Source organism: Vibrio atlanticus, assembly GCF_024347315.1.
GTDB classification, from domain to species: Bacteria; Pseudomonadota; Gammaproteobacteria; order Enterobacterales; family Vibrionaceae; genus Vibrio; species Vibrio atlanticus.
On sequence record NZ_AP025461.1, the window covers coordinates 1,384,115 to 1,499,457 of the forward strand.

The following is a 115,343-nucleotide window of genomic DNA, read 5'->3' on the forward strand; positions in this document are numbered from 1 at the left end:
CTTCTGGCCTTGGCGAAGGTTAAGGAATCGATATGTCTGATAAACAAATCAAAGCCGTTACCGTAACCCTAAACCCTGCTCTGGATCTGACAGGTAGCATCGATGTGCTAAACGTAGGTTCGGTTAGCTTGGTGAACAAAAGCTCACTGCATGCAGCGGGTAAAGGCGTAAACGTAGCAAAAGTACTTTCAGAGCTTGGCGCTAAAGTCACCGTAACAGGTTTCCTTGGTCGCAATAACGAAGAACCGTTCTGCCAACTGTTCGAACAGATGGGCGCAACTGACCGCTTTATTCGTGTCGACGGCGCAACTCGCATCAACGTGAAGTTAGTAGAAGAAAGTGGTCAAGTTAGCGACATCAACTTCCCTGGCGTAGCGGTAACACCGATTGCCATCGAGCAGTTTGAGCGCACTCTATTCGGGTTAGCTGAAGACCACGAATATTTCGTGATTGCAGGCAGCTTACCTCAAGGCGTTTCACCTATGTTATGCGCATCGTGGATTCAGAAACTTCACGATATGGGCAAGAAAGTGTTATTCGACAGCAGCCGTGATGCACTTAAAGCGGGGCTCGATGCACAACCATGGCTGATCAAGCCAAACGATGAAGAGCTATCTCAGTTATTCAACGCCGAACTAACTACACGCGACCAATGCCAACACGCAGGCCAAGCCCTAAGTGAAAAAGGCATCGATAACATCGTTGTGTCACTTGGTGCTGAAGGTGTGATGTGGCTTAACCAAGGTGAGTGGTTACACGCTCAACCTCCGCGCATGCAAGTAGTAAGCACGGTAGGTGCAGGTGACACATTGGTTGCTGGTCTATGTTGGGGTCAAATGCAACAGATGCCAAAACCAGAACTTATTAAATTCGCAACCGCCCTATCTGCTCTAGCAGTTTCACAGGTAGGCGTGGGTGTAACCAGCCAACAAGAGCTGGATTCAGTACGACAAAATATCCAATTACAGGCGCTTAGTGCTCCAACTAGTCAGTTAGACACAAGTAAATAGGACAAAGGGATTATTATGAATATTACCATCATCACAGCTTGCCCAAGTGGCGTAGCAAACAGCATCATCGCAGCAGGCTTGTTAGAGCAAGCTTCAAAAACACTGGGTTGGAACGCCGCTATTGAATGTCAATCTAGCGTATTACCTAGCTCTCCAGTATCACAAGACACGATCGACAGCAGCGATGTTGTGGTTATTGCTGCCAACACAAACATTGATAAAGCGCGCTTTGTTGGCAAAAAAGTGTACCAAGCAGCTATCTCTGAATGCACAGCAGATGCAAAAGCATTTCTAGAGAAAGCGGTAGCCCAAGCAACGGTACTAGATGCTTCTCAAGTTGAAAGCACTGTTGAAGTGGCCGGTACTTCAGCAAACCCTTCTACAACAGCAAGTACAGGCAGCAAAAAGATCGTAGCGATTACCGCTTGCCCGACTGGTGTTGCACACACCTTTATGGCTGCTGAAGCGCTGGAAGCAGAAGGCAAACGCCTAGGTCACCAGATCAAAGTGGAAACTCGCGGCTCTGTAGGTGCGAAAAACCAACTGACAGACCAAGAAATCGCAGACGCTGATCTTGTTATCATCGCTGCCGACATCGACGTTCCTCTTGATCGTTTTAACGGCAAAGCGCTGTACAAAACGACAACAGGTCCTGCTTTGAAGAAAACAAAGCAAGAGATGGAAAAAGCATTCGCTGAAGCTAAGCCATACCAGCACACAGCGTCTTCAAATTCAGCGCCTGCTGATGAGAAGAAAGGTGTGTACAAGCACCTAATGACAGGTGTATCTCACATGCTTCCTGTGGTTGTTGCCGGTGGTTTAATCATCGCTCTGTCTTTTGTATTCGGTATCGAAGCGTTTAAAGAAGAAGGCACATTAGCAGCAGCATTGATGACTATCGGTGGTGGTTCTGCATTCGCACTGATGATTCCTGTTCTTGCTGGTTTCATTGCATTCTCTATTGCTGACCGTCCGGGTCTGGCTCCAGGTCTAATCGGCGGTATGTTGGCTAGCTCAACAGGCGCAGGTTTCCTAGGTGGTATCGCAGCGGGTTTCATTGCGGGTTACGCAGCAAAATTCATTGCCGACAAGGTTCAACTTCCACAATCCATGGAAGCCCTCAAACCAATTCTGATCATTCCGTTTATCGCGAGTTTGTTCACTGGTTTGGTCATGATTTACATCGTTGGTGGTCCAGTTTCAGGCGTGATGAGCGCAATGACAGACTTCCTAAACAACATGGGAACGTCTAATGCGATTCTTCTGGGTGTGATTCTAGGCGCAATGATGTGTTTCGATCTTGGTGGTCCAGTAAACAAAGCGGCTTACACGTTCGGTGTTGGTCTATTGGCTTCGCAAACTTACGCGCCAATGGCAGCAATCATGGCTGCTGGTATGGTTCCGGCTCTAGGTATGGGCCTTGCAACTTTCCTAGTGAAAGACAAGTTTGAAGCAGGCGAGCGCGAAGCAGGCAAAGCATCATTCGTTCTTGGCCTATGTTTCATCTCTGAAGGTGCAATTCCATTCGCAGCGAAAGATCCAATGCGTGTGATCCCAGCTTGTATGGCAGGTGGTGCACTAACTGGCGCACTATCAATGATGTTTGGTGCTCAGCTAATGGCTCCACACGGCGGTCTATTCGTACTACTGATTCCTGGTGCTATCTCTCCAGTTCTTATGTATCTAGTGGCGATTGCAGCAGGTACAGCGGTAACAGGTTTTGGTTACGCAGCTCTTAAAAAGATGAGCGATTCTAAAGTGACTGCCGAGGCTTAATCCCCCTACTCTGTTTAGCGGTTAAAGCTGACGAACAGAGGCTCTTGATAAAACAGTCCCTTTGTAAAGCAAAAGGCTCCTCAATTGAGGCTGTCTCTTATACACAAATCCCTAAGCCACGCTTGGGGATTTTTTTTGAACTATTTTTAGGTTTCATGATCTGATCATCTAAGCAATGACAAGGATGATTATCATGACCTATATAGAGCCAACCCTTTGGGCACAAAAACAGTTCGGTCAAGCCCACCTTAATGACCCTAGACGCACTCAAAGACTCGTTGCTCTCGCAGCCTCACTGGCCGAGCAACCTGGCGTACCCGTCTCGAAACTCATTATCTCCCCTGCTGAAATGGAAGGGGCTTATCGCTTCATCCGTAATGAGCAAATCAAAGCAGAAGATATCGCAGAGGCGGGTTTTTATGTCACTGCACAAGAAGCATTAGAGCAACAGACACTTCTTGCCTTAGAAGACACCACTTCTCTCAGTTACTCCCATCGCAGCATTCGAGATGAACTCGGGCACTCCAATCAAGGCAATCGACATCGCGCCATGTTCGTACACTCAACCTTACTTTTTGCTCCCGACACTCAATCTGTTATTGGTTTAATTGAACAACAGCGCTGGACTCGTGATATAGAAAAGCGAGGTCAAAGGCACCAGCATGCGACTCGACCATACAAAGAGAAAGAAAGTTATAAGTGGGAACAAGCCTCTCGCCATGTCGCTGAGCGACTTGGCGATAAAATTTCGGATGTCATTTCTGTGTGCGATAGAGAAGCCGACCTATTTGAATACCTCACTTACAAGCGAGAGCAACAACAAAGGTTCCTCGTTCGCTCAATGCAAAGCCGCTGTATTGAAGAGCATGATAATCGTCTTTATAGCTATGCCTCTACCCTGTTATCAGCCGGAGAGAAAGTGCTCGAAATACCGCAAAAAGGCGGTCGTAAAGCTCGCAAGGCTCATTTAGATATCAAATATGCCCCCGTGACACTCAAGTCTCCTGCTAACAAGAAAGAGTTCGATAACATTCCGCTTTACTACGTGGGATGTATAGAACAAGGAGAGAGTGGTAATAAGCTCGCATGGCACTTACTGACTTCAGAGCCGATAACGAGCAAGGAAGAGGCACTCAAAATCGTCAGTTATTATGAGCGGCGCTGGCTAATAGAAGATTTTCATAAAGTCTGGAAAAGTGAAGGGACTGAAGTTGAGCAACTGAGAATGCAAAGTAAGGATAACTTAGAAAGGCTCAGCGTCGTTTTGGCTTTTATCGCGACTCGGTTACTCCAATTGAGGTTTATGAATGAATCAGACGAGTTATCTAAGACCAGTTGTGAGCAGGTATTAAAAGGCAAAGCGTGGAAGTTAATGTGGCTCAAGTTGGAGAGCAAAAAACTACCGAAAGAAGCGCCTAATATATCATGGGCTTACAACGGTATTGCTCGGTTAGGTGGTTGGAAGAATACCAAGCGAACAGGTCGTGCTTCTATAAAGACGTTATGGCAAGGATGGTTTAGGTTACAAACCATCCTTGAAGGGTATGAACTCGCTAAGTCTCTTGATTAACCAGACTTGTGATCAAGAGACAGCCTCAATTGAGGAGCCTTTTTTAATGAATCACCTATACCCTCTGACCAAAACAATCCCCACGGTTACCTTTTGTTTACCTCGCCTCCTTTACTGTCCTTGATAAGAAAATTGAACAACAAGGAAAGAGCATGAAATTATTCGCTTCATTACTCACGACCATCGGTATTACTGGTGCTGTCTGGGGGCTATTACATATTCAGCCTGCGATTGCGGATGCATCGACGGAGCAGCCAATCGCTGAGTTATCAACGAACAAGTCATCAATCGACAAACAGCCAAAAAACAAGTCCGTAGAGGTCAAACAACAGACGACTGCACACTCAACGTATCTGCAAGGCTTGAGCAAGACGATTCCATTCGAGGATGTTCAAGAGTTATGGGTGGACTTCTATCAGAACCTCGAAGTCAATGACAAAGAGAGTGCACAACAACAAGTCATCGTGATCTATCAAGACATCAACTTAGATTTTAGCGAAGCGACGATCACGATAGGCTTCCCTACTCAGCAATCAAAATCAAATAAAAACAAATCCTTAATTAAAATTCTAAGTAAAGCCAAAGGCACCCTTCTGCTAGGTAAAGGCGAACATACCGAACAGGAATTAGCACAAGCTTGGGAAGGTATCGCGATATTAAAAGAAGTGGATATGGTTATAGAACATCACCAGCTGAACCAGCATGGTTTGCCAGATTCTAGTGAGTTATACGTCTATTATAAGAACAACCAGTAAAGGATTTAGTTATGAATTTCACTATGGATAGCATTGGGAATTTTCTCTCTCAAACATTCACAGAAACGAGCATCATCCTAACCGAAACTTGGGTAGATGATAATTTTCTGCTGCTTGCTCTGGCTCTGTTTATCTTTGAGCTTATCCGCTATGCCTTTAAGAAAAAGCTCAGCTGGAATATGTTGGGAGACAGCGCGACTAACTTAGTCACCTTGTTCTTCTTGTTGGTGACCCTTTTCTTTGTCGGGTTAGCCTATGTGGGCACGTTTGTTTACGCCTACGAGAATTTCAGCCTAACTCAGCTACCGATATCTGGTTGGACAATTCTGGGTTGCTTGATCTTGGCCGATCTCGCGTACTACTGGGAACACAGATTCTTGCACAGCAACGGTTTAGCTTGGGGAACGCACTCTGTTCACCATAGCTCGCCTTACTTTAATATCTCTGTCGCTTACCGATTCGGGCCTTTGGATTGGTTCTTCCCGTTCTTCTTTTATTTGCCGTTAATCCTGCTCGGATTCAATCCGTTTGTGGTGCTGATGTGTGAAACCTTTGTGCAGCTTTATCAAACGCTATTGCACACCGAAACCGTTAAGCGCCTGCCCCGCCCTGTTGAAGCGGTGTTTAATACGCCTTCACACCACAGAGTGCATCACGCGACCAACAAGCAGTATCTTGATAAGAACTATGCTGGCATCTTTATCATTTGGGATCGTATGTTCGGCACCTTCGCTAAAGAAGAGGAAGAAGTCAGATACGGTGTGTTCCCGAGAATCAACTCTGTGAACCCATTTAAGGTATATTTCCACGGCTACGTTAAACTATGCCAACAGTTATGGCATGCGCCAAATTGGAATTATCGACTACAGCTTCTTATTCAGCCGCCTATTTGGGCTTGGAAAAGAGAACGAGAAACAAAGTAAGGACACTTATGAGCATTAACGCCCTGCTGATTGAAGACGACAGCGACTTAGCAGAAGCCATTGCAGACTATATGGAACTCGACGGTTTCGAATTCGACTTTGCTTACAATGGCAGCGCAGGACTCAATCTTGCGTTAGAGGGGCGTTATGACATCATTTTGACGGACATCAACATGCCCAAAATAGACGGGCTCGATGTCTGTCAATCTCTTCGCCACCAAGGTGTCACGACACCTATCCTTATGTTAACGGCAAGGGACACATTACAAGACAAAATCGCTGGGTTCGAAGTGGGTTCGGATGACTATCTAGTGAAACCTTTTGCGATGGAAGAGCTGAAAGTACGGCTTATGGCGCTGATACGTCGCTCTCAAGGATCGGTGACGTCACTGTCTGTGGCAGATCTCAAACTGGACTTAGACAAGCACCAAGCCCTTAGAGACGGCAAGCTATTGAGGCTGTCCCCAGTCTGTTGGCGAATGCTTGTGATGTTAGTGCGAAACAGCCCTAACGTGGTGAGCAAAGCCAAGCTTGAAGAAGCATGGGAAGACGAAATGCCAAGCTCTGACAGCGTGAAAGCGCACCTGTTTAAGCTTCGACAAGTGGTTGATGCGCCCTTTGACTCAAAACTGATTCACACAGTTCATGGTATTGGTGTTGTCTTGCATGAGGAGCCATCATGAAACACGCGAACATGAATCGAGTCAGTATTAAGCGCGACATCTATCTCTATTTATTTGGAATAGTGGTGTTACTGACTGCCATCTACAGTTTGATGGTTTCACAGAGCTACCACATTGGTCTTAATGAATCGGCAAAATATGGATTCTTGTATGAATTGGAAGTCGCAGAACAACGTTACATCGAAACAGGGCAATTACCAGACTATCAAAACCCGACATTCCAAGCCTTTCTAACCTATTCGGAGCTGCCCGCTAAATTTCAACAAGCCTTTGATTGGAAAGCGTTTGATAACGACGCTATTTATGATCATTACCAGCCTTCACCTAACAATAAATCAGGGCAATACCTCTATGCCGCCAAACATCAAGTTTCTGGTAAAGACGAAGCCTTGTACATCATTTCTGAGTACGATGAAGCCATCTACTTGAATCTGTTCGAGCTCAACCCACCCGATTCCGTGAACCAAATTAACAATGCCTTCATTGCCATTGGCGCCCTTTTACTCTTGGTGTTTTTGATCATTCGCCTTTTGATACACCGAGTCACCAAACCGATTATTACGCTATCAAAATGGTCTGAATCTCTGGATGTGGACGACACTGAAGGGCTGACTCAGTTTCGGTATAAAGAGATCCATAAGTTGGCTTCGCAACTGGTTAAAAGCGTTCAAGGCGAACGACAGGCCAATGAGCGTGAGAGCTTTTTCTTAAGAGCAGCTAGCCACGAGTTAAGAACACCGATTGCCACTATTTCAGCCAGTGGCGATATGCTGGTTCGGTTATCTGAAACTATCCCTAACAGTGGCCAACGAGCGGTAGCGCGAATCCAACGTTCGGCCACCAACATGAAAGCCTTGGTAACGACTCTGTTGTGGATGAGTCGTAATAGCGAAATGGAAACCAACTATGAGCAAATCAAGCTGACTCCCCTGCTCAACAACATCATCGAAAGCCAACGTTACCTTCTCAAAAACAAAGAAGTAGAGATCCACACCAAGGTCGACCAAGGCGAACACTCCCTTCCCCGTGAGTTAACAGAAGTTGTGCTCACCAACTTGGTCCGAAATGCATTCCAACACGGTGGTAGCGGAGATATCAGAATCACACTGACAGAACATCAGTTTGAGGTAACCAATCGTTTGGAAGATGAAAACCTAGCAAACGACTCTGAACAACAGACCTCTTTTGGTATCGGCCTAGAGCTAATTGATCGCGTTTGTCAGAACCAAGGTTGGCAGTTTACTCATCAAGTTCACAACAATGAGTTCATCGTCAAAGTCATGCTATAGCGATTTTCTAAATGGTTATTGGATGGTGACCAAAAGTTTACCCTCACTTGGTTATGCTAGTCGCACAATCTAGTTAGGAGTTATTTTATGGGCACTTGGATATTAGAAACACTGTTGTGGGCTGTGGTAACGGTGGCGGTTTGTGTCGCGATTTGGGGGCTGTACTTACCTAATATATTGATCGCATTAGGTGTGTCGGTAGCGGTATCACTGTTATTGGGGAATAGCTGGAGAAGCTAGTTATTTAAGGTAGAGCATAGTTCAAAACATAAGTGAGTATTGGCACACCCGACAGCAGCAACATTTACTAAGTACGTTGATTAGGTACGTACTGTCGGGCGCGAATTAAATTAGCTGGTCAGCGTTTCTTCAAACACACCTAGCTCACGACCAAGCCATGTCGCGCGTACTGTGTGATCCAAAGTTTCTTCACCGCCCGTTACTGGGTGAATCAACACTGACATATCGCCGCGTTCTTGCTCCAACCACTCAACAATGCCTGACTCTTTGTTAGCAAAGTGAATCTCAAACATTGGCATCTTATGTGGGCCAACCAAACGCTGTATTAATGGGAAAGTCTCTAACACATCTTTACGTTCTGATAGAATTTTCTGACGCAGTGTTTCTGCCTGCTCTGCAAAGCGCAGAGGGAAATAGATATGACCGTGGTACATGGCACCATCCTTTAGAATTATGATGTCGCAAGTTTATACCTAAACCGCCTTTAATAGCTAAGTCTTAATAGATGAACTTGATTGGAGAGGGGCGATAAGAGAGAAAAGCTAGAGTCTGTTATTCGAAGTAATCAAAAACAAACTCTAGTTATGTACAGCGAGTTAATTTTGAAGCGACTAAGGCTTAAGCTTTAAAACTCCGTCAATGTCTTCTGCAGAATGGCGCTCGGGGACTTGCTCCCACTCTTCGCCAAATGAACGGTTCACTACTCGACCTCGTTGGAAACCTTCGCGCGCTTCTAGTTGCTTCGCCCAGCGCACTACGTTGGTGTAAGACTCCACTTGTAGGAACTCAGCGGCATCGTAGATTTTTCCTAGTACAAGGTTGCCATACCAAGGCCAAATTGCGATATCAGCGATGCTTAGCTCTTCTCCCGCCACAAAATCGCTATTGGCGAGTTGTTTATCTAACACGTCTAACTGACGCTTAGCTTCCATCGCAAAACGGTTAATTGGGTACTCTTGCTTTTCATCAGCGTAAGCGTAAAAGTGACCAAAACCACCACCTAGGAATGGTGCTGAACCTTGAGCCCAGAACAACCAGTTAATGGTTTGTGTTCTCGCTGCCCCTTCTTTTGGCAAGAAGTGACCAAACTTTTCAGCTAAGTGCATCAGGATAGATGCCGATTCGAAAACATTCACATCTTCAGCACCAGACTTATCAACGAGTGCCGGTATTTTGGAGTTTGGATTCACTCCAACAAAACCAGAAGAGAACTGTTCAGCTTCACCAATGTTAATCAAATACGCATCATATTCAGCTTCTTTAACACCTGCCGCAAACAACTCTTCCAGCAAGATAGTGACTTTTTGACCGTTAGGTGTACCAAGAGAATACAATTGAAAAGCATGGTCACCAACAGGAAGCTCTTTATCAAAGCGAGCGCCAGATTCAGGACTATTGATATTTGCCCACTTGTTACCACCATCAGTATCGTTAACCCAAACTTTTGGCGGTGTGTATTGTTCTGACATGATATTTCCTTATTAATATAGGGTAGCTTTAACTGATATTAGGTCACGCTCCCTTGGTTAAAACCCCTAAATACAATTTCTTTTCAAACTGTTAAGCATGGCTTATTCCAGAAAGAAATAACCTGCTTTATGAGATAGCACACGTAAAAGATAAGTGTCCAATCAAACCTAAGCCACATAACGGTTAGTACGAAACATGATTTAGTCACGACATGCCTACAGGTTAAAGAAAGCTGTGATAAAATCGGGAGATTACAATTGATAAGGATTTGGCAATGTCTTCTGATTACACTGGCTCGAGTGCAGCGTACGCTCGCCAAGAGAAAGGCTACCGTGAAAAAGCACTAAAACTGTACCCATGGGTTTGTGGTAAGTGCGCGCGTGAATTTGTTTACTCGAACTTAAGAGAGCTGACCGTCCACCACGTGGATCACGACCATACAAACAACCCTGAAGACGGAAGTAACTGGGAACTATTGTGCCTTTACTGTCACGATCATGAACACTCAAAATACACGGATCATGACCGTTATGGCGTTGATGCCAAGGCTCGTTTAGACGACCACCAATCAGCGACGCACAACCCTTTCGCCGATCTAGCGAAGTTGATGAAGAAATAAACGATTCCTTCTTTGTAAAAGCGAGTCGTTCGAATAACAAAAAACCCCAGTATGTCACCATACTGGGGTTTCTTTTATCTGCCGTCATAACCAAATAATAGAGTTAATAGAGGCCAGATCAAAAGAACCTTCCGAAGAAGGCTCCTTTTTAGAATTCTGAATTATACAGCGGCTTGTTTACGAGACTCTTCTACCTGCTTAGCGCGCTTTTTAAGCGTCAACTTATCGCGGTATGCAAACCAAACGTAAGTCACTACGACCAAGAAGAAAAGGTATGACAATGAGAAAATGAATGGCGATTGAATGATATCGTTTGAGATACCCCAAGAAACACCGATAACGGTCACTGCAATTTTTGCAAAAAAACCACACATCAATAGCATTAATGCCAACTGTGGGAAACGCGTGCTACGGAATGCCAGCCAGTAACAACTACCAACTGCTAATGCCGCAATATAGAAGCCGAATAGGAAAGAGTGAATATGGTCAGCTGCCGCTACACCACCAGAAATTGACATCAATAAAATTAAAAACAGTTTCATAATACTCGCCTCACCATAGGTTGGAAACGCATCCTTTCAAATTTGGAATCTCAGTTTGCGTACTATTTTCCCACTTTTTTTGTTCAACACAACCCCTCAAGCTGAACAAAATGTAAGCAAAGGTGCTAACAAAAACCCAAGTTAACAATCATTTAACATACTGTTTTTAATAAACCTCCGTTAACCCTTGTCTCATATGAATAAAGCGTCATTTCGATTTATTTTGTTACACAAAATTAACCTTGGAAAATATTTAAAATAATTCGTAACTCTGTGATATCCGCACGGGATACGTGGACAATCTGAAATGTGTATCGAAGAATCCCTTAAAAAATAAGCCCGCCACGCTAAAAAGAACAAAATAGAAAGGTATTGAACACAACTTACAAACCAACAAAAAACAACCCATTAACAATTTTGAGTTTATTTACCAAAAATGGAAAAAGAGATTCCAATCACATTTTTATTGGTTATAATCCGCGCTCTTTTGCGTTGTCTGTTGATAAACGCAAACTAATTTTGAAGAAACAATCACAATAACCCGTCTTTAGTTGAGTGGCTCACCACTGACCAACGACAAAACTGAGAATAAAAATGAGCAAGATTGATAAAGCATCACGTATCCTGCTAGCAGGCTTCTGTATCAACCTTTGTCTTGGCATCCTGTATGCTTGGAGTGTATTTAACAAGGCGCTAGTGACTGAAGCTGGTTGGAGTGCTGCTGAAGCATCTTCACCTTACGCTATTGCAACTATCACATTCTCTGTTTGTCTTCTTGTTGCAGGCATCCTACAAGACCGTATGGGTCCACGTAAGATCCTTATTCTTGGTACAGCGCTTACTGGCCTAGGTATGATTGCTTCTGGTTTCGCTACGACTCCTATGATGCTAAACCTAACGTTTGGCGTGATGACAGGTGCTGGTATCGGCTTCGGTTACGCATGTCTTTCTCCATCAGCAATGAAATGGTTCCATTCTTCTAAAAAAGGTATGGTTAACGGTCTAATCGCTGCAGGCTTCGGTCTTGCTGCTATTTACCTAGCACCACTAACTTCTGCGCTAATCGATAGCATGGGTATCCAAACAAGCTTTATGATTCTTGGTGTTGGTGTACTTGCAATCGCAGTACCTCTAGCGGCAACGATCAACAACCCACCAGCGGATTACACGCCAGCAGAGCCTAAAGTAAAAGAAGGCCAAGCACCTAAAGCGGTTAAGAAGACTGAAGACCTAACATGGAAAGTAATGCTGAAGACTCCTCAGTTCTACTCTCTATGGATCATGTACGCATTTGCTGCTTCTGTTGGTCTTATGATCATCGGTAACATCACTACGATTGCTAGCGTTCAAGCGAACCTACCAAACGCGGTTTACCTAGCGTCTATCCTAGCTGTATTCAACTCAGGCGGTCGTGTTGCTGCAGGTATGCTTGCAGATAAAATCGGTGGCGTACGTACTCTACTTCTAGCGTTCATCCTTCAAGGCGCGAACATGGCTCTATTCGCTACGTTCAACTCTGAATTCACACTAATCATTGGTACGGCTATCGCAGCTGTTGGTTACGGTACACTTCTAGCTGTATTCCCAACACTAACTGCAGAATTCTACGGCCTGAAAAACTACGGTACTAACTACGGCGTGCTTTACACGGCATGGGGTATTGGTGGCGCTATCGGTGCTGCGGTTGTTGGTTACTCAATGACGAATGGCGAAGGTTACGGCCTAGCTTACACAATCTCTGCTGCTATGATGGCCGTGTGTATTGTTCTAGCTATCGTGACTAAGCCAATCTCAGAAGCGAAAGCAACTGAACTTAAGCAAGCAAGCGCTTAATTCAGTTCTCGATTGATTAAAAATAGAAAGAGCTTAACCTTAGGGTTAGGCTCTTTTTGTATCAAGCGACTAATCCATTGACGATAGAAACCACTTCTCAGCTCTCCCCTACTTATTATCTCGACAACTTCAATCGACTGATTGAACACGCTCAAACACTCTATCCTGATCTGCTGAGTGACGATGAATGCCATTGGTTGTCTGAATACAAACGTCTTTCCGTTTCAAGCCAGTGTCTAATGATTCGTTTGCTTTCTCGCAAGGGCTGCTGGTTTCGAAGTGATAAGCTCAACTATGCTGAAATTCCAGACCTGAAAAGCGCACTACAAGAGCTAAACACATCGAACTTCATTGCGTTAAGTCACCCTACCGAACAACATAACCTTGTCATTAGTGATCTCGAATTAGGATTGCATCTACTGACTAAACCAGAGCTGTTCAGCGCATTCCCATTTCTTATGAACAATCAGACAGCGAAGAAAGACGAACTCTTGGCTTTGCTCGAACACCAACCTTTTGACCAGTTCCAAAACTTGTCATTCGATTGTATTTACGTTGTCGAATCTGAAGTTATTGATGTCTTGCTACTACTGTTCTTTGCCAATACTTATCAAGACCTAAGCCAATTCGTTCTTAGCGATCTTGGACTCAACACCTTCGAAAATTACCCGTTAAGCAAACAGCGTCGTTTCTTCACCTCTAGAGAACAGCTCAATCAACTGCTCCAGATACGTGATATTCAACGCTTGTATTCAGAAGGGGACCGCAAAGACGGTAAGTTTCTTGAGCAGCTTTTAAACTCGATTCCTGAAGAATCAGAGCACAGAAGCATTGCCAGAAAACGATCGCGTTTGATCAATGATATCGCTCGCGATCTAGAAAGGCTCAACCAAAACGATCAAGCTGTCTTTTGGTTCAAACAATCCGTACTTCCCCCAAGCAGAGAACGACTTGCACGCATCTATGACAAGCAAGATGAGCTAAACTTAATGTGTGACATTGTCACGAAAATGAAAGCGAATCCATCAGATGTATCAGAGCTGGAAGTCGCGGCTAAGCTTGAGCAAAGGTTATTACGCAAGCAAATGTTATCTACAAAGAAGGGCCACAAAGTTTCTCGAACCATAAAACCGAACTGCAAAGAAATAAAACTGGAATTAGACCTCAGCCAAACGCGAGTTGAACTTGCGGTGAAGCAACACTTGGAAAACCAAGGTTGGGAAGTCTACTTTTCAGAGAACAGTTTTTTATGTGGATTGTTTGGCTTAGCCTTTTGGGAAGTGATTTTCGCAGACGTTGAGAGTGCATTTATTAATCGTTACCAACATCGCCCTCTGGATATGTACCATTCAGACTTCATAGACAACCGAGCTGAACAGATCCAGGCTGTGTTTCAAACCATATCCGAGCAAGGACTAAACCAATTGCTTGATATCTACGACCAGAAATATGGTATCGCAAATCCATTCGTTCATTGGAACCATTTCCCTAAAGCACTCATTGAGCACAGCATAGAGGCTATTCCGAACGCCTTAATCGTCGAGCTATTCAAAGTGATATTGAGTGATCTAAAGCTATTTAGAAATGGGATGCCGGATTTGATTGCCTTCAAGGACGATGAATTTCATTGGATTGAGGTCAAAGGACCCGGCGATAAATTGCAAGATAACCAGTGGCGATGGATCAAAGAGTTCGAGCGATTATCTGTTCCATTCTCGGTTTGCTACGTCAATCATTAGATAGTTGCCTAGCTCTAATCTCTAGTCTCTAATCTCTAATCTCTAATCTCTAGTCTCTAGTCTCTAGTCTCTAGTCTCTAGTCTCTAGTAAATAACTTACATCAATATCTTATCTATAAAATAGTCAGAACATGAGCTTTTTCAATCATTTTCGATATAATTAGAGAAAATGCCTAATCTTTAATACGTATGAATTTGAAAAAACTCTTCATTTTAGCTTTTGTTAGCGTCTTCTCAGGTTGTGCCGTCTACGCGGGGTTGAACTTCGATCAGCTCTTTGGTGAACAACAAGTCCGTGATCGCCAAACGCCTATTCTTTCATCTCAAGCACAGCATTTCATTGACGAAGTAAAGCCTATCATTGATAGCCGCTGTGTTGTTTGCCACGCTTGTTATGATGCACCTTGCCAGCTAAAAATGTCTTCAGTTGAAGGTATCGACCGAGGGGCGAGTAAGGCACTCGTTTATCAAGGCACCCGTTTAACCGCCTCAGCCCCTACCCGCCTGTTTGAAGACGCGATAACCACACAAGAGTGGCGTGATGCGGATTTTCATCCAGTGCTAAACGAACGTATGCAGAATTCAACGGCTAACCTTGATGCTGGGCTTGTTTCTCGTATGTTGATGCAAAAAGAAAACCACCCTCTTCCAGATCAAACGCAACTTGAAGGCTTCGACTTTTCAACCGATCGCGACCAACAGTGTCCGACCATTGAAGAGTACGCTCAATACGAAAGAGATTACCCGACGTGGGGAATGCCTTATGGAATGCCGAACTTAGATAAAACGGAATACGCGACTTTAATGAGTTGGTTGGAAAACGGCGCGTTAATGAATGACCATATTCCACTGAATGATGCGGAACAAGAGCTCGTTGATATCTACGAGGGCTTTCTCAACAAGAGTGACAATAAAAGCCAACTTTCAGCACGTTATATCTATGAACATCTGTTTCTATCACACCTCTATTTCTCTGATTTAGCTCAGCCAACACGCTTCTTCACCTTGGTTCGTTCTGCGACGCCTCCTGGTGAAGCGGTTCAACGCATCACCAGTCGTCGACCTTACGACGATCCAAAAGTGGATCGGGTTTATTATCGCCTGATTCCAGAGCAAGGCACCATCGTCCACAAAACACACATGCCTTTCGCATTAAATGAAGAACGCCTGAACAATTGGAACACATGGTTTGTGGATGCTCGTTACGCTGTCAAACAACTTCCTAGCTACGCGATTGACGTCGCGGCGAATCCAATGACTTCGTTTGAAGCACTTCCGGTGAACTCGCGCTTCCATTTCATGCTGGACAATGCACAAAACACCATCATGGCCTTTATCAAGGGGCCGGTGTGTCGCGGGCAGCTCGCACTCAACGTGATCAATGATAGGTTCTGGGTACTATTCATCGATCCTGATAAAGCAGATCTGCCTGAAATTAATCAGTTTTATGCCAACCAGAAGCAAAACCTAAAGCTGCCTAGTGAACTAGAAAGCAACACTGTCCCTGTCACAAGCTGGGTGAGCTACGCGAAGCAACAAGCTCGATACCTTAATGCAAAATCAGACTTCACCAATCAATGGTTTGATAGCGGCGTAAATCTAGACACAGATATCATTTGGGATGGCAATGGCACGAACCCTAATGCCGCGCTTACTATCTTTAGACACTTTGATAGCGCTTCAGTTGTTCAAGGTTTAGTTGGCCCACAACCCAAGACAGCGTGGATTCTTGATTACGCCCTTCTAGAACGTATCCATTACCTTCTCGTTGCTGGTTTTGATGTCTACGGTAACTTCGGCCACCAACTGATTACCCGTATGTTTATGGATTTCTTGCGTCTTGAGGGTGAGAGTAACTTCTTGACCCTTCTTCCAAAAGACGTACGACACATTGAACACTCAAGTTGGTATGAAAACCAAAGCTCACAGTTGAGCGACTACTTGCAGCGTAATATTGCACCTTTTGACCAGCCAACCAACGTGATATACAAAACGACAAACCCTAAGCGTGAACTGCTTAATATGATCAAAGATAAGCTCGCGCCGATCCTCGATAATCGCTTTGATATTGTCGAAACAGGTTTTAGTCGGAAAAACGAAGCTCTGCTCAAACAAGTGAATTTGATTAAGGGAGTTGGTCTGCGTCATGTGCCTCAATTAGTGACGATCATGATTGAAAGCGAGAACGGCGATGAGCAGCTGTTCACTATGATTCACAATAACGCTCACAGCAACATTTCAAGCCTGTTCAATGAAGAGGGTAATCGAGATTACGCCAATGACGACTTAACACTGGTACGTGGGGTTATAGGTAGCTACCCTGCCGCTTATCTGTCATTAACTGAGCGCGATATACCGACTCTGGTTAAAGCACTGCAAAGCTTGGACACAGAAAAAGATTACGTCGCGTTACTGGATAAGTTTGCAGTACGACGCAGTTCGCCTGAGTTCTGGCCATTCAGCGACCGAGTTCACCGTTGGTATCAACAAGATCAACCGATTGAGTTTGGTTTATTGGATTACAACCGCTTTGAGAATAGATAGTAAAAATAGATAGCGAGTAAACGGTATACCTTAATTCTAGCTTTTGAGCATTGAGTAAATTTCTTCGAACGTCGGTTATATTGCCTTGAACGTCGGCCATGCCACCTTAATCGTCGGTCATATTGCTTGAAATCTTGATAAGCCTTTCTTAAAGAACCATTGGTACACATGCTATAAAAAATCCTCTGACGAATAGTCGTTCAGAGGATTTTTTATTTGGCTTGCAGATTAGGTATAAGCTTAAAACAGGCTCACATCGTTAAACTGAAACATAGGGCACAAGTGCCTTCAACGAGTCTTTAACTAGTTCCGATAAAGCTTGGTCGTTATCTCGATACTGCAATAATGGTTCTTCGCTTGCTTCAATGCTCTGACACAAGCTGTACAGTGCTGATAGACCCAAACTACCCGCTGACCCTTTAAGTTTGTGCGCCAAGGACTTCACTTCTCGTCCATCATCCGCTTGACTCGCCTCAGCTAATTCATTCAAGGTCAGGTCACTGCTTTCATCAAACAGCGCCACGATCTGTTTCATTTTCTCTAATCCAAGAATCGACAGATCACCCTCTATCACTTTGGAATCAATCAATTTCACCGGAGCATCTCCTCTGTCTTGGGAATCAGTTGTATCATATTTAGCATCAATGGTAGCCGTGTGATTAGCCAATACATCTGCCATCAGTGTGGCGTTCCGTTCATCACTGTTACTCTCAATTACGCGTTTATAGTTTTGTTTGCAAACAGCATCATTCGGATCAGGCTGTGGCAACAACAGTGCTTTACCATCGAGTTGAGTAACGATAAGCTGAGAAAGAGCCTCTTTCTCCAACGGCTTAGGCAAGAAACCATCGAACCCTGATGCTAAATAGCTTTCGACTTCTTCATTGAATACATGCGCCGACACCGCCACCATAGGTGGTATATTTAGCGGCTCAGCCGTGGACGTTTGTTCTAGAATCGCTTTTAACTGTTGAATCAGCTCTATGCCATCACAATCGGGTAGGTTGATGTCTACCAGCGCAATATCAAACGCCAGCTCACTGAATATAGCTCTGGCCTCTTCTCCTGTTGTCGCCATCACAACGTCATGGCCTAGGTTATTCAGAAATCCTTCAGCAACAATGCAGTTAACAGGGTTATCTTCAATCAACAATACTTTGGCACGGATACAAGCTTCAATAGTCGGTGCTTTCGTTTCAATCTTCTCACCCGCGAACAAAGGTACTGAGAACCAGAATTGGCTACCTTCACCTTCTTCGGAATGAACACCAATATCACCGTTCATTGCTTGCATGATACTTTTGCTGATCGCTAGCCCTAGCCCAGTGCCGCCAGTTTTATTGCGACCACTACCGGTTTGGGTGAATGCATCAAACAAACAAGCTTGCTCTTTGCCATCAATGCCAACCCCCGAGTCTGACACTTCAAACATCACTCGATTTTCATCTTCTATATCTAAGCTGATAAAGATATCGACTGAGCCTGTTTCAGTAAACTTAATCGCATTGCCAACCAGATTGTTCAAAATTTGGCTGATTCGTGTTACATCACCACGCCAATAACGTTGTACGTTACTTTCAATATGGAAATCGAAATTAAGTTTCTTCTCAGCAGCACGTCCCTCCATTAGTTGGTAGGTATCTTTAACCATTTGGTAGAGATCAAACGAAGCCGTGCGTATTTCTAAATGCCCCGCTTCTATCTTTGAATAATCAAGTACATCATTCAAAATGGCGAGAAGATTCTTGCCGCTGCGGTTAATGATATCGGCATAACCCGATTGCAAAGGATCTAGCCCAGTATCTTTAAGTAATCGAGCCGTACCTAACACACCATTCATCGGTGTTCGTATTTCATGGCTCATCGTCGCGAGGAAGGCGGACTTAGCCCGGCTTGCTTGTTCTGCGGCATTACGAGCCTTAGCGTGATTTTCCACCTCGACATTCAACTTCTCATTGGTTTTTTGCAGTTGATAAGTTCGGTCGGTGACCAATTCTTCTAAGTGCTCTTTATGTTCTTCGAGCTCACGTTTCGCCTTCGCTTCTCCAACGGCAACCACTTGTAGCGCCTGTGCCGTGTTTCTCGCTGTAATAATAGCCTCACCCATATGCGCCAGTTCATCATTACCTTTAACCGAGATATCGATATTCAGGCGCCCCTGAGCGATAGACATCAAAGCTGAAGAGTATTCAGTAAGACGTTTAACCACCGAGATATAAACAACTCGCCACACAATAACGGCAACGATAACCAAGCCAATAACCGAAATCACCGACAACGACCATTGAGCTAGATTCAGCGTGCTAGTCAGCTCATCAACCGCTTTTTTGGTACTTAGATTCGAATCGTCGATCAATTGGTTAACCGTTGTATTCAGTTGCGAAAACAGCTCCAGCGTATTTTGCATCAGAAATTCAGATTTTTTGGTGTTCTCATATTGTTCTAACGATATATCGAACACGACTTGGCGTTTTCTTAATTCTTCAAGAAGCTGAGACATCTGCGCTGAACGAGTCGGGTCTTCGACCGCTTTCACACGGCGCGCCATAATTCTTAGATTAGATTCAAACTCAGATTGGATTTGATGAATACGTTCAACGTTAGTGACAGTCTGCGTTTCTTCAATTTGATTAAGCATTTTGTACGCCAACAAATGTAATTCATGCAAGCGTTCAGACAAATCAAGGTCTACCTCAACAAGCGCATCTAAGGCTTGGTAGGCTTTATCAGTTTGCTTGGTTTCTAATAGATCATAAATGTGTGTAACGTTGGCAACTGCGATGGTGGCCGTGTTCAACACTTGGGTTCGGGTTAGCTGTTCTAGCTCTTCCGCAAGTAGACGCATCTCTTCAACACGAGAAGACAGTTCCTTGTTTAACCAAAGCTTACGTTCAACTGACACGCCCAACTCAGCCAGTGTATTAATAACACTTTGGACATTGTTTTCGAGTTTATTAAGAAGTTGGGAATCAAAACTGTCGACGCCAAGTTCTTTGATATGCTGAAGAAGCGACTCAAGTTGACCGAACAACATAGTGCCCGCTTCTTTTCTTTCTGCTTCATTTCTCGCATTAGAAAGCGTTTGTACCGACGAAATAATACGGTTACTCAACTCAGATACTTGACGAGCTTCGATCATGGCAGGAAGAGCAGAATCGACGACGTTTCTTTCAGTCTTTGCTACAAAGCTAAAACCAGAAACACCGATCAATGCAGACAATAAAACCAACAGGGCCATCACTAAGAATGAGGCCAGTAGCTTGCGTCCAATACACGCTGAAGCTAACAACATAAACTCTAAACCTTAAAACGTTCTTCTTTACCCATGCAGAATACGCTATATTTTGCAGTGTTTCTTATCTAAAACCAATAAAACGGCAATTCATGCTATCTAGACCTTTAACTTCAAAAATTCTTCTCTCATTACTAGCATCAGTCACCACTGTAGCAAGTGCTAGTGAGCCTTTGAGCCCAATAAAACCGGCAGAAGCCACATCACAAAAAGAAAAAATTTGTGCCATTTATCCGCACCTAAAAGACTCTTATTGGTTATCGGTTAACTACGGAATGGTCTCAGAAGCAGAAAAGCAACAAGTCGAACTTAGAGTTTTGGAAGCTGGCGGTTACCCCAACGTCGCTAAACAAGCCTCACAACTGGTGCTTTGCACGCAATGGGGGGCTGATGCCATTATTTTAGGCACCGTTTCGCCTGACGCTTACCATGAGAACCTGACCAACTGGGTCCGAGCAACCCCTGTGTTTGCCACAGTCAATGAGTTAACCGTCAATAAAGAGCAACAAAGAGTATTAAAAGGCACGGTCGGTGTCGACTGGTATCAAATGGGCTTCCAAGTCGGAGAGTTTTTGTCGAAAAGACATCCAAAAGGGTCAGGAGAAACACCTATCGCCCTATTACTTGGCCCACAAGCAAGCGGTGGCACTAAACCTGTGGCGCTCGGGTTTTATGATGCAATCAAATCGAGCGATATCAAAATCGCGATCAGCTATTGGGCAGACAACGATAAAGAACTGCAAAGAAACTTGGTACAACAAGTCATCGAACAACCGGATATTCAATATATTGTCGGAAGTGCAGTCGCGATTGAAGCTGCGATAAGTGAACTAAGAGCTGCGGGTAAAACCAAAGATATTGGGTTAATTTCAAGTTACTTAAGTCACGGAATCTACCGCGGTTTGCTTCGTAACAAGGTGCTTTTTGCACCAACAGATAAAATGGTTGAACAAGGTCGCTTGTCGGTAAAGCAAGCCACCAATTACTTGCGTGGTCAACCTTATGAAAAACATAGTGCACCCATGATTGAGGCACTGACACCAGCAACACTCAAAGATCAAATTATCGCCGACTCATTGTCACCTTCTGAGTTTCGCCCGGTATTCAGTGTGAATCCTTAGTGCTATATTGACTAAAGAACTCAAAACAATAAAAACGAATCAATCATTTAGGGAACATCCATGCAAAAAACGACGCGTACTATGCCAACGCATAAGAATATCGCTTTGGTCGCTCATGACCATTTCAAACCTGAGCTATTAAGATGGGTCAAAGAGAACAAAGAAAAACTACAAAAGCACTTCCTTTATGCAACGGGCACGACAGGTTCTCTACTTAGTAAAGAAACAGGCTTAGCGATTAAGAGCATGATCAGCGGCCCGATGGGCGGAGACCAACAACTTGGTGCGCTTATCTCTGAAGGCAAGATCGATATGATGATTTTCTTCTGGGATCCATTAAATGCCGTACCACACGACCCGGACGTAAAAGCACTACTTCGCATAGCAAGTGTTTGGAACATCCCTGTAGCAACCAACCGCGCTACCGCTAACTTCCTGTTTAACTCTTCACTGCTTGAAGAAGAAGTGATCATTGAGATCCCAGACTACGAAGCATACTTGGCAGAGCGCACATAATCATACGTTAAATTAGCCCTTTACTAGGGCGTGTTGATCTTTCGAGCTGATTTTTGCAGCGAATTGCTGGGGATTTCTACAAGGCAGAGGCTTTGATGTGTAGCTAGCCTACATGAGAAGCCGATAACGTAGTAGAAATGGCCAGCAAACGCTGCCCGAAGGGTTCGAGCTGGGCGCCCCCGCAAAAAGCGTTTTACTCTTTGTTGAGGGAGATTTGCTTAGAGTGACTAGGCTACTTCCCCCTCGCCGCGATTAAAACGCTTTTATCTCGAACAAAATTTAACCACGAAAGGTCAACACGCCCTAAACACACTAAAGAGCCTGCATTATGAAAGCCCCCAATAGTTGGACACCAATTATTGGGGGCTTTCTGTTTTTGTAATCTGCTCTTTTGAGCCACAAAAAAGCCTTGCTAGTTTCGCAAGGCTTCTCTTATTTCTCATTACTCTAAAATCTAACCGCTATTTTTCTTCGAAGCGCTTCGCTAAGTGATAGAACTCATTCACTTGCTCTTTTAGCTCTGTGGAGTGGTCTTTCACGGAATGTGTTGCAACCAAGTTTTGCTCTGCGGTAGATGCGATAGACTGCATATGCAGGTTTACTTCGCTCGATAGTTCACGTTGTTTATGAGCAGAGCTTTCAACAGATTGCATCAATTCATTCATCGATTGCATTAGATTTTCAACTTCAGATAGACGCTCTGCGCTCACCTTCGCAACATCACCGCACGCGTCGGTTTGGTCTCTGTTCGCCAGAATATCTTTCTGCCAGCTTTCAATCGTCGCCAGCATGGTATCGATGCTCTCTTTAATCTGAACTGTGGCCTTTGACGTTCGCCCAGATAACGCACGTACTTCATCGGCAACAACGGCAAAACCTCGTCCTTGCTCGCCAGCTCTAGCCGCTTCAATCGCGGCGTTAAGTGCCAACAAGTTGGTTTGCTCAGCGATACCACCAATCTCTTCCATTATCTTGCTCACGCTTTGCGCTTGGTCGCTCAATTGGTAAGTCGTGTGCGTCGCTTTCTCCGCTTGAGATGCCAAGTTTTCAAGGTTACGGTGGGTTTGATCAATGCTCTCTTTAGCACCAGCACAAGTTTGCAAGGTCACATCAACAATTTGGTGAGCTTCTTCTGTACGAGTAGAGACTTCATTGGCGGTCACCTCAACCTCTTCAGTTGCTTCACGTACCTGAAGAATATCTTTTGTCTGCTGATCGAGCGCTTCAGTGACTTGGTATGACGTCGCATTAAGGTTATCGGCTAAATCTTGCAATGGTTTCGCTGAGTCTGTCATACGGCCTAACACAGTGCGAATTCGGGCAGACATCAGCTTGAGATGAAAATCGGCAACAGAGAACTGACTGTTACCTGAGTAGACAAGGCGACTGACACTATCGAATTTAGATTGCAGTTTTTTCAACTGTAATGGAGTATCAATGAGCTCTTGTCGGAAAAGCAGTGCTAGAGCAGAGACAGGAAGAATACTCAATATCCACTGCGATGCTTGCCCTACTTCTACAAGATTTGAAATCAGAGGCGCAGCCAAAGAGCCAAGTAACACTGCGTAACGAACACTGTCACTGATCTGTAGTGACCATTGGCGACCTGACGTCTCAGCTTTCAACAAGCTTTGATAGGCCTTATCCGCAACTTGCACCCACTCGCTTTTCGGCTTAACACGAACAGACTGATAGCCACTCACCTTCCCGCCATCATAAATAGGGGTAACGTAAGCATCAACCCAGTAGTACCCACCGGATTTAGTTTTGTTTTTTACGATCCCGCGCCACGCCTTGCCTTGTTTTAGATTCACCCACATATCGGCAAAAGCCGCTTTTGGCATATCACCATGCCTAACAACATTATGGTGTTGCCCTAGTAATTCATCTTGGCTGTATTCCGCAATACGGCAAAAAGCGTCATTACTATAAGTAATCACACCTTTAAGGTCGGTAGTCGAGACAAGTTGTTCGTTTTCGCTTAGAAGCGTTTCACGTGATTGAGAAGCTGAACTGACAGTCATTTGGTATTAACTTCGGTTAATTATTATTGTAGCGGAGGAATATATACAATTATTAAAGTTATGACAAAATATGAAAGTAACATTTTGTACAGATGACTAGGGCGTGTTGATCTTTCGTGAGTGTTTTTTGAACAGCATGGTAAAGAGTTATAATTTGCTTCGCCAAAAGTAAAACCATAACCAATACCATGCCAAGAACAATGCTAACTGATATTCGCTGGGAACTGCTACTCCAAGTTATGAAAAGTACAGGTCGTATTTACGATAAAACTGAACATCGAATGACATTTGAAGGAATACTTTATCGAATGAGAACAGGTATTCCTTGGCGAGATCTACCCTCTGAGTTCGGAGAGTGGAGTACCGTTTACAGACGATTTAATCTTTGGTCAAAGAAAGGGATTTTAGATAAACTTTTCAAAAGCTTATCTAGCATGGCTGATTTTGAATGGGTCTTTCTTGATGGCTCTATAGTTCGAGCGCATCAGCATAGTACAGGTGCAGCTACTGAAAGCTCAGAGCAAATAGGAAAAAGTCGCGGGGGCAACTCAACCAAAATTCACTTAGCCGTAGATAGTGGTGGTCTGCCGATTTGCTTTGATTTATCAGAAGGACAACGCCACGATATAGTGCATGCCGAAAGCTTAGTTGAACAACTCGATGAAGTTAATACTATCGTTTGTGATAAAGGATATGACAGCGAACCTTTCCGTACTTTTGTTAAGGAACGTGGCGGAGAAACGGTAATTGCTAAACGCAATTACGGACAAGATATAGACAAAGACAGTATGGATTGGTGTCTATACAAGTATCGTCACTTGGTCGAAAATGCCTTTGGGAGAATTAAGCATTATCGAGCTATTTCAAGTAGATATGACAAGCTAGAAAGGAATTATGCCAGCATGTTATCGCTGGCATTCATGTTAATGTGGCTACCGATGTATTGTTGAACACAAAATGTACAGCAAAGATCAACACGCCCTAGTATTTATACAAAAATAACCTATGCACCTCACATAACTCTAAACGCTAAGCCTCTTCCCTATCTATTATGCCTTCAATCTAATTATTCACACCTCTATCTGGCTATAGGTCATGACTCATCTAAGCTAACTGCAGTGGTAAATTTCACGGTTCTCATAGAGACAGAGGTATGGAACTTGCGAATATTCAGATCTTTGCGCAATACTCGCTCAACAAAGTCTTCGTAAGCTTGTATATCTTTCACCGTAACAATCAACATAAAATCAAAGCTGCCTGATATCTGATAGCACTGAGTAACCTCTGACGCCTTAGAAATAGAATGGCGAAAAATTTGATAGATATCCCCTCGATCGCGCTCCATTTCAACAGACACAACTAAGGTCATCTTGCTGCCAGTAAGCTCAGGATTAATGATCGAAACATCACCGACGATCACGCCCTCTTGCCTCAATCGTTTCACTCGCTTTAAGCAAGCAGGAGGGGATAGCCCTACGATCTCGGCTAACGACTGATTAGGGATCCGGTTATTCTTCTGAAGCTCTACCAATATGCTTCTATCTATACGGTCTATTTCCATAATTTCTTAAACCATGATTTTTTGACTGATAATTTCTTACTTTACGACAACTTAAAAATCACGGGTAATTTTATAGGTTATTTTTGAAATAATAATCACAACAATCGCGGTAAGATCTTTTTATACAACACAACGAGTTATGGTCGTAACGATGAAATCAACCTATCAATTTGTCAAAGAGCTCCTCAAAGAAATCTTCGATGTCACTTCGACGCTTTTCCGTATCATGATTCCAATCATCATATTGATAAAAGTCGTCGAAGAGCTTGGCGGCATAATGATTCTTAGCGAATGGCTAAGCCCTATAATGGAAAGCGTCGGATTACCCAAAGAAATGGGTCTAGTATGGGCAACTACCATACTCACCAACATCTATGCCGGGCTAATTATCCTTATTAATTCCGATGTTCCCTTAACGGTTGCTCAAGCCTCAATTTTAGGCAGCATGATGCTCCTTGCTCACTCATTGCCAATTGAAGGCGCTATTGCCAAAAAAGCAGGTGTTAGCTGGCTGGCTACCCTATCGGTGAGAGTGGGTGGAAGCTTAGTGCTGGCATGGCTACTCAACCTCAGTTATCAATACGGAGACTGGCTCAACTACCCAGCAACCGTGCTTTGGCAACCGGAAGTATCTGGAGACACGAGTTATCTTGGTTGGGCGCTTGAACAGTTCAAGAACTTTGCGGTTATCTTCATGGTAATCTCAGCACTATTACTGTTACTCAAGATCTTAAAGGTTCTAGGTATTGAGAAACTCATGGCAGTATTACTGAGACCATTCTTAAGAGTACTGGGAATCAGCAAAGACGCAACAAACCTAACAATAATAGGAATCACGCTTGGCCTTTCGTTTGGTGGCGGCTTATTAATCAATGAAGCCAAGAAAGGGCATATCTCAGCAAGAGACGTATTCACCGCAATCATGCTGCTCAACTTGCTCCACAGTTTAATTGAAGATACGTTGTTGATCCTACTCATCGGGGCTGATTTCTACACGATATTTTGGGGAAGGCTTGTATTCTCGGTGTTGGTTGTCGCTGTGATATCAAACGTCATTAAGCGCATGAATCCAAGCACTTGCGAACGGTATTTTTATCGCGATGTCTCTCAGTCATAGTTGGACTAACTCAGCCTGAAATAGCTTTACTATTTTTGTTAAAGCTAGTTCAGGTTTGTTATTAGAAGAGCCTAAATAAAGGATTTTTTCCAATGGGTGCTACTGTCAATCCAATTAGCATGAAAGACCAGATCATTAAAAATACTCAAGGCTCTTCAAGACACACAAGTTACTGACCGTCTCTAATTATTGCTGCAAGTTACGCACTCTTTGAACCATTGAATTAACCTAGAAGCCTCAAAGCGATGGGTAATATTGATTTCTTCCCCGCGCTTTAGCTTGATAAAGATGTTTGTCTGCGCACGCATACAGTTCTTCAATATCGGTTATATCATTATTCAATACCGAGATACCTATACTGACTGTCACATCAATTAATCTTTGATTGTAAACCACTTCACTTTCTTCTACTATTTTGATAATTCGCCCCGCTATACTTTTAGCATCCTGAAACGAGGTGTCATCGAGTAATATCGCAAACTCTTCGCCTCCAATCCTTGCGAATAGGTCACTTTTACGCATTAAGCACTCAATATCTTTCGCTAAGCAAGTCAGTACATAATCGCCCGCTTGATGGCCATAGTTATCATTAATTTTTTTAAAGTTGTCCACATCAATCATTAGCATTGAAATTGATTTTTGTTCTCTGTCAGTCGTTAATAATGATTGGGACATTTCAAAAAAATAACGACGATTGTATATATTGGTCAGATTATCGACTGTAGAGAGTTGTTTAAATTTTTCGGCGCTTCTTTCAATCTCTTCATGTGCCAAAATACTAGACATTCTATTATTCAACATCGACTTAGATAATAATATAGTTGCAGGAATATATATTATTGTAAAAATAACCAAACTGATATGTTGGTGTTCACCATAATAAAGCATGATGATAATTTGGGGTATCAACATTGAGAAAAAGAAAACAATATACGCACGATATAATGATGACATTGACAGAGCAGCGGCGGTTATAATACCAATAATTAGAACGAAGCTAACAAATTCAAACGGCTGTGGTGCGTACTTCATAATTAATAATGATGATATTGTCCAAGTAATAGCTTGAAATACATTAAGAATTACAAAAATTCTTTCGTTACGATTTAGGCCTTTCTGATTGAAACAATTTAAGTGAATCATAAATTGTTTTGCATTATAAAGTCTTGACCATGCCAATAAAACCTGACCCAAAAACCAAATGCATAAAATATCCATTGGAATAAACTTGAAAAACATTGCTCCATAAGCAATCGATACAATAAGCATCGCTATCATTGCTCTGGGTGTCTGATCAACAACATTTTTAATCAATCTAGGATGAACATTAGCCATTCCTACTCCAATCAATATACAACAACTTTAACTATAGTGAAAATCTATTAACAAATATAAACATACTAGATCATTCAGTTATACTAATAAAATAACGAAGCTTCTATTATACTTTCTATCGTTTTATCTTCAACTATCTTGACCGGTTACGTAAAAAACTATTGATTAAGTGTTAGTTAATAGTGCAACCTATTAAAATCGAATGAAATAGAATAAAAATAACTATCTACTATTTTCAAATCTCGTTACTTTTGCACTAAAAGCAAAGATCACCATTACTGCGACCACGAATGGTAATACGTAGAGATTAAGGTTCTGCCAACCTACTGTTGACTCCAACCAACCAGACAGTAGCGCCGTGACAGTTACACAACCAAACACAACAAATTCATTGAACGCTTGTGCCTTGGCTTTATTTTGAGCTTGATACGACTGGCTGAATAAGCCTGTTGCAGCGATGAACATAAAGTTCCAACCCACACCAAGCACAACCAAAGCCGCTCTAAAGTGCCAAATTGATACGCCATGGATATTGATGGCAATACTCACCACAAATAACACACCACCTGCAAGGATCATCATTCTTGAACCGAACTTCTCGATGAGGGAACCCGTAAAGAATGCAGGCACAAACATACCCAATACGTGCCACTCAATCACACCAGCAGCTTTAGTAAAATCGAATCCGCAACCAATCATCGCCAATGGCGTTGCCGTCATCAAAATGTTCATTACTGCGTAAGCAACCATGGCTGCAAACACAGCGCCAATAAAGTTCGGCGCTTTCACGATCACACTTAAAGGGTCGGCTTTGGGAGCCTGGCTATTAAAAGAGACCTTAGGAAACTGAATGATTTGTAATAAGGCTAAAGCTAAGGTGTTTAGCCCGATCAACGAAGCAAAAGCACCGATGTACAAGCCATCTGCTGACCATTGTTGAGACATAATCGCTAAGTTCGGCCCGAGTACCGCCGCCAATACTCCACCAGCCATTGATATTGAAATCGCACGGTGGCGCGCGTTTTCGTCACACACTTCAATTGCCGCGAAGCGATAAAGCGTGCCAAAACCTATGCCTATCCCAAGTAAGAACGTGGCGAAACAAAACAGATAGAAATTTTGCTGAGACAGTGCGTAAGTGGCAAGGCTCGCCCCTATAATGCCAACCACATTACCAATGCTAAATCCTCGCTTTCTCCCTAACTTGCCTGAAATTAAAGACGCAGGAATAGTGGCTGCCATTAAACCCAAAAATTGCAGCGCAACCGGCAAGGTAATCATGCTGACACTGGGCGCAATCTGCTTGCCTATCAAGCCAATCACTGAGATCAGTAATATGTTGCCCGTCATCAACAAGGCCTGACACAGTGAGAGCAGCCAAACATTTCTATTCATCTTCGTTCCTAAATATGAGCACAGTTGGTCAATAGACCAAATAATCAACAAAGTCGCAACACTTTGTTACTCATAGTAACTCTACAAAGCGGCCAATAGGCCAATATCAATAGTTACCACCATATGACTTTGATTAGCGTTACTTAAGACGCTAGAGTTGAAATTATCATTACTTAAGATAATAATAATTTTCTGTTATTTATAGGCTTTAGCATTTAAAGGTGAGTATGATTAATCCACTTTGGCTCAATACATTTAAGACTCTGGTTGAAGTTGGTCATTTCACCCAAACTGCAGAAAAGCTGTATATGACACAGCCTGGCGTTAGCCAACACATCAAAAAGCTTGAGCAAGCTTGTAACTGTGACTTGTTATCGAGAGAAAATAAGAGTTTCGAACTGACCGAACAAGGTCGGATTATGTATCGCTACGCTCTTAAACTGGAAAAAGACCAAGAAGATCTATTCGAATCTCTGAGTTTCGACAACCCTTATTCTGGGCAATGTCATCTATCCTGTTCGGGTTCACTCTCTTTGCGTCTGTATCCCAAGCTTCTTGAACTGCAGCAGCAACATCAAGACCTGAGCATCAACCTAGAAGCGGCACCGAACAAAAAGATATTGAACGACCTAATCCAAGGCACCACCGATATTGGAATCGTCAGACATTCACCCAATGACAGCTATTATCAGAGCCAAGTTATTGGTAATGAGGCGCTGTGCTTAATCGTCCATCATAGTCTTGCTGACTTAGAGATTACCCCTGAAGCTCTGCACAATATCGGCCTCATAGCCCATCCAGACTCTGCTCATTACCTGTCTTTGTATTTTGACCTATGCGGAGATAAAGATTTAGCGAACATCAACATCAATGAGATCCCGAAGTCTGGCTACATCAATCAACTCCACCAAATTCTATTACCCGTCTCAAAAGGGCTTGGGTTCACCGTGTTACCCGCAGGGGCTGTCGAAAACTTTCCAGACAAAGAGAAGTTGCACGTTGTGCCACCTAAAGTGAAGGTTGAAGAAACACTGTATTTGGTTCAGAAAAGAAATCGAAAACTGCCGCACAGATACAACACCCTTATCGATCTAATCAAACAACACGTCCGTAATTAATCCGAGACACAGAAAGAAGTAAAGCCTTTAGCTAGTTCGTTATTTCGCAACAAGAGCTAAAGGCTTTAATGTTGGAGTGATGTTCAAAAGACAGCTACTCAGAAGCGCTCAGAACCTCTTGGGCTCGTTCAAAGTCGTAATTATCTAACGCACTTTGGACATCTTTAAGAACTGCTGAATGTGGATACTGTGCCAGTAATTCAGTCACGTATTGGGTCGCATCGTTATCATAAGCATCCAACAGCGAATACAACTTAGCACGCTGCTCTTGAGTGATATTAGGCGAATTCGATGCATCAGCGCTTCTCACCTCAGTTTCTTGAGTACATGCCGTTTCAGCACCTTGAGCACCAGAGCCATCAAAGCTGCTCTCTACCGTTTTGATCAATTCGATTAACCCAAGCTCAGCTTGTTTAAGATCCTGCTCATCACACGCCTTGTTATGCGCTTTGCTTTCAAGACCACCGAGTTGTTCAGCCAATTGCAACCCGCCAATAGAAGCCGCCATGCTTTTTAACGTATGTAAATTCCGCTCTAACGTCACCCATTCATCTTGCATTAGGTTGTCGAAGGTTTCCGACATAATGTCAGGCGCCCCTTGGCAGAATCTACCAAGCATCTTCTCTTGCAGTTTCACATCATGATGAGTCAGCTGATCGAACCTTGGCAATTAGAAAACAGGGAGAACCATCAGAGTATCAGAGCTTAATGTCGAACTGTTAGAGCTGCTATTTTGCATCCTAACTAAAGGCGACTCTGATGACGCTTTACCCTCAACCAAAACCTCCGGCACGATGTATTTCGTAATCAAAGAGGTGGCTTTATCGATGATAATGGGCTTATCCAAGAAGTCCGTGACTCCAGCCTCTCGCGCTCGCTGTTTCGCATCAGCAAACACATTGGCGGACATCGCGATAATTGGTACATCTTTATCAAACTCACGAATCAAGCGGGTTGCTTCAAAGCCGTCCATAATTGGCATTTGAAGATCCATGAAGATTATTTCGTAGTCGTTGTTTTTAGCTAGCTCCAGCGCTTCCTTTCCGTTTTCAGCAAGATCGGCATTTAATTTAGAGCGACTGAAAAATGCTAAAGCTAGATCTTGGTTCAACTCATTGTCTTCAACCAATAACACTCTTTGGCCTTTGAACTCTATCTGATAATCCAACTGCAACTCTTGGGCTTTGAAATCGGCTAACGCATCCGAGCTTGATCGTGGCAATGTCAGTATAAAGGAGAACTCACTGCCTTGCCCGTAAACACTCTCTACCGTGATTTGACTGCCCATCGCATGCACTAATTTCTGGCTAATGTTGAGTCCTAACCCTGTGCCACCGAATCGGCGCGTGGTTGTACTATCGGCTTGGCTAAATGCTTCAAAGAGCTTGTGTAGATTCTCATCAGAAATTCCTATGCCAGTATCGGCCACCATCACCTTCATAGTCAGACTGTTATCATCTGATTCAACAAGGGCTACAGTTAGCGAGACACTACCAGTTTCCGTAAACTTAATCGCATTACCAACAAGGTTAAGTATTACTTGGAACAGCCTTAATGGGTCGCCAATCAACGGAGTATCTAGCTCTGGATCTATCGACATAGACAACTTAAGTTGCTTCTCATCCGCTTTCGATTCCATCAACTCAATGACATCTTGGAATGTCGTCACGGGATCAAATGGGATGCTATCAATGACAAGCTGTCCCGCCTCTATCTTAGAGAAGTCGAGGATGTCATTAATGATGCTTAACAGTGAATGCCCCGAACGGTGCACTTTTTCAATATAGTTTCGAGCAACAGGATTAGATATTTCGCCAATGGCCAGATAAGACAAACCAATTATTGCGTTCATTGGCGTTCTAATTTCGTGACTCATATTGGCTAAGAATTCCGATTTAGCTTGGCTAGCCAGATCGGCTCTCTGTTTCTCTTCTTCAAGTTGTTCGTTTAGGCGTTTCATTTCTGAAATATCGAACGCCCAAAATAGTGTGGCTACTTCTCCATCAAGCTCAAGCAAGTAGTAACTAACAAGAGCCACAAAACTACTTCCATCAAACTTCCTAAGCACTAATTCTCGGTTTACTACTTTACCTTTGAGGTTGAGCTCTTTGTATAGCGAATCACGATCAGACAAAGAGTTATAAATAGTTTCAACATTTATAGAGTGCAACTCTGTCCGTTCTACTCCAAACAGACGCTTCGCAGTATCATTCGCATAACGAACCTGTTCCTCGACAACCACACTCGCTGCTATTGGTGAAGTGTTCAAAATGTTATAAAGCTGATGTTGTGCTTTGCGAAGCGCTTCTGTCGCGTCATTGGCAATCGCTATTTGCTTTGTGAGTTTTCTATTCCAAAATACGATGATTAAGACGATCACCAACGAAAAAAGTGAAATGGTATAAACCAACTCATAATCAACTTTCTCGATCGATTTGGGCGCAGCCCATTTAGCGGATATTTTTTGGTGATCTTCAGCGGAAATGCTCTCAATCGCCTTATTCACAATGGAATAAAGCAAAGGTTCAGACTTAATGACGTGTAAGGTTGGAGAAAGGAAAAAATCAAGTCGTCCGATAATTCCGACCTCACGATGACCAAATGAATCAATGAGGTAGTTTAGGACTTCGACAGTATCGATCATGCCATCTAGGGTTTCATCATCCAGTCGGTTAAGCCCATCTTCAGTGGATTCTACTTTCACCCATTCAATATTCGGGTATTTCCCGACAATCGCATCGGTATTTGCTGCGTTCTTCAAGATACCGATTTTCCATCCTTCAGCTTCCTCAAGCACCAAGCTACTTATGTCTCGTCTCGATGCAATAGCTAAACGGCTTGAAAACAGGCTCTTGACTGCTTTGACGTTGTCTCCTAACGAACGGTTCTCTTGTGCTGCGGAGACCAGTTCTACTTCATGATGATCAACCAAGCTTCGGGTCTCAGACCAACTTGCAACGTCTACATGGTTGATACTTAACCCTGTTTTCTGCTCAATGAGCGTTAGGTAATCGTCAATCATACCGATGTATTCACCGGTATTGGATACCGCCTCATAAGGCAACGAATTTGGATCGATACCTATCCGAACATCCGGATTGTCTTTGATCCACTTCCTCTCTTTTTGGCTTAGATTTAAGATCTCTCCAGTCAAATTACTCGCTTGATAAACATCCGCAATATAGCGTTTCGCCGCATCTCCGAATGAACTAAATTGTTCGACTGATGGAAAATAAACATGGTTCCGCTCTAACGACTGAACATCAAAGTAGAAAGTCATCGAACCAGAATTGGTGCTCCCTCCTTTGGTTCGATAATTTGCCACCTTGGTGACTGATGAAAAGTGAGAGGTGTTTTTCTTCTCTCCATATTCATCAACTAGGTTACCGATGTACCAAGATTTGATTGGACGATTACTATTATCCGCCTGTGCAGTGATCACCTGAAATGAACTGTCCGTATCGAAAATGTCAAAAACTTCGGTTAACTCTTCAAAGCGGTCATTGACGATAAAATACGCGGATATTTGCGCTATGATATTCGCCTTTTTAAGCACTTGGCTTAGATCATTCTGAACCTGCATCTCGATAATTTGGCTTAAACCGTCATCGGCCTGTTTAAGGTTGTTAATCGCGGCATTGAAGCTGTCTCTGATTTCCTCACTCTTAAAATCAACATAGATCGGATACTCAACTTTATACTCGTCATGTAACGTTAGCTCTGCCATTTCAATAAAACGAGTATTGGTGATAAACCACTCCAGAACCATTCGTTCAACCATTAACAGGTCAACATTTTGAGCCCTCAATTGTGAGAATGCCGATTCAAGACCTTCGTAATCTTCGACACGACCAATGTCTAACTTACCCTTCAGTACTTCAACAGAATTTTTAATTGGAGAGGTCTCGTCGAACAATAACGCCCCTAGTGATAGGTCGTTCTGAGATTCAAGTTTGAGCTTGCGGCGAGTCAGTGAAACAGGAACAAACTCAACATTAAGAACTTTATCACTTAGGAAATGAGCATTAGGATCATCAAACTGAACGCCAGAAACAAAGGCAATAGAATTATTGTTGTCGATGGCCTTTCTAGCGGCACTAGGAGGGAGAGTGACAACGTCACCCAACTTATACCCCATATCATTAAGAGCACGTTGAATAATGTCGTGTTCTAGCCCGACCGCGGTGCTGTCTGGATACATATACGGAGGGTTACCAAAGCCAAATACGCCTTTTAGTGGCACTCGATAAGGAGAGGTATCTAGCCACTTTGATAAAATCTGGTTCTTATTTGCAACGTCAAAAGTTTCAATTTGTTTGTTGATTAGCGTCAGTAGCTCTGGTTCGTCATTTCGAATCACCATCGACGCTTCTAACTTTTTCCAATGCTCCAAAACATAGTTGACCGCTAGATCATGAACGCCAATCTTTTTCGCAAGATCCATAGTGGTGATAGGTTCACCGACCATGCCTTCGACATCACCAGACCCTAACGCACGCACCGCATCAATAACATTCTCAAAATCGACTCTTTCGATAGAGCTCAACCTCACTCCTGCACGCTCCAAGTCTATGTTTTCATTTACCATCGCAATGCGGCGTTTATTATTTTGATCTAGATTTCCATCGAGTTTTTTGTCGATAGGGACTATCACAGCCACCTGATAAGGAATATAGGGATCACTTGCAAGAAAACGTCCACCTTCACTTGGGTCGAACTGTTGGAATGGGAACACGTCGCCTCGCCCATCGACTAACGCCGCTTTGGCCTCGACGCGCGAGTTAACTGTGATAAACCGAACATGGACACCAAAACGCTGTTCAAGATCCAATGTCCAATCTTTGATGATCCCAGAAACCAGCCCGTCGTCATCGATGAATGAGTACGGGTAATGGTCGGAAAGCGCAATAAATGTGATGGTCGGTTGGTTTTCCAACCACTGGTTTAACTTAGCATCGGTCACTTCAGCCGCGTTTACACTGCGAATGACTAGTGACCACACCAGTAAGCCAATGATAAGAGATAATACAAAACGATTTAGTGACAACATCAAGCCATCACTCATCGCTAAACTTCTCTTTAATCGCAAGAATCTCGGGCAACTTAAGAAAGAACAGATCAACGATAGTTGGATCAAAATGTTTGCCTTTTTGTTCTTCAAACAAGCTCAGTGCCTCATCAACACTCCACGCTTTTTTGTACGGTCTCTCTGCTGTGAGAGCATCAAACACATCAGCAACCGCGGCAATACGCCCTACCAAAGGAATATCTTCACCCGCGATCTGGTTTGGGTAACCGCTGCCATCCCATTTCTCGTGATGATATTGCGCCACCTGAATCGCCATACGCATCAGTTTGGAATCACTCTGCCTGCCGAGGATTTCAACACCATATTCGACATGCTTTTGCATAATTGTCCACTCGTCGGCGTCTAATTTACCCGGCTTGAGTAACACGCTATCGGGAATACCAATCTTGCCAATATCATGCATTGGAGCCGCGTCACGCAGAGTTTCAGCGTCTTCGTCTGTCATGCCTAATGCCTTGGCTAAAATTTCGCAATAATGGCTCATACGCATCACGTGCATACCCGTTTCATTATCTTTGAATTCAGCCGCCCTACCCAATATGTTCAGCGTCTCTAGCTTACCGAGATTGATCTCTTGAGTTTTCTCTTTTACCTGACTAAACAACGCGCGTTGTTGATCATAAAGCGCGATATGCGTTTTCACACGCTGGAGTGCGATTGCAGGGGTTATCGGCTTGGTTAGGTAATCGACAGCCCCCAAGGAGAGCCCTTTTACTTCGGCTTCAGGTCCAATTTTGGCAGTAACGAAGATAATGGGGATATGCGCGGTGTTGGGCTGTTCTTTGAGCTGTCTGCAAACTTCATAACCGTCAATATCAGGCATCATGATATCGAGGAGAATGAGGTCTGGCTGAGGCACCATCTTGGCTATCTTGATGCCAATGGTACCGTTAATTGCTACTTTGACTTGATAGGTATCTTTAAGTATTGCAGTCAACACATCCAAATTGCTTGGGGTGTCATCTACGACTAACACTATGGGTTTACGACTCATTGATACCTCGTATAAAAATCAAACAGTTATAAATATAGTGTAGAACGATTTTTAGAGGTTAATCAGAAAAAATAGCAATTGTTTATTGAAAATGAAGAGTAGATCTTCGAGTGACATCAAACCAACGTTTGTCGAAGTATGACCAGTCAAAAATTCGGCATCCATCCTTTGAATGTGAACCAGATAAAAACCATCGATTAGTTCAACAAACACTCGCTTAAAATCAACAGACAATCAACTGAGGACGAATTAGATCATAAACAAAACTTTGTTCATTAGAGTGATTAAAGACTTGATTAACGACACCACCAGCCATATGTGAGTGTCCTCCACCAAACCCAGCACCTGTATCATTCAAAGCTCTCTTTATCACCTTAGCTACATCATTTTTGGGGCACTCAGAACGCAATGAAACGAATGTTCTCTCATGGCTACGAGCACTTAACACTACTATATCTATTTCATCAACGGTCAATAGAAAGTCGCCAAGCACTCCCAGCATATTTTTGGGGCACCCTTCTGGTAAGCTGCCAAATGCACAATTGCCGTCTTTCCTAATAGTTTCAAACATGGAATCAAATAACTTCAATTCTTGATATTCGATTTGATTGCGACAAATACGATTTACCATATTCATATCGGCACAGCTTTGGAGTTGAAAGAGAGCTTTGATATCAGCTTTGTTCATTGCTCGGGTAAAATTTGCCGTATCGAACGTTAATCCAACAAGTAAAGCCGTTGCTACGCGCTCTGGAATAGGCAGATCGTAATGATTAAAGTACTCAACCATAATGGAAGCTGTTGCGCCATAGTTAGGTCGAATATCTGAAAACCAAACGAAACTGGGTGCTATAACCTGATGATGATCGATCACACCAACTTCTATACCTGGTAAATCGGTAACGTTTTTTTCACCAATACAGCCATCCACAACAATGATTTTATCATTGGGTTTTAGATCTAATCGGTGTGACTTAACGATGGGAATATCAAGCCACCCAATCAAATTATGTAAAGAAACACGGTCAATAAAGCCTTGATAGGTAATGAGGGGTTTAAAGCCCTTCTTCCTAAGTAAATAAGCGAGAGCAAAAGCGGAGCCTACCGCATCATGATCAGGAAAGTCATGAGCTTGAATGATGATTCGTTCACAGTCCTTCAGGCGTTCCAGAAAATCGTCAAATGAGAAAATAGACATACTTCACCTTAACCTTTGAGCTTTTCTATTGTATTGAGAACAGTTTCAGTACCACTATCCAATTGACTAACCATCTCATCTCCATGTTGAATTCCAATAAAAACGCCGATAGCGATTAAGAGAAGAGCAATAATTTTTAACATGAAAATACCACCATCTATAAATAAAGCGAATCAATTGAGCTCTATAAGTAAGAACAACACCCTCCTAAGCCTCTCAAATAGAAGCAAATTAAGAAACACTCCTCCCAAATTAACTAAAACTTGCTCACATTTAACAAAACAAACATTGACTTATATCTCATTGCGATTGATGCGCTATTGAGTGATATTCAACTAGATTATATGGTCTTGAGCTCATCTGACACTACGGCCATACGGAAGACTTATCTAATGACACGGAATAGAATTGTCACAGGTATGCTATTTGCGCTAGCACCAACTCTTAGTTTTGCTAACGCTGACAATCAATTTGAATTTTCGCACTCTAAACAGGGAACTGTATGTTCATCTAATCCTGATATTTGGCAACTTGGCGGAGAGCTGCAAGTTGATGCTCCTATTTCGCTGAATGGCAAGGTCATCACTCGCGGCGGACAAAAAAAAGCAAGCAATAATGTTGACCTATTTGCAGGACAAGAGTCCTCTACCGAACAACAATACATGACGAGTTCTATCGGATGTATACAATCTGACGACCCAATGTCATTGGTTGGTGCTGTCGCATCTTTATACGAAGTACAACACACCACATTGAGCAGCTCAGACATCCCACCACCAGTTCGAGAGCCTGATCTGCCCAAAGCGCCAGAAATCGTCAAAGACCAATTTGAAACCAAAACTCAATTTGATCAACGCGTCGAAAAATTGCGAATAGAACGACAACAACAGATAGCCGCTATACAACTTAAATACCGTCAACAAGTAGAAGCTCGAAATGCCAAAATTCGAGTCCTACAAGAAGGGGCAGACTCTCGAAAGGGCAACTTGGGCGTGCAAAAAACTCGACTCGTTGCTAAGGCTTTTAGAGATGTAATGGGTAAGCCGGTCGTCACAACAAAGAGTTATGATGCTGAAAACCAGCAAATGCACCTGTTGTTTAAAGCGTCAAATCAAAACTATCAGCGAGACATTATTCTAAACGTGCCTCAAGAACAGGCTCGTGATGTCTTTAGCAATATCGATAAGCTTGATCTCGCACTCACCTACTCTTACGACGAGAACCAATTAGAGCTTGTAAATATAAAAGGCAACTACAATGACGTGATGTACTCCGGCGATGTGGCTAAAAGCAATTATCAACCGGAAGCTCTGAGTGTGGTTCTTAACAGTGGCTCAAGCAGTGCCGGGACTCCAGGGCTAGAGATGCAAAACCCTAACTTAATCGATGCGTTTGAAGTCGATTCACGCCTATCGGCAACGGACAACACCGCCTCTGATGAATTGAAACAACTACTTAATGGCTTTGTGCCTGTGGAAAGTAATTCATCCAACTGGTTCTTCAACCTATCTATAGAAGATTACGCAAATTCAGATCAAGTAGCCTTTGCGCGCAGCAGTGGTGAAGTGATGTCTGACGTCGCGACAAAAGTTCTGGGTGTTCCAGAAAGGCACGTCTACGAGCTCATTGACCGTGACGCAACCAGTGGTGCGATTAAAGATAAGTTACGTTTAATGTTAGACAACGTCGATGAAGGCGATACGGTTTACTTCTACTACAGTGGACACGGTATCCCTGCAATTCCCGATAATGATCCTTACATTCTCCCGCAAGATAAAATCCCTGACTACATAACTGATGATGAGTTCTTCAAACTCGACAACCTCTACAAAACACTGTCAAACAGCAAAGCAGGCAAGATTGTCGTGATGGTAGACAGTTGCTTCAGCGGAGCGACTGATGGTGTATCGGTCATCAAAGGGGTTGCCGCATCAAGACTGGCACCGAAAAAAGTCAGTATCGATCCTGAGCGTATGGTCGTGATCACCGCGGGACGCGATAAAGAATATTCCAATATGTACCAAGAAAAAGGTCATCGTCTGTTTAGTTATTACCTCATGAAGTCAATGATCGAGGGAAACAAGAATGTGAATACACTTTATCAAGATGTTTACGACAAAGTGAAATCTGCCTCTTTTGAGATGGGGGATTTAAAACGTCAACATCCAACAATTACCGGTAACCAGACTATGTCTCTTTAAGAGCATGTCTCTTTTAAGATCGTACCACTTTTAAAACTATTTCAATTTACAACCTATTTGAAACATTGATTAAGGCTTATATCCATGTTTAAGAAAACACTTTTAGCAACATCCGCTCTTCTAATCTCATCAACAGCCTTCGCTGCGGATGTAGAGAACTCTAACCTAGATATCGCGTTCCAAGGAGCTCATTTCCAAGGCGCTGGTAATCAAGTAACCATGCTGCGCGTTCCTGTAACCAACAAAGATACAGGACAAACCCAGTTCTTTGACATGAGCGCAGAGTTCGCAGCCGATAAAAATGGCAACCTGATATTCAAAAATTTGAGTTCAATAAAATCAGTGGCTTTTACTAGCGCAAACCAACTACTCGCAGGACATTACTTAGACCCAGACAATTGCAGTTGGTTTGTTGAAGGGCCTTCGGTAACTTCTAACGGCCGATCCAGTTGGAGCTTCTTAAAACCAGCAAATAACATTGGTTGCTTAAACAGTAGTCAGCGTTCAGGACAAGTATTGAGTGGTCCTTTAGAAGGTAATCAGTTAGTCATCACACAAGATAAAACGTATCAAAAACTGATCAAAACATCTGAGGGCAACCTTAATTATGGTGTGTACAACGGGTATGCCCTGTCTGCGATGCAGACAGGAAAGAGCATAGGCCTTAGCACTTATAACAAGAGTGGTTTGCATGCAAGTTGGACAATTATGCAAGCACCTTACCCAGGTAAAAAAGAAGACTAATGAAAATACTAGCGCTAATCATCTCCCTGTCGAGTGCTTGTGCTTTTGCTTCCCCGTCTTGGTACGGGGAAGTGCCATTAGACTCAACTTTGAGCTATGGGTTCGGCAAAGGCAACACTTATCAACAAGCCAAAGACGCGGCTTATCATGATCTGGCTAAAAGTGTTGAAAACCGAATAGTCAGTAAGAGCACCAGTACTAAAACCTTCGAAAATGGTGAGTTGAAAAAATCTGCGGCTTCTCATAAAGAGTCCATATCCAATGTGGTTTTCCGAAACAACGTCACCATTATCAACAGTGAAAAATCGCAAAACCAGTTTTATGTTCAAGTTCAATATGACCCCGAGTCATTTGCACAAAAGCTCTCTGCTTGGTTAAAGAAATCACAATGTCACAGTGAATTACACCCATACTGGTCAACAACGACCATGCTAAAAAACTGGGTGGAACAACACCAATGTCTGCCGGATATAGATATCGAGCGGTTTGCTGGGGGCTGGATGCTTTCCAACAGTAGTGGCCAGTTAATACTACCGGAAGCAAAGTATAACCACCTATTTTTCAACTATTCAGATGAAAGTATAAAGATTCGCTCATCCAAGCGACGACTCAATGCTGGCGACCATTACTTTATTCAACTCAACTCAAACCAAGCGGGTTATCTCTCTTTGTTTCAAGTTTATGAAGATGGCAGTACAGGCGTGTTAGTTGAAAACCATCAAGTCACAGATGGCGACTCTATCGAGTTTCCAGATAGAAATCAGTATGACGGAATCGAAGCGCTGCTCAACAACGGACAAGAGACCTACGATACCAATATCGCATTGCTCTGCCCTACAAAAATAGACACCTCTAGATTTGAGCGATTGGATGAATCGCGTTTATCAACAGACACCCCAGGGTTTGGGTTGATCCTGAACTATTTCGAGCACTGTGATTTTGTCATGGAACGGCTCTCGATAGAGAAAGGTTAACCCCTCGGTCAAGGAACAGATATGAAGAAAATAATTTGCCAGCTATCCCCTTTAGCGATACTGATCTCTAGTGGATGGGCATCTGCAGATACGCTGCAGCAAGCGTGTGAACTTTCAATTACCGAACAAAGTTGCCCTAGCGTCGAACATTTTGTCAATCAACCTTTTGAAGCGAAAGATGAGTTTGAAAAATACAAACTCTGCAGTGAAGCCCAATTTGATCTTTACAAAGTGCAAAAAAACTGCGAATTCGATCAATATGTGGCACAAGCTCAACAAGAGTTTGATAAGTTTAAAATCAAAGTTTCAGAATCTTGGGATAATCCTACCTTTAGCGACCAATTTAAGTGGGTCAGCTACAGCCCCTCTCTACAAATAAAGCGTGAAGTTAACTTCGAGAAAAATACGATTCAAGTCACCACTATTGCAGGTGAAACAACCTCAATAGAAGAACTCAAAGAAGAGATCGTGCGCACGTCTCAGCTGACCATAGGCGAAGCCCAACAAGCCGATGCTTATACCTCTGAACTGATTGAAGCAACAAATGTTGAGAAACTCAGTGACAAGACATTCTTACCCGTTTCCGAAACACCAAAGGTTCAGGCTCAAGAGTTAGACAAAGCTCTTGAAAATGTGGCCGTGACCAAAGCCAAAGACAGTAAAGGCAATACCGTTCTCAAAGCCGTTATTTCTTTTCCGCCAAGTTGGCTTAATCGTAAAGAACAACGCTTTTTTGATACCGTGGAGGTTTACGCAGAAAAATACAAACTTGAGCCTGAATTTATACTGTCTATCATCAAAACAGAAAGCGCTTTCGACCCTACAGCAACTTCACATGTTCCAGCCTTTGGCCTGATGCAAATTGTCCCAAGTTCCGCAGGATTAGATGCGACAAACTTCCTATTTGGTGAACAACAGTTACTGAATAAAGAATACTTATTCGACCCCGAAAAAAACATTGAGGTCGGTACCGCTTATTTACACTTACTGCGCTCTCGCTACTTCAAAGGCGTTACCAATGAAGAGAGCTTAAAGTACTGCATAACAGCGGCTTACAATGGAGGTATGGGGCCAATCTATCATATTTTCGGTGGCAAACGCTCAGTTGCAATCAAGAATATTAACCAGCTTGAACCACAACAAGTATTCCAAACTATCCAACAAAAGCATTCTGCCGCGGAAACTCGTAACTACTTGAAAAAAGTAAGTAAAGCAGAAGTGAATTACGAAAAGAATATGATTTAAGGATAAAACATGAAAAAGACTCTAATTATCGCTGCAATTACTACATTGTCATTTCAAGCAGCCGCTAACTCCGAATTTCCTAGCTGGCGCATGAACCCACAATCTGATTTGCCTGAAGGCTTAATCGCGGGTGTTGCTTGTGTTGAAAGTATGGGAGACATGACGCTTGATATGGACATCGCTTCAATGGAAGCAAGAGCATCGCTAGCCGCATCTCTCGAAGCCATGGTGCAAAAAGAGCTCGATACAAATCGAACCTCGGAGAAAAAGAAGATTGTAACAGCCGATCGTAAAGACAATGTTGTAACTACAACCGTAACCGCTAAATCGACCACAAAACAACTAACCAACCAGCTAATGAAGTTTACCTGGGTAACAGAAAGCGTTTCTGTAGAAAAAGATGTCGAAGAATATTTATGTACCCGTGTGGTTGCACGAGCACCTCAAGTTGTTGCTGAATAAGGTTTTATCATGTCAGAACAAGCTCTACCTTCATCTGTTGATAAAGCAGCACCAGAAGAAGACATGTCTTTAACTCAACAAGCTCCCAATGAAGATCAAAAAGATTTTCTTGAAATAATGAGAGAGAAGACACCAAACTCTATCCTTGCCATCATTGCGCTGATCATCGCAGGTGGTCAGTTCAACGATGCTATTGATATGGGAAGCAAAGGTTGGGACCTCTTAATTTCTAACTTTTCAGATGCTCCATCTAACGAGCGTCTTTCTAAAGTCTATATTCGTGCTTCCAGTGGCATTTTAGAAGAGACATTTGGCTCTCCGGTTTATACCAAGATGTCGAATGGTGAGGTACAGATAAAGTACTACAAAGACAGTAAGTTTATTCTTTCTGCAATAACATCCAACGACACAATAGATGCTTTTCTCATTTTCCCTAAACCGGGGTTTGTCGCTGATGTGAACTACCACGCAGGCAGCGCCACTTATTTGGAAACCAACTTCGTTAACTCGACAACAGAACATGCTGCCATATCCAATATTGCGCGTTCAGGGAATTATTACATTGAAGAAGCAGAAGGTGGTCGCTATGAACTGTTATACAGCTCTGTCGGTGGTTACAGCGAATACCTATCCCCTCTCTCTGCGCAACAACTCAAGTTACTCGCTGATTTTAATGACAAATTGATGATGGAAGAGAATACAAAAGATTCTCTAACTGAACTACGTAGTGAAATCAGGCCAAACTTCTATGGGTATACGACGGTCGATTTAGAATCACTCGCCCCTGCAATTCTTACCAAACTTGAATATGAATTGATCACTGATTAACAGCAGCGTTGGTCATTGATAATCGGTATCCAGTAATGTGTATATCTGATTCGGTTAGCTCTACGTACATTGATGAACTCATTGAGTTTGCTAAAACTGAGCAAGTCTTAAAAATCAGCTATACATAGAGAAAAAAAGAGCTCCTCATAGTGTAGGAGCTCTTCTCATTTCGGTAACTAGGGATTTAAGCAGGCTAGAGAACCAGCAACCTAACGACCTGAATAATACATACAGATTCGAACACCATCGAACTCACGAATCTCAAATGGGATCTCGTAGATCGACTCCATCACTGACTTTTCAACCACTTCAGAGACCTTGCCCGACTTAACCACTTGGCCCCTCTTCATCGCGACAATGTTATCTGAGTAACAAGAAGCAAAGTTGATGTCGTGAATCACGATAACGACCGCCTTATTAAACTCATGCGCTAGGCGACGTAGCGTCTGCATGATTTCAACCGAGTGTTTAATATCTAGGTTGTTTAGTGGCTCATCCAAGAACACATAATCCGTATCTTGCGCCACAACCATCGCGATAAACGCCATTTGACGCTGACCACCACTCAATTCATCAAGGTATCTGTTTTGGATATCGGTAATGCCAAGGTGCTCTAACGCTGTATCGACGATCTTATGATCTTCGTCTTTCAAGCGACCTTGAGAATGCGGAAAACGCCCAAAACAGACCAACTCACGAATCGTAAATCGCATATTGATGTTGTTTGATTGTCTTAACACAGCAAGGTGCTTCGCAAGCTCTTTGGTATCCCATTCAGCCAGTAGCTTGTCGCCAATAATTACTTCACCGGCATCACTTTCTGTTAAGCGACTCGCCATTGAAAGCAGTGTACTTTTACCCGCACCATTTGGGCCAATAATAGAAGTCACCTCCCCTTTCGGGAACATAGCGCTGGCATCATCCACCACGAGTGATTTGCCATACTTCTTACTTAAACCTGTTAATTTAATCACTACTTACTACCTTTACTGAATTCTGGTGCGTAACAACAAGAACATAAAATACAAACCGCCGACCAAGTTAATGATCACACTCACAGTGGTTTCAAACGCCATTACTTTTTCGATAAACCATTGGCCTGAAACCAATAGAACGACCGCTAACAAACTGCTCGCGATGATAAGCACGCGATGTTGATAAGATTTGAATATCTGACGCGCTAAACTGACAGTGATTAAACCAAAGAACAGCACCGGGCCAACCAAAGCAGTCGACACTGCCACCATCACTGACACAATCACCAAGGTAATCTGAGTCAATCGCTTGGTGTTCACGCCCAAGCTTGTCGCGTTATCAACACCAAGCCAAAGCACATCAAGCTTAGGCGCTAACAACCACAGGCCAAGCAAGCTCAAACCCAGTGGAATAAGGCTGAGGTAAACCAGTTCACCTTTCACGTTATTGAAGCTCGCGAACATCACATTTTGCAGCACTGCAAACTCGTTCGGGTCAATCAACATCGCAAGGAAGTTAGCCAAGCTTGAGAATACGCTGCCGCACACAATACCAATCAACAACAGTGTAAATACGTTGTTTCGCTTACTCTTGAAGTAAAAATGGAACAGCGCAAACGAGAACAAGATCATCACAGTCACAGACAATGAAAAGTTCGCGATTGCATCAATTACCCAAAAGCTAGTACCACCAAACACAAACAGAAGCACCGTTTGCACCAACATGTATAAACTGTCAAAACCCAAAATTGAAGGGGTTAGAATTCGATTATTGGTGATGGTTTGAAAAACCAATGACGATGCAGAAATCGCCACCGCCGCCAACACAATCGACAGCAGTTTGGGTAGTCGCAAAGACAAGAAGAACTCGTAGTTATCCCACGTAAGTCCCTGCCCCACAAATACTGCCGCCATACCCAAAGACGCGATAGCCAGAATCGCAATTTTTACTGAATCACGCATTCGACTTGTCTCTCATGATCAGGTAGATAAAAATCAAGCCGCCAAAGACACTGATTACCATTGAGATTGGAATCTCGTAAGGGAAGATAACGACTCGAGCTAACAAGTCGCAGGCCAATACCAAGATCACGCCCCAGTAGGCTGTCCAAGGCAGAATTTTCTTCATGTTATCGCCCATCATCAACGACACGATATTCGGCACGATAAGGCCAAGAAATGGGATAACACCAACGATCATCACCACTGAAGAGGCGCAGATAGCAACCAATGCAACACCAATGAAGACGATCTTCTGATAATTGAGGCCAATGTTTTTTGCGAAGCTTTCACCAATACTTGCCGCACTGAACTGACTAGCAAAGTAATAAGCCAACACACATGCAGGAACCGCGAGGTAAAGGATTTCATAGCTGCCTTGCAATACACTCGCAAAGTTCGCCATCGTCCAAGCCGACATGGTTTGTACTAAATCGTATTTGTAAGCGATAAAGGTTGTTAGAGATGAGACAACGTTGCCATACATGATGCCAATCAAAGGTACCAACACCGCATTCTTGAACTTCAAGTGTTGTAGAAAGCGGACCAATAGCATGGTGCCTAACACCGCAAACGCAAAGATAAAGCCTAAGTAGCTCCATTGAGCGGCATTACCCAGCACCAGAATACCGACGATGTACCCCAACATGGCACAATCAATCGTGCCCATCGTAGAAGGTGCAGCGAACTTGTTCTGAACAATCTGTTGCATGATAAGGCCAGAAACACTTAAACCCGCCCCAGCTAGCACAATCGCGAACAGTCGAGGGATCCGACTAACAACATAAATAGAGTTGGCGTGTTGGTTGCCATTGAAAAAATCGCTAAAACTGATCTCAGCGACTCCAATCATTAATGACGCAACGCATAACACAACAAGAAATACAGCAGCTGCAATGGGTTTCAACATAGAAGTAATACTAAAGGTAGGATCGGGGAGACCGTATAAAAAAGTGAAAAAGGGCTTATAAGAACACTCTTATAAGCCCGAGAATCTGATGACTAGTAACTATTGAATCGTACGTTCAATGTCACCCAACATTCTGTGAATCGCTGTTACGCCGCCACCTACCAGATACCAAGCACTTGAATCAAGGTAAACGATGTTGCCTTGCTGCGCTGCTGGTGTTGCCGCAACCAGTGGGTTGTCAAACAGCTGTTGTGCGCGCCCTTCTGACTTACCGATCGCTTTTTCGCGGTCAAGTACGTAAAGCACTTCAGGTTTTGCGTCAGCAATATATTCAAACGAGATTAGATTACCGTGATTCCCTTTAATCGGAGCTACTGTCGCACTCTTTGACTCCACAAAGCCAAAGTCGTCAAAGATGATTGAGAAGCGACTGCCCTTATTGAACATCGCAATGTTGTTGCCGTTGTTCATTAGCATCATTGCTGACGTTTCGTCAGACGCGACTTTGTCGTTAACCGCCGTGATAGAAGCTTGAGTCTCTTTAATGAGCGCTTCTACTTTAGCTTGCTTACCAAAGAGCTTACCTAGCGCGCGCCAGTTTTGCTGAGCATCAGCCCAGTATTTGTCACCTTCAATAGAGAACATGATGGTCGGAGCTATTTTTGCTAGTTGATCGTAAACCTTAAGCATACGGTTTTCGGCAATGATGATGTCAGGCTTCAGCATGTAGATAGCTTCAAAATCAGGTTCACTCAATGAGCCCGTATTTGCCGTCGTATCTTTGTACGAAGCTAGATAGTCAGGCATTAGGCTGTGAGGCGCGCCAACTGGCTGTATACCAATCTGATCAAGCACATCCAAGCTACCAAAGCCAAGTACTACAACGCGCTGTGGTACTTCGGTAAACTGCACCGTGCCCTTTACGTGTTCAATAGTGATTGTTTCCGCTTGAGCGGTCATTATCAATGATGATGCAAGAGCGATAGCAAGCCCACCCAATAACTGACGAACTGAATTGATTGTTTTCTTCATGTGTCTTCCTTTGCCATGGATACAAACCACCACTCATGACAATAAAAGTCACATTACTCATAGATGAGCATGGGGCGTACACAACGGCTAAATAACGATAATTTAAAGTCTGTCATTGCTTTGACAACAAACTTGTAACGCAAGTGAGAACTATTATCAATTATATTTGCGTTAAATTAGCGACACAACAACTTTATTATTCAGAAATGTAAAAGTGAGTATTCATGTTTTGCGTAGTCGGAGAGATATTAGGAATCAAAAATAGCAAAAAGCGCGAAGAGGAAAATGATCATCAATCTGAAGAAAAAACTGATGGGGAAAAGTGCCCGAAAGCCCTGTAATTACAACGCTAAACCTCCTAATTACAACGCTAAACCTCAGAGTTACGGATTGTAATTTACAATGTAAAGACCAAGAATAACAGAGACTTAACTACCACCAAGTTAATAAATCAATTAAAACCACCAATGACAAAGAATACGAAGCGGTGCAAAGCCGAGCCTCAGTCAGATACCATGGTCAATCCCCTGTCCTTCGTTCATTTAACTATCAACAAGCAACGGCAAATCATTCAAAAATATTTTTAAATTTAATTAGAAATAGGGTTGTAATTTAAAAAACTAGGCGTATAGTCCGTCACCTGGCTCTAATCTATAGAGCTGTTAATGCTAAAGTAAGTCCAAGTTCCACAAAGACAGTTCTCGATTCCCTCGTTACACCATCTCTGCGTCAGCTTTCACCTAGATAGTCATTCAATAGCTTTTAAATTAGATCCCACTACCGTTCTATTCGTCATTTGCTTTCTTTTTAGCGAATTCAAAATAGATCGACTTATTAAATATAAATGTAATAAACACAAGGCACAGTTATGTCACGCAGAACAACAAGACAAACCCATTGGTACCAACTATCACGCGAAAAAACAGTCAATAAACTAAAAGGTAATAAATGCTCAAGATTAAAATAGACTTACACAAAGAAGAGATTTCATGGGTCACCGAGATTCGACAGCTCAATAGCGATATACTCCACCGCCACATATTGCCCAAGCTACAACATCATAGTTATCTCATCGACTTTGAATTTAATGAACGAGAAAGCATCGGAACTATCGTTTCAGGCAACGGAAACACCCTAGGACATTTCACACTCCTATAGCATTTCCCATCGGCTACAAAAAGAAACACCATTTAGTTCGACAGATATAAAAAAAGTCAAAGATGTCACCCTCAATTCGCTCTAGCAGAACAAAATAGAGTAGAAGTAAAACAGATCAGAAACCTAGCCCTTTTTGCATTTCACACGCGGCTAACGCTAGCTAGGTTATCGTGCTTCTATTGAAACCAACTTATATCAAACTCTGAATCACCAATGAGTCATTATCATTGCATTCATGGACTAATAAGTTAACGGCATCGACCTTAACTTTTGATCAAGAGTATATAAGTGTTCTGCAGCTTGCATGTGTTGAGGGTAATCGCTGAATTTCTCACGATTCTCCTCATTCATCTTACATGTCTCATCCACCAGCATTAACTTCCAATACAGCTTTGTTGTATGCAGCATCGCCAGTAAAGGTTTGAACACCTCTTTCTCATAAGCTTGAATCAACTCTTCAATCAACTCATCACGTTCGTCTTCACTTGCGATTGAACCTTCGGTTGCCGACAACACTTTTTGATACTTCAGGTTTTGTTGCAGCTTATCCATCACCGTTTGGTTTTCTTCCGCTAACTCAACAAGCTTCGACTTAATGATATTTACCCAATTCTCTTGGCTCAGAACTGTGTCATCAACACTGTTAAAGTCTTCTCGTATCTGTCGTTCAACATCTTTTTGAGCTTTCTTTAAAACCGCACGCACCTTTTGGAAAGGCAGCTGATATTCCTTACTTAGCTCGATAATCAGTTTATGAAAACCACCATTTGGAAGGTGTAAGTTTTCCTTAAACGTCGCCATTGCAGCTTCTTGCTGCTCTGTAAGGTGAGTCATTCTGTTTCCTATTCTTTATCACTTATGGTGCTGAGCCCGCGATCATACCACTATATAACCTCGTTTTTTCGGTAACTTGATAGGTTATATCTAGGTGCGTACTTAAATTCTCTCAATACGTTATCTTTTGGCTACTTATTAATCCATATGGCGTTAAATGGTAAAACTGGTCATCGATTAAAATCCATACTGCACCTGTTCCAACAAAACAGACTTCTAACTTATACAGGTACTTAAATGAAAAAGATTGCACTTAAAATTGTAGGACTAACGGTTTTGGCTTCTGCGCTAACTGGTTGTATCGGCAGTAACGCCGTAACAGGGAAAGTGATGAAATTTAACGTCGAAGTTGTCGACAACCGTTATGCTCGTGCTGGTGTGAACTTCTTATTAGCGCCTGTATACGGTATTACTACCGCGGCCGATTATGTGGTATTCAACTCATTGGAGTTCTGGACGGGTAAAAACCCTGTCAGTGGTTCGCCACACATCTTTGATACCAAAACAGATACCCACTTCAAAGTGAATGATGAGCTTGATCCAAGCCTCAAAGAAGCGCCTATAGGGCCGATTTCAAACAATCGTGCCATTGAGACTGGTGAAATGATGAAAATCGACGAAAACACCATTCAAATGGACATTGTCTACACAAGCGGCGAAACCGCGACACTGACTGGAATTAAAGATGGTCAGAACGTGAGCTATTACATGGATGGTCAGCTTGTGTCGCAAACAACTATCGCTGAATTACAGAAGATTCAAGGCACTGAAGCTTAATATTTGCAGCTCGCACTAACACTTAAGATTCGTAGCTCATAGGGAGTTCAACCTAAAAGCTACGTTTGACTTTGAAGAACGTAAAACAAAAAAGAAGCCCGGCTACTGCTGGGCTTCTTTGTATGTGTTCTATTATTTGTAAATGATCTATTGAGATTGAGACTGTGCAAGTCGGATACTCACCAAGCTCGCCACCATGATGGCTAAATAAAAACTGCCAATAATGGATTCCATAAACACAAAGAACTGTGCGACGGGCAAAGCGGGTGAAATGTCACCATAGCCCACCGTAGTCAAAGTAATGAAGCTGAAATACATCGCATTGAACAGATTAGTTAGCCAAACTTGCTCTTCTAACCCGTTAAATGCATTAGGGAAGATTTCTAAAATCAACAAGTAGATAGTCGACCAAGCGAACCCTAACAACAAGTAAATACAGATAGAGCCGATAATGTGATTGGGCGTCACCGTCTTTGCTTTCATTACCTGTTTGAGAGCGGAATAAATATGTGAGAACAGAAACACCGCCAATGCCGTTAACGTCACTATCGAAAGGTTATAGTCCTCCAAAAACGAGAATACCCCCGACACCGTAGCGGTTATCAATAACAGACCATACCAAGAGCGATACAAGGCTCGCTCTTTATGTATGCCCACTATCGAAACAGCCAAAGTAATAATGATCAAAAACAGAATGGTCTTTTGACCTTGCGGATAAAACTGCTGCATCACCGCGCATCCAAAAAACAACACCAACAGTGCATAGAATAAGAAGTAGAAGTTGTCGTCTTTAGAGACTGGCTTCATCTATTTTCCCTCTGCCTCTGCCTCTGCTGGTTTTTTCTCAGTTTCTTCTTGGTTTTTATCTTCAAGTCCAAGCCATGCCATCATCAGCTCATAGCTTAAACTCAGTATCACAGCACCAACAAATAGACCAACGATTCCTGACATCGCCATTCCGCCCAACGCACCCAGTAGAATAACCAACATTGGGATATGAGAGCCGCGGCTCAATAGCATCGGTTTCAAAATAGCGTCACTGCCACTGACCAAAATACACCACACTAAGAACAAGCTCGCCGCTAGCGTCGATTCAACACTGAACATGTAAATAATTGCAGGCAATAAAGCAAGAATCGGCGGAAGTTGGATGATTGCAATGAGCAGAACAGCTAATGCCCAAAACGCAGCCGCAGGAACGCCTGCAATCACTAAACCAATTGCTGACATAATGGATTGAATCACAGCAACACCTATCACACCCTGCACGACACTACGTACCGTTGATTTAGATAACTGTACCAACTCTTCACCTTTTCCATCGGTTAGGCGAGCCACCAAGTGAGTGACCCCTGTTTGGCACTTATCGGCGTTACTCATAAATGCGCCAGCAATGATGGTAGAAATAATAAACTGAATAAACCCTCCACCTAACGAACCAAGAACAGAAGCAGCTTTCGTCGCAAACTGTTTCAGTTCGTCAGCATACTTTATGAACGTGCCTTCAATATTATTGGAGGCAGCTACCAAGGTTGAATATACCTTCTCCCCAATGAACGGAATATCTTGTAAAGACTCTTTCGGCTTAGGCAATGACAATGTGCCATCTTGAAGCCCTGTCATCAGATCAGAAGCGCTGGTGTAAATACCGGAAGAGAGCGCAACTAAAGGAATGAGCAGTAACAGTACTCCGATAAAGCTCAGTAATGCGCTGGCTTTTCCTTTCGACATTCCCGTCTTATTTGAAATCGCGACAGCAACTGGATAGAGCGCAGTCGCAATGATCGCCCCCCAAATAACCAATAGAATGAATGGGCGTAAAATCGCAAAACACCAGTAGACGAGCATAGCAATCGCTGCAATTTTGATGGCAGCGTCTATCGCCTGTTTTGAAAAATCGTCGGTTAACTTCATGAGACGTCCTTGTTAGACAAAATTAATGCTGATTTTGTAGAAACTTCCAATTCCGAGTTTCTAGGAATAAAGAGGCCAAAATCATATATATGCCAATTAGCAATAATTGGAATATGCGAATAAAAGTGTTGCTATCGATGTCGCCTGAGCTCATCAAAGTGCTACCGACAAGTACTAACAACGTACTAAATGCAGTGGCGAAAATCGGCGCTTTTTCGGGAACCGTGTAGATCTTCTTAGCAATCACAATAGCGACCAAGCCTATGAATAAAGAGTAGAAGATAATATTAGGAACAATCGAAAGGATTGAAAAAGCCGCTATCGCAAGTAAGCCACCAATGCCATTGCTGATCACCAGAAATGCACTTAATTTGACTGATTTTTCTGAAGTGATCATTAACGATAACAACGCAATAAACATCATAGTTAACAATGCTTCAGATATCTGAAAAATAAAGAAAAAGCACACAACGGGATAAGAGATAATCATCGCACGGAAAGCCGCATACCAGCGCTCTGTCTTATTGAAAGGTACCGACGCAAAGCCAGAGAACTCCGACTTAGGTTCAGGGAAAAAGACATGAACAAGCGCAAAAATAGTCACCGACACTACACCAGAAGTCGCTAAACCTGATGCCAGCATTACTGAAACGCCAGGGTTATCAATCGCCATGAATGGCAACATCAAGACAGCAATCAACAGTATGGTAGCGAATAGATTCCATTTAGGGTCTACAAACAAGTAGTAACCCCAAAGCATCATTAGCCCCACTAAAATCAGCAATGGGATTGGGTAATGGGTAATTCCTCGCGACAGCAATAAACCTAACCCCATGGTGACAACAACAGCCAATAACAATTCGTAGACCGTTTCCTTATGGAGGTTTGGTTTATCAATTAAGAACTTAGCAGTGAACACTGGCGCCACAAACGCAAGTGGCCAGTTTATCCATGCCGCCAAGAAAACAGCCAACGTGACCCCTACGGTAAACCGCAGGATCCGTTGCTGTGTTTGTTGGTCAGGAATCGGCTTATCGGACATAAGACAATACGCTAATCAGACGAATCCATACTTTGCCTATCGCGTTGAACACAAAGTTGTCGCCGCTATAAACAATCACATCAGCTTGGCCGCCCACTCGAAGCATGCCTTGCATCTCATCTCGTTCAAATTCGATAGTGATAGGAAGCATCTGTGTTTGACGCAACCAACCCGTTTGTTGGCTAGCTTGAGCAAGCTTACCTGCTTGATCATTTTGCCCCCAATCAACTCCCCAATCGATACTGCTTACTCGCCCTTTTACCACTTTGCCCGGTGCGAAATCCAACGCCACTTCAACTTCATCACCGACGGTGACATTACCTAGGCTATTTTCACGATAATAAGCTTCAATCCAGATATCTTCGGTTGAAACGAAGGTCATGATCGGTTGCCCTGCTGATGCATAAAAACCTTCAGACAAGCTAAAGTTAGAAACCCCACCTTGTGTCGGTGCGGTAATCACGGTGCGTTCTAGGTTCAACTGAGCTTGTTCAAGAGCCAACAACGCGGCTTTCACTTGGCTATTTTCTTGGCCTTCTTTACCCATTTGCTTCTTAGCTCGGTCAAGATCAGCTTCTGCATTGACAACCGCAGCTCGAGACGTTGCTAATGCTGCTCGTGCTTTATCTGCATCTGATTTAGAAACCACACCTTTATCGGCCATCTCTAAAACACGCTTGGCTTGTAGTTTAGTATTTTGTCTTTCAACAATCGCAGAAGTGAGTTTCGCTTGAGCTGAAGCAATGCTCGCGGTTTGAGCACCGACATTTTGCCCAGCGATCTCTAAGTTTTGCTCAGCTTGTTGTACGGCGATGAGGTAATCAGACTCGTCGAGAATCGCAAGCTTATCGCCTTGACTAACCAGTTGGTTAGGTTGAACAAGAATATCGAGCACTTTACCCGACACCTCTGGCTTGATTGGAACGATATAACCTTTTACACGAGCATTATCAGTAATAGGGATGATTCGGTCTGAAATGACACTGAAGATCAACATGAATGCAACAAACAACAATAGGTAGTTTGTGACCTTTCTTACTTTGTCTTTTCCGTTTTCTTGCTGGCCAACCTCTTCATTGGCTTCTTGCTTATTCCCTTTGGCTTCTGACATGGAGCTCCCTTCTAGATAACTAACATCAACAAAATTAATACTTTAAAAATAAACCCAGCAATGGAAAACTCAAGTAAATAGGGTTAGATTTAGTAAACAAAACGTTGCAAATGATATGCACGTCTAATAATGCAACAATATATACAGGATTGTATTCTCATGACCTCTAGTCACTACCAAGTCCCAGTAATTCAGACGAACTACGCTAAAATTCTGGTTCAGGTTTTTTCTGACTATGGTCTTGATTTACATATGTTGCTTAAAGATTCCGGTTTACCACCTGACCTTATCGAATCAGAAAGCGATTTTGTGCCATCGGAATCCATTAAGCGTTTGATTTATCTCACATCGGCGCAACTTGGCGTATCTCGGTTCACCGATATTCTAGGACTCGCATTTCGACGTCGAATCATCCCAAATGTCTTGCATCAATTTACCGAATTTAAAACCATTGGTGATTCGCTGAAACACCTAAATTCAATCTTTGCCTACGACTCCCCAGGCAGCAAAGTCGAGCTTATTCAAGAACACGGTCAAAGTTGGTTTTGCCGAACTGCACCTGAAGAAAATTCCCCTACGTTTCAATGGGGAGAAGCTTTTGCAATTACATATATCATTGAGTTAATAACCATTTTATCCCAATCCCCATGGTTGCCTAGTAAGGTGCGTCTGCAAGGACATGACATCGATGTCGTAAAAACACTGGTGCCAAGTAGCTGCCAATTGTTTGTTGAACAACCGTCGACGGCTGTGCTGATTCCTGAAGAAATCTTACAACTCCCAATTCGCCTAACCTCTAAAGAACTCAGTGCTAAACCGACGCTTATTGAGTGGCACACCAGCTTTACCGATAGCGTTTATGAGCTACTCAAGCCCTACATGAAAGAACAAGATCTCTCACTTGAAGAAGCGGCTAAACTGCTCAATTTTTCTGTACGAACTTTTCAACGCAAACTCAAAAATGAAAATACGACCTATCGAAAGATCAAAGAAAACCTAATGTTTTCTGTGACTTGCGAGCTGATGGAAGAAGGTCATACGCTGACCTACATCTCTAGCCAACTCGGCTACACCAACATCTCTCACTTTTCTCGGGCGTTTAAGCGTGTGTCTGGTCTTACGCCGAAGATTTACCAACGTTCAATTTTGGACTAAGTGTAGTTTTGGACTGAGTACAATTTTGGACTAAGTACAATCTGGCCTCCCTCTCAGTTCCATTTGTAAGAGTGTCGCTAGATCTATCGCGCCCCAAAGCTCCTCTACGTCTTGTACCCTAAAATAAATAATCATACGTACTCCTCTTTAAGTCGAAGTACCATCTTGGATCAATCTCGACAGAGATACTTACCATAATGCGCCACACCCACTTTAAGAGCTGTTTCGCATATAAAATAATAAGCGTTTGAAAGTTATAAGTTTATCTCCTAAGTTTTTTATAACCCTTTATTCAGGAAGATGTAGATGAGCAATATAGAAAAAGTATATGGATTTAATACGCCCCAACGACTCTTTGTCGGTTACACGCTCGCCGTACTCGTTGATTTAACCGTTCTTAATTTTTTTGATGAATACTGGGACTTCGTCAATATCGAGTCTTTCACCATCTCATTTGCAGCTGCGATTCTGCTACAACTCCTGCTCAAACTGTCTATTGGCTTAGAACATAGGCTCGCAGATTACTTCAAGTCTAAACCCGGCACTGCGCCTAAGATTTATCGTGGTTTATCCAGTTACGTCATCTTAGTAGGTTCTAAGTTTGTAATGTTGGAAGCCATCAATATCTTATTTGGTGACAAGGTAGATTTCACAGGCCCTTGGAATGGTGTGGTGGCGTTCTTCGCTGTGGTATTCACGATTTTGGTCGCAGAGATTATTGTTTCAAAGATCTACTTCGCACTCGATGACACGCCCAAAACAGAAAAAGCATAGCCGCTTTTCATACACACCTAAGACTACAGACCTAAAACAAAAAAGTGAGCCTATCAAGGCTCACTTTTTACATCTATTCTTTACGTTTCAGCGATTAACAAGCAAAGAAGTTAGATAAAGACTCTCGCTCTAATACCAAACACCCAAGCGCTGCTTTCATTGGAGAATGCAGGATCCTTTATGTACTGGATGTCAGGCGTTACTTGGAAATGGTCGTCAAACTGCATGTTGTAGTAGATCTCCGCAGTCCATTGCTCTGTGCTACCGCTTATTGCTTTCGCATCAGCTGCAAAAGAATCACCATTCACTTCCGCCCAGTTTAGCGCTACACCAAGGTTGTTGGTCGGTTTTCCTAATCCAAAGTACCCCATACCAACAGAAATAGACTTATCGTAAAGGGCAACGTCCCCTTCAGAAAAACCACCACGAACAAACGGCATCACTTGATCAGTCATGAACTGACTCCATGAGAAGTTAACGCCCGAGCCACCTTCCGCAGCAAGGCTATTACTGTGGCGCGTATCATCACCAAAATCCCAGAAAGTCACATGGAAGTTATCGGTGTAGATCTGCTCTTGCGAAGCCGTCCAACCTAATTCCAGTGTCGTAAAGTAAGACGCATCGCTGCCAAAAGCGGTATCAAAGCCATCAAGAATATCATCTGATTGACCATTTGCATCCGCGATACCACCGACGACATAAAAATTCTCGCCCAGCATATGACCAGCAGATAGAGCAAGCACACCATCATCAGGTAAACCCATTGCACCTGAGCCTGTCGAGAATGCTAAATTCGTAAAACCAGACCAAGGACTGGCTAGAGCGTAAACATCGGCGTAGTTCGTCACATCCTGCCAACCGACAACGATAGTGCCTTTACCGTCATTGATTTTTTGCTTCCAATTTAAGTCCGTAACTCGAAAACCTTGGTCACTGAAAGCTGGTGCTATCAAGCCTACATACCCAATTTGGTCTGAACCTATAAAGCCAAACTCTTTGGGCGAAGTATTGCCATAAGCATGTCTATGTTCCACTTTCCATACCAAGCTACCTGAGTTTTCTGTGCCATTTCCCAGTAGATGCCATGAACCGTATAGTCGTGCGACGCCTGATGATGCATTAACACTATCGCCACCAACGCCATCTCCAGAAGTAAGGCCTAACGCAAAGTAATCCGCGCCAAATGTAAAACCATCCGCAGCAAGCTTTTCACGCCAATCCAGTTGCTGATCTTTTTGTTTTGAAATTGTATTTTCAACAGAGTCTGGACCTTCGAAATTTGCGCTATAAACCACTGGGCTCATTGACGTTGCTAGCACCATCACAGCCATACTTACTTTAGATAATCTTGAATTCATCTTGTCACCAATGCTTTTTGAGTGAGTTCTATTTTATTCATTGCTCACATTGAAAATTGTCATTTGATGACAACCATTAATTTTCTTTCTCGTAATAGTCTTCAATCATCGAAGCTTTCATTTCATAACCCATGGTGAGGTTGCTTTTACCATCGACTAGGAAGACTTCTTCAGTCACTTTTTTCGAGCTAAAGTCACCTTCTACCCATACTGGATACTGAACATTCTGTACCTGAAAGCCTTCAGGAAAAGACACGCGCACAATCTGGTTTGCAGGCGGTGGTGGCATGTGAATACACGCACCCGCCACTGGCACTAACAGAAACTCGGTTGCGGTCATGCCTTCTGAGAATTCTAAAGGAACGATAAAGCCGGGCACTCGCACTTTCTTACCATCAAATTTTGTCGTGATAGCCTCAGCGTTTGCTTGCATGGTTTTCATGTATTCGTCACGCAGTGCGATCATTTCGTCTGCGTCCACGCCCTGCTCTTTTAGCGTTTGTTTGAATAATAGAACCTGTTGTTGAGCTTGCTCTTCCTCTGATGCACTCATTGCTATCACACCTTGTAATAGACGCATTTGTTGATCGGTGAGATCCGGCATTTCTACTTTCATTTCGTGAGACTCTGAGTTCAGGTCTTGCCACTCAAGATTCATCGCTGTTTCAGCAAAAGTAGGAAAAGTAACGGCCGTAAGTGATAGCACTGACAGGATAAGAGAAAGCATTTTTTGCATATAGAACACCTTGAAGAGAGGTGACCTACCCAAATAGGTCACCCATTAAGCTTAATTTTTAACTGAGTTGTCGAACTGAGTTACAGCGTGTTTTTGTAGACTTTGCCATCTTTCATGATGACTTTAATGGTGTCGATTTCAGGGCTGCGCGGCTCTGCATCAAACCATTTTTCGTTTGCCCCAATCACTGACAAGTCTTCAAGTGGGTTGCCTTCAACAATAATGATATCGGCGTATGCGCCCGCTTCAATCACGCCTAACTTACCCTCTGGGTATGGGTCCATCACGCCAGATAACTTAACGATCTCACCGTTTACCGATGTCATGCCTTTCAAAGTGAAGAAGTTGCCTAACTCTTTACCCGCAAGGAAGATCGTGTGGTCGGTTTGTTTGATACAAGAAACCACATCACCGACACAGTCTGTGTGGAAACCCCATTTAGGTTGGTACTTGTTGACGTTCGATATGTAGTCTTTGAATGCTTTGGTTGCCGACTCCGCTTTACGCTTAGAGGCAGGGTTCGAGTTGATCGCTTCGATCTGCGTCAGGTAAGGTGAAAACGCGGTCATGTTAGTTGTGATGTAAGCGTCTTTATCTTCCATCTTGTCAGCGATATCGCCATCGAACATGAAACCGTGTTCGATTGTTTTAACACCCGCATCCAAGTTACGCATGATCGCTTTTTTACTGTAGGCGTGCGACATCACGTAAGAGCCATACGCATCAGCAATTTCCACGGCAGCTTCAATTTCTTCCGCAGACATCGCATTCAGCTGCCAAGGGTCGAATGTTGAAGCCACACCACCCGAAGACATGATCTTAATTTGAGTATTGCCTTGCTTGAAGTTTTGACGAGCAGCGGCTTTGATTTCTGTAATACCATCGGCATTAAAGCTCACGCTATTTCGAGCCATACTGGTCGATGAACCAAAGAAGTGTTGGTTAGCCGTGGTTAGGTTACTGAAATCGGCATGCGAACCCGTCGGGCCAATAAATGCGCCTGATGTGTAAAGTCGTGGGCCCGGCAACATGCCAGAATCGATTGTTTTACGTAAGCCCGTGTTCAAACCACCCGCATCACGCCACGTGGTAAAACCTGATTGAAACACAGCGTTAGCGTTGACTGTCGCTCTAGCGGCCAGTTCTTCAATCGTGCGGTTGTTTTCGTGATCGCTTAGGTTACCGCCATTCAGCAGCAAGTGACCGTGGCCTTCGATTAAACCCGGCATTAAGGTTTTACCCTGACCATCAATCACATCAGCTTCACCTGCTTCAATTGGCGTTGCGGAGATTTGCTTGATCAGATTATCTTCAACCAATACGTGATGATCTTCGTACAGTTTATCTTCTGTACCATTGAATATGTCGACGTTAGTAAACAACGTTGACGCCGCATTTGCAGAAAGAGCAAATGAGCACGAAAGAGCCACAACAGAGAGCTTTAAGCCAGTATTTTTCATTTTTACACCTTGTTATCCATAAATGAGTGGAATCCACTTCCCATAACGATTCCGTAACTACTAATGAGTGTCATGAGGTTTCAAAGGTGTTTTTCATTACCCGCGACACTCGCAAATAACAAAATAAAAACATCCCATCAACATTCAATAACTTAGTAGCAATACTGACAGTATTCAATGTTGAAAAATGGCCATTTGGTGACAATGTGTGATTATGCGGATCAAGTCCTGTTTACTTAATGATTTTGATACGGCCGTTTTTTTCTAAACAGCGACTATTTCGATATTGTCGTTATTTCGGATACAACCTCTATTATCGTTTTAGCCGCTCTTTTCGATACTGTCTTGGTGTCATGTTCATCTGTCGTTTGAAGGCACGTGTAAAATGAGAGGAGTCAGCGTAGCCCATCTTTGTGCCGACTTGAGTAATCGACAAATCCGACTCCGTGAGCAGTTCCAAAACCTGCTCGAACACCATCTCTTCTATCAAGGTTTTATAGACGACACCTTCGCTTTCTAGTCGGCGTTGGATGGTTCTGACATGAATATTCAGAATTTCAGATGCCAAGCTAATAGGGAGTTTCCCCATCGTGAGATAAGGTTTAATCACAAGTTTGAATGCGCTCAGAAATGAGCTGGGTAGAGGCGTGATGAATTCAGGTGTATGGCCGCGCTTTGACAACACGATAGGCGAAAGCATGATCTCTTCAGGGATCTCAAAAGCAGTCACTGGCCTATGCGTGTAAAACTGGGCACTGCCCATTTGCGGCAACGATTGAAAGCATTCAAGATCACCACTCTGAATCCCAACTTCCGATGGTTTCCAACGCCCTTGAGTTAACACGGAAAGGAGTTCATTGATGAAAATGACAGAGAACAGTTCAGCAAACTTAAACCAAGGTGCGTTAGTAAATGGCTTCTCGCGAACCAACCACCACTTGCCTCCGGATTGCTTGGTATAGACATTCGCACCATTGGATACGAGCTTCAGCTGCTCACCAAATTGGTCTAACACGCTTTTCAATGAATCCTGCTGACTCAGTTTAGCCACAAACCTTGGTACATAAGTTTGCTTGCAAAAGCTCCACATAAAAAGCGAAAATTCTTCTCTCGACGCCGACTCCCCCATAATCTTGACCACATTTTTTATGGTGGTCTCTGGGAGATAATCGTAATGGTCATTGCTGGTGAGAATGTCATTGGGGATTTTAGCATTACGTAACAAGGTGTAGATTTCACCATCAATATGTTTGAACAGTTCCGCGAACAGCTCAACTTCCTTCTTATCTACCACTGTCATTATCTGAGGGCTATTTGGCATCCTTTCCCTTATCTATTCGTTCACGAACTCAAATTATCACCTCTTTTAAGATAGCAGAACAAACGCCGTGTTACCTAGGCCTACTAACCGAATGTCTCTGTCAAAATAACGAATAAACAAACGGTTAGTAGCCAAACTCGTGTTTACTGACTTGGTAGATTACTGAACGGCTAGCTCCCCTCTGCGTACCAAGAACGATCTCACGTAATCGTAAATCAGATTAAACACAAACGCGTAAATAGTAATAAAAATGGTCACGCCGATATCCATTAAGAATGCCTGCCAAATCCCCACATTAAGCAAGAAAGCCATCACTGGGATTGTCGCTATGAGAAGACCAGCTTCAAACAACACCACGTGAAAAACACGTAACTTTAGCGAACGCTTTGATTTTTCACCCGTAAAGTAGCGATCAAAAATGCGGTTAAAACAGTAATTCCAAATCATAGCGATTGTAGCGACAACTATCATGGTTCCTGATAAGGCATTCACATCATGATCGGTAAATATCGCCAAGCCGATAATTGAAAGTGTTACGGCCAAAACTTCGAATAACACTGAGTGGAACACTCTTTCTAACGTACTCATACATTCCTCTAAATAATCTAGTATGTGTTGGATTAGCTCGGATTATGTCATCGAAAATAATAAGAGAAAGTTAACAGCCATCACGATTAGTGATAGCCTGAGTATTATCATCCCATTTGGTATTGAACGAGAAGTAACATGTACAGTTTTGAGCAACTAAAAGTCTTCGTCACCGTGTGTGAAAGTGGTTCTTTTTCTGCTGCAGCACGCAAGCTGAAACGCGCTCAATCTGGTGTCAGCCAATCGATCGCCAACCTAGAAATTGCCATCGATCAAGAGCTGTTTAACCGCGAGAAAAACATCCCTGTTTTGACCAACACAGGTAAAGCATTATTACCTGTCGCTAAGTCGATTCTCGACCAACAAAAGTACTTCGACCAAAAAGTAGAATCGCTCACACAAGAAGATGAGCACGAACTGATCATTGCGGTTGATGAAAGCATCATAGATAAGAATTTCATTAAGATAATCAGCTCACTGGCCGATCAGTTCCCAATCACGCAATTCGATATTATTACGGCCTCAACCTTCGATGTGGAAGACCTCGTAAGACGCGGCAAAGCGCAGATTGGCATCATCTATGCGGATGGTGAACTTAAAGTGGATATGGACTTCTTCTTACTGGGCCAAGCCCGCTTTCTTACAGTTAGCTCCGCCACTCACGAACTCAGCCAAATGTCGGTAGTACAAGACTCAGATCTAAAGCGTTACCGCCAATGTGTGCATCGCAGTTCAAAGCAGCGCGAACTGTGGTTCACCTACGGTATTAGCCCGATGCTTTGGTATGCCAACAACCACAAAACGATCATCGATCTCGTTGAACAGAACGTAGGGTGGGCAAATGTGCCTGAAATGATGGTGATGGAAGGGATTCAGAAAGGTGATCTCGTAGCACTGCCAGTGGCACACGAGCATGGTGGTTGGATTACTCCAGTGGGTTGCTTAGTGTCTCGCAGCCATATCAATGGCCCAGTGTTAACAAGTTTACTTGAAAAACTAAAAGGCCACTCATTAGAGAACAATCAGTGGCAAGCCAACTAATCTCCCCCAATTCTTGAATTCAGCCTATTTTAGCAACTGAATCCTAAATCAATGACGGTGGTGTTTTCTCCAGCACTACCTCATTTCCGCTTTTCGTGCCGATAATTTTCTTTGTCGTGTGGATAAAACACCCTAGTTGATATCCCAAAGTGACATAACTAGTATGCCATCCCAAAGGGTTTGTCTTATCAAACTGATATCGACAAAACCAAATCGCTCTTTAACACCACTGACCCAACTTCAAATCTCCCACATAAGTGCCCCTGCCCTGTAACCACTTGTGACAGCTTCAAATAGATCACTTTTGAATATTGATTCGCACCCAGTTTATGAGCCCTCTTTGAGTGCTTTTTTATATCTAAATGAACCTTTTGGAAAATTTGTCGTGAACGTTTTAAGAAATATTTGCCCTGAGAAAATGGGTAAAGAGCGTAACAAACGAGAGTATGATTTACGCGTACTTAATTGTGTCAGTGAAAGCGAATATGAATCGCGTATGGCAGTATGGAATAGCTTAACTTTGGTTGCTACTCCGTCTGTTTCAGAAACAAAAGGCTTCATCGATGAGGCTTTCAACAAACTTCAGCAAGATTTGAAAGAAGCGAGCCGCGAGTTATCGATTAACTACACAGACTTCATTGCAATGGCGCATGAAGAACTTAACTACATTAAAGTGTTTGTTGCTGATAAGACCGCACAATACGGCTGGTATGCCGCGATCGTTCTTATGATCATCGGTACTGTTGCTTTATGCGCTCAGTAAACCAAACTGTGTATTAAATAAATTGTCTTAAAAGCTCAATCAATAGGCCAATTTAGCCTTTCTATGAGCCTGTTGTTTAACTAGAAAACAAATGATTAACCTCATTTGTTTTCTAGTCTATAACCCCTTCACTCTCCCATTAGAGACAACAGATCCTGCGTCGCTTGTTTTGGATCTTCAGCGTGACATATCGCAGATACCAGTGCTAACCCATGAATGCCGCTCTCAACTAACTGCGGGATGTTCGATTCGTTAATTCCACCAATACCGACAATCGGTAACTTCGTTGTCTCCAACGCCATTTTAATACCATCATAACCCCAATGTTTCTTAAGGTTTGTCTTAGTCGGTGTGGCAAAAAGCGCACTGAGGCCAATGTAATCGATCGGTAAGCTATCGGCTTCTTGTAACTGCTGTTCAGTTTCAATTGATAACCCAAGAATCTTATCTGGACCTATCAACTGACGGGCTAACTCAGCAGACATATCAGACTGTCCTAAATGTAAGCCGTCAGCATCCACAGCCAACGCAACGTCTACCCGATCGTTAATGATCAGCGGTACACCAGAACCTGCCAAAATCGACTTTACGGCTTGTGCTCGTTCAATGAAGGCTCTTACATCTCCGTGTTTCTCTCTTACTTGAACCATAGTGACACCACCAGCGATTGCTTGTTCAACTACAAACTTAAGCGTTTCTAGATCTTGCTGGTCATCAGTAACCAAGTAGAGCTTATAAGGGTTCATATCGTGCCTTTGGAGTCGGAGTCTAAATTGCGTTTCTACTATTTTACCGACAATTCGCATCATGTGCATGGAAGTTAATAAACAATTAGCTCAATTAAGCATGCTCCAACAAATATGCAACCCATTGAGACGAGACTAAAAAACCGGATTTTTTAACGAAAGCGTTACTTATTACACAAACTATTCACTTAAGCCTGCCCAGAACACTGTTTTATGGAATACTTCGCAGTGAAGGAATCAGGTAAATATAGGGATAGTTATGCGCCACCTTTCTATAGCATTTAAGATCAAGCTAGGTTATGCCATCTGCTTGCTCTTTTTCGTCATTTCAGGCTTTGTGAGTTACAAAGGTATCCAAACCTTGTCGAACGGCTTTAGCCAATACAGTGTACTTAGCCAGAAAGCAACACTGTCAGGCAACATTCAAGTGCATTTTCTGCAGATGCGCTTAGCCTCTGAACGTTACTTAAAGTCATTGGATGAGCAATACGAAGTAAATTATCAATCAAGTAAACTCGCGATTGATGACCTTCTGAACAACTTAATTCAAACCACTACCAAAACCGATAGCTTAGCTAGCCTGCAATTAGTGCAAGACAGCGTGGCGGCATTTGACACGGCTTATGGCTCAATGAAACAGAGTCAGCTGCTTATTGACCAACTCGTAAATGTTGAGATGGTCAAACGAGAAACCAACGCCCTCAAAGCCGCGCAAAGCTTGTTGTATGAGTCGTACAACAACAATGATCCAAACGCGAGCTTGTACGCAGGCATGTTGATGGAGAACTTCCTCGCAGCCAAGATCACTGTACTGAGTTACTCAAACAACAACGACCTAAAAACCTATGAAGCGGGTAAAGATATCTTTGAATACGCGTTGCCGGGTATTGAAGGCGACATTGAGTCTCTCAAATCATCCCCTTACCAAAGCGAGTTGATTGAAGATTTCTCTAACCAGCGTGAAGCGTATGCAAAAGGCTTTGAACAAGTTCATCAGCAGATGATTGAGAACACGCAAAGAACTGCGACGCTTGCCTCGATTGGTGACAGCTTGGCTATCGCGGTAGCCGATGCTCAAAGTATTCTAGAGCAACAGAAACAAGCATTAACGCCAGAGCTTCAAGCCAGTGAGAAACGTTCAGTTCAAATCATCTTCTTGCTAACGGGTGTGGCTTTGGTGATTGGCATGACGAGCGCTGTGTTGGTGACTCGTTCTATTACCAAAGGCATCGCACAGGTTAAACAGATCACCAATGAGCTTTCTCAAGGCAACTTAAATGTTGAAGTGAACATCGAGAGCAAGAACGAGATTGGCGAACTGCTCACCAACATGGAGATCACCATTGAATCTCTGCGCGATATTGTCGGCCAAGTGAACCGCTCTAGTGTGCGTATTGGTGAGATGTCGGAGTCACTCAATCAAGTAACCAATAACAGCTCGACCAACGCAACACAATTGAACAGTGAAATGATCAATATATCTTCTGCCGTTGATCAATTGGCTTCGAGCACATCAGAAATTGCTGCAAGTGCTAACCACGCCTCTCAAGTTGCGAACCAAGCAACCGAGAATGTAGCGATGGGTCTAAAAGAAGTAGACAAAACACTGCACGAAATTGGCAGTGCCGATGAAAGCATGCAGGTCAGCAGTCAGAAAGTGACTGACCTACACAAAGAGTCGATGAACATTGGTGCCATTCTTGAAGTAATCAAAGGCGTTTCTGAGCAAACTAACCTATTGGCATTGAACGCGGCCATTGAAGCCGCTCGTGCGGGTGAACAAGGTCGTGGGTTTGCTGTCGTAGCCGATGAAGTAAGAACGCTCGCTAAGCGTACCCAAGATTCAGCTAGCCAAATTGATGAACTCATCACATCGCTACAACGTGGCGCTAAAGATGCGTTAGAGTCGATCAAAGAGAGCCACAGCACGGTTTCAGATGCTTCAACTCAGGCACAGCAAGCTTCTCAGAACTTACATGTGATCAACCAACACATTCAAGATCTGAACCAAGCGAATAGCCAGATAGCAGTGTCCGTCGATGAACAAGATTGCCTAACAAAATCTCTAGGTGAAAACGCGCAAGGTGCCAATACCATCGCGCAGAGCAACCAAGAGTCTGTCAGCAGCATTTCTGGTGCCGCGAGCGACTTAACCGAAGTTGCTCATCACTTAGAGAGCCAAGTGAATCGATTTAGAACCTAACGAAGCCAATTGCTCATATAACGAGATAGCTAACACGACGACGAGTTAATACGGTTTTGAAGCACCAATAGAAAAGCCCTCAACACATATGTGTTGGGGGCTTTTTAGTGAGCTAGGAATACAGATCTAGATTGAATCTACTGAATCTTCAAACGTTGAATCAGAGTCTCTTCGTCTAACTGGTACAACTCATCAAGCAAGTTCATTTGCAAGCTACCTGGGCCGCGAGAGTTCTCAGCTGCGATTTCACCAACCACACCCAATACCGCCGCTGCCGCTAAACCACTTTCATCTCCAACAGCAGCGAAAGCTCCCGTTAATGCCGTTAAGGTACAACCCATGCCGGTCACATACGGCATCATTGGATGACCATTGTTTAACGTCACCACGCTGTCTTTGGTGACAACGTAATCTGTCTCACCAGAAATCACCACATTCGCACCGTATTCAGCCACTAAGCATTGCGCTGCGCCTAATGCTGCATCACTGCTATCTAGCGCATCAACACCTTTGCTCTGCGCTTGCTCGCCCGCTAACGCGATAATCTCAGACGCGTTACCACGAATGATCAATTTATCCGCTAAACGTGCAATTTCACGAGAAGTCTCGGTACGCAGCGTACTAGCACCGCAACCCACAGGGTCAAGAACCACAACCTTGTTGTTCGCGTTCGCTTGCTCAACAGCAAAACACATTCTCGGCGTCCAAACACTGTCGAGCGTGCCAATGTTGATCACCAAAGCGCCAGAGAAAGACATCATCTCAGCCAGTTCTTGTTGCGAGTGCGCCATAATAGGCGAAGCTCCAATCGCCAATAACGCATTGGCCGTATTGTTCATCACGACGTAGTTGGTAATGTTCACAACCAGTGGTTTTTGCTCTCGTACTGCGCGCAACGATTGGATGATTTGTTCAGTTAGCATGGGTAAATCCTTATTCGTGAAAGTCGTTTAAGCCGCTGCAGGTTGGCTAGCGACAAGGTTTAGCCGTGATTAGTCATTAAGAGCGTTCAGCCCTTGCTGCCAAAAAGCCACTTCCATACGCGTTGCGGTTTTGAAGATATGAACGATGTTTTGACCGCGCTCGCTGTTGATATCAATTTCAGCAAGCAGTTGATTGAAGTATTCCGCACCCGTTGCCACACCAGACTGGAATTCTTCACCGCCGTAAAGCTGCAGCCAGCTTGCGTATGGGTTGCCTTCCAATACAGTATCACTGCTTTCTAACAGCGCTTTACCGATAACAGCGTAACCGATTGAACACGGAGCCAGTGCCGCATATAAGTCGACAAGATCACCTGTCATACCCGCATCTAGAACGTAGCGCGTGTAAGCAACTGTGCCGAAGTCTTCAGGTTCATTTTCTAAATCCGATTCGGTTAAACCCCACTGACCACAGTAAGTCACGTGGTGAGAGATTTCAGAATCTAGCAGAGCATGAACACTTGGCAGTGCACGACGCATATCAGCCAAGGTTTTAGCTTTGTAAATCGCCAAAGCATAAGCACGCGCATACTGCTTTAAAAACAGAAAATCTTGCTTCAAGTAATGCAGAAAACACGGCTGAGCGAGCGTGCCGTTTGCCAGCGTTTTAACAAAATCATGCTCGGTGTAGTCTTGCCAATCTTGCTGACAAGCTTGGATTAAGTCTTGGTATTTCATGAGATTCCTTAGTTAAAAGTCGGTACGTAGTCAGCGGCTTTTGGTAGTGATTTAATAATGCCTTTGTCGAACATGAACTGTGCGTAATCGTCGTAACGTTTTAGATCAACCGCTGAAGGGCGAAGTGCAAAACGAGTCAATGTGTCGTTCCATGCGCGTTGGTTAAGTTCGTTGTTCAACGTATCTGGTGAATACGCCACAAACTCACTCCATGAATCTTGTGGATGGTTCACAATGTAAGTCGTTGCTTGTTCCAATGCTTTGTTGAACGCTTTGATCGCTTCGTCGTCGTGCTGCTTTGCGTTCGCAACAAAGATAAGCTCGTCGTAAGCTGGCACGCCGTGCTCTTCTGGGAAGAATGCTTTCGCTTTAAAGCCTTCAAGGGCTAACTGGTTAGTTTCGAAGTTACGTAGGCCACCCCAAATTGCGTCTACCTTGCCTGATGCCAATGAAGACGACAGTGCCCAACCGACATTGATGGTTTGCACGTCTGTAAACGCAACATTTTCTTGCGCTAGCATGGTGCCGATCGTCGCTTCCTCGTTACCCGCAATCGCAATACCGATCTTTTTGCCTTTTAGATCCGCTAGTGAATCGTTCTTGCCATTATCTAAAACCATCAACGTATTCAGTGGCGTTGCGATCAGGGTTGAAGCACGAACAAGAGGTAAACCTGCTGCCACATCCATGGTTAAACTTGGCTGGTAAGTGACCGCTAAATCAACCTTACCCGCTGCAACCAGTTTTGCTGGTGTGCTTGGGTCAGCTGGTTCTTGAATTTCGACGTCTAAGCCTTGATCAGCAAAGTAGCCACGCTCTTGTGCGATCACTATCGGACCATGGTTCGGGTTCACAAACCAATCCAACATCAGTGTCAGTTTCTTTTGTTCAGAATCCGCCAATGCATGACCTGAAACTAGCGAAGCAAGCAATGCCACTGCACCTACCAATTTGGTATTTTTCATAGTTAACCTTTCCTTTTGAATATTATTATTGTGTTTCTAGAGCTAATTTTTAACGAGGTTTGTTTAGATAAATAGCGTGAGCGAAGCTTTATTAAACAAAGTGTTATTGAGCTAACCATCACTGGTTCTCCCAAGGGATAGCTTTTTTAAGTAATTTGTCTGTGATGAAATAGAGCGAGATAGACAGCACCGCCAAGATGAATAAGGCCGCAAACATCTCATCAATGATCATGCGCGCATTGGCTTGCAGCATTAAGTAACCTAGCCCCTCACTCGAACCGACCCACTCGCCGACAACTGCACCAATTGGGGCAATCACCACAGCCACACGAATACCAGACGCCAAAGTTGGCAGCGCAGCAGGCAATTGGATATAACGGAGCAATTGCCATTTAGATGCACCCATGGTCTTGGCAAGATCAAGATAACCAGTCGGTGTATTTCGCAGACCGTCGTAACAACAAGTGGTCACGGGGAAGAAGATAATGATCGCCGCCATCACCACTTTTGACGCGATGCCGTAACCAAGCCACAGCATCAATACTGGCGCAATCGCAAATACAGGAATCGCTTGGCTAGCGATTAAGATAGGCAACAACCAGCGTTTCAGCGGTTCGAACATCAACATCTGTAGGGCGAAAAACAGCCCCATAGACAAACCGAGTAGCAGACCAAGTAAGATCTCCTGCGCAGTCACCCAAGTGTGCTTGAGTAGCACATCGTAACGTTCAATTAGCTTGATGAAGACTTCTGCAGGTGCTGGCAGAATGAAGCTAGGCATCTCGAAGATAACCACCACCAGCTGCCATAAACCGAGAATCACGGCGCAGCTGATAAGCAAACGCATCGCGGGATTCATCTGACGAGGACGTGTAGTGGCAGTCTGTACGTTAGCTAAACGAGCCACAGCTTCGCTTCGCGTTAGATCATTCATAGTCACGCTCCAACTGATCTAAGATCGCTTGTTGTAACTCAGCACATTCACCGTCTAACACTCTTGGTGTCGCTGTATTAGGCACAGACAGTGACTGTGCACTTGCCGGAGTGCCTTGCAACACATACAAGTTATCCGCCAAACGCACCGCTTCTTGTGGATCATGAGTAATCAACACAACGGTTTTATCTCTTAACAGTTCACACGCTAAGCTCTGTAACTTGTGTCTTGTTACCGCATCCAGCGCAGAGAAAGGCTCATCCATCAGCACAACAGGCTTGTCTTGCATTAAGGTGCGAGCCAAAGCAACACGCTGGCGCATGCCGCCAGACAACTGATCCGGCATCGCATTCGCGTAATCAGCCAAACCAACCGCAGCGAGCAACTCTAGTGCTTGATTGGTTTGCTGTGCTTTATCAAAAGCTGGATTTTGAAAGCGATGACTCAGACATACATTGTCGATAACCGACAACCACGGCAGTAACAAATCTTGCTGCGCCATGTAAGCGATGCGATCCGTTAAAGGCAGTTCATCAGAGGTTACCAATGTGCCCTGCCACTCCACCTTATCGTCCAGCAAACCTGCCAGATAACGCAATACCGTGGTTTTTCCGCAGCCACTTCGACCCAACAATACCGTCCACTTACCTGCATTTAAGCTAAGCGACAATCCCGATAAGGTTACGTGCTCGCTGTCGTTATAACGTAAGGAGGCATTGCTGAGTTGAACGCCAACCGTATTAACGGACATTACCGTGCCCAGCGAAGAAGTGATTTACCGGGCCATGGCCTTGACCAACTTGAAGTTCGTCGGCATGAGCAATCGCGCGTGAAATGTATTGTTTACCTAGGTCGACAGCCTCTGGAAGCGAGTTGCCTTGAGCCAAGAAAGAAGCGATAGCAGAAGAGAGCGTACAGCCCGTGCCGTGGGTATTTTTGGTAGGAAAACGCTTCGCGCTAATCAAAGCAGATGTAGTTGGCAGAATCAGTAAGTCGTTACTGTTCTCATCTTTCTCTAGGTGGCCACCTTTTAGGAGTACCGCTTTCGCGCCCAAAGCACGCAGGTCTTCAATCATGCCCTGCATTTCAGCTTCGCTTTCAGGTACTGGCTTGCCTGTTAATGCTGCGCCTTCAGGTAAATTAGGCGTAATGATGTCTGCCAGCGGAATCAACTCTTGCTTTAGCGTCGTGATAGCTGAGTTTTCTAGAAGAAGATCACCACTTGTCGCGACCATGACAGGGTCAATCACAAGATGCTTAGGTTGGTACTGCTTAATTCTGTCCGCGACGACTTTGATGATTTGCGAATCGGCCAACATGCCGACTTTCACGGCCACGATATTGAGATCAGTAAAAACCGCATCTAACTGGCTGGCAACATGGTCGAGTGGAATAGGAAAAATAGCGGAAACGCCTTGCGTATTCTGGGAAGTGATCGCGGTAATTACCGAACAAGCAAAACTACCGGTGGCAGACATAGCTTTAATATCAGCTTGAATACCGGCACCGCCGCCACTGTCTGAGCCTGCGATAGTCAATACAATCGGAGTATTCGTGCGAATCGTATCTTCAGCAGAGTGCTGCTGTGTTGAGGATTTTGGAGTTGAGGCTTTTGGCGTTAAATCTTTTGAAATAGAACTGTGTGTCATTGTCGCTCCTACTATCTTACAAGACGTAGGAGAACGAACACTGATCGAAGGAGAAGTCGCATTAGGCTCATGAAAGTATTCATGGGTGCAGACGTAGATCGAGTGCTTATAGTTCCCTACGCCAGTGTTAACTGAATCAGGTTCAACGGGTCTCGATTAACGATCTCAGCAAACACCAAATAAGGTATATGCCCCCCGACTATTGATAGCGATAGTAACAGCACTCTCACAACTGAGATACTGATTTTATTCAATTATAAGAATTACGCATGAATAAATTTCAATTAGGCACAACAAAACAAATACTTATAGCGTTCCTTTAGATGGCTTCGACTGTATCAACAAGCACAGCACAATCAGAAACATACCTAACCAACCTATAAAAGGAATCAGCTCACCGACAACGCAGACGGCAAGCACCGCTGCAACTACTGGTTCAAACAAAGTAAGTAGATTGGCGCTACTCGCGGTCACATGGCGTAAACCAAAACTGAAGGCGATATAGCCCAAGCATTGTGGGATTAACGTCAGATAACTGATGACTAATACGTTAATCTGCGAGGAAAACAGGTTATCACCCGTAAACCAGAGTGTTGGCAGCAACAGCATCGCGCCGAGGCCAAAAATACTGCCCATCGCCGCTTGTGACTTAATCCCTTTATCGATCAGTGCTTTTGTCGCCCAAGAATAAATGGCGTAACACAACCCAGCGAGCAAACCTAAAGCAATACCCAATAGCTTGAGATCATCACCAGATTCACTCACAGATGAAGATTCTGAAAACACCAACAACCCAATACCCACCACACCAATCGCAAAGCTAGTGAGCCAACGTCGGTCAATATTATTCTTTTTGCTAATCAGACACTCTAACAGTGCCGAAAAGAAAGGTGCGGTTGCAATCGAAACCACTGTACCAATCGCCACGCCTGATAATTTCATTGAAGAATAGAAAGCTAAAGGATAGACCGCCAAAGCCAAAGCGCTCACTGCCAACAGCTTCTTATTCTGCAAAAGCTTGTCGAAAGCGAATAGGATTTTTCGATATGCCAAGCCCGCTTGCATTAGGCCACCGACGCCCATAGAAAAAGCACCAATTGCTAATGGGCTTAGATCAGGAGCAAAACTTGCGGCGGTGCCTGTCGTGCCCCATAAAATAGAAGCAAACAAGATGGCTAAAGTGCCCGTTTGGAATTCGTTAACGCGATTGATGGCAAGACTCATTTCTATTACCCAATTTTCAGTTCTGAAATAGATAATAGTGAAAATTGATAAGAGTTAGTTTGCCAAAAGGACGCTATTGTTGTTTCTAAAGACTCTCTTTCATTGAGCCTAGAAACGCCCTTGGGGACATACCAAAGTGCTGAGAGAAGCGACGACTGAAAGCAGAAACATCACTATATCCCACATTTTCAGCAATCAATTGAACCGGTAAATCGGTGTGAGTTAACAAGGCTTGGGCTTTCTCCATACGATATCGAGTGATGTATTTAAGCGCACTGATGCCCAGACATTCTTTGAAGCGTTTTTTGAATTGAGTAGGGCTCAAACAGGCCGTTTCAGCAAGTTGTGAAATGGATAACGGCTGGGTGTAGTTATCCGCAATCAGCCTTTGTACCGCACGGATTCTTGGGTCGATGCTCTTGCTGACTTGTTGTTGCTCTAACAGCAATGAAAACACATCCAAAACTGATGACTCAATGCCACTATCGACCTGATATTCCAGCTGCTTCTCAACAAACAGCAAGAAGCTCATCAAAGGTGGTGTGATCGTAAAAACCGAGAGCTCATGCTCTAACAAGTGCTGCGGCAACTCCGCCATATCCGCGACAATAAACCGCGCGGCTTCATCCGCCTTAAACGCATGTGCTGTGGTTACCGGAATCACCACACATTCGCCCACGGCCACTTTGCCAACATACCCCACCATTTCGATATTAATACTGCCTTGGATCGGCAATACCAATTGATGATGGTCATCATGAGCATGGGTATTAAATTGCTTGGTGTAAGATCGAATGCTTAAGCTAGATTTCATGAGCAACACCGGAATACATTTCGCTAGGTTAAAGTAAGAGAGACAACGTTACATTATCACTTCCCTAGAGTCATACTCAATGCTCATCAAATTCATGCTAACTAGGTGACGTGATCAAAAACGGCCTCCAAATGAGAGGCCGTATTTATTCGAATGTTAAATCACGTCAAAGATTTAAAACGATACTTGGCTATCCTGACCAACCACTACCTGAACACTATTTTGAACATCATAGATTTCAAAACCATCAGCAACCGGATCAGCATTGTCTTCATCACTGTCGTGTTGCGCTGTACAGGTATAGCCTAAAGAGTAAGTACCTGGATCAATGAAGCCCAGAGAAAACTCATAGTTGGTCTGCGCTTTATTCAATGTCACTGACGCTGAAGTGATCGGTTTTTTCTCCGCAGGACCACCAATCGGAGCCATGTCAGCTTTAACGATGTCACCTTCATACAAATAAACCGATTGAACGAAGGTATTGTCATTTGTAGGGTTACAAGATCCAAAAGTTGTTGTCGCTACAGTACCTTCAATGTTTCCTGTCTCAACCGTATTGATAAGGCTCACAGATGTTCTTTGAATGGTGTAATCAGGGAGACTTGAACTGTTCTTTAAGCCGCGTCTCAGATCGAACTCAACAACAAAATCGTTACTCTGTTGGTTCACATTGAATGAGTTGTTAAAATACAGCACACCAGCGTTATCTTCTTTACCCACACCTTGCGGGCATGCACCTTCACCTTTCACAGTTAACTGACGGTTCGTATCATCGTTTTCTATAACGTAAGAAGGTGTTGTTGGGTGGTCACCATCATGGGCAAACACACACAACTTATAACTGCCGACCGGGATGACCTCATTTTTGATCAAAGGAAGCGCCTCGCTGCCTTGGTAATCCAATAAATTAACACTTAATGGAATAGGATCCTCACCATCTGGCAATGGGTCACCGTTTTTGTCCACGTAGTTACCGTTTTCGTCCGTTTTATACACGTCATAAACCAATGGCGTACCTCCCTGCCCCGGAAGTAAAGCCACCTTACTGAATGTCACAGTGACGTCTTTCACAGCATCAATGGGCGCATCACTTACGCTCAAGGTAATCGGTGTCGTGCTGCTTGATGAACCTGAATCACCGCCACAACCAACTAGCCCAGCCAGCACAAGGCTTGCTAAAGCGGTTTCCTTTAAATACTTCATAATCAATTTCCTATAAATCCCTGCTCAATAAAGGGCTTATTTGAGTGCCCTCTTATTCTTTTCCTTAATGTGACTCATAGATAAACCGCGCTTATGGCCCAAATCGGTTAGCCCTATTATTTGGGGCTTTCTTCATCCAAAAACTCTGTTCATCAAAGTGCACATATCAGGTCGCACATAGGTTAATTAAGTCTAGTAAGTAAATTGTCAGTAGTCGCACATATTTGGCAAGGTTGCTGTCAATTGTGTTGAAATGGTCGGTATGCATAGGGTCGGAGAGGATGATTTTAAGCAACTTGATCAACGTGAATAATCGCCACCAAGATCAAAAAAGGCCGTTAAGACAGCCTATTGCTGAACTTAAACGACCTTTTCATTGAATTTTGATTAAGCTAAGACGATATCAGCTCAGTCAAACTCACTTATTTTTGAAGTTGCTCTTTAGCGGCTTCAACCTTAGAAAAATCTAGGCCAAGCTCTTCAACTGCTTCTTTGATTAGCGCAGGGTTTTGCATTACCTGACCCATCAGCATTTGAAGTTTGTCTTGAGGTAAACCAAGTTGGCTGATTGTCGCCATTGCTGCAAGAGGGTTCTCTGTCAACGTCTTGAAAATCTCGCTGATCTGCTCGTCGCTGACATTGTTCTCTTTCAACATTGCTAAAATCGGGTTCATTTTTTTGCCTTTGAAACACTAAATTAAATAGGAGCACAGCATATCATCTAGCTGTGCTCGATTGTACTAGCAAGTGAAGCTTTGGTTTAACGCGAACTGTGCTTTTCCCAAACGCAAATAATGCTTGGGCTTAGCGAGACTCTAATGGGTAAGAGCGGTAGCTCCACATACCATACGTTCTAAGAGCGTCACGGTAGATGCCTAGAAGCTCACCACTGCTCGCTTTCTTAAGATCTTCTAGCGGCTTATCTGGGTAAGAAACCGTATCGAAGGTAATGCCCTGAGGGCCAGTTTGCCAGCTAGCAATTTCAAACAGAGTTTGACCACGACGAACATGGCTTGCCGAGCTGATAATGGTCGCATGTTTAATATCATGACGAGCAAGCGCATAGCTACTGAACAAGGCATTGCCTACCGTGCTGGTCGCGTAGTTCTCTTCAATGATGCGGTCTTTGCTTACCCCTTTTGAGATAAGCCAATCCGCCATTAACTTGCCTTCTGTCTTATGGTTCTTAGGCACGCCGCCGGTTAACACGATCATCGCGTCTGGGTTAGCTTTCGACATTGCTAATGTCGTTTCAAGACGTTCAATCAAGATTTCATGCATAGAACCATCTGGATTAAGCGCATAGCCCAAAGTAACGATGGCACCGTGGTCGCTCAACAGCCCCTTATCTGCAGACTCTTTAAGAGGTGTTTCTAACACGCGGTCAACCGTTGCAAAAATACGTTTAATGTCTTCTGCCTTGCCTTTATTCAGGCTTTCCAGCTTCTCCATGTGCTTATTCGATTCACTGTCGTTGCCTTCAAATCTTTGCCAAACCGCAAGATATGCGTGCAAGTCGACATCGTCTGGCGCAACCGTCAGTGCTTGTTCAAACAACTCAATAGCGCGCTCTGCGTTCTTGTTGTAGATCTGAGCGTTCGCAGCCGAGATCAACAAATCAGTACGGTAAGGTTCTAGCTGGTACGCTTCTAACAATCGGTTAGTCACAATTTCCATGTTGCTTGGCATTTTAGCCGTGAAGCCCGCGTGTGAAATTCTTGCCGGAGACTTAAACGCCTGCAACGCATCAAGAAGTAATTGGTCGACAACTTGTCGCTTAGTCACTAACTGCGCGTAGTCCGCAGAAGCCTGCACTGCGCCATCGTTAGCGGCAAAAGAATAAGGTGTTGCGCCAAAAGCGAGCATGCCACCAAGAGCGAGGGCGATAATGTTCTTTTTCATGGAAAGATCCTGTGTCGTTAAGTGTTCACATCAGATTTGCTCACCAATGTAAGTCCCTAAGATTAAAAAACTGTGAACCACACCAAAATCTCCAAGGTTAATATTCATTTGTTGCATAAGGTGTGGCAACAGATCACGATTTTGAACTTACCAATAAGCCTGTGTATCCAGATAATTCTGGTTTGAACCAGTGCTCAACGTTTTTGTTGGAATATCTGACTGCGGATTTCATACGCCCTATTCCACCGAAAACCACCCATCACAAACCCGAACTCCGCAAAAAACAACACGCCCAAAAAACAACTTTAAGCTAATTTTTTCAACAACTTGAAATTCAACACACTGAATCGCTCGATTCCATTCTCGCTCTAATAAAGAAGTTTTAAGCACATAGACTTAAAACACGCATCAGCCGATTTTCAAATAAATTAAAATCAATTATTGAACGACCGTTCAAGTGGTGCTTTAATGAATTACCAATACAAGGAGTTACCCCATGCTTAAGTTTTATTTTCACCATACACCCAACCCAATGAAGATCGCTCTGTTTTTGGAAGAGACAGGTCTAGATTTTGAACTCGTTCCTGTTGATACCTTAAAGGGTGAGCAGCACACTCCGGAATATCGTTTGATTAACCCGAACGGTAAAACACCAGCCATTGAAGACGATGGGCAACGCGTGTTCGATTCAAACGCTATACTTTTGTACCTATCAGAGAAGACAGGCAAGCTTGGTGGTCAGCCAGAAGACAGAGCCGAACTGCTCTCTTGGATGATGTTTATCGCGAGCGGCCTTGGGCCTTATTCGGGTCAATCGGTACACTTCCGTCATGCTGCTCCAGCAGGCTTAGACTACGCTGTGAACCGTTACCTACGTGAAGCGCAACGTCATTACGAAGTGTTAGAGAAGCATATGGAAGGCCGTGAATTTATCGTCGGAAATGAGTACACCATTGCCGATGTATCCGCATGGGGTTGGATTGATAAAGCGCCTGTCGTGCTTGGTGAAGAAGGCCTAGAACCTTACCCGAACTTGAAGCGTTGGTTTAACGCAATTAACACACGCCCAGCCGCACTGCGCGCCCGAGAAACCGGCAAAGACGTTGAATTTAAAACCGAACGTGATGAAGAAGCGAAACGAGCACTGTTTCCTTCGAATTATGCGAAGTAGAAGTAGTGGAATCTGATAATAAGGCTCAGTAGTAATCTACTGGGCCACTTTTCTTCACCTTGATTACTCCTCAGTAACCGTTCCATCCCTCCTAGTTCAAAACCTCCATCCTGATTCCATCCCCCTAACCTGCGTATTGAATAAGTAACCTCAAAGTCGTAAGTAACTGTTGCAAGTCATGAAATACAGATTTAGAGCTACTTGATATGAGATCATAATGATATTCTATTTATCATTAAAAATTTCATAGGCTTTGAAACGAGCCTTTAAGTCGATCTAAGCGTGGTTTGTATATGATGGGCATCGAGCACGATGGAACTACATTCATTGTCGATAAAGAAGTTCACCAAGCAGTAAGCGGCACTTACCTAGTGGATATGGACGGCCTACTGTCTCTAAACGACATTCAGCGCTTACCAGGTAAGAAACTAGCGATCAGCTTTAACGGCTCAACTCTAACAGTCGAAGAAGATGAAGTGAGAGTTGTCGGTAGAGTTGCTTTGGTTATGGAGAAGAAGTGATGGATATCATCGATATCCTCCAACTCAGAAAGGAACATATAGACAGGCTTTCAAGCACTAGCGGTTCGCAAGGTGAAAACTTAGCGATTCAAAAAAACCAACAGTGGGTTGAGAGGCCAAAAGCAAAAGAGCTTAATAATTTACTAAGCCTGCTCTCTAAAAGTGGCATAAATATTAAACGAACAAGTTTTGATGCAATAGAGCTACCTGAAGATGTTTCTATTGATTTTGGTTGTTTAGATTCGATTAAAGCTAGCTTGCATCTAATGAACTTCATTGAGATAAAGACGCCAAACAAAGAGTCAGTTAAAGAGGACTTTACAGGTTACTTTTTTGCTTTCACTGAAGGTGAACTTCACGCAGCAGAACAACTGGGAGAACGCCATAAGGTCGCGCTGGTAAACAAAAGGACAAATAACATTGCTATGTCGTCTGTCCCTAAGTTATTAGCAAGAGCTAAGTCAATGAACTGGCAAGTTTCAATCCAATTGTAAATAAAATCAAACAATTAGATATGGATTTTCTTGCTGGGCATCTTTCCGCTTTTGAACATCAGAGACACCATTAGTTTGAAACTTCCAGTAATCGGCAATCTGGCCATAATAATCTTTCCACCAATGTTCATGTGAAGACTTAATAATTGCTTGATATGTTGTATCTTCTCTGAAGTTCTGCCAAATTCGACGTTCAAAAAAATTGGTTAGCACCATGTCAAAAGCCAAAAACAAGTCAAGAGGAGGGTGTTGCAGCCTTGGAGCATCGAGTAAGACTAACTCTCCATAGTTTTCAGTATTCTCTTTTATTCTCCTTCCGCCATGATGGATGTGATACCTCGGATGAATAAAATTCGGTTGCCCTGTAGTGTGATGGTGAAAATCCAAGTGCCATGCTCCGCGAGCAATTTCACCGTCTTCAGTCAATGCTTCATAATCAATCTCAACTAGAGCCTCTTTAACATTCCCATATTTGAAAGGCTGATTTGCGTCCATTTGAATATCTAAGTGAAGCTTAACTTCAAGTGAGTCGGCATCCCAATTACCAGAAATAAACTGACCTTCAGACACATTGTCAAACTTTAAATCAATCAAACTGTACTTAAGCCCACTAGGAAAGTCTGAACGTTCCAATGTGCTCTTTAGTTGATAAAGAGGTCCTGTATCAGCCAAAATCTCATAGTCACTAGCTTCTATCAATTTTGTTAGATTACCAACGTTTTCTAGCAACTGAGGTTTACTCGCCACTTCTTGTTAACCTCCAGTATAAAGCTTTAACCTTCTTCTGGTGATCAGAATGCACCTTGTATTTAGCTCGATCGCACTCTCTATCATGAGTAGTCTGAGGGTCTAAATAAAGAGGTACTTCCCACGGCATCAGATCTGGTTTACTAACTAATAATGCATCCGCAGGGTCCAAGGGAGTATCAGATGCTATACAGTTAACCCAAAATTTCTCACTTTGTTTTCCATTCTTATATTTGGGAGAAATCTCAACTAAATTATGTAGTCCGGTAAATACTTTAATTGCTTCAACTCTTTCACTAGCAGTTAAAGCACGTAAAACATTCTTATGTATATTATTGTCATACCACCAATCTTCGAGTCGCGAAAACCACCAACGTTCTTTTATTGATGCAAACACGCCTTGATACTTTGCTTCTTCTAACAATATTTTAAGAGACTCCCAGTCTGATGACTGTTCAATATCAATACCTAGCCGGGTTGCTAGCACCTTTTCGGTCACCAGCATTCCGCTACTTCGTACTAAAGAATTTAAAATAAGAGAAATTAACGTATGTGGGTCGTGTATCTTTGCGTTGACATGCTCGATAAATCGTTTATCTGAGTATTTAAAAGCCTTACTATCCCATCGTAATAATGGTTCCAATAAGCGTTCTATGTTTTTTTCTCTACTAACTCGAGGTTGAACTTCATTATTTGCTATATGATAAGCATCAGCCAACCCTAAAAGAATATGGCTTGCTTGATGGGCAAATCGTTCACATTTCGAGACAGCTGTTTTCCCCAAAGTGAAATCAAATAAGTTATGAGCACTTTCGTCTTTATTAAAATATTGAACAAATACTTCTTCATTAGATAATAAAACAATTGGCGCATGTGGGACATGACCTCCGATCATTTCAGTTCTAAGGTTCTGTGCTAATGAAGTACCCCAATATCCTGCTACTTCCTCTCGCTCATTAGCAGCATCAAGTCTTTGGTCAATAATAAACCCATCAAACTTACCCTCCAAGAATATACTTTGAACTTCTTTCATAGGACGGGTTTGAATATGAGTTATACTCAGATTAGAATCAGAGTGGTACTCGAGCTCAGCAATTAGTTCTTCTAAGTCGCTCGTTTTATCATCATCGATATAAAGATAGTTAATAGACATCTTCTGGAATCTCACGTTCATTTGCTCTAGGAATAACTACTTGAATACAAGTACTGTATTTTTCTGTTGGTTCAACAACACTTATCTCTCCATCAAAACCATCAACAATTTCTTGTGTTATAGTTAAACCGAGTCCCATCCCTTTCATCTGAATATCTTCATTTACATATGCCCCACCGGAAAGTTCAGTCGTAAATAGAGGGTTAAATACTTTACCCCAATTTTCCGGAGGAATACCATCACCATTGTCCTCAAAGCGTAAAACATGATCATCTTCTGTAGAGGTAAGAGTCAGTTTTAATTTTCCTTGAGGTCTATTACATCGAATTATAGCCTTACAAGCATTTGTAAACAAATTCATAAGGACTGAGGATATTTCAGAAATATGGATCGCTTTCGTCCAGAAGTCATCGCCAGCAAAGTCAGTTACTAATTGATATGACCGACGCTTTAAAGACGGCTCCATAGCCGAAAAAAATGCTTTAACGACTTCTCTTAATTCTAGTGGCTCTTTGACTCTATTTGAATTATTCTGGATCGTACTTGTAAAAAAGTCAGAATATGAAACAAGCATTTTAATATTTGAGTCAATTTTCGTTGCTGACTTCAATGCTGGTGCATTGTCCGAAACCGCTCTTTTTAACTGTTTACCATTTAGCGTCAACGCATTTAGATATAGTTGAATTTCATGAGTAAACTCCGCTATTGCTAACCCTGTAGATGAGAGGACCCTATACATATTCTTCTCATCAATTAGTTCTCTAATTAGTTTTTGTTGTTCTTCAAATGTTTCTTTTAAAGTATCTGCTGTTGCTTTATCGATACCAGAGGTTGGTAGCGAGGATGGCTCGGAGAATAAATCAAATGTGGATTGATTTTCATCAATATCAGGCGAGTCTACAGAACTATCTAAACCAGAAATCACACTAGTTAGTTGCTCATTTGTTGCTTCTAATTTTTCTTCTGTTGTAGGAGGTTTAGGTTTAAAGCCTTGCTGACTCGATGTTACTTTTTTACCACGAGCAGAAGCAATACGCCGTACAGCACTTGTTATAACTTCATATGCAGTTACTCGCAGCTCTTCAAAATGAGCATTTTCAATTAAGCCTTCACGAGATGATGTTTCATCAAATAACTTACCATCGATATTTACAATATCAATACTTCCAACGAAGTTTGTATTAGAGTGTGGTGGTAGAATTTTGCGTCGACGAACTGAGTCATCGAGTCCTAGCCAATCATCGTATCGACTACCATACGGAGCTACATAAAACCCATTCCTATATAGCTTGATTCCACCATTTTCATTAGTATATGAACTTAGGTGCTTTCTTGAACTTGATCTCGATAATGTGAAATAGTGAGCGCTGAACCTAAAGTTAGCTTGTTGAAGAGCTTTGCTTCTTATTTCGGGAAGGGGGAATGAATCTTCAAGTTTAGCATCTTTAATACCTTTAATAGTTACTTGAATCTTACCTTCATTTGTTATTTCTGCAGAGATAAGAGCATCAGCCTCGCTCAAAAACTCGGTATCATCACTCTTAAACTCAAGTAGCTCCCCAGAAATTGGCACGAGCGTATAAAAACGAGGTTTGAAGCCAGGGTCAATAACACCTGACGGTAAAGCTTGTGGGGCACTCTTTACAACTGCACTAATATACTTAAAAGTCGTAGAGTGATTAAGTTCATTCCATACTTCTCTAGTATTGGATATTTCTAGCTTTGTACCCTTTTCAAAACCATGATCTTCCCAACTTTCTCTAATTGAATTAGAAATCGAAAGTAGATTGGATTTTGCTTGATAACTCTTCCAATCTATATCAATTATCAAGTACGGACACTCTATTGATGTTCGAGTAATAATTCTTAAATTATGTCCAATTTTCTGAGCAGAAAATCGTCCAATACCTTTCCGGCCAGCTCTGGCTCGTTTGTAGGTAGGGGATACAGGATAGTCTTCTTTTTCAGACGTACTAATAGTCATAAAGCCTTTAATTAAAGCTTCTTTACTCATCCCATTACCATTATCTAAAATAGTAATCTTCCCGCCAATATGTTCAGTACGTTCAAAAATCACATCAACTGTCGTAGCTTCAGCATCATAAGCATTTTTAATCAGCTCACTAAGAGCAGTTGTCTTTTTTGCCACCAACTGCTCACCAAGACGCTTAACAAGGTTTCCATCAACAGTAAAGCGCACGTTATCTTCATCATGTACAGACAATTGGGATGCAACATCTAAAATTTTGCCATAGTCTAACGCTGAATCATCGCTTTCAACTAACTTAGCCAACTCTTTCCTGAGCTCTGATTTATTACTCATTGTAGCTTTTAACTCCCTTATAGCGCTCTTTTCTCAAGAAATGAGCACCCTTAATCAACTGTTCACACTGCTCTTTAGTTACAAGATTACTTTTTATAAGAATGTTATCGACAATAGCCGTAACCTCATCCATTGAATTTTTTTTGATATATATTTCTATTTCGGGAACAGCTCGTTTAAATTCACTTACACATTCATCCGTTAACAGGATCTCTATTTTTCGACCTGCACTTGGCTCTATCTTCAGCACGCCGGAACTGTATGCTCGCCCTTCTAATTCAGCAGAAAGTTGTGAATAGCTAGAAAGTAGCGACACTGCAATAGCTAATTTTTCATCTGCACCCATTTTCTTATCATGAAAAAATATTTTATGTATTGAGTTAGTGCAGTTAATCTTTCCTTGGTTGATCACCATTCTTGGGCCAAGGTGAATCATATAAGACATAAACGCGTCGGAGATTATATTGTCATCAGGAGCAAACCAATGAGGTCGCTTTTTAAAAGTGCGATTATCTTCAATCTCTTTAGCTGTGATCTGTGACAAGTACTGACTTACAGGACTAGATGTGTCCTGCATTTGTTCTGGCGTTGCATGTACCAAGTAAGCTCGTTTATTGTTTTTTTGGATGGCTCGTTGTCTTAGAACAGAATGTTTCACTCCAATAAATGAGGGGAAACGGCCTACTACTGGCCTCAAGCATTCTTCTGGAAGGTTGTATTTATCTACTGTTTTTTTGTCGATGATAAAGTACTTGTTGGCACCAGTAACCATACCTATTTTTATGTCTAAGTACTGGCTAAGTGGATGTGCGTATCTTTTTGAAGATAAAGATTCATACACTTCTTTTACACATTGGGGCAGTAGATCAAGCTTATACTTTCCGAAGTTAAAAGCTGTGTTTGTAACATCTTCAGTCAGACTCAACGTTAACTCTTCTAATGTATCAACGTAATCGACAGAAACACCGCCATTGTTGATTTTAGCTGAGCTAAAACCATCAGCAATAAGAATAATTGATGTTTCTTTAGCCCCTTCGCTTCTAAAAAAGCGCTCTGCTAATTTAATAAGCTTTACGCTCTTGAAGTGCTTCTGATGGATTTCAATGAGGTTCTTAGCATAGTCAGCATGTAGCAAGCTACTTGGTAAAACCCAAGCAACTCGACCGCCTTCTTTAATAAATGACAGGCTATGTAACAGGAAAAATGCCCATAAGCTTGCATTACGCCCCATAGTTACGTCAGAGAAAGGAGAGGCTTGCAAAATTTTGTCACAAGACTCACGCTGCTCTTTTGTCATATTGTGCATTGAAACATAAGGAGGATTGCCAAGCACAACATCAAATTTGTTCGTCAAAAAATCTTCAGGTTGAACTGAAATAAAGTCACTTTTGATAAAGCGCTTTTTTGTATCAACAACACGCCCAAATTTCTGACTTAAAATATCAAAAGCGTGTTTATCTATATCAACACCATAAAGTTGTTGATCTGGAGAGCCACAGTTTATGGCCTGCAATCGTTTGATACAGCTATCGAAAAAACCACACCCTCCAAAACTAGGCTCTAAAATTGTTTCTTCTGGTCTTGTTATCGCCCAATCTACAAGAATTTGGCTTAGCTCGGGTGGTGTATAGTAAGCTCCAAGCTCTCTTTTCTTAGGCAATGAGTGCGGATTCATTTTTGTTTTTCCTTTACGAACTGGGCTATCCCAAATTCTAATGTTACGCTCATTTTACCTTATATCTTCAACAACTTGAACATATTCCCCATTAATAACTCGAGAACAAAATTAAAACAAAGCAATAAAAAACAACAACTTAAAGCATATGTATTTGAATAAAATTTAAAAACAATAAATCATTACTCGATACACAGCCCCATTTACCACATCAAAACAACCCAAACACATTGTTTTTCCCATCTTGTTCAAGGCCTTTAATCTGATGGTGCTTGGGCTCTCCACCAAACAATAAAATATATAACTTCCGGTCTTGATACGTCCCCACTACATAGTGGTCTTTTTGTATCACGACTCGATAATTTCGGCTTCCCATCGGGAAGCCAGTACTTAATAACATCCATGTAAAATCCAAATGGTTCAGACGTAAATCCCCAAAAAAAAGAGCCGCTAAAAAGCGACTCTTGATTTTCAAACTATTCGAACTCGTTCAGATTACTCTTTACCGAATACGTTGTTCTCTTGCTCTTGCACACGGATGAAAGTCGTACGCTTAGTTAGCTCTTTAAGCTTTGCTGCGCCTACGTATGTACAAGTTGAACGTACACCACCAAGGATGTCAGAAATCGTGTAATGAACAGAACCACGGTATGGAAGTAAAACAGTTTTACCTTCCGCAGCACGGTACTTAGCAACACCACCTGAGTGCTTGTCCATAGCCGACTGTGAAGACATGCCGTAGAACTTCATGTATTGCTTACCGTCTTGCTCTACTACTTCACCGCCTGACTCAGAGTGACCTGCTAGCATGCCGCCTAGCATTACGAAGTCAGCACCGCCGCCGAACGCTTTAGATACGTCACCCGCACATGAACAGCCACCGTCACCGATGATCATGCCGCCAAGGCCGTGTGCCGCGTCGCCACACTCGATGATTGCAGAAAGTTGAGGGTAACCTACGCCTGTTTTAACACGTGTAGTACAAACTGAACCAGGGCCGATACCAACCTTAACAATGTCTGCGCCAGCTAGGATTAGCTCTTCAACCATGTCACCCGTTACAACGTTACCCGCTGAGATAACTTTAGTCGGGAATTCAGCACGTACTTTCTGTACGAACTCAACAAGGTGCTCTGAGTAGCCGTTAGCGATATCAATACAGATAAATACAAACTCTTCGCTAAGCGCCATGATCTTCTTAACTTTCTCGAACTCAGCTTCAGATGTACCTGTTGATACAAAAACGTTGTTCAGAGTTTTCTTGTCTGCTGTTTTAGCAAACTCAGCCCACTGCTCTACTGTGTAGTGCTTGTGTACTGCAGTCATAACACCGTGCTCTGCTAGAGCAGCTGCCATTTCAAAGCTTGCTACCGAATCCATGTTCGCTGCAATTACTGGAGTACCAGACCATTGACGACCGCTATGCTTGAATGTAAAATCGCGGGTTAATTCAACTTGAGAACGGCTTTTAAGGGTAGAACGCTTCGGACGGAAGAGTACATCTTTGAAACCTAACTTAAGTTCTTGTTCGATACGCATGGTGTTTTCCTTGATTCATAAAATTATGTGTCTCTCGCGAAATGCGTAGTAAAACCGTTGGCAGACGAGTTTACTTTTCTTCGGACACAAAAAAACCGGAGCGTTGGCAGACGCTCCGGTTTTCAGCATTATAGGTCGTGATTTAGTAACAGCAAGTCTGATATTTCACTTTTTTTTATGCTATCCTCTCAAAGATTCCATATCTGGTAAAAGCTCCCAAGTAACACTTCCCCACTAAATTCTTACTAATTAATAACTTAGCGAACCAATTACGCAAACGCTGTCGGTTTATTGCGCAATCGTTTTCCTTCATATTTCACGTAATATCGCCCTCATAAAGCAATAATGTGAAGAAAGTGCCTCGAAATCACATAAAAACCACACTTTTCTCCAACAAAAAAATGCCTTTTTTCTTAAATAAATTCGATTATTTTCCAATTTTTATCTGTTTTCGACCAAATTGGCCAATCTGGTGACGTTTTTGTTTTGCGGTCAATTGGAAAAGTAGAGTGATAACGACTCAATCTAGAGGCCAATACTCACTTGGGTTTGATAATTCTGCCCTCGCACTCCATTAAATGAAGCTTTCAAACTCAAACTTTATAAATCCAGTTTCTATTAACCCGTAGCATTGCCGCGCCGAAAGCACATTTCGTGGCTGCCCTTTCGTTCATGTAACCTAAAACATTCAGTAAAGCGCATGGAAAAAGAGAATTGGTTAACGTGAAAAGCTAGGGGAAAGATTAGATTTGAAGAATAGAAAGCAAAAAAATGGCTAAGGTAATTAACCTTAGCCATTTTTATTCGATGTTTTGAATTGTTCTTTACAAGCTATTGAGTATCGAATTAAGACAGGTGCTAATTCTTTTGAGCGCTTAACGCTTCTGCCGTCGCATCTTGAATCGACAAGAACAATGACGTGATTTGTCCAGTAGGCGAACGCATCGGGTTTAGCGTCACGTTCTGGTACATGAAATCAGCTTGTTGAGTAACAGGGCGAACATTGCGGCACTTGAACAGGTAAGGTCTTTGTGGCCATGTAATAAAGCTGCGACAACCTAAATCATAGACTGGCTTGGTTTTCAGCCTAAACCACTCTTCTGGGATTTCAGGGAATAACTCAAAGATCGACTTACCGATAGCATCATGTGATTGCTTACCGCTATGGTGAGTCATGAAGCCATTCCAAACTTGCACCTCAAAATCGCGATTAATAACCACCAGCCCCATGTCGACGTTCTGAACCATGTCCACCATCCAGTGGAACTGTTCAAATTCAGCAGGAAGATTCAACATATTAAAACTCCTCCATTAGGTAGGCCAATTTATTATCTAGAAGTGGCAAAGATTCATCAACAAACATGAATAGAAGGTCACAACGGATTGAAGTGCCGTCTATGTTATAGCTGACTTCGAAAGTCATCGTTTTCTTGAATGAGCCGCCGGTATTTTCAATAACGGAATCGATTGAGATGTGTTGACCCAGCAACACCGGAGAGCTCTGGAAGAAACGAACTTCTGACTGCTCACCTAACCCATTCAGGAATGAACCCACAAGGATGTTAGATACATCCATCAACAGCTCTAGTTCTTCTAACTGTTCGCTTTCTGTTGGCACCTTCATGAGCTTTTTAAGATCGCTCACACTGGAATCACTCAGCAAGACTAACGCTTCACCCGCAATACCTTCTCCGCTAAAGCCTTGGCAAACACCCGACACTTGGTCGTTGTCTGCTAAGTCGCGAAGTGCCATGTGCAATTCACTCACTTCCAAAATATTCACGTTCGGTAGTGGTAAATGGACAAATACATCAAAATGGCGCGCCAGTGCATCGGCGGCGCGGCCAATTGCTACGTTCGCCACTTCCATGTAGATATCGCGTCTGCGTAGTATTGGGAGATCTAAAGCGGTAGGGGTAACCATCTGAGGCTGCGTTGGCGGCTCAACAAGTTCACGTAAAATGCCTTTTAACGCTTCTTTATCGATCGGTTTTTGTAAAAACGCTTTAGCACCAAGATCCATGACCCTCTGCTGCGCTTTTGGTTGGATGTCACCGGAAACAACGACAACAGGTGTGTTATCACCTAAGCGTTGCATCTCTTCCAATGTGCCATAGCCATCTAGCTCTGGCATGGTCAAGTCGAGGAACATCAGTTTAAACTGGTTTTGAGCTAACTCTTCAAGTGCATTAAGCCCATGAACAGCAAAAGTTATATCTGCATTTAGAGAACTAGGCAGTGATCGAGCCATCTGCTTCCTTGCTAATGCAGAATCATCACATATAAGAACTGGGAACGACATAAATGCACCACCGACAAATTAAAGCTAATTTCGAGGAGTGTAACAGATCATTATCGTATCAGGTACGGGGTGAATGAATTTATATGTAGATTATTAATCAGATTGATGGGAAAAGCGGATATTCGATTATCTCTGATTATTCTTTATGAAAAACAATATGCTACAGAGATAGTAACAAGCCTTTTTATAAAGTAATTGCACTATTCCATGAAATGACTGCGATAACTTATAGAATAACAGCCTTATTAAGTAGCCTATTAAGGCTCAACTTGCCGATTCACGAAACAGCCATACATATTGATCGCCTAGACGTGTTGCTCGCCTACTACGCGTTTATCTGGTTGACGTTTATCCGTTTTACATAATGAGTACAAGGGAGCTAAAACTGATATGTAGGCCATAGAATCAGTAATGCGAAACGAATAACCACAGCAAACACCAGTAAAGCGATGCCCAGACGGTACCATTTGTATTCCGCAATATTCATTGGGATACGCTTATAAAACATCGTAATCACGCCTTTCCAATCACTACTGCGTCTTCCGTACTGCATCATGCTCGTCAAAACAAACAATGCACCAAGTACCAGCATTCCTTTCTCAGCCCAAAACAATCCAACTTCCATTTGTATTTTCCTTGATAAAACGGTGAGCGACTTAAATCATTCTAGCTACCTTTGCTTACGGTTTCTGTAAGACCAAGGTCTACATTACGAACTACGCAATTCAGGGCTTTTACCTGATAGCTGATAGCTGATAGCCCATTGTTGGTAATTAGAAATTGGTAACTGGTCATTGATAGTTTTTGGTCAGTATTACAAAGTTCATCGTTCAAGGTTTCATGGTAAAGGCGAGCATCACAAGCAGATCACGAATAAGCATGAGTCGAGAGATCCGGAGACTTACTATTCTTTTGAATGACACGCATCAGCTGGATAAGCAGCAGAATACCTGTCACACCTAAACCAACACCGATTCCGCCCCAGATTCCTGCCAATTCAAACTTAGACATCAAATACCAAGCCGCAGGCAAACCAAATACCCAGTAGCCAATGGCTGTCATTACCGTTGGCATAGAGACAATCTTCATGCCTCTTAACAAGTTAATTGCGAGCAACTGCCATGCATCGACAATAAAGCACAACGCAACCACCCAAATAACAGAGGCCAATAGCGAAGTCATTGCGCCCGTACCATCGTCGAGCTTGAAGAGAGACGCGATCATTTCCGGCCAGATGATGAACACGGCAGACAAGGCTACGCTCAAAACTGAAACCAATATAAAACTCAGAATCGAAGTTCTTTTGATGCCTTCGTAATTACCGGCACCGAAATCACGGCCAACCAAAATCGCCGCTGCTTGTGATAAACCGAAATTGAAGTTCCACGTAAAGCTTAAGCATTGCAGCAGGATTTGATGTAGTGCTAACGAAGCAATACTGATCGTCCCCGCCATCAGAGTCCCACCGTATATAAGGCCATGCTCAAGTAAAGCCGCTAGCCCAATAGGTAAACCCATCATTAATAAAGGGCTCATCAGCTTAATAGAGTACTCTTCGGTATTTAACCAAGGGGCGAATTGCTTGAACTCGTCACGTTTAAACACCCACACTGTGTATCCAACCATCACGATGAATGCCGCGATAGCCGTGCCTAACCCAAGCCCCGTTAAGCCCATGTCTAATTGGAAGGTTAGGAAGTAACTCACTGGCACATTCAGGATCACTGTGATTATCGACATCACCAGAATAGAACGCACATTGCCAAACGCACTGGTTAAGCCACGAAGTACCAACAAGATAAGCGAAGGCAACATCACCCACTTCAAAGCATGGACATATTCCATGGCTAAAGTGATCACTTCTGGTGGCTGTTTGGCTGCTTCTAATACCAACGGAGCAAACCAGAAGCTAGCCATTAAGGTCACGCTGAGCACGAATGCCAACATGGTTGCGCCTTTCACCGCCAATCTGATTTGTGTATTACCAAACTCAGGGCGAGCTACGCGCTGACCGTAAGCGATCGCAATCAAGTTCGCGACACACCCCACGGTGCTGCTCGCAATAATAAAGATGAAAAAGTAGATAGAGGCGCCTAAGCCACCAGCCGCAAGGGCTGACACACTGATACGCGACATCATCCAAACATCAGTAAGGACTAACGCCATAGAGATTAGCTGTGAAATGATCAAAGGGAATGCAAGAGTGAGTATTTTTTTCATGAGCGCCTCAGGTAATTTCGCCCAAAATACGATCGATGAAGCTGGCGTTCAATTGATAAATTTGCGACTCTAACATTCCATAAACTCATGCGAACGAATTATGACCCCATATCCTAGCTTGCCATCATCCCATAATGGCTTAAAAGCCTTCGAAGCTGCTGCAAGGCTGATGAGCTTTACGTTGGCCGCCGATGAACTGCATGTGACACAAAGTGCGATCAGCCGTCAGATTAAACAGCTTGAAGATGAGTTAAACGCATCATTGGTTATTCGTAAGCATCGAGCGATTGAACTAACAGAACAAGGTCACGATTTGTATGTGGCTTTACGTGAAAGCTATGCCAATGTCGAAACGGTTATTGCTTCTTGGGGCGAGCCAAAGCAGAAACGTATTGTGATCAAAGCGACTTTGAGTTTCGCGACGCGCGTATTGATCTCTAAAGTACGGGAATTAAACGAGCGTTATCAAGATTATGAAATCGTCATTGTGCCTGTGATTGAGGAAGACGAATCGATCAACAGCAGCGAATATGACCTGCTGATCTTTCACACGCGCTTCAAAAAACGCTATGACAAGGCACCTAACATCACCTTCTTACGTGAAGAGTTTATGGCGCCGGTCTGTTCGACTAGTTTAACGAACAAAGATACTGACCTCGATTCGCTCTTAACCTTACCAAGACTCCACCCGACCTTAGATCATCACGACTGGAAAGTGTGGCTGGCTGATGTCGAGTTCCCACCGAAAAAGCCCGTTAGAAATACCAGCTTCTTGTCTTTGGATATGGCACTCAGTGCTTGCTTGTCAGGTGAAGGCGTCACGGTGACGGATTTACTGTTGGTTTTACAGGATCTACAACGGGGCTTCTTGTACTGCCCTAAGGATGCAAAGATTCAACACAGTGCTTGGACTTACTTCATGCACCAGCGTACACACACGCCTATCATCAATGACCTTATTGAATGGCTGAGGGAAGAGACAGCCAAAGAGATTGAGTTGCTGAAATCACTCGCACAGCAATATCAATGGTTTGGTGTAATTGAGCAAGACAAAGGCTTTGGTCGACTCTCTTAAATTAAGCTATGATTCCCCTTCCCTCACCCGATTGATATTTTTATGCCTTCTTTCTCTGTTTCAATGATCCCTGTTGGGGTTAGGTTCATGATTCTCTCCGCTTTTGGGTTCGCACTGATGTCTGCTTGTGTGAAATACATCAGCAACTACGGGATACCTGTCTTTGAAATCGTTGCAGCAAGGGCTTTGGTGTCTTTGATCATCAGCTACATCGACGTAAAACGAAAAGGCATTTCGATCTGGGGTAATAACAAACCACTCTTGTTCGTGCGTGGTGCTGTCGGTACTGCGGCGTTAATGTGTGTTTACTACGCTGTAACCACTCTTCCGTTAGCAGAAGCAACTATCCTGCAATACGTACATCCCGTGTTTACCGCGTTGCTTGGCGTGTTGTTCTTAAAAGAGCGCGTGCAAAAGTCGACCATGATCTGCATAGCATTCTGCCTCGCGGGATTGCTGGTGATGGTACAACCAAGCATGAACAGTGGCGCAAACAGTGAATTACCCATGTTCAGCATTATGGTGGCGTTATTGGGCGCGTTTGGTAGCTCAATTGCTTATGTAATTGTGAGAAAGCTTAGCCAAACTGAAGATAGCTCGGTGATCATCTTCTATTTCCCGCTGGTTGCTCTTCCAATCTCAACAGCCCTGATCTGGAACGACTTTGTATGGCCGAGCTTATTCTTAACCGTTATGTTGGTTCTGGTCGGGATTTTCACTCAGATAGGCCAATACGGTTTAACCAAAGCGATGCAAACTCAAGCTGCCGGTAAAGCTTCTGCTTACTCATACGTTCAAATCGTATTCTCAGCGTTGTTAGGCGTGTGGATCTTCAATGAGATTCCATCAGTTTGGACTTACCTAGGTGGTGGCCTGATCGTAACAGGAGCCTTGATCAATGTGTTTGGCAAACAACTGTTAGTACCGTTTAAAGCTAAGTAAGCGACTAGCAGAGTAAATATCAGCTAGCCAATCAGCTAATAGATATAAAAAGGGCATTGCGGAATATTCCACAATGCCCTTTTCTGTGAGTCTTCCTAGCACCCTTTCTTAGACGTTTTATTTCGAACAATCTCGCTCTAGCACATCAACTCGATTGCGAGTTCTACTACGTGGCGTTGCGTAGCTTGGGATCATCGCTCAGGTATTCAACGAACTCGATTTCAAAGCCCGCAGGATCAACAAAGTAAACGTTTTTGCGATAAGGTTCTTCAGCTCCAGGTTTAGCAATTGGGAAACCCGCATCAATAAGGCGTTCAATCACGCTCTCGATATTGTTGGTTACATAAGCAAAATGCGCGAGACCGACAGAATGCCCAGCCAAATCTCTGTTTTCTCCTTCGCCGTGATCGCTCAACGCGATGTATTGGTATTCATCACCAAAATGTAGCCAGTTACGTGGCTTGCCAGACCATTCGCCTTGCCCTTCATCACGCACATACCAGTGAGGGAAAGCTGCTTTATAGAAAGTCAGCATCTCTGGGATATCTTTAACCACTAAATTTACATGTTCAAGTTGGATCATTCTTCTCTCCTTAAAGTATTCTCTTAAGCAACGTTGCATATCCTAATACCTCAAGTTAAGTTGAGGTAAAGAACTAATTTACGTTTATTTTCGAGAACGTCTTTAGAGTCCAAATGGCTCTGCTTTGACTACATACAAACTTTGAGTTTAGACGACCTAATCCAATGTAACTCTCTTGCCTCGTATTATGTTCTTTGTACTTAATACCAGTGACTTTATGGGAGGTGTTCTCTCCAAACCACACCTTCCACAAAGTGAACCGATGAAATGGATGTTGTATACAGGCCTCCCCTCAGTGATCGCAATGCAGAACCAAACCGTAGTTAATTGAAATACAAGCACTTAGCATTTTTTAGTCGACTGCGTAGCGGGAGTGATACATGGACAGCAGAATTACCATCAAAGAATTTCTCAGAGTGTTCGATTACCTTCGTTCAACGGGCGAACAGCTGGACAATAAATATCAATTAGGTGAGATGTTTGCTTGGCACGATTACGACGGTTACAACTGTTGGCTAAGCTACAGAGACGTTACGATAACCCTGATGTTCCACGGTTCATTAAAAATCGAATACGACAAAGCGTCGAATTATGAAGACTTCATCAACCGTTGTCTGACTATGCTTGCTACAGAGCCTTCTCCATAAGTACGAAAGGTCAACACGCCCTAATAACTAATGGATAAAATCATGCACGAAACTGACTTTAAAACGCACTTACTGCCTAAACGAATCGCTTCTTTGTGCCTAATACTCAGCCTTTCTTTTTTATGGTCTCAAGTATCTGTAGCAGGAATAGATATGATTGATTTTACACAAGCGAACGAACAGAAGAATTGGACAGCGACCAACGACAATGTGATGGGCGGCATCTCAACAGGCGGTCTTATTCATGATGGCGAGACGAGTCAATTTAAGGGCGAACTATCGTTAGAGAACAATGGTGGCTTCAGTTCAATCAATCGCTCTGTTGAAACACTAAGATCTGAAACGGACAGCGTAGAGTTGACGTTTGTGGGTGATGGTCGTACTTACCAATTAAGGTTCACAACGTGGATAGATGGAAACAGGACCAACTACAAGCACAACTTTGAGACAATTAAAGGTGAACAACTCAAGAAAACCTTCCGACTAAACGACTTTCAAGCGGTGTTTAGAGGTCGGTTACTCAACGAAGCTCCGGGGCTTAAAGCTCAACACATTAAACAGATCGGCTTTTTGATTGCAGACAAACAGCCTCTGCACTTCGAGCTAAACTTACTTCAGATTCAATTCAAAACCTCGCAAGAAACGGAGTAACGCTTTGTTGGAATAAGGTAAAGTCTGAATAAACCACAGACGAACAAAAGCCCCTGATATCTTACCGATTCGCGATAGATATCAGGGGCTTTCTATTCAAGCGTTCAAAAGATCAATGCTTCAAACCGTCAAAGATCTAAATCATTAACTATTAATATTTAATGGCTGTTTTTCCAATCGACGTACTGCTTTCAATACGTTGGTGCGCATCTTTCAGAGTTTCAATACTAAAACCATTCAACGTCGTCGTTAGTGTCGATTTAATGCGGCCTGCATCAATCAAGTTCGCAGCTTGGAATAAGATGTCTTGTTGCTTCTGGATATCGTCTGTGTTGAACAGTGAACGGGTAAACATCAGCTCCCACACAAAACCGACAGACTTACCTTGAAGCGCCGACAAATCAATTCCACCATCGAATTCCACAATCGAACTGATCATGCCTTGTGGTGCAATCAGCTCCACCATCGATTCCCAGTGCCCTTTGGTATCCGCAACATTAAAAATGTAATCGACATGCTGGATGCCTTGCTCGCGCACAGACTCAACCAAGTTACGGTGATTCACCACATGGTCTGCACCCATATCCCTTACCCACTGCTCGGTTTCAGGTCTTGAAGCCGTCGCAATGACAGTCAGGTTAGTCAGTTGGCTCGCCAATTGAATAGTGATTGAACCTACGCCACCAGCGCCACCAATAATCAGAATCGACTTTTGCTCTTCAGGACGAACACGCAAGCGGTCAAACAACGCTTCCCACGCAGTGAGTGTCGCTAGCGGCATCACAGCAGCAGCTTCATCAGAAAGGCTCTTTGGTGCTTTCGCCGCAATACGGTAATCAACGGCTTGGTATTCCGCGTTAGCTCCCATGCGAGTGACGTCACCAGCGTAGTAAACACGGTCACCTAATTCAAAACCTTCAACGTCTGTACCTTTACCGACAACTTCACCGACTGCGTCATAGCCCAGCACTTTAGGTTGTTCGAGTGTTTTATCCTTAGCACTACGAATACGAATTTTTGCGTCAGCAGGGTTGATAGAAGTCGCGCTCACTTTTACCAGCAAGTCATTATTTTTTAGTTCTGGCAGACTCGTTTCAAACTCAAATAAACTGTCTTGCTCTGTAATCGCAAATGACTGAGTAAATCCAATAGCTTTCATTTTTGATGGTACTGACATTGTGCTTTCTCCTTGAATTAGACGAGTTAATCTTAGTCAATTCTCACTCTAGATAAACCGTCTAACATTTGAATGATTTTCAAATATATTTTGATAATTAAGCGTATAAAGTTAGCTTAGAAGAGGTAAATAAGGGTTAACCCGCTTTGTGATTAGCAAAGATTTCAATACAATGTTTAGAACATTATCAAACACAGGTAGATAAGATGCTTCTTGAAGACTTACAGGTCATTTTAAAAGTGGCGGAGTTTCGCAGCATCACCGCAGCAGCCACCACCCTAGACATGCGTACTGCAACCGCGAGTGCTGCCGTCAAACGAGTTGAAGCCGCACTAGGCGCTGAACTGTTTGTAAGAACCACTCGCCATTTAAGGCTCTCTTCAGCAGGCGAACGCTATTTACCTGAGTGTGAACAGGCCTTGAAAATATTAGAGCAAGCCAAGCTCAGCATGCGCGAAGAGCTTGGTATTCTCGATGGAGAAATCCGCATTGCGCTTTCATCGGATCTAGGCCGCAACCTCATCACACCTTGGTTAGATGAGTTCTTGCTTGAATACCCTAAAGCATCACTTAGAACGAGCATCAGTGACAGTAATATCGATTTTTACCGTGACTCCGTTGATATGGCGCTTCGCTATGGCTCCCCTACTGACGCCAACACGTATGGTTTCAAGATCTGCGATGTGCCGAGAATATTGTGTGCGGCTCCTGAATATTTGGCTGAAATGGGAACACCAAAACACCCGAGTGACTTAGCTCAACATAATGGTTTGCTTTATCAGCTGCATGATATGTTGCAAGACGAATGGGTGTTTAACGATGGTAAGCAGGATCACAAAGTGAAGCTGAAAGGGAATCGTGCATCGAACGATGCTGACCTTGTTAGACGTTGGTGTGTTGCCGGTAAAGGCGTGGCGATAAAGTCTTGTTTAGATATGTCGAAGCATTTGCTTTCGGGCGAAGTGGTTAAAGTTATGCCTGAATTTAAACCAACACCAACCGAGTTGTGGTTAGTCTGCCCTAGTCGTCAATCCATCACACCAACGGTTCGCTTATTAAGAGATTTATTCCGCGAGAAAACCGCAGAGATCCTTTCTCAACTGAGCAAACAAAGCATTATAGATACTCAAAAGTCTTAGCGATCTAGAGATAAAAAAGGCGCTAGCGGACTTCAATCCGCTAACGCCTTTCTTCATTTGAACATCACACTGTATTAATGGATGTATCTACATTAATACTAATACTTTAATACGAGTGCTTAGTTTGACTCTTCTTCAACATCGCAATCAGCACAGCACTGAAGAGCAATTTCATGTTCGAAGGTGATTGTATCTTGGCCTTCTTCTAGAAGTTCTGCAATTTCATCCGCGACTTCTTGCTCATCATCAGCTTCAATTCCGCTCGCTAACTCTTCTTCTGAATAACCGAAGAAATTCAGTAATAGATACTCGCGAGCTTCGTCTTTGGTACAAACCACATTTGCTGAAAGATCAGGCGTAACTTCACCTTCCGCAAGTGTCTTTGTCACTTGCTCTAGAGCAGTATCTTTCATCGCAGGCGTTAACCAACCAAGATCAGTACTTACTGTCGTTTTTTTACAGTCGAAGCAAGGCAGTTGGTGAAAGTAGTATTGAAAGGTCGTCATAGGTAATTTCTTCTTTAAGTGTTGTATAGCGAGATTATGCGCGTTTTATAGCAAAATACTATCTCTATCAACACCAAAAATTGATTCGCTCTGATTATTTTAACCAGATGCACAGCAAGCCATACTGACAACTTTAATCATCGGCTATTTGCTTAAATCGCCACACACATCGGCGTATTGGATATAGGGTCACGAAATACGCTCGCTTTGAGATCAAAAACATCATTCAGCAATGTCTCGGTCATCACCTCATCGGGGGTGCCTTCAGCCACTAAACCACCTCTTTCTAAAACGATCAAATGATCGCAGTAACGGCTCGCTTGGTTCAGATCATGGAGCACAACCACCACCGTTTTTCCCTTGTCATTCATCTGCTGCATCAAGTTCATTAATTCAACTTGGTGAGACATATCAAGATAAGTGGTCGGCTCATCCAACATCACGACATCTGTGTCTTGCGCTATTATCATCGCTATCCATGCTCTTTGACGCTGCCCACCCGACAGTGACTCAATCGGTTTATCAGCAAACTCAAGTACGCCGGTATCACGCATTGCTTGTTCGACAATCGCTTGGTCTTCTTGCCCTAACCTTCCCCAATGGGACACATAAGGAGAACGGCCATATTCAACCAGTTTTCTGACCGAAATGCCTTCAGGGCTGACCAATATTTGCGGCAGAAGCGACAACGAACGCGCGAGCACTTTATCGCCATAGCTCGACAACGGTTTGTCTTCAAATAACACCTCTCCTGTCACCGGCTTATTGATCCTGACTAACGTCTTTAACAAGGTAGATTTACCACATCCATTGGGTCCAATTAAGGCTGTGATTTTTCCCTTTGGGATGGACACCGAAAGGTTCGGTATGATCGTTTGTTTGCCGTACGCGACGGAAAGATTCTGCGTTTTTAGCATGGTTACCAACCTCGATAGCGATAAAGAAGAAAGATGAAATAAGGCGCGCCAATCACAGAAGTAAGTACCCCTGCAGGTAATTCAATCGGTGGTTGTAGACCTCTTGCCAAGCCGTCGGCACAAGTAACCAAAATCGCGCCCACCAGAGCAGACGCCGGGATTAACAACTTATGATTATGCCCAAACAACAAGCGCGCTAAGTGAGGTGCTAATAAACCCACAAAACTGATCGTTCCAGCCACTGAAACGCTGACGCTGGCAAGCAACACAGCGGCCAATAGCGCAAGAGCTTGTATCTGTTTTGGCTTAGTACCCAATGTGGTGGCACTTTCCTCACCAAGCCCCATCACATCCAATCGCCAAGCAAGCCAAAATGCCATTGGCAACAACAAGAGCAATGCTCCCCAAATAAAGGGAACTTGCTGCCAATTTCGTCCCCAGAGGCTGCCGGTTAGCCATACCATCGCCGTGTTGATTTCGATGGGGTTAGTGACAAGCAAGAAGTCGATGCAACTCGCCAGAAACGCACTCACTGCAATACCAATCAAGGCCAACTTGGCGGGTGTTGGCCTTGACCACCATGCCAGTACCGCAATCAACCCAGCAGCCAATACCCCACCGAACATCGCCACCACAGGCAGTACGCTAACTGCCGCATTAGGGAACCACACTAAACTCGCAGTCGCAGCAAGCCCTGCCCCAGCGCTAATGCCCATAAGATCAGGCGATGCTAACGGGTTACGTATCACACCTTGCACTAATACGCCGGATAGCCCCAACCCTGCGCCCACGCTTATCGCGAGTAACATACGTGGTAGCCGATACTGATGGATAACAAAGTCGTCACTGGAAAAGGCGACCAAATGTTTGATGACTTGAGGAATAGAAAGTGACGCTGCACCGACAAACAAGCCCGCAGATGCCACTAATATGAGAACCCCTGATAACAAAACTATCTTAGTGTGATGGTGCATTAAGATCTCCTCGTCGCAATCAAAATAAAACAAGGTGTCCCAAGTAGGGCTGTAATAACACCAACCGGCGTTTCAGTCGGGAAAGCAATCGATCGTGACAACGCATCTGACCAAGACACTAATGCTGCACCTGCCATTGCGGAGATAGGAATCAGTAGATGGTAATTGTGCCCAACCATGGGCCGAACCAAATGAGGAACCAACAATCCTACAAAGCCAATGGGACCAGCGATAGCGACACTGGCACCCGCAAGCAACACGATAGCCAATCCACTCATGAGACGAGTAAGCCGGATATTACTGCCCAACCCCACAGCCACTTCTTCACCAAGCGCCAATAAGTTGAGGTTACGAGCAAGGCTAACAGCCAACACCAAACCAATCACTGCTGGCGGCCAAAGCTGTTGCCACTGTCCCTCATCCACGCTAGACAATGAACCGGTAAGCCAATGCAGCACGCTATAAGCCATATCATCAGCTAGAATCAACGCTGCTCGAGTTAACCCAATCAATAAAGCAGTAATGGCGATACCCGCTAAAACCAAACGTAACGGATGAGAACGTTCGGAGAAGAAGCCACCGAGGAGCATCACAGCACCACCGCCTAGCAATGCACCAAGAACAGCATTAAGGATCGGGTTTAAATCACTCACCACAGGTATGCCTATCGCAGCTAAAGCCATAAAACAGGCTGCGCCAGCGTTAATACCTAAAATTGATGGAGACGCAAGTGGGTTACGTGTTAATCCCTGCATCAACAGTCCGGCGACGGCTAAGCTTGCACCAATCAATAACCCAGCGTGAGCCCTTGGAGCTCTAAGTGTCGCCAATATTTGATGAGTCATATTGCTCTCATCAAACGCAAACCAATAGTGAACTAAGTCACTCAATGTTAGGGAGAAATTCGACCAACCTAGCATCGAGGCCACGTAACCAGACATCGCCAAACACGACACTAAAGCCGTAAATAACGTGACTCGCCACGACACTAATACCGTAAGCCACGACACTATAAGCGAACGTCGCTTACCTCTAGAGAGCAACATCGAACTCATGAACGATCCAAGATCTGCTCTAGATTTTTCGCCATTTGTTCTGCGGCCAACATGCCTCGATTCAATGACCATAGTGCTGGTGACACTTCCACCACTTGTTGATTCTTCGCGGATGTTAATACATTAAACAGTGGGTTTTTCTGCCAATCATCAACGATATTTGGATCTGAGTAAGCACCAAGGAGCAACCAGTCAGGATTTGTTTTCAACAACAACTCAAAGCTGGTTGGTAAGTACGCCTTGTCTGTCGGATCCACTATTGGGCTAGCAATACCTAATGTGGTGAGTACACCTCCTGCATACGAAGCAGGGCTATGTAGCCACATTCCTTTTTCCGACACAACAGCAAATTGGACAGTTTGTTTAAGCGAGAAATGACTTTTAAATTCCACCATGGCTTGTTGATGTTGGTGAATTCTTTGTTCCATTGCCGATTGCTTGTCGAGGGCGATACCGACCTTAAGCGCAGATTCCAAGTTCTCTTGATAAGTCTCTCCACGGCTTTTGAGCAGCAGAGTTGGTGCGATTCGCTGTAGATCTTGATAAACCGTACGATGACGCTCTGCATCGGCAATGATCAGGTCGGGCTTTAATACCGCAATGGCTTCTAGACTAGGCTGCGAACGCATCCCAACCGATTCCCATGGTTGCACTAATTCACGCACCGCCGGAATCACTCGCGAAGTATCATTGTCATCGGCAACACCAACCGGAGATACGCCTACCGCAGCTAACGCATCGACAAATGAGAACTCCAACACCACAACGCGTTGCGGGGTAGTCGCTATCTCAAACTGACCTTGCTCATCTTGAATGATCCTCGTTTTTGCTGAACTGGAGAATGAGAACAAGCTTAAAGCCAACAAAGCTAAGGTTATCGCTATCCTGCTGAATAAAAAATGCCTTTTGAATGACAGCAGTCCGTTCGGCAGCAGCCATTGATTCGAAAATAAAAGTCGAGAACTGTTTTCCATATTTATTTTTCCTTAAACACTAGAACCGTGAAAGTCGCCAATAATATTGGCGACTTATATTCGTTATTATTTTTAATCAATTACCGATTAGAACTGATAGTTCAGATCCAAAGTGTATGAACGCCCTGGCGCTGGATAGCGGCCAACCGGACTGGTATCAATACCGCGGAAGTAGTAGTCCTCAGCAAACAAATTGTTCACTGCAACATTCATGCGTAACTTACTGTTTTCATCTTTATACAAGTCTGAGCCTAGGTTTAAGTTCCATACCATGTAAGCAGGTACTTTACCTTTCGCACCCGATGCATCTTCAGCACTGGTATTGGCATTGTCAGAATAAGACTCACTGAAATAGTAACCTGATAAGGTCGTATCTACCCGGCTAAAGGCGTAAGTCGCATCCCAGCTAAGCTGATGCTCGGATGTGTAAGGAAGTTGCTTACCTTTGTTTGCACCTTCTGCCTCTATCGTCGCATCCAAATAGTTATAACCCGCGCCTAAACTCAGAGCTTGCATAGCCTGCGGAACATAACGACCTGAGAGCTCAATACCTTGATGAAGCGTTTTACCAATATTATCAAAGGTCTGTGTTCCGCTTTGCCATTGGAGTTGGTCTTCAAAATCAATGCGGTAGAGCGCAACATTAAAGCTAGTTGAATCTTGATTGTAACGAGCACCCAACTCGTAGTTCCATGCTAGCTCACTGCCCTCTTCACCCTTGCCTCGGATGTAAGCGATTTGTGGTGCGCGCAAAGATTTCTGCGCATTGGTGTACCCAACCCATTGCTCAGTTAAATGGTATGCCACGGTTAAGCCCGGCAACCACTCGGTCACTTTGTTGTCTGTACTCTGTACTTTACCTAAATCATTAAAGGTCATATCAATCGATTCGTAACGAATACCCGGAGTAACCTTTAGCACGTCGTTAAACAGGCCAACTTCATTGCTGATGTAACCTGCGAAAGCATCGGTATTCAAGTTCCAATCACGTGGTACTTTTGTTACCCCACCAGCAATTGGCGTTTGCGTTAGCTTGTAATCGATATCTTCATTTACATAGCGAGCACCCACAATCAAGTTTTGCGTCACCGTATTACCGTCAAAGTACATCGCTAACTTAGGTTCCACACCATAAACAGCGAATTCACGTGGTGAGGTACGAATATCTGTTGATGGTAATGCTGGATCCGCCCAGTGACCGCCTGCGCTATTAAAGCCCCATTGGAAGAAACGCTCAGAGTGGTGACCAAATGTTAGCACTTCCAATTCTGCGCCATCCGCAATATTCAAATCATGCAAATACTTCAGGCTCCAACGCGTTGATGTGCCTTTGTATTCGTCATATGGTCGCTTCGATTGAGTACGATCTTGCTGGTAATCTTTTGCCGATAAAGCGCCCGGCATTTGGGTGTCGGCATCGTAACGCTGAACGAATGCTTGTAGCTCCTGGGTATCACTGAGTAACCATTGCAACTTCGCTTGGAAGTTTTTTACATCCGTATCTGAATGATCACGGAAGCTTTCACCTTTTAGGAAGTTACCTTCCACTTGAAGTGCGAGCGTATCGGTTAACCAACCACCGGTACGTAGGTAAAAGTCATTCAGTGGTGTATTACCATCTTCAAATACCGTAAAGCGATTACTGATTTCCGTTTGCCATTGGTGTGGAATAGGCTTAGTCACCAAGTTGATCACACCACCCACGTTGTTTGGCCCGTACTGCACAGCAGCGCCACCACGTACGATATCAATTCGGTCAAGCATAGATAGCGTTGCTGGGAAAATAGATTGTCCGGTATGACCATAAGGCGCAAGAGTCAGTGGTACACCATCCATTAGAAATTGAGCATGACCACTGCGGCTCGCTTTCAAGCCGCGCACCGAGATGTTAGGCAATACACCCGTGCCCGTTTCGTCTTGAACCTTAATGCCCGGTACACTTTGAAATGCTGAATCAATAGAGAGTGCGCCAGTCTTTTTAATTTGTTCGTTAGTTAGAACGGTACGCGCTCCCGGATACTCTTTCACATCTTCTAATTCTGAATTACCGATCAAGCTGCCCGTCACGACAACCGTTTCCATGGTCGTCGTTTGCGGATCAGACGCAGCGAATGCACTCATGGAAGTCACTGAAGCGATGGCTGTTGCAAGTACGGTCAAGCGCAGTTTATGTTGCGCGTGGGGTTTACCATCCAAATTCTGGTAAGGCATGAAAATCTCCTAAGTAGGCAAATTAGGGTCAAAGGCTGTGCTTTTAAGTTATGCCAACGCTTTGACCCATTGGGCTAAACGACCTCAAAATGAGGCCAACTGTTCACTCACTCGTAGCGAACAAATCAATAGTTTTTCAGTTGAAATAGCTTTTAGAAATAAACTAAATCTTCGAGCAGAACTCGCTTTTAGAACTGATGGCCGTAGCTGATCATGAATTCAGCTGGCGCTCCGTAACCAATCTGGTTAGTACCCGACTTACCACTGGTTGCCCCGAGAATGTATTTCTCGCCAAGTACGTTATAAGCGTTCGCTTGAACTTTGTGACGACCCGTGGTGTACGCAGCCATCAAATCAACAGTGGTGTAATCACCTAATGCGACGGCTTCATTGTTGCCTGCGTAGCGGTCGCCTACGTATTTCACACCACCGCCCAAACGCCAGTTTTCGTATAATTGGTAAGTACTCCAGAGTGAGAACAGATGATCGGATACATCATTCGGCTTTTTACCTGTATCTTTATCTTCTGCATCTAAGTAGCTATAACCAACTGAAATATCCCACAACTCTGTAATCTGACCGCGAGCTTCCAGTTCAATACCTTGGTGACGTGCTTCAATCTTATTGATAACGTCGCCATTAATATTGGTTTGTGGTTGTTCTTGATCAATTTGGAAAATAGCGGCATTGAGCATCAAAGCGTTATCGAGTAAGTAAGCTTTCGCACCCACTTCTTTTAGATCGGTATGGAAGAATTCAGCCAGTTTAGGGTTGATATAAATACCGGAGTAAGGCAATTGCCACGAACGAGCTAAGCTTGCGTATACCGACATATCGTTGTTGATACGATAGACCAAGCCACCACGGTAGCTCACTTTGTTATCGTCTAGGTTCTCTTGAGCTTTACCGGCTTTTTGCTGTTCAAGATCCATAGAGTCGTAACGCACATTGCCTATCACCGATAGATCACCCAAGGTGTAAACGTCTTGAAGGTAGATACCCGCCGTCGTCGTTGTGTTATCACGGAAAGGCTTAAAACCCGGATCAGGCGTTGCTCCTACGACGGGGTTATAGATATGTTTCGGAGGTAAGGTTTTATCGCTTGCTAGCGTTAAATCGATATTGATCTGGTTATAACCCGCACCAATCATCATTTGGTTAGAATCGGTTTCCCACACTAACTCGGTTTGCATTGTTGTTGTGGTACGAGGGTCATAACCGAAATTGTTCACGGTCTGAGAAACTTTATCTCCCGTCACAGTACCTTGACGCGTGCCCTTTTGCTCAAGTTCGATATGATTGTATGCCGCTCGGTTTGTCCATACCCACTCGCTATTCAAGCGCCACTCATAATTAATGCCAACACGCAGGCTATCGGACTCTTGATAATCGTTAGTGCCACCGTAGAAAGAACTCTCAGAGACATCGACAGGTTTGCCATTTTTGGATGGAACACCACGATATGGCACCAGCTCTTGGTGTGCATATTCGACATCTAAGTCAACGGTATGCCCTTCAGCTGGCAGCACTCGAATGGTTGGTGCAATAAAGAAATCATTAGAATCGACATGGTTTACATACGAATCAGCCTGTCGGTGTTCCAGGTTAATACGTCCATTGACCTTATCTGAAAACGCCATTGAGCTATCCACCTGCCCTACAAATTGGCTGTTACTGCCAACACTGCCGTTCACATTGGTAAAATTGTCGCCATTCGCTCGCTTGGTGACTAAGTTAATGATGCCGCCAGCAGAGCCCCTACCATACAGAGCACCTGCAGGGCCTTTTACCACTTCAACACGCTCAATATTGGATAGGCTTCGATACGACTGTAAAGTTCCATCATCACGCATGCCATCACGATACATATCATTCAGTGCATCAAAGCCACGAATTACAAATTGGTCTCGACTACCTTCACCTAAAGTATTATTAACACCAGCAACACCATCAAGAGCATCCACTAAACGGACCGCACCACGGTCTTCCATCTCTGTTTTAGTGACCACTGAAACGGCTTGTGGGACATCGAGCCATTCGACATCCGTTTTGGTACCCGATTGCGGCATGTGCTCCGCGTAGCCTTCGTACTGATGACCAATAACTTGCACGGTTTCATCCACCGTTACTTCTTCTGAAGCCATTGCATTCGACACGGTAGCCACTGTGGTTAATGCACCTCCAATAGCCAAGGCAAGAGGGGTGAAAGCCAATCTAACGTTCATATTCTAATTCCGGTTTAGTTTATAAATCACAACGGATGCGAATAAGAACAAATATCATTTATATTTGTAATATATATTTTGCCGCCTACCCCTCCAGCACGATATGCAACATTGTTATTTACAAAATAATCAATAAAAACAAAGTTATAAAAAGAACAAGCCTCTTAAGACATTGGATAATGTCGTATAAAAGTAGGTAAAAACGAGGTTCGACGGTTGGGAATATTCAGAAAAAATACTTTTAGATAAAGAGAAATAAAGCAAATAAAGAAAGGTTTGAGCAAGGTAACGGATGGGGTTAATACCCTTTAGTACGGTGTGCCTATTAACTGGTCACACCTCAAAATAAGGTTCAATAATTCAAGACAACAACGGAAATGCGACTGGAGTTATTGCATCTACAAAGAACCTAGCTTAGTGGCTTATGTTGACTAACAAGTATGACTAGCAAAGAAACAATTCCATATTCTCATAATTTTGCGTTCTCGCAGAAACGGTAATTAAATTAACGAAGGTCTACCTGAATAGAGATGATGATTAGCGTGTAGTTTCATGTAAGGGACCCCGAACAAGAAACAAAAAAGCGAGCCACTAGGGCTCGCTTTCACATTGTCTATATTTTATTAAGCGGCTGCTTGGATTACAGAAGTTCTACCGACTGTTGAGCAATTACGAATTCTTCATTGGTTGGAATAACCATTGCTACTGCGCCAAGCATTTCAGATTTAGCGATGATGCCTTCAGCGCCAAAGCGAGCGGCTTCATTGCCTGCTACGTCTTCAACAAAACCAAGAATCTTAAGGTTGCTTAGGATCTCACGACGAATTGGTAGAGAGTTCTCACCGATACCGCCTGTGAAGATGATGCCGTCTAAAGAATCTAGCGTTGCAAGGTAAGAAGCAACGTATTTAGCAACGCGGTAAGTAAACACCTCGAAAGCAAGCTTAGCGCCTTCGTGGCCCTCTTCCATCGCTTCTAGAATGCCACGAGCATCGCTCGTTAGACCAGACACGCCAAGGAAACCAGACTCCTTGTTTAGAGAGTTAAATACTTGCTCTTGTGACCAACCTTTCTTTAGTAGGTACTCGATGATACCAGGGTCTAAGTCACCACAACGTGTGCCCATCATAAGGCCAGAAAGCGGTGTGAAGCCCATTGACGTATCAACACTGTTACCATCTTTGATAGCACATACAGATGCACCGTTACCTAGGTGAACAGAGATGAAGCTAGCTTGTTCAACTGGCTTGTTGACCATTTTCGCAGCTTCACGGCTAACGAAGTAGTGGCTCGTACCGTGGAAACCGTAACGACGAACACCGAAGTCTGTGTATAGTTCTTTTGCGATTGCACCAGTAAATGCACGTTGTGGCATTGTTTGGTGGAAAGCCGTATCAAATACAGCAAATTGAGGTAAAGAAGGGAAAGCTTCAATCGCAGCGCGGATGCCGATAGCACCTGCAGGGTTATGAAGTGGAGCTAGGTCAGATAGGCTCTCAATCTCACTCGTTACTTCTTCAGTAATTCGAACCGTTTGAGTGAACTTCTCGCCACCGTGAACGATACGGTGACCAATAGCCACTATATCAGCAGTGAAGCCTAGATCTTCCATCAACCCAACCAGTTTGCCAATGGCAATTTTGTGGTGGTTATCTTCACCTTGAATGGCAATTTCAGTTTTCTCGCCTTGATATTTCCAGCTCATACGAGCATCTTCAAGACCAAAACACTCCCCTAAGCCACTCAATACGGCTTCACCAGAAACAGAATCAATAACAGCAAATTTTAGGGATGAACTACCCGAGTTAATAACCAGAACAAACGAATTAGGCATTGAATATGAATCCTGTTTCATTGCGAATTGGATGAAGTGTTTACTTCAATTTTAGTTAAGCCCATTATTCAATAATTTTTGAATCTTTCAACTTTTGTTTTGCAAAAAGCACCAAATGAACACAATTAAGTTGATCTGAGTCATTATTTTATTTATTTCGAGAGCGAAATTAAAAAATAGTTGAATATGACAGTTGGTTAATAAACGAAGTAAAGGACTGCTCACACTAGGGCGTGTTGACCTTTCGAGGTTAAATTTTGTTCGAGATAAAAGCGTTTTAATCGCGGCGAGGGGGAAGTAACCTAGTCATTCTAAGCAAATCTCCCTCAACAAAGAGTAAAACGCTTTTTGCGGGGGCGCCCAGCTCGAACCCTTCGGGCAGCGTTTGCTGGTCATTTCTACTACGTTATCGGCTTCTCATGTAGACCAGCTACACATCAAAGCCTCTGCCTTGCATAAATACCCAGCAACTCGCTGCAAAAACCAGCTCGAAAGATCAACACGCCCTAATTTCTACTCGATGAAGTTAACTAGAGTGAATCGAACCAATGCACGTATTCCCCTAGCCCCCTTCCCTTTTGTCTGCTTATCATTACCGATAACTTTTTGCTCGATTTCTCAATTGCTCAATGTTTGCATCAAGAAGATCACAAGAGTTGGGAATAGTGAACGACGAAGTCCGATCTTCTTTTAATTGCATTCGAGTACAACTCTACGAATAAATGAACTGTAACGTCGCTTAGATAGCCTTCACTCATTGTTTTAGTATCTTGTAGCAAGTTATTTCAATATAGACTTAGAACGCGATACAGCTAAGTTTAGGCGCTAACATTAGATATAGGGACGACGTTTAGTTGAAGTAAGCTGCCGAATATATAGAACTAACCAAAGCTTAAGTTCAAATAGCAGGCACAAAAAAGCCGAGCACTAAGCTCGGCTTTTAAATTCGCTATTTAAGCTATTCACCTATAAGCACTTGGCTTGTAAGTTTCACTTAAAACTAAAGGTTGATTAACCTTCGTTGCGCTCTGGACGACGACCGCGGTTGCCGCCATTGCCTGCTGCGTTGCCATGGCCACGTTCGCCACGGTGGTTACCACGGTGATCGCCACCACGGTTACGGTCAAAGCGACGTTCGCCATCACGACCACCAGCAGAGTTACCATCACGTGCGCCGTCACGGTTGCCACGGTAGCCACCACGACCGCCATTGCCACCTTCACGGTTACCACCTTCGCGATTACCGCCTTCACGGTTACCACGGTAGCCGCCACCATCACGACCGCCACGACCGCCGCCACGGTTGCCATCACGACCACCGCCGCCACGACGAGGCTCACGGAAGTCGTTGAAATCAACAACTACAGCGCCAGCTTCTTTTTGACGAATGCGAAGTTTGCTTAGCTTACCAGCAGTTTCAGAGTTCATTGCTTTTGGCAGTTGAACGTAAGTAGAACCTTGGTCTAGTTTGATAGCACCGATAGAACCTTTAGTTAGGCCTAGTTCGTTTGCTAGTGCGCCAACGATGTCTTTAACCTGAACGCCTTGCTCACGGCCAACTTGTAGTTGGTACGTATCCCAATCTTGAGTATTGAAGTTACGTCCACCACCGTCACGGCCATTGTCACGATCTTCACGACGCTCTTTGCGACGGTTCTTATCACGCTCAATAGCAGCGATCATTGGGTCTTCGCCAACGTAGAATAGAGGGCTCTTACCTTGCTGACGCTTAAGAAGCATTGCAGCTAGAGTAGCAGCATCAACTTCTAGAGATTCTTGTAGTGTAGAGATTAAACCTGCGAAGTTTTCTAGAGCTTTGCTCTCTTTCTCAGTTTCAAGCTCAGCACCAAGCTTAGCAACACGTGCAGCAGCAACTTCGTCACGTTGTGGAAGTTGGATTTCTTCCATTTGAGACTTAGTTACACGCTCGATAGTGCGAAGCATACGAATTTGGTTAGTGCGAACTAGTAGGATCGCTTTACCTTTACGTCCAGCACGGCCAGTACGACCAATACGGTGGATGTAAGATTCAACATCAAATGGGATGTCGTAGTTGAATACGTGAGTGATACGTGGAACATCAAGACCACGTGCTACAACGTCAGTTGCAACTAGGATATCGATAACACCTTGTTTGATGTGATCAACAGTGCGCTCACGTAGAGACTGAGGAATATCACCGTGCAGTGCAGCAGCTTTGAAGCCACGAGCAGATAGCCAATCAGCTAGACGCTCAGTGTCTTGACGAGTACGTACGAATACGATTGACGCGTCAGTTTCTTCAGTTTCAAGAAGACGAGACATTGCTTCGTCTTTTTCTACGCCTTTAACAACCCAGTAGTTCTGCGCTACTTTGTCAACTGTGTGGTTAGTACCAGCAACGTCAACTTTAGCCGGGTTACGTAGGTAACGGTCAACAATAGTCTTAACCATTGGAGGCATAGTCGCAGAGAAAAGTACACGTTGTGCAGATTCTGGAGCTTGCTCTAGGATCCAAGTAACGTCATCTACGAAGCCCATTTTTAGCATTTCATCTGCTTCATCAAGAACAAATGTGTGTGCTTCATCTAGGTGTAGACGGTCACGAGTTAGTAAGTCTTTAACACGACCTGGAGTACCAACAACAATGTGAGCACCGCGGCTTAGAGCGCGCATTTGGTCAACAATTGAAGCGCCACCGTAGATTTCAAGAACTTTAAGACCTTTGATATCACGGCCTAGGTTTTTGATTTCCGCAGCAACTTGAATCGCTAGCTCACGAGTCGGAGCCATGATGATTGCTTGTGGTTTATGTTGGTTCAGGTTGATTTTGTTAAGTAAAGGCAGAGAGAATGCTGCTGTTTTACCAGTACCAGTCTGTGCTTTACCTAGTGCGTCACGGCCTTCAAGAAGAAGAGGAATAGCTGCTGCTTGGATTGGAGTCGGAGAAACGAAACCCATGCTATCAAGAGCTGAAAGAATGTTTTCGTTTAGGGCTAATTCATTAAATTGAATTACAGATTCGGACATTGGGATCCCACTATATATAAGTAAACAAAAGGTCCCGGGAGCTCTATCAATTCCAATACTGATCCAATCAGATACTGATTCCATTCAGAGTTACGAAGCAGTAATAAAACACTTCAAGCCATTAGGGACGTCTAAGGGAGGCGGATTATTCCTTAAATGCATAAAAAAAGCCAGAAAAAATTGAAATACATCACATATTTTTCGGTTTTACATCAACACTGGCTATCATATCGTCAAAACTTGATGAATATCTCGTCACAGCACCAAACTTCTAGCAAATTGACCTAGTTAAATAAGAGGGCAATTAATTTACGCTCACTTCGCCTTTAAGTAGTAATCAAGCCTCGCAATGATTATAGTGTGCTCAATTGTCCTCGATAGATAAAAGTCAAATGTTTCAAGATAATCCTCTACTCGCTCAACTCAAACAGCAAATCCAAGAAACTCTCCCTAAAAAGGAAGGTACGATCAAAGCCACTGAAAAAGGGTTTGGTTTTCTCGAAGTCGATAGCAAAACTAGCTTCTTCATCCCACCGCCGTACATGAAAAAATGTGTGCACGGTGACAAGGTGATTGCCATCATTCGCACTGAGAAAGAGCGCGAAGTTGCAGAGCCAGAGGAGTTGATTGAACAGGGTCTTACTCGCTTTATTGCACGAGTTAAGCTTTTCAAAGGTCGATTGAACGTTGTTCCAGATCACCCGCAACTGAAAAAACTGCAGCTTAAAGCGAAAGCACAGAAGGGTTTGAACCCTGAAACGCTTAAAGAAGGCGACTGGGTTGTTGCTCATATCGTTCAACACCCGTTAAAAAGTGACAACGGCTTCTTGGCTCAGATCTCTGAGAAAATCACAGACGCTGATGACAAAATCGCGCCTTGGTGGGTAACGCTAGCGCAAAATGACCTACCAAACAGCGAACCTGAAGGCATCGACGACTGGCAGATCAAAGACGACGCTGATCTTGAACGTGTAGACATGACTCACGTCCCTTTTGTGACTATCGATGGCGAAAGCACAAAAGATATGGACGATGCGCTTTACGCTAAGAAGAAAGAGAGCGGTGATTTTGAATTGACTATCGCAATTGCTGATCCTACCGCTTACATCTCTCCAGATGATGCAATGGATAAAGTGGCTCGCGAGCGTGGTTTCACTATTTACCTGCCTGGTCGTAACATCCCAATGTTGCCTCGCGATCTAGCTGACAACTTATGTTCACTCATAGAGAACGAAGTTCGCCCAGCACTTTGCTGCACAGTAACGGTATCTAAAGATGGTGTTATCGGTGATGACATTAGCTTCTTCGCTGCAAACATCAAATCTCACGCTCGTCTTGCTTACGACCACGTATCAGACTGGCTAGAAACAGGAGCATCAGAGAAATGGCAACCGTCAGAAGAGATTGCTGCAATTGTTTCTGATCTTCACCAATTTGCTCAAGCACGTTCAGCGTGGCGTTCTGCAAATGCGGTTGTGTTCCCAGATCGCCCTGACTACCGCTTTGAACTAAGCGAAGACAACGATGTTGTCGCTATCCACGCGGACATGCGTCGTAGCGCAAACAAGTTGGTTGAAGAGTCGATGATCAGCGCGAACATCTGTGCCGGTCGAGTATTAAAAGAAAGCTTTAACCAAGGTGTCTTTAACTGTCACTCTGGTTTTAAAGCTGAGAAAGTAGCAGACGTTCTGGAGCTGGTTAACCCAGAAGCAGAAACACCGTTTACAGAAGAGCAGATCGTTTCTCTGGAAGGTTTTGCTACTCTGCGTCGTTGGTTAGGTTCTTTAGACAACAGCTACTACGATAACCGTATTCGTAAATTCCAAGCGTACAGCGAGATCAGCAATGAACCTGCGCCGCACTACGCGATGGGCTTAGACATTTATGCGACGTGGACTTCTCCAATTCGTAAATACGGTGACATGATTAACCACCGTATGCTTAAAGCACACATATTAGGTAAAGCACCGATTCAAACACCAGACGAAACCATTGGTGATGAACTTGCTCTGCACCGCCGTCACCACGGTATGGCTGAACGTAACGTTGGCGATTGGTTGTATGCTCGTACTCTAGCGAACGCTCCAGTTGAAGAAACTCGTTTCCAAGCAGAGATTTTCGACATTAACCGCGCAGGTATGCGTGTACGCCTACTTGACAATGGTGCAGCGGCGTTTATCCCTGGCTCTCTCATTCTTGATAATAAAGAGAGAATAGAGTGCAACGGTGATATGGGTACTGTATCTATCGATAAAGAAATGGTATACAAACTGGGAGACGTTTTAGAAGTAGTTCTCTCAGAAGTTAATCAGGAAAACCGTAACTTGGTAGCAAAACCTACACAAGTTTTTGCGGACTTGCCTAGCGAGCCTGAAACAACAAATGAAACCGAAGCCTAATTTCTAATAGGTTTACTTCTAAAGGCGCTAATTATTAGCGCCTTTTTTGTAAATGTCTCATGCTTAAACAATACTTAAAAAAGCAATTAATCTACAACGCCAAAGAAGTTCACTATGCCATCAATCACGGTCACTCAATTCAGAAACTTTATTCCCAGGAAACGCGAACGCTACCCCGCCTCTAAAAACGGTATTTTTATGGTATCGAAAGGAAGCATATTTTTTATGCTGCCCAATGGCACTCAAGCCTCGTTAAAAGCTGGAGATTTCACGCTTTACAATTCTGGTCAGATTAAAGACATCACGGTCGACACTGAAAATGGTGAGTTTAGTGCGATTTGCTTAGATTTTGATTTGGCAATTTTCCAAAAGTTCATAAATCAGTTCAGTGATTTAGAATCCACTCAAACTCCAGATAATTACATTAAGTTCAATCAAACGGATACCGAAATCTGCCAATTGAAAGAGCTCATCATGTCTCTGGCCAATTCATCGACTCAGAATGATTACGCACTCACCCAGCTAGGCTTAGGTTTGCTGTCTTTAATGGTTGAGCAGTATCCGGAACTATTAACGATTATTAGCCGAATTTCTAGATTGACGGTGACACAAAAGGTCATCCATTACATTGAACAGAATATAGAAAATAATATCTCACTCGATACCCTAGCCAGCTATATGGGGATGTCACCAGCCACACTTAAACGCCGTTTATCGGCGGAAGACCTTTCGTTTTCAAACCTCTTGAAGATAAAGCGAATCGCCCACGCAGCCACACAGCTCAGAACATCGAACAAATCGATTACTCAAATTGCTTATGAATCCGGATTTAAAAGTGCGGCGCATTTTAGTACCGCCTTTAAAACCTATCACGGCAAAACACCAAAAGATTTCCGGTCTTTGGTTTCACAATCTTATTAATACCAATCGTAGTAAATCACTGATCACTTACTCACTGTGATTGGTATAACTACGCAATCTTATTGGCATAATTTGAAGTGACATCCATCATTTATAGTGATGCGGATAGTTTTAGTAACATAGATCGTTTTACTGACGCAGATAAGCTTTATTAACGTAGACTGTTTTTAGTGACTCAGATAGGTTGTAATGTGGTGAGTTAAAAAAAGTTGTTCGTTTTAGGTATCAAGCCCCTCGCAAACATCTCAACAGAATAATCACGACCAGAAGTACGATTTAGGGTCTTTTTCTATTTCAGACAAAATAGCATCAAGATCCTTCGATTGAGGTAAGTAAGGATAAGGCCCCCAATTTACTGAATCGGTTTTTACATCACCTTCTAGCGGCACCATTACCAACCAACATGACAGTGACTCATCAAAACTAACGCAGGCGATCTCATTTGTGTAATCGCTATGAGATGAGTCGAGCAGATAATGAGCCTGAGAAAACAGCACACCACCC

Annotated in this window: 99 protein-coding genes, 2 pseudogenes and 1 riboswitch (2 of these 102 running past the window's edge); of the genes and pseudogenes, 41 read left to right on the forward strand and 60 right to left on the reverse strand. The window is 43.4% G+C overall.

What is annotated here, in order from left to right:
- The 9 genes from fruB to OCV30_RS21815 form a co-directional block, all read left to right on the forward strand.
- On the forward strand, positions 1-23 hold the 3' end of the coding sequence (gene fruB / locus OCV30_RS21775) for a fused PTS fructose transporter subunit IIA/HPr protein (RefSeq protein WP_065679437.1). Its footprint begins 1,111 nt before the window's first position; 23 of the gene's 1,134 nt are visible here — the last part of the coding sequence; the start codon falls outside the window, past its left edge; its stop codon occupies positions 21-23.
- A 9-nt stretch (positions 24-32) separates the two neighbouring features.
- A complete protein-coding gene (gene pfkB, locus OCV30_RS21780; protein ID WP_065679438.1) occupies positions 33-1,010 on the forward strand; it encodes a 1-phosphofructokinase in 978 nt (325 codons plus the stop codon).
- 15 nt (positions 1,011-1,025) lie between these two features.
- Positions 1,026-2,786: a PTS fructose transporter subunit IIBC gene (gene fruA / locus OCV30_RS21785; RefSeq protein WP_065679439.1), complete on the forward strand. Its 1,761-nt coding sequence runs from the start codon at positions 1,026-1,028 to the stop codon at positions 2,784-2,786.
- Positions 2,787-2,979: 193 nt separating this feature from the next.
- On the forward strand, positions 2,980-4,356 hold the full coding sequence (locus tag OCV30_RS21790; protein WP_102305277.1) for an IS4 family transposase: 1,377 nt from the start codon (positions 2,980-2,982) through the stop codon (positions 4,354-4,356).
- Between the two features lie 152 nt (positions 4,357-4,508).
- Entirely contained in the window at positions 4,509-5,111 is a 603-nt protein-coding gene (locus tag OCV30_RS21795; RefSeq protein WP_065680097.1) for a hypothetical protein, read from the forward strand.
- Between the two features lie 11 nt (positions 5,112-5,122).
- The gene (locus OCV30_RS21800; RefSeq protein ID WP_065680098.1) at positions 5,123-6,034 is read left to right on the forward strand and encodes a sterol desaturase family protein; all 912 of its coding nucleotides are present in this window, start codon (positions 5,123-5,125) and stop codon (positions 6,032-6,034) included.
- Positions 6,035-6,042: 8 nt separating this feature from the next.
- Complete coding sequence (locus tag OCV30_RS21805; RefSeq protein ID WP_065680099.1) at positions 6,043-6,717, forward strand: response regulator transcription factor; 675 nt, start codon at positions 6,043-6,045, stop codon at positions 6,715-6,717.
- Positions 6,714-8,006, forward strand: coding sequence for a sensor histidine kinase (locus tag OCV30_RS21810; protein ID WP_083994633.1), 1,293 nt, complete (start codon positions 6,714-6,716; stop codon positions 8,004-8,006). Before OCV30_RS21805 ends, OCV30_RS21810 begins: the two co-directional genes overlap by 4 nt.
- 87 nt (positions 8,007-8,093) lie before the next feature.
- A complete protein-coding gene (locus tag OCV30_RS21815) occupies positions 8,094-8,246 on the forward strand; it encodes a hypothetical protein (protein ID WP_009844874.1) in 153 nt (50 codons plus the stop codon).
- A gap of 110 nt (positions 8,247-8,356) precedes the next feature.
- Here the strand turns inward: OCV30_RS21815 and OCV30_RS21820 are convergent, their stop codons facing one another.
- The gene (locus OCV30_RS21820; RefSeq protein ID WP_012600903.1) at positions 8,357-8,680 is read right to left on the reverse strand and encodes a DOPA 4,5-dioxygenase family protein; all 324 of its coding nucleotides are present in this window, start codon (positions 8,678-8,680) and stop codon (positions 8,357-8,359) included.
- Between the two features lie 177 nt (positions 8,681-8,857).
- On the reverse strand, positions 8,858-9,715 hold the full coding sequence (yghU, locus tag OCV30_RS21825; RefSeq protein ID WP_065680100.1) for a glutathione-dependent disulfide-bond oxidoreductase: 858 nt from the start codon (positions 9,713-9,715) through the stop codon (positions 8,858-8,860).
- Between the two features lie 275 nt (positions 9,716-9,990).
- Between yghU and OCV30_RS21830 the strand changes: the two genes are divergently transcribed.
- The gene (locus tag OCV30_RS21830) at positions 9,991-10,335 is read left to right on the forward strand and encodes a YajD family HNH nuclease (RefSeq protein WP_004730279.1); all 345 of its coding nucleotides are present in this window, start codon (positions 9,991-9,993) and stop codon (positions 10,333-10,335) included.
- Between the two features lie 161 nt (positions 10,336-10,496).
- Here the strand turns inward: OCV30_RS21830 and OCV30_RS21835 are convergent, their stop codons facing one another.
- Entirely contained in the window at positions 10,497-10,877 is a 381-nt protein-coding gene (locus tag OCV30_RS21835; RefSeq protein WP_012600906.1) for a hypothetical protein, read from the reverse strand.
- Between the two features lie 594 nt (positions 10,878-11,471).
- On the opposite strand from OCV30_RS21835, the gene OCV30_RS21840 reads away from it, so the two are divergent.
- The 3 genes from OCV30_RS21840 (at position 11,472) to OCV30_RS21850 (ending at position 16,993) form a co-directional block, all read left to right on the forward strand.
- Entirely contained in the window at positions 11,472-12,710 is a 1,239-nt protein-coding gene (locus OCV30_RS21840; protein ID WP_009844864.1) for an L-lactate MFS transporter, read from the forward strand.
- A gap of 56 nt (positions 12,711-12,766) precedes the next feature.
- Complete coding sequence (locus OCV30_RS21845) at positions 12,767-14,449, forward strand: VRR-NUC domain-containing protein (RefSeq protein WP_065680101.1); 1,683 nt, start codon at positions 12,767-12,769, stop codon at positions 14,447-14,449.
- Positions 14,450-14,638: 189 nt separating this feature from the next.
- Entirely contained in the window at positions 14,639-16,993 is a 2,355-nt protein-coding gene (locus OCV30_RS21850; RefSeq protein WP_065680102.1) for a fatty acid cis/trans isomerase, read from the forward strand.
- A gap of 259 nt (positions 16,994-17,252) precedes the next feature.
- Here OCV30_RS21850 and torS read toward each other — a convergent pair whose 3' ends face one another.
- Positions 17,253-20,285: a TMAO reductase system sensor histidine kinase/response regulator TorS gene (gene torS / locus OCV30_RS21855; RefSeq protein ID WP_065680103.1), complete on the reverse strand. Its 3,033-nt coding sequence runs from the start codon at positions 20,283-20,285 to the stop codon at positions 17,253-17,255.
- Positions 20,286-20,349: 64 nt separating this feature from the next.
- Positions 20,350-20,514: a hypothetical protein gene (locus tag OCV30_RS21860; protein WP_231847902.1), complete on the reverse strand. Its 165-nt coding sequence runs from the start codon at positions 20,512-20,514 to the stop codon at positions 20,350-20,352.
- On the opposite strand from OCV30_RS21860, the gene torT reads away from it, so the two are divergent.
- Positions 20,459-21,406 (forward strand): TMAO reductase system periplasmic protein TorT, encoded by a 948-nt coding sequence (torT, locus tag OCV30_RS21865; protein WP_244499062.1) that lies wholly within the window; start codon positions 20,459-20,461, stop codon positions 21,404-21,406. The two genes, OCV30_RS21860 and torT, sit on opposite strands and share 56 nt — an antisense overlap.
- Positions 21,407-21,466: 60 nt before the next feature.
- Positions 21,467-21,922 carry a methylglyoxal synthase gene (locus tag OCV30_RS21870; RefSeq protein WP_009844869.1) on the forward strand — a complete coding sequence of 152 codons (456 nt, stop codon included), beginning with the start codon at positions 21,467-21,469 and terminating at the stop codon, positions 21,920-21,922.
- Positions 21,923-22,383: 461 nt separating this feature from the next.
- Here OCV30_RS21870 and OCV30_RS21875 read toward each other — a convergent pair whose 3' ends face one another.
- Positions 22,384-23,946, reverse strand: a complete 1,563-nt coding sequence (locus tag OCV30_RS21875) for a methyl-accepting chemotaxis protein (RefSeq protein WP_065680105.1) — start codon at positions 23,944-23,946, stop codon at positions 22,384-22,386.
- 188 nt (positions 23,947-24,134) lie between these two features.
- On the opposite strand from OCV30_RS21875, the gene OCV30_RS21880 reads away from it, so the two are divergent.
- Positions 24,135-24,896, forward strand: a complete 762-nt coding sequence (locus OCV30_RS21880) for an IS5 family transposase (protein WP_102552608.1) — start codon at positions 24,135-24,137, stop codon at positions 24,894-24,896.
- A gap of 143 nt (positions 24,897-25,039) precedes the next feature.
- Here OCV30_RS21880 and OCV30_RS21885 read toward each other — a convergent pair whose 3' ends face one another.
- A complete protein-coding gene (locus OCV30_RS21885) occupies positions 25,040-25,507 on the reverse strand; it encodes an Lrp/AsnC family transcriptional regulator (RefSeq protein WP_065678797.1) in 468 nt (155 codons plus the stop codon).
- A 151-nt stretch (positions 25,508-25,658) separates the two neighbouring features.
- On the opposite strand from OCV30_RS21885, the gene OCV30_RS21890 reads away from it, so the two are divergent.
- Positions 25,659-26,624: a hypothetical protein gene (locus tag OCV30_RS21890; RefSeq protein WP_065678902.1), complete on the forward strand. Its 966-nt coding sequence runs from the start codon at positions 25,659-25,661 to the stop codon at positions 26,622-26,624.
- A gap of 237 nt (positions 26,625-26,861) precedes the next feature.
- Here the strand turns inward: OCV30_RS21890 and OCV30_RS21895 are convergent, their stop codons facing one another.
- Positions 26,862-27,959, reverse strand: a complete 1,098-nt coding sequence (locus OCV30_RS21895; protein ID WP_065678798.1) for a GGDEF domain-containing protein — start codon at positions 27,957-27,959, stop codon at positions 26,862-26,864.
- Positions 27,960-28,181: 222 nt separating this feature from the next.
- On the reverse strand, positions 28,182-29,354 hold the full coding sequence (locus OCV30_RS21900; RefSeq protein ID WP_065678799.1) for an MFS transporter: 1,173 nt from the start codon (positions 29,352-29,354) through the stop codon (positions 28,182-28,184).
- Between the two features lie 227 nt (positions 29,355-29,581).
- Here OCV30_RS21900 and OCV30_RS21905 point away from each other — a divergent pair, with 227 nt between their 5' ends.
- A complete protein-coding gene (locus OCV30_RS21905) occupies positions 29,582-30,472 on the forward strand; it encodes a LysR family transcriptional regulator (protein ID WP_065678800.1) in 891 nt (296 codons plus the stop codon).
- Positions 30,473-30,566: 94 nt separating this feature from the next.
- On the opposite strand, the pseudogene OCV30_RS21910 reads toward OCV30_RS21905, so the two are convergent.
- The 4 genes and pseudogenes from OCV30_RS21910 to OCV30_RS21925 all read right to left on the reverse strand — a co-directional run bounded on the left by OCV30_RS21910 (position 30,567) and on the right by OCV30_RS21925 (position 37,896).
- Positions 30,567-35,537, reverse strand: a pseudogene (locus OCV30_RS21910) (ATP-binding protein).
- The gene (locus OCV30_RS21915) at positions 35,530-36,555 is read right to left on the reverse strand and encodes a response regulator (protein ID WP_065678801.1); all 1,026 of its coding nucleotides are present in this window, start codon (positions 36,553-36,555) and stop codon (positions 35,530-35,532) included. The pseudogene OCV30_RS21910 and the gene OCV30_RS21915 overlap by 8 nt, the downstream one beginning before the upstream one ends.
- A 223-nt stretch (positions 36,556-36,778) precedes the next feature.
- Positions 36,779-37,753, reverse strand: coding sequence for a DHH family phosphoesterase (locus OCV30_RS21920; protein ID WP_065678802.1), 975 nt, complete (start codon positions 37,751-37,753; stop codon positions 36,779-36,781).
- An 8-nt stretch (positions 37,754-37,761) separates the two neighbouring features.
- On the reverse strand, positions 37,762-37,896 hold the full coding sequence (locus OCV30_RS21925; RefSeq protein WP_261879044.1) for a hypothetical protein: 135 nt from the start codon (positions 37,894-37,896) through the stop codon (positions 37,762-37,764).
- A gap of 249 nt (positions 37,897-38,145) precedes the next feature.
- Between OCV30_RS21925 and OCV30_RS21930 the strand changes: the two genes are divergently transcribed.
- From OCV30_RS21930 to OCV30_RS21955, 6 genes are all read left to right on the forward strand, one after another.
- Positions 38,146-39,954: a caspase family protein gene (locus tag OCV30_RS21930; RefSeq protein WP_244499031.1), complete on the forward strand. Its 1,809-nt coding sequence runs from the start codon at positions 38,146-38,148 to the stop codon at positions 39,952-39,954.
- A gap of 84 nt (positions 39,955-40,038) precedes the next feature.
- Positions 40,039-40,698 (forward strand): hypothetical protein, encoded by a 660-nt coding sequence (locus tag OCV30_RS21935; RefSeq protein ID WP_065678804.1) that lies wholly within the window; start codon positions 40,039-40,041, stop codon positions 40,696-40,698.
- Positions 40,698-41,672 carry an LPP20 family lipoprotein gene (locus OCV30_RS21940; protein ID WP_065678805.1) on the forward strand — a complete coding sequence of 325 codons (975 nt, stop codon included), beginning with the start codon at positions 40,698-40,700 and terminating at the stop codon, positions 41,670-41,672. Before OCV30_RS21935 ends, OCV30_RS21940 begins: the two co-directional genes overlap by 1 nt.
- A 21-nt stretch (positions 41,673-41,693) precedes the next feature.
- A complete protein-coding gene (locus OCV30_RS21945; protein WP_065678806.1) occupies positions 41,694-42,917 on the forward strand; it encodes a murein transglycosylase domain-containing protein in 1,224 nt (407 codons plus the stop codon).
- Between the two features lie 9 nt (positions 42,918-42,926).
- Positions 42,927-43,379, forward strand: a complete 453-nt coding sequence (locus OCV30_RS21950) for a hypothetical protein (protein WP_017102532.1) — start codon at positions 42,927-42,929, stop codon at positions 43,377-43,379.
- Positions 43,380-43,388: 9 nt separating this feature from the next.
- Complete coding sequence (locus tag OCV30_RS21955) at positions 43,389-44,207, forward strand: ETEC_3214 domain-containing protein (protein ID WP_065678807.1); 819 nt, start codon at positions 43,389-43,391, stop codon at positions 44,205-44,207.
- Positions 44,208-44,416: 209 nt separating this feature from the next.
- Here the strand turns inward: OCV30_RS21955 and OCV30_RS21960 are convergent, their stop codons facing one another.
- The 4 genes from OCV30_RS21960 to OCV30_RS21975 form a co-directional block, all read right to left on the reverse strand.
- A complete protein-coding gene (locus tag OCV30_RS21960) occupies positions 44,417-45,181 on the reverse strand; it encodes an iron ABC transporter ATP-binding protein (protein WP_065678808.1) in 765 nt (254 codons plus the stop codon).
- A gap of 12 nt (positions 45,182-45,193) precedes the next feature.
- Positions 45,194-46,144, reverse strand: coding sequence for an iron chelate uptake ABC transporter family permease subunit (locus OCV30_RS21965; protein ID WP_065678809.1), 951 nt, complete (start codon positions 46,142-46,144; stop codon positions 45,194-45,196).
- Entirely contained in the window at positions 46,137-47,090 is a 954-nt protein-coding gene (locus tag OCV30_RS21970) for an ABC transporter permease (protein ID WP_065678810.1), read from the reverse strand. The genes OCV30_RS21965 and OCV30_RS21970 overlap by 8 nt, the downstream gene beginning before the upstream one ends.
- Before the next feature lie 99 nt (positions 47,091-47,189).
- The gene (locus OCV30_RS21975) at positions 47,190-48,122 is read right to left on the reverse strand and encodes a siderophore ABC transporter substrate-binding protein (protein ID WP_029223728.1); all 933 of its coding nucleotides are present in this window, start codon (positions 48,120-48,122) and stop codon (positions 47,190-47,192) included.
- A gap of 948 nt (positions 48,123-49,070) precedes the next feature.
- Between OCV30_RS21975 and OCV30_RS21980 the strand changes: the two genes are divergently transcribed.
- On the forward strand, positions 49,071-49,280 hold the full coding sequence (locus OCV30_RS21980) for a hypothetical protein (protein WP_004731601.1): 210 nt from the start codon (positions 49,071-49,073) through the stop codon (positions 49,278-49,280).
- Positions 49,281-49,520: 240 nt separating this feature from the next.
- Here the strand turns inward: OCV30_RS21980 and OCV30_RS21985 are convergent, their stop codons facing one another.
- Positions 49,521-50,114, reverse strand: coding sequence for a hypothetical protein (locus OCV30_RS21985; protein WP_065678811.1), 594 nt, complete (start codon positions 50,112-50,114; stop codon positions 49,521-49,523).
- Positions 50,115-50,351: 237 nt separating this feature from the next.
- On the opposite strand from OCV30_RS21985, the gene OCV30_RS21990 reads away from it, so the two are divergent.
- Positions 50,352-50,891, forward strand: coding sequence for a DUF3332 family protein (locus OCV30_RS21990; RefSeq protein WP_065678812.1), 540 nt, complete (start codon positions 50,352-50,354; stop codon positions 50,889-50,891).
- A gap of 147 nt (positions 50,892-51,038) precedes the next feature.
- Here OCV30_RS21990 and OCV30_RS21995 read toward each other — a convergent pair whose 3' ends face one another.
- The 4 genes from OCV30_RS21995 to OCV30_RS22010 are packed head-to-tail and all read right to left on the reverse strand — an operon-like array spanning position 51,039 to position 54,958.
- The gene (locus OCV30_RS21995) at positions 51,039-51,698 is read right to left on the reverse strand and encodes a potassium channel family protein (RefSeq protein ID WP_065678813.1); all 660 of its coding nucleotides are present in this window, start codon (positions 51,696-51,698) and stop codon (positions 51,039-51,041) included.
- Positions 51,699-52,805: an AI-2E family transporter gene (locus OCV30_RS22000; RefSeq protein ID WP_065678814.1), complete on the reverse strand. Its 1,107-nt coding sequence runs from the start codon at positions 52,803-52,805 to the stop codon at positions 51,699-51,701.
- A gap of 22 nt (positions 52,806-52,827) precedes the next feature.
- The gene (locus OCV30_RS22005; RefSeq protein ID WP_065678815.1) at positions 52,828-53,847 is read right to left on the reverse strand and encodes a DUF2955 domain-containing protein; all 1,020 of its coding nucleotides are present in this window, start codon (positions 53,845-53,847) and stop codon (positions 52,828-52,830) included.
- On the reverse strand, positions 53,837-54,958 hold the full coding sequence (locus tag OCV30_RS22010; RefSeq protein ID WP_065678816.1) for an HlyD family secretion protein: 1,122 nt from the start codon (positions 54,956-54,958) through the stop codon (positions 53,837-53,839). Before OCV30_RS22010 ends, OCV30_RS22005 begins: the two co-directional genes overlap by 11 nt.
- A 159-nt stretch (positions 54,959-55,117) precedes the next feature.
- Between OCV30_RS22010 and OCV30_RS22015 the strand changes: the two genes are divergently transcribed.
- Together OCV30_RS22015 and OCV30_RS22020 are read left to right on the forward strand one after the other, a co-directional pair.
- Positions 55,118-56,113, forward strand: coding sequence for a helix-turn-helix domain-containing protein (locus tag OCV30_RS22015; protein WP_065678817.1), 996 nt, complete (start codon positions 55,118-55,120; stop codon positions 56,111-56,113).
- Positions 56,114-56,419: 306 nt separating this feature from the next.
- Positions 56,420-56,887, forward strand: a complete 468-nt coding sequence (locus OCV30_RS22020; RefSeq protein ID WP_065678818.1) for a hypothetical protein — start codon at positions 56,420-56,422, stop codon at positions 56,885-56,887.
- Between the two features lie 110 nt (positions 56,888-56,997).
- On the opposite strand, the gene OCV30_RS22025 is transcribed toward OCV30_RS22020, so the two are convergent.
- The 5 genes from OCV30_RS22025 to OCV30_RS22045 form a co-directional block, all read right to left on the reverse strand.
- Positions 56,998-58,245, reverse strand: coding sequence for a carbohydrate porin (locus tag OCV30_RS22025; protein ID WP_244499032.1), 1,248 nt, complete (start codon positions 58,243-58,245; stop codon positions 56,998-57,000).
- A 76-nt stretch (positions 58,246-58,321) separates the two neighbouring features.
- Positions 58,322-58,981, reverse strand: a complete 660-nt coding sequence (locus OCV30_RS22030; RefSeq protein WP_083994593.1) for a DUF3299 domain-containing protein — start codon at positions 58,979-58,981, stop codon at positions 58,322-58,324.
- Between the two features lie 80 nt (positions 58,982-59,061).
- Positions 59,062-60,441, reverse strand: a complete 1,380-nt coding sequence (locus OCV30_RS22035) for a metal-dependent hydrolase family protein (protein ID WP_065678819.1) — start codon at positions 60,439-60,441, stop codon at positions 59,062-59,064.
- 313 nt (positions 60,442-60,754) lie between these two features.
- A complete protein-coding gene (locus OCV30_RS22040) occupies positions 60,755-61,741 on the reverse strand; it encodes a helix-turn-helix domain-containing protein (protein WP_083994595.1) in 987 nt (328 codons plus the stop codon).
- A gap of 180 nt (positions 61,742-61,921) precedes the next feature.
- Positions 61,922-62,350 (reverse strand): PACE efflux transporter, encoded by a 429-nt coding sequence (locus tag OCV30_RS22045; protein WP_065678821.1) that lies wholly within the window; start codon positions 62,348-62,350, stop codon positions 61,922-61,924.
- A gap of 138 nt (positions 62,351-62,488) precedes the next feature.
- Between OCV30_RS22045 and OCV30_RS22050 the strand changes: the two genes are divergently transcribed.
- Both OCV30_RS22050 and OCV30_RS22055 read left to right on the forward strand, forming a co-directional pair.
- Positions 62,489-63,391, forward strand: a complete 903-nt coding sequence (locus OCV30_RS22050) for a LysR family transcriptional regulator (protein ID WP_065678822.1) — start codon at positions 62,489-62,491, stop codon at positions 63,389-63,391.
- A gap of 418 nt (positions 63,392-63,809) precedes the next feature.
- The gene (locus OCV30_RS22055) at positions 63,810-64,154 is read left to right on the forward strand and encodes a hypothetical protein (protein WP_009844840.1); all 345 of its coding nucleotides are present in this window, start codon (positions 63,810-63,812) and stop codon (positions 64,152-64,154) included.
- 128 nt (positions 64,155-64,282) lie between these two features.
- Here OCV30_RS22055 and thiE read toward each other — a convergent pair whose 3' ends face one another.
- A complete protein-coding gene (gene thiE, locus OCV30_RS22060) occupies positions 64,283-64,900 on the reverse strand; it encodes a thiamine phosphate synthase (RefSeq protein ID WP_065678823.1) in 618 nt (205 codons plus the stop codon).
- Between the two features lie 259 nt (positions 64,901-65,159).
- Between thiE and OCV30_RS22065 the strand changes: the two genes are divergently transcribed.
- Entirely contained in the window at positions 65,160-67,103 is a 1,944-nt protein-coding gene (locus OCV30_RS22065) for a methyl-accepting chemotaxis protein (RefSeq protein WP_065678824.1), read from the forward strand.
- 137 nt (positions 67,104-67,240) lie between these two features.
- Here the strand turns inward: OCV30_RS22065 and thiM are convergent, their stop codons facing one another.
- From thiM to OCV30_RS22120, 11 genes are all read right to left on the reverse strand, one after another.
- Positions 67,241-68,026 (reverse strand): hydroxyethylthiazole kinase, encoded by a 786-nt coding sequence (gene thiM / locus OCV30_RS22070; RefSeq protein WP_065678825.1) that lies wholly within the window; start codon positions 68,024-68,026, stop codon positions 67,241-67,243.
- A 69-nt stretch (positions 68,027-68,095) separates the two neighbouring features.
- On the reverse strand, positions 68,096-68,764 hold the full coding sequence (gene tenA / locus OCV30_RS22075; RefSeq protein ID WP_009844836.1) for a thiaminase II: 669 nt from the start codon (positions 68,762-68,764) through the stop codon (positions 68,096-68,098).
- Positions 68,765-68,772: 8 nt separating this feature from the next.
- A complete protein-coding gene (locus tag OCV30_RS22080; RefSeq protein WP_065678826.1) occupies positions 68,773-69,729 on the reverse strand; it encodes an ABC transporter substrate-binding protein in 957 nt (318 codons plus the stop codon).
- Between the two features lie 118 nt (positions 69,730-69,847).
- Positions 69,848-70,663: an ABC transporter permease gene (locus tag OCV30_RS22085; protein ID WP_065678827.1), complete on the reverse strand. Its 816-nt coding sequence runs from the start codon at positions 70,661-70,663 to the stop codon at positions 69,848-69,850.
- The gene (locus OCV30_RS22090) at positions 70,656-71,414 is read right to left on the reverse strand and encodes an ABC transporter ATP-binding protein (RefSeq protein WP_065678828.1); all 759 of its coding nucleotides are present in this window, start codon (positions 71,412-71,414) and stop codon (positions 70,656-70,658) included. Before OCV30_RS22090 ends, OCV30_RS22085 begins: the two co-directional genes overlap by 8 nt.
- Entirely contained in the window at positions 71,404-72,312 is a 909-nt protein-coding gene (gene thiD, locus OCV30_RS22095; protein WP_065678829.1) for a bifunctional hydroxymethylpyrimidine kinase/phosphomethylpyrimidine kinase, read from the reverse strand. Before thiD ends, OCV30_RS22090 begins: the two co-directional genes overlap by 11 nt.
- 96 nt (positions 72,313-72,408) lie before the next feature.
- A riboswitch (TPP riboswitch) is annotated at positions 72,409-72,520 on the reverse strand.
- A gap of 98 nt (positions 72,521-72,618) precedes the next feature.
- Positions 72,619-73,536: a DMT family transporter gene (locus OCV30_RS22100; protein WP_065678830.1), complete on the reverse strand. Its 918-nt coding sequence runs from the start codon at positions 73,534-73,536 to the stop codon at positions 72,619-72,621.
- A gap of 85 nt (positions 73,537-73,621) precedes the next feature.
- Complete coding sequence (locus OCV30_RS22105) at positions 73,622-74,350, reverse strand: helix-turn-helix domain-containing protein (RefSeq protein WP_029223732.1); 729 nt, start codon at positions 74,348-74,350, stop codon at positions 73,622-73,624.
- 174 nt (positions 74,351-74,524) lie between these two features.
- Positions 74,525-75,553, reverse strand: a complete 1,029-nt coding sequence (locus OCV30_RS22110; protein ID WP_065678831.1) for a DUF4382 domain-containing protein — start codon at positions 75,551-75,553, stop codon at positions 74,525-74,527.
- Between the two features lie 422 nt (positions 75,554-75,975).
- Complete coding sequence (locus tag OCV30_RS22115; RefSeq protein WP_065678832.1) at positions 75,976-76,227, reverse strand: DUF2999 domain-containing protein; 252 nt, start codon at positions 76,225-76,227, stop codon at positions 75,976-75,978.
- A 130-nt stretch (positions 76,228-76,357) separates the two neighbouring features.
- The gene (locus OCV30_RS22120) at positions 76,358-77,455 is read right to left on the reverse strand and encodes a YdcF family protein (protein WP_009844828.1); all 1,098 of its coding nucleotides are present in this window, start codon (positions 77,453-77,455) and stop codon (positions 76,358-76,360) included.
- Positions 77,456-77,951: 496 nt separating this feature from the next.
- Here OCV30_RS22120 and OCV30_RS22125 point away from each other — a divergent pair, with 496 nt between their 5' ends.
- The 3 genes and pseudogenes from OCV30_RS22125 to OCV30_RS22135 all read left to right on the forward strand — a co-directional run bounded on the left by OCV30_RS22125 (position 77,952) and on the right by OCV30_RS22135 (position 79,641).
- On the forward strand, positions 77,952-78,626 hold the full coding sequence (locus tag OCV30_RS22125; protein WP_065678833.1) for a glutathione S-transferase family protein: 675 nt from the start codon (positions 77,952-77,954) through the stop codon (positions 78,624-78,626).
- A 287-nt stretch (positions 78,627-78,913) separates the two neighbouring features.
- Positions 78,914-79,147, forward strand: a pseudogene (locus tag OCV30_RS22130) (S24/S26 family peptidase); the annotation flags it as partial.
- Positions 79,147-79,641 carry a hypothetical protein gene (locus OCV30_RS22135; RefSeq protein WP_065678835.1) on the forward strand — a complete coding sequence of 165 codons (495 nt, stop codon included), beginning with the start codon at positions 79,147-79,149 and terminating at the stop codon, positions 79,639-79,641. The pseudogene OCV30_RS22130 and the gene OCV30_RS22135, both read left to right, overlap by 1 nt.
- A gap of 6 nt (positions 79,642-79,647) precedes the next feature.
- On the opposite strand, the gene OCV30_RS22140 is transcribed toward OCV30_RS22135, so the two are convergent.
- The 9 genes from OCV30_RS22140 to OCV30_RS22180 form a co-directional block, all read right to left on the reverse strand.
- On the reverse strand, positions 79,648-80,388 hold the full coding sequence (locus OCV30_RS22140; RefSeq protein WP_065678836.1) for a hypothetical protein: 741 nt from the start codon (positions 80,386-80,388) through the stop codon (positions 79,648-79,650).
- Positions 80,378-81,541 carry a hypothetical protein gene (locus tag OCV30_RS22145; RefSeq protein WP_065678837.1) on the reverse strand — a complete coding sequence of 388 codons (1,164 nt, stop codon included), beginning with the start codon at positions 81,539-81,541 and terminating at the stop codon, positions 80,378-80,380. Before OCV30_RS22145 ends, OCV30_RS22140 begins: the two co-directional genes overlap by 11 nt.
- Entirely contained in the window at positions 81,531-83,864 is a 2,334-nt protein-coding gene (locus tag OCV30_RS22150; protein WP_065678838.1) for a sensor histidine kinase, read from the reverse strand. The genes OCV30_RS22145 and OCV30_RS22150 overlap by 11 nt, the downstream gene beginning before the upstream one ends.
- The gene (locus OCV30_RS22155) at positions 83,857-85,539 is read right to left on the reverse strand and encodes an N-6 DNA methylase (protein ID WP_065678839.1); all 1,683 of its coding nucleotides are present in this window, start codon (positions 85,537-85,539) and stop codon (positions 83,857-83,859) included. Before OCV30_RS22155 ends, OCV30_RS22150 begins: the two co-directional genes overlap by 8 nt.
- 495 nt (positions 85,540-86,034) lie before the next feature.
- Complete coding sequence (locus OCV30_RS22160; RefSeq protein ID WP_004731658.1) at positions 86,035-87,078, reverse strand: GMP reductase; 1,044 nt, start codon at positions 87,076-87,078, stop codon at positions 86,035-86,037.
- Between the two features lie 858 nt (positions 87,079-87,936).
- Positions 87,937-88,374 (reverse strand): PAS domain-containing protein, encoded by a 438-nt coding sequence (locus OCV30_RS22165; protein WP_009844817.1) that lies wholly within the window; start codon positions 88,372-88,374, stop codon positions 87,937-87,939.
- A 1-nt stretch (position 88,375) separates the two neighbouring features.
- The gene (locus tag OCV30_RS22170; protein WP_017104194.1) at positions 88,376-89,380 is read right to left on the reverse strand and encodes a response regulator; all 1,005 of its coding nucleotides are present in this window, start codon (positions 89,378-89,380) and stop codon (positions 88,376-88,378) included.
- 379 nt (positions 89,381-89,759) lie between these two features.
- Positions 89,760-90,005 carry a hypothetical protein gene (locus OCV30_RS22175; protein WP_009844815.1) on the reverse strand — a complete coding sequence of 82 codons (246 nt, stop codon included), beginning with the start codon at positions 90,003-90,005 and terminating at the stop codon, positions 89,760-89,762.
- 242 nt (positions 90,006-90,247) lie between these two features.
- Complete coding sequence (locus OCV30_RS22180; RefSeq protein ID WP_065678841.1) at positions 90,248-91,600, reverse strand: MATE family efflux transporter; 1,353 nt, start codon at positions 91,598-91,600, stop codon at positions 90,248-90,250.
- A gap of 100 nt (positions 91,601-91,700) precedes the next feature.
- Here OCV30_RS22180 and OCV30_RS22185 point away from each other — a divergent pair, with 100 nt between their 5' ends.
- The gene (locus OCV30_RS22185) at positions 91,701-92,675 is read left to right on the forward strand and encodes a LysR family transcriptional regulator (protein ID WP_017099806.1); all 975 of its coding nucleotides are present in this window, start codon (positions 91,701-91,703) and stop codon (positions 92,673-92,675) included.
- A 42-nt stretch (positions 92,676-92,717) separates the two neighbouring features.
- Positions 92,718-93,617, forward strand: coding sequence for a DMT family transporter (locus OCV30_RS22190; protein WP_065678842.1), 900 nt, complete (start codon positions 92,718-92,720; stop codon positions 93,615-93,617).
- Between the two features lie 166 nt (positions 93,618-93,783).
- Here the strand turns inward: OCV30_RS22190 and OCV30_RS22195 are convergent, their stop codons facing one another.
- Positions 93,784-94,200 (reverse strand): VOC family protein, encoded by a 417-nt coding sequence (locus OCV30_RS22195; protein WP_009844811.1) that lies wholly within the window; start codon positions 94,198-94,200, stop codon positions 93,784-93,786.
- Between the two features lie 380 nt (positions 94,201-94,580).
- Between OCV30_RS22195 and OCV30_RS22200 the strand changes: the two genes are divergently transcribed.
- Both OCV30_RS22200 and OCV30_RS22205 read left to right on the forward strand, forming a co-directional pair.
- Complete coding sequence (locus tag OCV30_RS22200) at positions 94,581-94,847, forward strand: DUF3081 domain-containing protein (protein ID WP_065678843.1); 267 nt, start codon at positions 94,581-94,583, stop codon at positions 94,845-94,847.
- A 30-nt stretch (positions 94,848-94,877) separates the two neighbouring features.
- On the forward strand, positions 94,878-95,498 hold the full coding sequence (locus OCV30_RS22205; protein ID WP_167351945.1) for a CIA30 family protein: 621 nt from the start codon (positions 94,878-94,880) through the stop codon (positions 95,496-95,498).
- Positions 95,499-95,649: 151 nt separating this feature from the next.
- Here OCV30_RS22205 and OCV30_RS22210 read toward each other — a convergent pair whose 3' ends face one another.
- The gene (locus tag OCV30_RS22210) at positions 95,650-96,675 is read right to left on the reverse strand and encodes a zinc-binding alcohol dehydrogenase family protein (RefSeq protein WP_065678845.1); all 1,026 of its coding nucleotides are present in this window, start codon (positions 96,673-96,675) and stop codon (positions 95,650-95,652) included.
- Positions 96,676-96,881: 206 nt separating this feature from the next.
- On the opposite strand from OCV30_RS22210, the gene OCV30_RS22215 reads away from it, so the two are divergent.
- Positions 96,882-97,814, forward strand: coding sequence for a LysR family transcriptional regulator (locus OCV30_RS22215; RefSeq protein WP_065678846.1), 933 nt, complete (start codon positions 96,882-96,884; stop codon positions 97,812-97,814).
- Positions 97,815-97,933: 119 nt separating this feature from the next.
- On the opposite strand, the gene OCV30_RS22220 is transcribed toward OCV30_RS22215, so the two are convergent.
- From OCV30_RS22220 to OCV30_RS22260, 9 genes are all read right to left on the reverse strand, one after another.
- Positions 97,934-98,320 (reverse strand): hypothetical protein, encoded by a 387-nt coding sequence (locus OCV30_RS22220; protein WP_009844806.1) that lies wholly within the window; start codon positions 98,318-98,320, stop codon positions 97,934-97,936.
- Between the two features lie 152 nt (positions 98,321-98,472).
- On the reverse strand, positions 98,473-99,237 hold the full coding sequence (fecE, locus tag OCV30_RS22225) for a Fe(3+) dicitrate ABC transporter ATP-binding protein FecE (RefSeq protein WP_020477206.1): 765 nt from the start codon (positions 99,235-99,237) through the stop codon (positions 98,473-98,475).
- A 2-nt stretch (positions 99,238-99,239) separates the two neighbouring features.
- Positions 99,240-100,211 (reverse strand): FecCD family ABC transporter permease, encoded by a 972-nt coding sequence (locus OCV30_RS22230; RefSeq protein ID WP_065678847.1) that lies wholly within the window; start codon positions 100,209-100,211, stop codon positions 99,240-99,242.
- On the reverse strand, positions 100,211-101,266 hold the full coding sequence (locus tag OCV30_RS22235; protein WP_029225348.1) for a FecCD family ABC transporter permease: 1,056 nt from the start codon (positions 101,264-101,266) through the stop codon (positions 100,211-100,213). The genes OCV30_RS22230 and OCV30_RS22235 overlap by 1 nt, the downstream gene beginning before the upstream one ends.
- Positions 101,263-102,240: a Fe(3+) dicitrate ABC transporter substrate-binding protein gene (locus OCV30_RS22240; RefSeq protein WP_009844802.1), complete on the reverse strand. Its 978-nt coding sequence runs from the start codon at positions 102,238-102,240 to the stop codon at positions 101,263-101,265. Before OCV30_RS22240 ends, OCV30_RS22235 begins: the two co-directional genes overlap by 4 nt.
- A gap of 87 nt (positions 102,241-102,327) precedes the next feature.
- Entirely contained in the window at positions 102,328-104,451 is a 2,124-nt protein-coding gene (locus tag OCV30_RS22245) for a TonB-dependent receptor family protein (RefSeq protein ID WP_065678848.1), read from the reverse strand.
- A 188-nt stretch (positions 104,452-104,639) separates the two neighbouring features.
- Entirely contained in the window at positions 104,640-106,676 is a 2,037-nt protein-coding gene (locus OCV30_RS22250) for a TonB-dependent receptor (RefSeq protein ID WP_065678849.1), read from the reverse strand.
- A 640-nt stretch (positions 106,677-107,316) separates the two neighbouring features.
- Positions 107,317-108,510 (reverse strand): acetate/propionate family kinase, encoded by a 1,194-nt coding sequence (locus OCV30_RS22255; RefSeq protein WP_065678850.1) that lies wholly within the window; start codon positions 108,508-108,510, stop codon positions 107,317-107,319.
- Positions 108,511-109,521: 1,011 nt separating this feature from the next.
- A complete protein-coding gene (locus OCV30_RS22260) occupies positions 109,522-111,519 on the reverse strand; it encodes a DEAD/DEAH box helicase (protein ID WP_009844795.1) in 1,998 nt (665 codons plus the stop codon).
- A gap of 392 nt (positions 111,520-111,911) precedes the next feature.
- Between OCV30_RS22260 and rnb the strand changes: the two genes are divergently transcribed.
- Both rnb and OCV30_RS22270 read left to right on the forward strand, forming a co-directional pair.
- Entirely contained in the window at positions 111,912-113,918 is a 2,007-nt protein-coding gene (rnb, locus tag OCV30_RS22265) for an exoribonuclease II (protein WP_065678851.1), read from the forward strand.
- Between the two features lie 114 nt (positions 113,919-114,032).
- On the forward strand, positions 114,033-114,839 hold the full coding sequence (locus tag OCV30_RS22270; RefSeq protein ID WP_065678852.1) for a helix-turn-helix domain-containing protein: 807 nt from the start codon (positions 114,033-114,035) through the stop codon (positions 114,837-114,839).
- A 257-nt stretch (positions 114,840-115,096) separates the two neighbouring features.
- Here the strand turns inward: OCV30_RS22270 and OCV30_RS22275 are convergent, their stop codons facing one another.
- Positions 115,097-115,343, reverse strand: partial view of a DUF3024 domain-containing protein gene (locus OCV30_RS22275; RefSeq protein WP_009844792.1) — the 3' portion only. It continues 116 nt past the right edge of the window; 247 of the gene's 363 nt are visible here — the last part of the coding sequence; the start codon falls outside the window, past its right edge; its stop codon occupies positions 115,097-115,099.

Bases quoted from the DNA above. Each gene is read 5' to 3' on its own strand.
- OCV30_RS22020 (WP_065678818.1), top strand. From the start codon at position 56,420: ATGAGCAATATAGAAAAAGTATATGGATTTAATACGCCCCAACGACTC.
- OCV30_RS21880 (WP_102552608.1), top strand. From the start codon at position 24,135: ATGCCAAGAACAATGCTAACTGATATTCGCTGGGAACTGCTACTCCAA.
- OCV30_RS22190 (WP_065678842.1), top strand. From the start codon at position 92,718: ATGCCTTCTTTCTCTGTTTCAATGATCCCTGTTGGGGTTAGGTTCATG.
- OCV30_RS22065 (WP_065678824.1), top strand. From the start codon at position 65,160: ATGCGCCACCTTTCTATAGCATTTAAGATCAAGCTAGGTTATGCCATC.
- OCV30_RS22015 (WP_065678817.1), top strand. From the start codon at position 55,118: ATGACCTCTAGTCACTACCAAGTCCCAGTAATTCAGACGAACTACGCT.
- OCV30_RS22055 (WP_009844840.1), top strand. From the start codon at position 63,810: ATGGGTAAAGAGCGTAACAAACGAGAGTATGATTTACGCGTACTTAAT.
- OCV30_RS22105 (WP_029223732.1), bottom strand. From the start codon at position 74,350: ATGAAATCTAGCTTAAGCATTCGATCTTACACCAAGCAATTTAATACC.
- OCV30_RS22230 (WP_065678847.1), bottom strand. From the start codon at position 100,211: ATGCACCATCACACTAAGATAGTTTTGTTATCAGGGGTTCTCATATTA.
- OCV30_RS22100 (WP_065678830.1), bottom strand. From the start codon at position 73,536: ATGAGTCTTGCCATCAATCGCGTTAACGAATTCCAAACGGGCACTTTA.
- thiD (WP_065678829.1), bottom strand. From the start codon at position 72,312: ATGACACACAGTTCTATTTCAAAAGATTTAACGCCAAAAGCCTCAACT.
- OCV30_RS21890 (WP_065678902.1), top strand. From the start codon at position 25,659: ATGAAATCAACCTATCAATTTGTCAAAGAGCTCCTCAAAGAAATCTTC.
- OCV30_RS22200 (WP_065678843.1), top strand. From the start codon at position 94,581: ATGGACAGCAGAATTACCATCAAAGAATTTCTCAGAGTGTTCGATTAC.
- OCV30_RS21895 (WP_065678798.1), bottom strand. From the start codon at position 27,959: ATGGCTAATGTTCATCCTAGATTGATTAAAAATGTTGTTGATCAGACA.
- OCV30_RS22085 (WP_065678827.1), bottom strand. From the start codon at position 70,663: ATGAATGATCTAACGCGAAGCGAAGCTGTGGCTCGTTTAGCTAACGTA.
- OCV30_RS22125 (WP_065678833.1), top strand. From the start codon at position 77,952: ATGCTTAAGTTTTATTTTCACCATACACCCAACCCAATGAAGATCGCT.
- OCV30_RS21955 (WP_065678807.1), top strand. From the start codon at position 43,389: ATGTCAGAACAAGCTCTACCTTCATCTGTTGATAAAGCAGCACCAGAA.
- fecE (WP_020477206.1), bottom strand. From the start codon at position 99,237: ATGCTAAAAACGCAGAATCTTTCCGTCGCGTACGGCAAACAAACGATC.
- OCV30_RS22180 (WP_065678841.1), bottom strand. From the start codon at position 91,600: ATGAAAAAAATACTCACTCTTGCATTCCCTTTGATCATTTCACAGCTA.
- OCV30_RS21820 (WP_012600903.1), bottom strand. From the start codon at position 8,680: ATGTACCACGGTCATATCTATTTCCCTCTGCGCTTTGCAGAGCAGGCA.
- OCV30_RS21885 (WP_065678797.1), bottom strand. From the start codon at position 25,507: ATGGAAATAGACCGTATAGATAGAAGCATATTGGTAGAGCTTCAGAAG.
- OCV30_RS21950 (WP_017102532.1), top strand. From the start codon at position 42,927: ATGAAAAAGACTCTAATTATCGCTGCAATTACTACATTGTCATTTCAA.
- pfkB (WP_065679438.1), top strand. From the start codon at position 33: ATGTCTGATAAACAAATCAAAGCCGTTACCGTAACCCTAAACCCTGCT.
- OCV30_RS21990 (WP_065678812.1), top strand. From the start codon at position 50,352: ATGAAAAAGATTGCACTTAAAATTGTAGGACTAACGGTTTTGGCTTCT.
- OCV30_RS21920 (WP_065678802.1), bottom strand. From the start codon at position 37,753: ATGTCTATTTTCTCATTTGACGATTTTCTGGAACGCCTGAAGGACTGT.
- OCV30_RS21875 (WP_065680105.1), bottom strand. From the start codon at position 23,946: ATGACTGTCAGTTCAGCTTCTCAATCACGTGAAACGCTTCTAAGCGAA.
- OCV30_RS22050 (WP_065678822.1), top strand. From the start codon at position 62,489: ATGTACAGTTTTGAGCAACTAAAAGTCTTCGTCACCGTGTGTGAAAGT.
- OCV30_RS22010 (WP_065678816.1), bottom strand. From the start codon at position 54,958: ATGTCAGAAGCCAAAGGGAATAAGCAAGAAGCCAATGAAGAGGTTGGC.
- OCV30_RS22205 (WP_167351945.1), top strand. From the start codon at position 94,878: ATGGATAAAATCATGCACGAAACTGACTTTAAAACGCACTTACTGCCT.
- OCV30_RS21805 (WP_065680099.1), top strand. From the start codon at position 6,043: ATGAGCATTAACGCCCTGCTGATTGAAGACGACAGCGACTTAGCAGAA.
- OCV30_RS22260 (WP_009844795.1), bottom strand. From the start codon at position 111,519: ATGTCCGAATCTGTAATTCAATTTAATGAATTAGCCCTAAACGAAAAC.
- OCV30_RS21790 (WP_102305277.1), top strand. From the start codon at position 2,980: ATGACCTATATAGAGCCAACCCTTTGGGCACAAAAACAGTTCGGTCAA.
- OCV30_RS22040 (WP_083994595.1), bottom strand. From the start codon at position 61,741: ATGACAGTGGTAGATAAGAAGGAAGTTGAGCTGTTCGCGGAACTGTTC.
- OCV30_RS22235 (WP_029225348.1), bottom strand. From the start codon at position 101,266: ATGAGTTCGATGTTGCTCTCTAGAGGTAAGCGACGTTCGCTTATAGTG.
- OCV30_RS22005 (WP_065678815.1), bottom strand. From the start codon at position 53,847: ATGTCCGATAAGCCGATTCCTGACCAACAAACACAGCAACGGATCCTG.
- thiE (WP_065678823.1), bottom strand. From the start codon at position 64,900: ATGAACCCTTATAAGCTCTACTTGGTTACTGATGACCAGCAAGATCTA.
- OCV30_RS22110 (WP_065678831.1), bottom strand. From the start codon at position 75,553: ATGAAGTATTTAAAGGAAACCGCTTTAGCAAGCCTTGTGCTGGCTGGG.
- OCV30_RS21810 (WP_083994633.1), top strand. From the start codon at position 6,714: ATGAAACACGCGAACATGAATCGAGTCAGTATTAAGCGCGACATCTAT.
- OCV30_RS21925 (WP_261879044.1), bottom strand. From the start codon at position 37,896: ATGTTAAAAATTATTGCTCTTCTCTTAATCGCTATCGGCGTTTTTATT.
- OCV30_RS21980 (WP_004731601.1), top strand. From the start codon at position 49,071: ATGCTCAAGATTAAAATAGACTTACACAAAGAAGAGATTTCATGGGTC.
- OCV30_RS21995 (WP_065678813.1), bottom strand. From the start codon at position 51,698: ATGAAGCCAGTCTCTAAAGACGACAACTTCTACTTCTTATTCTATGCA.
- tenA (WP_009844836.1), bottom strand. From the start codon at position 68,764: ATGAAATACCAAGACTTAATCCAAGCTTGTCAGCAAGATTGGCAAGAC.
- OCV30_RS22210 (WP_065678845.1), bottom strand. From the start codon at position 96,675: ATGTCAGTACCATCAAAAATGAAAGCTATTGGATTTACTCAGTCATTT.
- OCV30_RS22165 (WP_009844817.1), bottom strand. From the start codon at position 88,374: ATGTTGAATCTTCCTGCTGAATTTGAACAGTTCCACTGGATGGTGGAC.
- OCV30_RS21840 (WP_009844864.1), top strand. From the start codon at position 11,472: ATGAGCAAGATTGATAAAGCATCACGTATCCTGCTAGCAGGCTTCTGT.
- OCV30_RS22090 (WP_065678828.1), bottom strand. From the start codon at position 71,414: ATGTCCGTTAATACGGTTGGCGTTCAACTCAGCAATGCCTCCTTACGT.
- OCV30_RS22215 (WP_065678846.1), top strand. From the start codon at position 96,882: ATGCTTCTTGAAGACTTACAGGTCATTTTAAAAGTGGCGGAGTTTCGC.
- thiM (WP_065678825.1), bottom strand. From the start codon at position 68,026: ATGCTAACTGAACAAATCATCCAATCGTTGCGCGCAGTACGAGAGCAA.
- OCV30_RS22255 (WP_065678850.1), bottom strand. From the start codon at position 108,510: ATGCCTAATTCGTTTGTTCTGGTTATTAACTCGGGTAGTTCATCCCTA.
- OCV30_RS21930 (WP_244499031.1), top strand. From the start codon at position 38,146: ATGACACGGAATAGAATTGTCACAGGTATGCTATTTGCGCTAGCACCA.
- OCV30_RS22160 (WP_004731658.1), bottom strand. From the start codon at position 87,078: ATGCGTATCGAACAAGAACTTAAGTTAGGTTTCAAAGATGTACTCTTC.
- OCV30_RS21975 (WP_029223728.1), bottom strand. From the start codon at position 48,122: ATGAAGAAAACAATCAATTCAGTTCGTCAGTTATTGGGTGGGCTTGCT.
- OCV30_RS21860 (WP_231847902.1), bottom strand. From the start codon at position 20,514: ATGGCACAAATTTTTTCTTTTTGTGATGTGGCTTCTGCCGGTTTTATT.
- rnb (WP_065678851.1), top strand. From the start codon at position 111,912: ATGTTTCAAGATAATCCTCTACTCGCTCAACTCAAACAGCAAATCCAA.
- OCV30_RS21970 (WP_065678810.1), bottom strand. From the start codon at position 47,090: ATGTTGAAACCCATTGCAGCTGCTGTATTTCTTGTTGTGTTATGCGTT.
- OCV30_RS21945 (WP_065678806.1), top strand. From the start codon at position 41,694: ATGAAGAAAATAATTTGCCAGCTATCCCCTTTAGCGATACTGATCTCT.
- OCV30_RS22220 (WP_009844806.1), bottom strand. From the start codon at position 98,320: ATGACGACCTTTCAATACTACTTTCACCAACTGCCTTGCTTCGACTGT.
- OCV30_RS22250 (WP_065678849.1), bottom strand. From the start codon at position 106,676: ATGAACGTTAGATTGGCTTTCACCCCTCTTGCCTTGGCTATTGGAGGT.
- OCV30_RS22000 (WP_065678814.1), bottom strand. From the start codon at position 52,805: ATGAAGTTAACCGACGATTTTTCAAAACAGGCGATAGACGCTGCCATC.
- OCV30_RS22155 (WP_065678839.1), bottom strand. From the start codon at position 85,539: ATGAATCCGCACTCATTGCCTAAGAAAAGAGAGCTTGGAGCTTACTAT.
- OCV30_RS21830 (WP_004730279.1), top strand. From the start codon at position 9,991: ATGTCTTCTGATTACACTGGCTCGAGTGCAGCGTACGCTCGCCAAGAG.
- OCV30_RS22270 (WP_065678852.1), top strand. From the start codon at position 114,033: ATGCCATCAATCACGGTCACTCAATTCAGAAACTTTATTCCCAGGAAA.
- OCV30_RS22240 (WP_009844802.1), bottom strand. From the start codon at position 102,240: ATGGAAAACAGTTCTCGACTTTTATTTTCGAATCAATGGCTGCTGCCG.
- OCV30_RS21900 (WP_065678799.1), bottom strand. From the start codon at position 29,354: ATGAATAGAAATGTTTGGCTGCTCTCACTGTGTCAGGCCTTGTTGATG.
- OCV30_RS21915 (WP_065678801.1), bottom strand. From the start codon at position 36,555: ATGAGTCGTAAACCCATAGTGTTAGTCGTAGATGACACCCCAAGCAAT.
- OCV30_RS21985 (WP_065678811.1), bottom strand. From the start codon at position 50,114: ATGACTCACCTTACAGAGCAGCAAGAAGCTGCAATGGCGACGTTTAAG.
- OCV30_RS22145 (WP_065678837.1), bottom strand. From the start codon at position 81,541: ATGTCTATTAACTATCTTTATATCGATGATGATAAAACGAGCGACTTA.
- OCV30_RS21905 (WP_065678800.1), top strand. From the start codon at position 29,582: ATGATTAATCCACTTTGGCTCAATACATTTAAGACTCTGGTTGAAGTT.
- OCV30_RS21815 (WP_009844874.1), top strand. From the start codon at position 8,094: ATGGGCACTTGGATATTAGAAACACTGTTGTGGGCTGTGGTAACGGTG.
- OCV30_RS21850 (WP_065680102.1), top strand. From the start codon at position 14,639: ATGAATTTGAAAAAACTCTTCATTTTAGCTTTTGTTAGCGTCTTCTCA.
- OCV30_RS22115 (WP_065678832.1), bottom strand. From the start codon at position 76,227: ATGAACCCGATTTTAGCAATGTTGAAAGAGAACAATGTCAGCGACGAG.
- OCV30_RS22245 (WP_065678848.1), bottom strand. From the start codon at position 104,451: ATGCCTTACCAGAATTTGGATGGTAAACCCCACGCGCAACATAAACTG.
- OCV30_RS22150 (WP_065678838.1), bottom strand. From the start codon at position 83,864: ATGAGTAATAAATCAGAGCTCAGGAAAGAGTTGGCTAAGTTAGTTGAA.
- OCV30_RS22045 (WP_065678821.1), bottom strand. From the start codon at position 62,350: ATGAGTACGTTAGAAAGAGTGTTCCACTCAGTGTTATTCGAAGTTTTG.
- OCV30_RS22195 (WP_009844811.1), bottom strand. From the start codon at position 94,200: ATGATCCAACTTGAACATGTAAATTTAGTGGTTAAAGATATCCCAGAG.
- OCV30_RS22025 (WP_244499032.1), bottom strand. From the start codon at position 58,245: ATGAATTCAAGATTATCTAAAGTAAGTATGGCTGTGATGGTGCTAGCA.
- OCV30_RS22080 (WP_065678826.1), bottom strand. From the start codon at position 69,729: ATGAAAAATACCAAATTGGTAGGTGCAGTGGCATTGCTTGCTTCGCTA.
- OCV30_RS21965 (WP_065678809.1), bottom strand. From the start codon at position 46,144: ATGCGTGATTCAGTAAAAATTGCGATTCTGGCTATCGCGTCTTTGGGT.
- OCV30_RS22030 (WP_083994593.1), bottom strand. From the start codon at position 58,981: ATGCAAAAAATGCTTTCTCTTATCCTGTCAGTGCTATCACTTACGGCC.
- OCV30_RS21935 (WP_065678804.1), top strand. From the start codon at position 40,039: ATGTTTAAGAAAACACTTTTAGCAACATCCGCTCTTCTAATCTCATCA.
- OCV30_RS22120 (WP_009844828.1), bottom strand. From the start codon at position 77,455: ATGAAAAAGAACATTATCGCCCTCGCTCTTGGTGGCATGCTCGCTTTT.
- OCV30_RS22135 (WP_065678835.1), top strand. From the start codon at position 79,147: ATGGATATCATCGATATCCTCCAACTCAGAAAGGAACATATAGACAGG.
- torS (WP_065680103.1), bottom strand. From the start codon at position 20,285: ATGTTGTTAGCTTCAGCGTGTATTGGACGCAAGCTACTGGCCTCATTC.
- OCV30_RS21795 (WP_065680097.1), top strand. From the start codon at position 4,509: ATGAAATTATTCGCTTCATTACTCACGACCATCGGTATTACTGGTGCT.
- fruA (WP_065679439.1), top strand. From the start codon at position 1,026: ATGAATATTACCATCATCACAGCTTGCCCAAGTGGCGTAGCAAACAGC.
- OCV30_RS22035 (WP_065678819.1), bottom strand. From the start codon at position 60,441: ATGAAAAATACTGGCTTAAAGCTCTCTGTTGTGGCTCTTTCGTGCTCA.
- OCV30_RS22175 (WP_009844815.1), bottom strand. From the start codon at position 90,005: ATGGAAGTTGGATTGTTTTGGGCTGAGAAAGGAATGCTGGTACTTGGT.
- yghU (WP_065680100.1), bottom strand. From the start codon at position 9,715: ATGTCAGAACAATACACACCGCCAAAAGTTTGGGTTAACGATACTGAT.
- OCV30_RS21800 (WP_065680098.1), top strand. From the start codon at position 5,123: ATGAATTTCACTATGGATAGCATTGGGAATTTTCTCTCTCAAACATTC.
- OCV30_RS21940 (WP_065678805.1), top strand. From the start codon at position 40,698: ATGAAAATACTAGCGCTAATCATCTCCCTGTCGAGTGCTTGTGCTTTT.
- OCV30_RS22170 (WP_017104194.1), bottom strand. From the start codon at position 89,380: ATGTCGTTCCCAGTTCTTATATGTGATGATTCTGCATTAGCAAGGAAG.
- OCV30_RS21835 (WP_012600906.1), bottom strand. From the start codon at position 10,877: ATGAAACTGTTTTTAATTTTATTGATGTCAATTTCTGGTGGTGTAGCG.
- OCV30_RS22185 (WP_017099806.1), top strand. From the start codon at position 91,701: ATGACCCCATATCCTAGCTTGCCATCATCCCATAATGGCTTAAAAGCC.
- OCV30_RS21870 (WP_009844869.1), top strand. From the start codon at position 21,467: ATGCAAAAAACGACGCGTACTATGCCAACGCATAAGAATATCGCTTTG.